Below are 112,806 nucleotides of genomic sequence, written 5' to 3' on the forward strand. Positions count from 1 at the left end.
AGTTGAGTGCGCAAAAGCCGGAATGGACGACGTGATCATGAAGCCGGTGAGCCCTGATATTCTTCAGGGGATCTTTCAGAAATACCTTGCCGGGGATATCAGACAGGTCGGCATGTGACGAACAAAGCTCGTCAAGCCCCTAGATCTAGGGGCAGCATACGGTTTCAACGTGGCCGATCCACTATCGAATTCTTAAGACTTGCCCGCCATCCTTCCTGGCATTGGTGCAGTCTGGGTCTGAATGATGATGTCGGCTGAAATGCCTTTGGTGCCCGTAAGTCAGAATGAACTTCAGACAATGGCCTATACCGACCCACTGACCGGGCTCGGCAATCGCTACCGCATGCGTGACCGCATTGCCCAGATCGCCGCGGAGCGCGCGAGCGATCCCGCACCCTTCACAATCGGCATTGCCAATCTCGATTCCTTCAAACCGATCAACGATCTTTTCGGCTCTTCGGCGGGCGATGAGATTCTCTGCCAGGTCGCCCATCGCCTGAAGGCCTGTATTCCCGATGGCGCCTTGGTCACGCGTCATGACGGTGACGAATTTGCCTTTGTCCTGCCGCTGGTATTCGAGCGGGCGAGCGCCGAGAAGTTCGGCCAGATGATCCGCGAAGTCCTGTCGGCTCCATATGATCTCGGCGATCGCAATGTGAGGCTGTCGGCTTCCTTCGGCTTTTCGATCTATCCATTTGCGGGCGAGGAGTTCGAGGAACTGCTGAAAAGCGCTGAGACCGCGCTCTACCGCTCGAAGCGCCGCGGTCGCGGCCAGATCACCGTCTATTCCCGCGAAATCGCCCAGGAAATGAAACGCGCGACGCAATTGGAACAGGCGCTGCGCAATGCCATTATCTCCGATGCCATTGATGTGCATTTTCAGCCGATCGTTGCTCTTTCCAACAATCAGGTCGTCGGTTTCGAAGCCCTGGCGCGCTGGAACGATCCGGATCTGGGTTTCGTTTCGCCGGGGGTCTTCGTTCCGCTTGCGGAAGAACGCGGCTTTATTGACGCCCTGTCCGAGGCGCTGTTGCGCAAGGCGGCCGAAGCGGCACTTTCCTGGCCGCGCGAACTCTTTCTCTCGTTCAATCTCTCCTCGGCGCAGTTGATGGACCCGGGGACGAGCAGCAGCATCCTCTCGATCCTCGGTCGCGTCGGCTTTGACCCGCACCGGCTCGAACTAGAGATCACCGAGACTGCGGTGATGGGCTCGGCCGATACGGCAAACCGGATCATCGCCGATCTTCGTCAGGCCGGCGTTCGCATCTCGCTGGATGACTTCGGGACGGGCCAGTCGAGCCTCGGTCGCCTCCGCGATTTCATGTTCGACAAGATCAAGATCGATCGCGCCTTCGTGTCGCGGATCAATTCCGATCGTGCGTCCGAGCACATTATCAAGGCCATCCTCACAATGTGCGAGGGGCTGGACCTGGAAGTGGTCGCGGAGGGGATCGAGGATTATTCGGAAGCGGTGAAGCTGCGCTCGCTCGGCTGCGGCATGGGGCAGGGCTATCACTTCGGCAAGCCCGCGGATGGTATCGCGACGCTGCGGTTTCTTCATGAGAACTGCTACGATACCTCGGATCGCGTTAGCGCCTGAAACGCCGATGGCGCCCCTTCGGACGCCACCGGTTCCGCGATAACCCGCTGCGCAGTGTCTTACTTGTTCGTTGTAGAGCCGGTAGCGGTGGTATCCATTGTGCCGACTGGCGCAGGGGCCTTCTCGGCTGCGAGCATCTGAAGCGTCTTGAATTCCGGAGCCGTCTTCAATGTCTCAGCGGTCTCGGACGTGGTTAGCTTGACGCTACCGTCCTGCGTGTTCTGGGCGACCGTGATCTTATCCATTGGAACGGCCACATTCTTTTCGCCGATTCCGAGGAAGCCGCCAACGCCAATGATCGCTGCGACCAAACCGCCGTCCTTCTTCATGATCAGGTCGTTGACGTTACCGATGCTCTCGTTTTGACCGTTGTAGACCGACTGACCAATATAGGTATTGGCACTGATCTGGTCCGCAGCCTGCTCGGTCAAATATGAGCCACCTGTCTGTGCGGTGTTGGTCGTCGCAGCCGGCGCCGGAGCCTGAGCCGCGTCACCTGCCGGGACCGGAGCCGTTGCATCCGGAACCTTCGGCGGAGCTGTCGGATCGCTTGGCGATGCCTGCGTGGCCGGCGCATTCGGATCAGCCGGCTGGGTTGCGCTCTGTGAGAACGCCGTCGGTGCGAAAGCCGTGGCAAACAAGGCACCAGCGGCAACGGTTGTGAGAAGTTTGCGTGTCATCTCGAACCTACCTTTTCAGTTCAATAGTGATCTCTAGCCATTTTGCCGTCCTTCGCAGTCGGGCGTCCGTCTGGCCGGTTCACTATTGAAATGAATGGGATTTCTATTGGTTCCCGAAAAAAATCGCGAAAAAATTGCTAATTTCGTGGAGTTTCTATCGCAAACGCTGCAGTGGCCCTCGCCAATCAACCCCACCGATGAAAACAAGAAGGGCGCCCCGGGGCGCCCTTTCCATTGTGCCTGACTTTGTGTCAGATCACATAAACGGGGTCAAAAATTCCCTTTACGGTGACGTCAAGTTCGAGCAGGGACCCAGCCTGCGGTTGCATGGACCGCGCATCGTCATCCAGCCCTTCCCATGCCGTGGTGACTGCAAGGCGGTCGCCATTCGTTCCGATGAAGGCAGGGCAGGAGGGCTGTGCCGCCGGGACCTTGTAACGCGAAATGCGTAGCCCATCCGGGCTGTAGCGATCGACCGTGCCGGCACCCCACCGCGCATTCCAGATGTACCCGTCGGCGTCGACGACCGAGCCATCGATGCCGCCCGGCTCGTCCATGGTGTCAACCAGCACAATCGGTTCACCGGTCGGCAGGCCGGTCTGTGCGTCGACCATCACCCGCATCAGGCGACTGAGGCGAGTGTCGGTGAAGTAGCCGATCGTTCCATCCGGCGAGAAGCAGATCGAATTCGGAATGCTGATGCCGTCGAAGATCTTGGTCACGCGACCGCCGGCCACATGGTAGATGGCGCCCGCGCGGTTTTCCGCCCGCTTGCTCATCGTGCCGATCCACAGTGCGCCGGACGGATGCGTCCGGCCGTCGTTCGAACGGTTGTCCGGGTTGTCGCTTTCGAGCGCCGCATAGAACGTCAGATTGCCGCTCTTCATGTCGCGGACGAAGAGGCCTTGTTCGGTCGCAAGCAGTTGGCGCCCGGCATCGATGCGTGCCAGCACACTCGCCATCATCGGCAAGGCGTGCACTTTCTTTTCGTTCGTCGAAAGGTTCAGCTCGTGCAGTTCCTTGCCGAGAATATTGAACCACCACACCGTGTTGGTATCGGGGTCGTAGGTCGGCCCTTCACCCAGCACGGAGCTGGTATTGCAGAGTGTCCTTCCCGCGAATTCATGAATTTCCGTCATACGCCTTAAGCTCCTACCGCTGCGTCATAGGCGTAAATGGTCGCCTTGGCACGCTCGGCAACCTCTGCTGCGGTCATTCCCGGCTTGTAGAGGCTGGTGCCAAGACCGAAGGCATGAATGCCGGCTTTGGTGTAATCAGCGAAATTCTTGTCTGAAACGCCGCCGACGGCAGCAATCACGAGCTCTGGCGGCAGAATTGCGCGGATTGCGGTGATACCGGACGGTCCAAGAACGCTGGCGGGGAAGAATTTCAGCCCCGTTGCGCCTGCGCGGGCGGCGGCCAGCGCTTCCGTCGGGGTGAACACGCCAGGCATCGTGACCATGCCGTAGTTGCGGGCAAGCACGATGACTTCAGGCTCGACGTTGGGCGTAACCAGCAGCTTGCCGCCCGCCGAATTCAGGCTGGCGACGGCCTCTGTCGTCAGTACGGTTCCGGCGCCGATCAGGCAATCGGGGGGCGCCATCTTCGCGGCGATCTCGATCGACTTGAACGGGTCGGGCGAGTTCAGCGGGATTTCAATGGCGGTCAACCCGCTTTCGATCAGCGCGCCGACCACGCTTTCGGTCTCTTCGGGCTTAATGCCCCGAAGAATGGCAATCAGCGGGCGCTTCATCGTGGGGAAGGGGATACGGTTCATCGCTTTAGTGCTTTCTTAATTCGGCCAAATGGCTTTGGCGGCGGCGGCAAGCCCGCCACGGACAGCAGTGTCGGCGTCAATCGTGTTGAAGGATAATGATAGTGCCTTGAAGGCCGCTTCATAAAGACCCTGCAGTCGGCCGGCGGCCACAAGGGTAATGTTAACGCCCGTACCCGCCGTCGCCATGGCGCCGGCGATTTCCAGGCCGATCAATGTGCCGGAGATCCTGGCCTGTGCCGCTGCGGCCGTGAGCCCATGTAGCAGCTGTCCGGAGCGCGCCGTAAAAAAGAGGTTGGTCGCCATTGCCGGCTGTTCGTAAGCTGCCTTGATCGCGCTTTCGAAGGCTGCCTCATCTGTCGGCGTCTGTTCCGCGCCGGCGACGGCATGCGACAGGATCGTATGCTTGGATATCGCATCGAAGAGTTCGCCGGTCATGAAGCTGGAGAAGCCGGTGACCCGTCCATCCGTGACATGCACCCACTTGGAGTGCGTGCCGGGCATGCACACCGCCTGTGATCCGCTGCTTGCCGGGCCAAGCGCGCCGAGAAGCTGTGTTTCCTCACCGCGCATGACGTCGGGCCTTGCCTGATCCCTCTGCGCGAGCCCGGGAAGGATGCGGACGTCGCGGCTCTGGCCGGGAACGGATACCGCGCCGGTGAGGATAGAAGACAGCGATGTCGGCACGTCGACATAGCCGGCCTCGACCCATCCCTGCTTTGCACCAGCCATGCCGCAGATGATGACCGGAAGATTTCCTGGCGCATCCATCTTGGCCAGGTGGGAGGCCAAAACCTCAGCAAAACCGGTCTTCGCAGCCGTCGTCATGCCTTCGTTGCTGCGGCTCTCGGCAAGGATGCTGTCATCCTTGCCGATCAGCCAAAGCCGGAAACTGCTCGTTCCCCAATCCACCGCGACATAAGCGGGATCTGCCATCAGAAAATGCCTCCATCGACAATAAGAGATTGTGCGCTGATCGCTGCCGCGCAGCTCGACGCCAGAAACAGGCACGGACCAACGATCGCATCGGCGTGCAGGACCTTCTTTATGCACTGACGCTGCACGGTCCGAGCAATGCCGTCCTCAGTGAGCCAGAGTTTCATTTGACGATCCGTCACGATCATGCCTGGCAGAATACAATTGACACGGATGTTATCAGGTCCGAGCTTGCCGGCCAGACTTTTTGTCAGCCCGATCACACCGGCTTTTGCCGCCGAATAGGCAGGGAATTCCGGCATGTTGAGGAGAAAGGCGATCGACGACATGTTGATCACCGCGCCGCCGCCGGCGGCGCGCATCGAGGGCGCGACGGCCTGCGTGGTGAAGAAGACGTGACGTAGATTTGTCGCCTGGTTATTGTCCCAATACTCCTCGGTCACAGCCTCGAAATCGTGGCGGTCGTCGCGCGCGGCATTATTGACAAGCACGCTGATCGGGCCCGAGTGAGCGACAACTTCATCGACCGTCCGGCGGATTTCTGCAACATTGCGCAAATCCGCCTTGTGGAAGCGAACGGGATGCAGCGTGTCGCGCGAAAGCCTCTCCACAAGCTCGTGGCTTTCCGTTTCCGCGACATCGATGAACGAAACCTTGGCGCCCTGGCGGGCAAAGCCCTCGACGATCGCCGCCCCAATGCCGGACCCGCCTCCGGTGATCAGCACGCTTCGATCCCTGAATTCCGGAAACTGCGCAACAATACCCGTCACCATTTCCTCCCGGTTTTGCAATTGTTCTATTATTTGGAACTCAATTTGACTATGTGGAATTATCCGATTACGTTGGTGTTCCTGTCAAGGCATTTGGGGCAATGATGAGTACGGTAAAAGAGAGTGCGCACGGGAAGCGCGACACGGGCACCCTAGGCAAGCTGATGGTCCTTCTCGACCTTGTGAGTCATGCCGACGGCCCCATGCGCTTCACCGACATACTGGCGGTCGCCGATCAACCCCGCGGGACGGTTCACCGCCAGCTCATTCATCTCGTGGCAGAGGGGCTGCTCGAAATCGATGAGGACGGCCGTTATCTGCCGGGCTTGCGGCTGCTGGACTTTGCCTCCCGCAGTTGGGGACGCAACGAATTCCGGCTCGTTGCCGAGCCGCACCTCAAGGCTCTCCAGGATCTAACCGGTGAGACGGTCCATCTCGGCGTGCTCCGCGGCACCTCGATCATCTATCTCGACAAGTTCGAGGGGCAACAGCCTGTCAGAATGTACTCACAGATCGGCAATGCGTCGCCGGTCTACTGCACCGGTGTAGGTAAGGCCGCCCTGTCCGTTCTGCCCCGGGAGCGCGTTGAGGCTTTGGTCGCGGAAATCGCCTTCCACCGCTTCACGGCCAACACGCATACGGCCGAGTCGCTTCTTGCGGAGATCGAGGAGATAAGAAAGCAGGGCCATGCCTTCGACCGTGAGGAGCACGAGGTCGGAATCTGCTGTATTGCGGCCCCGATCTGGTCGGAAAACCTGTCGCTTGTCGGAGGCGTTTCCATCACTGGTCCGGCCTATCGGCTCGGCGTGGAAAACCTGTCAGAATGGGCTGCTCCGATCCGCGAAACATCTGGACGGATCATGGAGGCCATGCGCATCGGCCTAGGTCCGCGTCGCTGACCTGCCGCGACGGTGGGCCTCCTCCTAAAGCATAATATTGAGATTTTCTGACGAATCATCACAATTGACGCTCGTCAATCCCCCGTCCTGGGGTGTATGTGCTGGTAAATCGTCACCGGCGATACAAATTGCGACGGCGCGGACGAGACGCTGTCCATCAGGCTTCCATCTTTTTTGAGTTGAACAAGTAAATGAACCCATCGCAGCCAGCATCTTCCGTAGACGTACACGTTAGCGAGATCGCCGGATTGAAAACGCAGTTTGATATTTTCCGCTTCATGAAAAAGGTGACGGAAGCCTATCGAGCGCGGGCCTTTATGGTTTTCAATCTTCCTTCGACAACGGCGATCGATCTGCAGAGCAGCACTGTGATCTCAAGCTGGCCAGTGGAACTGCTGGCAGCTTATGACCAGGAGGGGCTTGTAACCAATAGCCCGGTCATGAAGCGGTTGAGGGCATCGACCACGCCGTTTTTCAACGACGTATCACAGGTGAAATTGGAGCGACCCGATGGAAAGGCCGGCTTTGTTGCCGCCCTCTTCGAGCGCTTTCGCATGATGCGTTGTGCCTATTTCCCCGCCCACGAGGCCTCTGGCGGTCGCGGCGCCGTGTCATTCTCGGGCGATCGCGAGGCGTTCACCGCCGAGGAAATGCGCGAACTCCACTATATCTCCACCCACGTCTTCGATCGGCTGGCGGAGGTCCGCAGTTATGACACGCGGGTCATGGATACCTTGACCGACCGCGAACTCGACTGTTTGAACTGGACTGCGGCCGGTAAGACCAGTGTTGAGATCGCCGAGATCCTTAATCTGTCCGAGCATACGGTAAATCACTACCTCAACCGTGCGACGAAGAAACTCGGTACCGTCAACCGGACTCAGGCGGTTGCCAGAGCTTTGCGGATTGGTCTCATAAAGTGACAGGTGCGCAAATTGTGGGCTTCGCAGGCATTCGCGCCTAAATCTTCGCCACGGCCGATCAGCATGTCGCTCGATAACATTGGCTTTGCCAACTGTTTGCCAGTTGGCACGTTTTCTGCTTCCTTGTCTGCAGCGGTCCAGAGGGGACCTGGTAACGACGCCGGATAAACGGCGCGACCCGCATACTGCCCGCCGACGTGACGGTGCCCAATTTCGGGCTTGGACGTCGGCGGCGGTTGTTGCGTTTGGGACACGCCGCCGCCGGCATTCCCCCTCGCTTTCTTGTCGGATGGACTTTTGTGCTGGCCTTTTGGCACGCTTGCTCTAGTTCGCAAGGCTTACCTCGGTCTCCTGGAAGGCTGTTGCGGCTATCAGGGCGAAAGCCCGGCGGACTTGGTGGACGCAGCCGCCTTCCGGTTGACCTCGCTCCTCAATCGCCACCTCGATCACCGATTTTGTTTGGCGAAGACGCAGCACTCCTCTATCTAGAATGCCAACACAGGCAGTGAGGATGGAATGACCGGCGTCACCAAGGAACAGGTTCTCGAAACGCTGAAGACAGTGCGCGGGCCGGATCTCGAACACAATATCGTCGAGCTCGGGATGGTGTCCGATGTCTTCATTTCCGATGGCAAGGTCTATTTCTCCATCACAGTTCCGGCGGAGAGCGCCAAGGAGCTGGAGCCCCTTCGCCTCGCGGCGGAACGGGTCATCAAGGAGATGCCGGGCGTCAAGGGAGCGCTGGTCGCGCTGACGGCGGACAAGAAGGCCGGCCCGGGATCGGCGCCAGTGTCGCGCCCGCAGCCGCAGGCGGGACATGACCATCACGGCCATGCACACGCGCCGCAACAGCAGCCGCGCGCGGGCAAGCTCGGCGTTCCCGGCATCGGCGCGATCATCGCCGTCGCCTCGGGCAAGGGAGGCGTCGGCAAATCCACGACCGCCGTCAATCTTGCACTCGGTCTTCAGGCAAACGGACTGCGTGTCGGCATTCTTGATGCCGATATCTACGGCCCGTCGATGCCGCGACTGCTGAAGATCTCCGGTCGTCCCACTCAGATCGATGGGCGCATCATCAATCCGATGGAGAATTACGGACTCAAGGTCATGTCGATGGGCTTCCTCGTTGACGAGGAGACAGCCATGATCTGGCGTGGTCCCATGGTGCAATCGGCGCTGATGCAGATGCTGCGCGAGGTTGCCTGGGGCGAGCTCGACGTGCTTGTCGTCGATATGCCGCCCGGAACCGGCGATGCGCAGCTGACGATGGCGCAACAGGTGCCGCTGGCCGGCGCCGTCATTGTCTCGACGCCGCAGGACCTCGCTCTGGTCGATGCCCGCAAGGGATTGAACATGTTCAAGAAAGTCGAGGTTCCCGTGCTCGGCATCGTCGAGAACATGAGCTATTTCATCGCGCCCGATACCGGCAGCCGCTATGATATTTTCGGGCATGGCGGCGCTCGCAAGGAAGCCGAACGCATCGGCGTTCCTTTCCTCGGCGAAGTGCCGCTGACGATGAACATCCGCGAGACGTCGGACGCCGGAACGCCGCTTGTCGCCACCGAGCCGAACGGCATCGTGGCCGGCATCTATCGCGAGATCGCCGCCAAGGTCTGGCAGCAACTCGGCGGACAGCCGCAGCGGGCCGCGCCGGCCATTGTTTTCGAGTGAATGCGTCGCCGCCGTTAGGCTCCCAATTGCGGAGAAAATGTGGTCAAACGGGGCAGTGGACGTAAGATGTCTTGATTCTTTCGCAGCTTTCCGTCATATGGCGCGCCGTCGCCATGAGGGCGGCTGTTTTGCGAATGCTCGATGATGGCCACCCTGCCGGGGCCGGTCACCTGCATGTTCGGAGTTGTCTTGGCCGAAGGATTGGTGACTGCGATGCGGTTGAGCACGTTGCATATCTCGGCGGTTGCCGGATATGGCAGGGATCGTATGAACTTTCCTCAATCGTTTTCACTAAGATCGGGAACTTGCGTCACAGGCCGCGTGCCGTGCGCGCAGTGTTCGGATTGCCGGAGGCCGATCCGGTGATCACGGCTTACTGTTCCAACTGCAAGTCGGTCGAGATCGGCGATTTGTCGCAAGGCTCGTTGCGCGATGACGTCATATGGATCGACATGATCGAGCCAACGCGCGAGGAGGAGCTCTTCGTCGAAAGAACGCTCGGTATCGAAGTGCCGACACGCGACGACCTCAAGGATATCGAGCCGTCAGCCCGCCTCTATACGGAAAATGACGCCGTATTCATGACCGCGTCCCTCGTTTGGAAGGCGGAAACGGACGCGCCGACGCTGACCGATGTTGCGTTCATCCTGGCCGGCAAGCGGATGGTGACGATCCGCTATGCGCAGCCGAAATCGTTTGCACTGTTCATTGCCGCGCTGCACCGCGTGCCGCAGCAGTGGCGCAGCGGCGCGGCCCTGCTGACAAAGCTCTTTGAAACCGTGATCGATCGGACCGCGGAGATCCTGGAGCTCTCGGTCGCCCGTATCGACATTCTCTCGACGCATGTGTTTGGCGATCGCGCCCGGAAGGTGCGCAAACCGTCGAACTATCTGGAGGAAAAGCTCAGGGACATTGCGGGCCATCATCGCCTCGTCAGTAAGGTCCGGGACAGCCTGGCGTCTTTGTCTCGGCTGATGACGTTCTTCTATAATGTTCCGGCCGTCCAGCAGGATCACGATACCAAAGAATTGTGCAAGACGGTTTCACGCGACATCCAGTCGCTCAACGAGCATGCTTCCTTTATTGCCGGCAATATCACCTTCCTGCTCGACGCTTCGCTCGGCCTGATCAACATCGAGCAGAACTCGATCATCAAGATTTTTTCGATCGCGTCCGTGGTGTTCTTGCCGCCGACGCTTGTCGCCTCCATCTACGGTATGAATTTCGAATTCATGCCGGAATTGCACTTCGCCCAGGGATATCCCTATTCGCTTGGGCTGATGGTGCTGTCCGCCATCATTCCCTTCTTCTTTTTCCGATGGAAAGGCTGGCTCTGAAGAGCCTGTTTTCATTTCATGCACGAAGGTAGCCATTCACACGAACGCACAATGAAGCCGCGCAAGCTGTTCTACCTTGCGCTTGGCTCCATCGGCGTCGTCTACGGTGATATCGGTACCAGCCCGCTTTACGCGTTCCGTGAAGCATTGAAGCCTGTCGCAATTGACGGCCTCACTCGCTTCGAGGTGATCAGCCTCATCTCGCTGATGATCTGGGCTCTGACCATTATCGTCACCATCAAGTACGTGCTCTTTCTGTTGCGTGCCGACAACGAAGGCGAAGGCGGCACCCTTTCCCTGTTGGCGTTGCTGATGAAGACCGCCAACGGGCATACCGCACTGTTGATGCTGCTCGGCCTGGTCGGTGCGGCGCTGTTCCTCGGTGACGCGATGATCACGCCGGCGCTCTCGGTTCTGTCGGCCGTCGAAGGCCTGAAGCTCGTCGCGCCCAGCATGACGAGCTATATCGTGCCGATTTCGGTCTTTATCCTGGCCCTGTTGTTTGCTGTGCAATCGCGTGGCACTGGCGCCGTCGCCCGCTTTTTTGGGCCGATCACGGCACTCTGGTTCCTCGTTATGGCGGCTGCCGGCATTTCGCACATCTCCGATGACTTCGGTATCCTTGCCGCTTTCAACCCTTACTACGCGGTTAGCTTCCTGCTGCACGAGGGGTTCTACGGAGTCGTCGTGCTTGGCGCGGTCTTCTTGACCGTGACAGGTGCCGAAGCGCTCTATGCCGATCTTGGCCATTTTGGTCGTCGGCCGATCCAATGGGCGTGGTTCGCGTTGGTTTTCCCGTCATTGACGCTGAACTATCTGGGGCAAGGCGCTCTGGTCCTTGGAAATCCGAAGGCGATGTCCGACCCCTTCTATCTGATGTATCCGCAATGGGCGCTGCTGCCGGTCGTCATCCTCGCGACTGCGGCGACCATTATCGCCAGCCAGGCGGTCATCACCGGTGCCTTCTCGCTCGTCCGCCAGGGCATCAACCTCGGCTTCCTGCCGCGCATGGAGATCCTCTTCACGTCGGAGACGAATACCGGGCAGATCTTCGTGCCGTCCGTTAACGCCGTACTCTTCTTCGGCGTCATCTTCCTCGTCATCAGCTTTAAGACGTCAGACGCTCTGGCAATCGCCTACGGTATCTCGGTGACGGGCGCGATGGTCGTCACATCGATCATGGCCTTCGAGTTTGTGCGCGTACGCTGGCATTGGTCCACAGCCGTCGCCACGCTGGCGCTTGCGCCGCTGGTATGCTTGGAAATGATCTTCCTGGGAGCGAACCTGCTGAAGATCCATGATGGCGGTTACATTCCGGTGCTGATCGCGAGCGTCTTTACGATCATCATGTGGACGTGGCGTCGCGGTACCGCTCTTCTGACGGAGAAGACGCGCCACACCGATATTCCGTTGGCGTCTTTCGTTAGCTCGATTGAGCGCAAGAGCGACCATTCGCCCGCCCAGGTGCCCGGTACCGCGATCTTCCTGACCAGTGATCCGGAATCGGCGCCTGCTGCCCTGCTGCACAATCTGAAGCACAACCACGTTCTGCACGACAAGAACGTGATCCTGACGATCCGCACGATCAACAAGCCGCGCGTTCCGAGCGCTGATCGCTACAAGGTCGAGCCGATTTCGGAGCGGTTCTCGCGTGTAGAGCTGCAGTTTGGCTTCATGGAGTCGCAGAACGTCTCGCAAGCCTTGGCGACGCTGCGCAAGACCGGCCTGAAGTTCGACATCATGTCGACCTCTTTCTACCTCGGCCGCCGAAAGCTGGTTCCCGATGCGAAGTCCGGCATGCCCTATTGGCAGGATCGCCTTTACATCGCGCTTGCCAATGCAGCAGCAAATCCGTCGGACTACTTCCGACTGCCGGCAAACCGCGTGGTGGAACTCGGCTCGCACGTCATTATCTAGACGAGCACATACTCTCTGATAAAAGCCCGGCGATCTGCCGGGCTTTATTTTTCCCTGCTCTAATTCTTTCGCCCCCGAGAGCCGCCGCATTAACCAAGCATCAAGGTTAATGAGACATTTTCAACGGCATGTTCATGCGTCTCATGCCGGAGTCCCGCGTTGCGTCGAAATAGCCCTTCCCGTGGCAAGCTGCGCCTCTTGCTTCAAAATTGGAGTTCCCCCGCGCTCTTCGGCGTTTGTGGCTGGCTGATGTCGCCGACGATGGCGTCCCATGCTGACCTGGCTGCTCTACTTGCCGGCCTCGACCAGGGACGGGAAAACTGGCGCATGGTTTTGACGAATTCGCCGGCAGGGTCGATTCATCAGGCCGAACTGACCTTTGCAGACCCTGTTGTCACGGGCACAATCGCAGCTGGGGCCGGTATGGTTCTGCCCGACGGCCGCAAGGTCGCCTTCATGGCGACGGACAAGGGCCATGAGGCGACGCCGGATGAAGACCGCGTCAATCGCCCGGCCAAGAAGAGCCGTGTCGTTGCTGTCGAGAAGGTGCAGCCGCCAAAGGACTTTTCTGCAGGTTCGATTCTCCAAAGAACGCGCCTGCTCTTCCAACCCACCTTCGATCTCAAGGATAAGTCAGCCTTCGTGAAGCCGAAGATCAAGGGCAAGGAAATCGAGATCGCGACCAACTTCTATAAGAGGGAACCGCCCAAGCCGGATCGCGGCGTCTCGCCGATGCTGGCTGGCCTCGTGACCAACCCAAAAGCCGACGTGCTGGCGACGGCCTATGCGCCGGCCGCGCCTGATTACTCCCGTCAGTCGCCGTTTGATTCGATTCTCACCGACAAGGCGGACGACGGCCGCTTCGTGCCCCAGATCGGCCCGCGTGATCACGCCTGGGCCGCAAGCATCCTGGCGCCGTCGGTATTCTCGGCGACCGAGCAGCAGTGCCTGGCATCCGGCATTTACTTCGAGGCACGCGGCGAAACGGTGAAGGGGCAGGCCGCAGTTGCCCAGGTCATTCTCAATCGCGTCCGCAATCCCGCCTACCCGAAGACGATCTGCGGTGTCGTCTATCAGAATGAGGATTGGCGTAACCGATGCCAGTTCTCCTTTGCCTGCGACAACATCAAGGATCGGGTGAACTCGCAATATCACTGGAGAATCGCCCGCGAAGTCGCGATGGCGGTGACCGCCGGCAAGATCTGGCTCCCGCAGGTCGGCTCGGCCACCCATTATCATGCTGTCTACGTGCGTCCGAAATGGGCCAAGACCATGGAGAAGGTCGGCCGCATTGGCCTGCACGTCTTCTATCGCACCTATGGCGGCGGCTGGAGCTAACGGAAAAGCCGATCCTGACGCGATTTCGGGTCTCTTCGCCGCACACAAAAGCGGATTCTTTCGGTCGATTTTGGCAAAGTGCGCTTAGATTGATCTAAGCGCATGTTTTCTCATGCTTATTTTATGGCTGGACATCGACCGCTCACGCCTTGACTATGCTTTTTGCTAAAACTATGTTGCGCGCGACTTCAGAACGGGCCGAAAGGTTCTCAACCCTTGGGGTTGTTGTCCGGAAAACCGGGGTAGCGGGATCGCGGACAGCGGCTAGTGGAGGAGAGCACCATGACGGACGACCGCGGGGAAGGTCTTGAGAAGCGCCGGGCGCAATTGGGAGCGGAGCTCGCAACCAAGCGCGTAGAGGCGGGGAAGGAAGAGGCTGTCGAAGCCAGCGCCGAGGCGAGCCGCAAGGGTTATGCCGAGGCGATGAAGCTTTCGAGCGAGTTCATCTCCGCAATCGTCGTCGGCGCCGTTCTCGGCTACCTCCTCGACCGTTTTGTCGGCACGGCGCCTTGGGGGATGATTGTTCTTCTTCTTCTTGGATTTTGTGCCGGCGTATTGAACGTTCTGCGTGCTGCGGGGAAGGTTGCAAAGCCTGATCCCGGCGAGCGTGAGAATGGTGGAAAATAGGGCAGGGCGCTCCGGCGTTCGATCCAGTGCAATAATCCCGTCTTGCGCGGGCTAAAGATAGAGAGAACAAGCGGTGTCTAACGATCCGACCCATCAGTTCCTGATCCAGAAGATTGTGCCGATCGAAGTCGGCGGAATTGATTTCTCGTTTACGAATGCATCGCTCTTCATGGTGGCGTCCGCTGCGGTTGCCGCTGGCTTCCTCTATTTCTCGACGTCGAACCGGGCGATCGTGCCGGGCCGCTCCCAGTCGGTTGCGGAGATGTCCTACGAGTTCATCGCCAACATGCTGAAGGAAGGCGCCGGATCCAAGGGGATGAAATTCTTCCCATTGGTCTTCTCGCTCTTCATGTTCGTGTTGACGGCAAACCTGCTCGGCATGTTCCCGTACTTCTTTACGGTCACCAGCCAGATCATCGTCACCTTCGCGCTGGCGCTGCTCGTCATCGGCACGGTTCTCGTCTACGGCTTCTACAAGCATGGCTTCCACTTCCTGAATGTCTTTGTCCCGTCGGGCGTTCCTGGCATTCTTTTGCCCCTCGTTGTGACGATCGAAATCATTTCCTTCCTGTCCCGTCCGATTTCGCTCTCCGTTCGTCTTTTCGCCAACATGCTGGCTGGTCACATCACCCTGAAGGTGTTCGCAGGCTTCGTTGCCTCGCTTGGAGCGCTGGGTGCAGTCGGTATCGGTGGCGCTGTCCTTCCTCTCCTCATGACCGTCGCCCTGACGGGTCTCGAGTTCCTCGTCGCCTTCCTCCAGGCTTACGTCTTTGCGGTCCTGACTTGCATGTACCTCAACGACGCGATCCATCCGGGTGGCCACTAAGGGATACCGACATTGACGTCCAAGGGCGTCAGTCAATTTCGCCGCAACACAACCATTTCAAAGGAGTTCAACATGGAAGCGGAAGCAGCAAAGTTCATCGGTGCAGGTCTGGCTTGCTTTGGTATGGCCGGTACGGCTCTCGGCCTCGGCAACATCTTCGGCAGCTACCTGTCCGGCGCTCTGCGCAACCCGTCTGCAGCTGACAGCCAGTTCGGCCGTCTGGTTTTCGGCTTCGCCGTTACGGAAGCTCTGGGCATCTTCTCGCTGCTCGTCGCTCTCCTCCTGCTCTTCGCCGTTTAATACAGGCGCATTGAAGGATCACGGCCTGCAGCCCGCATGCCGTGATCCTTTGCATTTGCAGTACACCTGGAGGTGAGCATGTTTTTTGTGACCCCGGCTTACGCCGAAGAGGCCCCGGCGGGAACCGCAGAAACTGGTGCAGCAACCGGTACAGACACGCATGCCGCCCCGGCAGCAGGCGATGTCCACACCGAGACCGGCGTACCAGCCGAGCATCATGGTGGCGGCGTATTCCCGCCTTTCGATTCGACGACGTACGCCTCGCAGCTGCTATGGCTGGCGATCACGTTTGTTGTCTTCTTCGTGCTCATGCAAAAGGTCATCGCGCCGCGCATCGGCAGTATCCTCGAGCAGCGTCACAGCCGCATCTCGCAGGATCTCGATGAGGCAAGCCGCCTGAAGGCGGAAGCCGACGCCGACGTTGCCGCTTACGAAGCCGAATTGGCTGCGGCTCGCGCCAAGTCGAACGCGATCGGTACCGCCGCTCGCGACGCTGCCAAGCTGAAGGCGGAAGCCGACCGCAAGGCTGTTGAAGCAGGCCTAGCTGAAAAGCTCAAGGCTGCGGAAGGTCGCATCGCCGACATCAAGGCGAAGGCTTTCGCTGACGTCGGAACCATCGCGGAAGAAACCGCAACGGCTGTTGTGGAACAGCTGATCGGCACCTCGGCAAAGGCAGATGTTGCCGCTGCTGTTGCCGACATCAAGAAGGGGGCTTGATCGATGGAATTTGCATTGGACGCAACATTCTTCGCGATGATCGGCCTGTTCATCTTCCTGGCGCTGGTTGTCTACCTCAAAGTTCCTGGCATGATGGCGAAGTCGCTCGACGACCGTGCCGATCAGATCCGCAACGAACTGTCGGAAGCCAAGCGCCTGCGCGAAGAGGCCCAGCATCTGCTGGCTGAGTATCAGCGCAAGCGTAAGGAAGCTGAAGCCGAAGCCGCGCACATCGTTGCTGCGGCCGAGCGCGAAGCCGAAATGCTGACCGCTGAAGCCAAGAAGAAGACGGAAGAATTCGTCGCGAACCGCACCGCGGTTTCCGAACAGAAGATCAAGCAGGCGGAAGCCGATGCGATGAAGGCGGTCCGTTCCGCCGCCGTCGATCTGGCAATTGCCGCCGCCGAAAATGTTCTGGCGAAGAAGGCCGATACGAAGGTTCAGTCCGAGCTCTTCAGCGACGCCCTCGGCCAAGTCAAGAGCCGCCTCAACTAAGGTAGGCATCTCGCTTTCGAAGAAGCCCCGCAATGCGGGGCTTTTTTGTTTTGGGCGATGCTGATCGGTTGCGGACGGATCAGTCGCTATCTATGTCGCCAGGCACCTTTTTCAGCGGGCTGAAAGTCATGCGGTGCAGCGAACAGGGGCCGTGCTTCTCGATGCCAGCCCGGTGCTGTGCTGTGCCATAGCCGGCATGCGCGGCAAACCCATAGACGGGGAAGGTGCTGTCAGCTCGTGCCATCATCCGGTCCCGCGTCACCTTGGCGACAATGGAGGCGGCGGCGATGGAGACCGAACGCGCATCACCCTTGACCACCGCCTGCCCCGGGCAGTCGAGCCCTGGCGGAACGTCGAGCCCATCCGTCAGGACATAGCTTGCAGGGACAGACAAACCGCAGATGGCGCGGCGCATGGCGTCGAGGCTGGCCTTGCGGATATCGGTCTCGTCGATACGGGTCGAACTCGAGGAGGCGATAGACACAGTTGCAGTTGCAAGGATCTGAACGAAAAGCTCCTCGCGCTTCTGCGCCGAAAGCTGCTTCGAGTCGTTCAGGCCGTCGGGAATACGCTTGGGGTCGAGAATGACGGCGGCTGCCACCACGGGGCCGGCCAGCGGCCCCCTCCCAGCTTCATCGGCGCCGGCAACTGGCCAATGACCGGCCTTGCGCGCCTTCAGCTCCAGCCGGAAATCCGGCACGAGCGGGACATCTTCGAAAAGCATAGGAGAATCGGGTGACGTGCGACGTTTCATGCGGCTGAACCTCGCACGCCAACCCGATTTCCTGCAAGTCCTCGGATCAGGGCGGCGGGCCGGGGACTCGAGCGCGGAAGGGCAGGGCAACCATCCGCGAAGCTCAAATATCAAAGCAGCGAAAGCTGCACTCCGCTGCCATCGGGCGGAACGAAGAGATCATCCCGCAACGGCATGCTGCGGCGGGTCATGCCGAGTCGCTTCGTCGCCATCTCGAAACGGCGTGCAATCTGCCAGGCATAGGGTCCGGCACCTTTCATTCGCTTGCCGAACTCCGCATCGTAGTCCTTGCCGCCGCGCATCGAGCGGACCAGCGCCATGACGTGGCGGTAGCGGTCGGGATAATTTTGCAGCAGCCAGTCGCGAAACAGCGGCGACACTTCGAGGGGCAGGCGCAGGATCACATAACCCGCCTCTGTCGCACCCGCCGCGTGCGCCGAATCCAGAATGCGCTCAAGCTCGTGGTCGTTGAGTGCCGGAATCATTGGGGCAGCCATCACCGATGTCTGGATTCCTGCCTCGGAAAGCGCGCGGATGGCCTCCAGCCGACGCGTCGGCGTCGAGGCGCGGGGTTCCATGGTCCGCGCCAGCCTTCGGTCGAGCGTCGTCACCGACAGCGAAACACGGACAAGGTTCCTCTCCGCCATCGCCGAAAGAATGTCGAGGTCGCGCATGATCATTGCCGACTTGGTTACGATCGAAACCGGATGGTTTGCCTTTTCCAGCACCTCGAGAATCTGCCGCATGATGCGCCATTCCTTCTCGATCGGCTGATAGGGATCGGTATTGGTTCCGATCGCGATGACGCGTGGCTTATAGCCGGGCTTCGCCAATTCGCGTTCCAGGAGCTTCGCAGCATCCGGTTTGGCGAAGAGCTTGGCCTCGAAGTCCAGACCGGCGGAAAGGCCCATATAGGCATGCGTCGGTCGCGCAAAGCAGTAGATGCAGCCATGCTCGCAGCCGCGGTAGGGGTTGATCGAACGGTCAAAGGGAATGTCGGGCGACTCGTTGCGGGTGATGGCCGTTCGCGGCTTTTCGATCTGCACCTCGGTCTTGAACGGCGGCAGATCCTCAACGTTCTGCCAGCCATCGTCGAACGCCTCGCGACGCAGAGCTTCGAAACGCCCGCTCGGATTGAGCCCGGCCGCGCGCCCCCGGCGCCGGTCCACATCGATCCGCAGACCGGCAGATACGATCATCGCATCGGCAATATCTGCCGTGTTGGCAGGCGCAAATGCGGCCTGCCCTGCAAGGGACTGCTCGTTCATCGGATTCTCCGCTGGCGGAAGCTTTGCTTCCCACCGTTTTGATGATTAAATTCCTATCGGCAAAATGAGAACAATGCAAGAACAAAATAAGGAAAGTGCCGCTGGCAAATTTTTGTGCGGCGCTTTATGAATAGGCAATGTTGACTGTTGTACTTGAATGCCAGGATCAGGAGCCTGAGCTGGCGCAGACGTTATCGGTGTTGGTTGCAGGCGCAGTGGAGGGGCTTGTCAGCGACGTCGTGGTGCTTGACCACGACTCGCGAGATGGGACGTCGAGGGTGGCCGACGCCGCCGGCTGCCGCTTCCATTCGCAATGGGATATCAAGGACATCGTGCGCTCGGCGCGGGGCGAGTGGCTGCTTTTCGTCGAGCCGGGAGCGCGACCGCAGACCGGCTGGATCGACGAGATTGCCGAGTACATGGCTCTGAACAAACTGCCGGCGCGCTTCACCGCTTCGCGAGGATATCGACGTCCTTTCCTGCAGCGCATCGGCCGGGCCTCGCGGCCGCTGGAGCTTGGCCTTCTCCTCCCCAAGAAGCAGGCATTGGCCGCGGCAAGAAGCGGAATGCGCCTCTCAGAATTCGCGAAAGGGCAAAAGCTGCGTAAGCTTTCCAGCGAACTGATTCCATCCTGGGTCGCGCGCGCCGCACGATAGCGGCGTGTCATGCTCTCTCACTTCCCTGCAAATGATGGCGCCCGATACAATTTTGCGCTATAATTCGCACATGGCGCCGCCCGAGCGCCTCGCTTCGTGACGGTCGACCATGGAATGCCGGCAGACGGCAGAACAGGTCAGCGGAAGTCTCCTCTTCTGCCGGTTTTCGGCAAAAGGAGGTGCGTCATGAAACGCAATATGATCCGCGGCCTCTTCTTGGCCGTCATATTGACGACATCGATGATCGCGCATCCGCATTCGGCAGCATCGCAGATGATGCGCAGTTGCGCAGGCCGATCCGAAGTCGTCAATTTCCTCGACAAGAACTTTGCCGAGAGGCTGACGGCAGTCGGGTTGATCAACCAGAACGCCATGCTTGAGGTCTATGCCGCGCAGAGTGGCACGTGGACGCTGCTCATCACGGATGTTCATGGCGTGAGCTGCATCCTGCTGTCGGGTGATAGCTGGGAGTCGATGCCTGTTCTGCCGGGCATCGGTACATAGAACTGTAGGCAGTATGCCGGAGCAATCCGTTACTTGCTGGCACCGCGCTTCAAATGCTCATCGAGGCGCGGCATGATCTCCACGAAATTGCAGGGCATATGGCGGTAGTCGAGTTGCAATTTTAGTATGCCGTCCCAGGCATCCTTGCAGGCGCCGGGGGAGCCCGGTAGCACGAAAATAAAGGTCGCGTTGGCAACGCCCGCCGTGGCTCGGGACTGAATCGTCGAGGTGCCGATCTTCTCGTAGGAGATACGGTGGAAGACCGCCGAAAAGCCATCCATCTTCTTCTCGAAAAGCGGCTCCAGAGCTTCCGGCGTAACGTCGCGGCCGGTAAAGCCGGTTCCCCCGGTGGTGATGACGACGTCGATATCGTCGCGTTCGGTCCATGCCTTGACGCGCGAAGCGATCGCCTGCCGGTCATCGGGGACGATCGCGCGGTCAATCAACCGGTGACCGGCCTCCGTGATCCTGGAAACCAACGTATCGCCAGAACGGTCATCGGCAAGCGTCCGCGTATCCGAAACCGTCAGCACCGCAATGCCGACGGGAATGAAGGGGCGCGTTTCATCCAGTCCTGGCATCATGCCCTCCAGCGATCGTTTCCGTTGCTTCGAAATACCAGTCCGGCCGTTCGCTGTGAAGCGCGGTGGCCGCGTCTTCAGCCGCTGTGAGCGCGTCGAAGATGCCGTAGCAGGTCGCGCCGGAACCAGACATACGGACGAAGGAGGCGCCCTGCTTCTTGAGCATCGCCGAGATCTCGGCAATTTCCGGTAGCAGGCCCCGGGCGACTGGCTCAAGGTCATTGCGCATCGAGCCTAGCATCTCGAGCCAGGTCGAACGCGGCGTCATGTCGAGCGGCGGATTGGTCTTATTCGTCAGGCCTCGAAAAATCTCGGGCGTCGATACGCCTCTCAACGGGTTTGCCAGCACCATTGCAAAGCCCGGCATGTCGTCGACCGGCGTGATTTGCTCGCCAACGCCACGGGCGATCAGCGGTCTGCTCGCCAGGCACATTGGCACGTCGGCGCCAAGCCGAAGCGCGATCGCCTCGATCGTTGCGCGGGGAAGAGACGCGTTCCAGAGCCGCATCAGGCCGCGAAGCGTCGCTGCCGCGTCCGCGGAGCCGCCGCCGATTCCGGACGCAATCGGCAGGTTCTTCTGGAGATGGATGCGAATAGCGGGAGCAGAGCCACCCTCGCGAGCGATGGCCTCGCGGAGCGCATCCCGGGTCTTGAGGACAAGATTGTTGTCGCTGCTGACGCCAAGCGCCTCGGCGAAACGACCCGACATCACAAACTCGTCCTTATCTGCCGGCGTAAATTCCAGCTGATCGCCATGCCGGGTGAAGGTCACCAGCATATCGAGCAGATGGTAGCCGTCGGATTTCTGGCCCGTCACATGCAGGGCCAGATTGATTTTTGCCGGAGCCTCCTCGATGACGATCAAGTCATCGCGCATACTCGCTGCGGGCATCGCCTATCAGGACTTCTTGTCCGTGGGCTTCGGTTCGACCGGCGCCGGATCGGGCTGCTTCTTGTCAGCGGCCTTGGAGATGTCGGTATCCTGCGGCAAGCCGTTGGCGATCTTCTCCTTGATCTTCGGGATCTCGGATGCCTCGGGGTCGGAGCCGAGCGCACGGTTCCATTGGTAGACGGCCTCAAGCTTGCGTCCGACACGCCAGTAGGCATCGCCGAGATGATCGTTGATCGTCGCGTCTCCGGCCTTGATCTGTGCGGCCTTCTCCAATTCCTCGACCGCATCGTCGAAGCGGTTCAGCCGGAAATAGGCCCAGCCGAGAGAATCGATGATGTAGCCATCGTCCGGGCGCAGATCCACTGCCTTCTTGATCATCGCCAGCCCCTCGTCGAGGTTCCGGTTCATGTCGATCCAGGAATAACCGAGATAGTTCAGAACCTGTGGCTGGTCGGGGTTGAGCTCCAGCGCCTTGCGGAAATTCGGCTCGGCCTGGTCCCATTTCTTCAGGCGTTCATAGGCAATGCCGCGCTGGAAGAAGACGGTCCATGCGCCCTTGCCCGGCAGCGGACCGAGGACTTCGACGGCCTTGTCGTAGTTGTCGGCCATGGCGACATAGTCCTTCGCATCCGACAGCACGCTGCCATAGGCGAGGTAGCTGCGAATGTCCTTCGGATCGGAGGCGATCAGGCTCTGAAGGTGCTTGCGCGCCTCTTCAACCTTGCCGCCTTGTGCAAGAGCGAGACCCAACTGCAGCTCGGAGATGCGGCGCATCGGCGAGTTCTCGGGCACTTGCTTGTAAAGCGCGATCGCGCGGTCCATCTGCTCCTGCTTCTCAGCAATGCCACCGAGCATGACGAGCGTATCGGCGCTATCCGGATCGAGGGTCTTCGCGGTCTGCAGGTAAAGCGAAACGATATCCTCGGCGCCGTCGCGGTTCAGCGCGCCGCCGATGGAGAAGAGCACGCCAGCCGCGCCTTGCTTGGCGGTCTGGATCTGTTGTTCCTGCTTTTCGCCTTTTTCGATGCTCTGTCGCAGTGCGTTCAGCGGCGCGTAATTCGGCAGTAGGTTATCGCCGACGGAAATCGCGTCGAGTGCCTTCTGCTTGTTGCCCTGCGAGGCTTCCAGTCGGGCGAGAGCCATGACGGCGCGCATGAAGGTATCAGGAGCGGTCGCACCGCCATCCTTGTCGAGCACGGCGTCATTGAGGTTCTGGCGAGCAGCCCTGATGTCGCCATTCACGATCGCAATCGCGCCGGCATTGTAGGACTTGAAGATGCCGACCCAATCCGGTCCCTTCATCTTCTGGACCATGGCCAGCGCATCCTTGCCGCGCCCGGCGCCGACGCGAGCCCAAGCGGCGAGCAGATCGTTCATCATCCGGTCGAGATCGTTCGGTCCGCTGTATTTCAGGAGCGACTCGGCCGTCTTGTATTCGCCGCGACGAATGGCATCCATGCTCCGCACGATGGTGGTGATGCGCTCGACCGTCGGATCACCCTTCAGGTCGTTGGCGTATTTCACGCCGTCCTTGATGTCGCCGTTCAGAAGCAGCGAGATCATCAGGCGCTGACGGATTTCCGGATTGCCCGGCTCGATCTGTAACGCCTTCTTGTAGAGTTCAATCGCCGTCTCATAATCGTGATCGACGTCGGCAGTCCGGGCAGCCAAAAATGCGCCGGAGAAGCTCGTGACGCTATCCGGATCGAAGATCACCGTGGCGGCATCGTCCTTCTTGGCCGTCTCTTCGGCATTCACGCCGCCGAGCGCTGCCAGCGAGATGACCGCTGCCATGGCTGCGCTCGAAAGAAGACGGATGGCAAGTTTTTGCCGCATTAGAAAACCTCTCTAGTCGGGGCAGCCGGCCTCGTCCGACTGCAAATCAGTTGAAATGACTGACTCACAACAGGATGGCTTTTTTGAAGCGGTCCTGCAATAAATCAGTCCGCGATCAGTGACCGTCGATTAATTGACGCGCTCGATGCAGAAGTCGATGACTTCCATCAGAGCCGATTTCCATGCCGTGTCGGGAAGGGGCGCGAGCGCATCGCGTGCGATCGTGCCGTAGTGAACCGCGCGGGCAATGGTATCGTTCAGCGTGCCGTACTTGGTAATCAGGCCAAGTGCCTTTTCGAGATGCTGGTCGCTGCTTTCGCCGCCTTCGATGGCCTGCCGCCAGAAGGCGCGTTCTTCCTCGGTCCCGCGCCGATAGGCCAAGATGACCGGAAGCGTGATCTTTCCCTCGCGGAAGTCGTCGCCGACATTCTTGCCGAGATCGGCTGCCTTGCCGCCGTAATCCAGCGCGTCGTCGACAAGCTGGAAGGCAAGGCCGAGGTTCATGCCATAGGACTTCAGCGCGTTGCGGCCGGATTTTCCGGCATCGGCGACGATCGGGCCGACTTCGGCAGCCGCGGCAAACAAAGCCGCCGTCTTCGCGCGGATAACGGCGAGGTAGTCGTCTTCCGTCGTTTCCATGTTCTTGGCGACGGAGAGCTGCAGCACTTCGCCTTCGGCGATCACGCAAGCCGCCGACGAGAGAACGTCAAGCGCATCGAGCGAGCCGACATCGACCATCATGCGGAACGCCTGACCGAGCAGGAAGTCACCGACAAGCACGCTTGCCTGGTTGCCCCAGATCATGCGGGCGGTGGACTTGCCGCGGCGAAGGTCGCTCTCATCGACCACGTCGTCATGCAGCAGCGTCGCGGTGTGCATGAACTCGACCGATGTCGCGAGCTTGATGTGGTTCTCGCCCTTGTAGCCGAACAGTGCGGCCGACGCCAAAGTCAGCATCGGACGGAGACGCTTGCCGCCGGACGAGATGAGATGGTTGGCCACCTCGGGGATCATCTGGACGTCGGAACCGGCCTTGGAGAGAATAAGCTGGTTCACCCGTTGCATGTCCGCTTTGGTCAAATCGACCAGTGGCTTGACGGATGCCAGTTTGTTTTTGCTTTCTTCAAGCGGTATGACCACGCCCAACGACCCGGACTCCTGTTAAATTATTGAGTTCGACAATAGAAAGGGGCGATTGGCGCGGCAAGGGGTGAATTGTCGCGTCGCGCAAATTTGAAAGGGATTTTCCGGCAAATGCATGAACTTATTCGCGCCAATGATCCCGTGTTGCTCTCTTATGCGGAGAGTCTGCTCAAGGACGCGGGGATCCACTGCTTCATCGCCGATCAGGGCATGAGCATTCTTGAAGGGTCGCTCGGCATGCTGCCGCGCCGGCTCCTCGTCGATGATGAAGCAGCGGACCAGGCGCGGCGCATTCTCGTGGATGCCGGCCTCGGCGACGAACTACGCGCTCAAAAGTGAGCCTGAGATGACGGGACATGTTGCCGAGACGATCGACGCCTTTCACCGGGGACTGTTCCATGTGGTGCAGCCGAAGGGCAGGGGGCATCGCTCAGGCATGGATGCAATGTTGCTTGCGGCGCTCGTTGCCGACGATCGTCCGATCAAGGTGGCGGATCTCGGTGCCGGCGCAGGTGCGGCAGGCCTTGCAGTCGCGTCGCGGCTGCCGGCTGCCGAAGTTGTGCTCTTCGAGCGCTCCGGCGAAATGGCCGACTATGCGCGCCGCAGCATAGTCCTGCCTGAAAATGCGCATGTGGCGGGCCGCGTTTCAGTCATCGAGGCGGACGTGACGCTGAAGGCGAAGGCGCGAAACGAAGCCGGTCTCGTCGATGAGAGCTTCCATCATGTGATCATGAACCCGCCCTTCAACGATGCCGGCGATCGCCGGACGCCTGACGCCTTGAAGGCCGAAGCACACGCTATGACGGATGGGCTGTTCGAACGCTGGGTGCGCACGGCCGGGTCAATCATGATCCCCGGCGGGCAACTATCCCTGATCGCGCGGCCGGAATCGATTGCCGAAATCATCGATGCCTGCGGACGCCGTTTCGGCGGCATCGAAGTCACCGCGATCCATCCGCGCGAGGGCGAGAACGCCGTCCGCATCCTCGTCACGGCCATAAAAGGGTCGCGCGCGCGGCTTTCGCTGCGCGCGCCACTCATCATGCACGAGGAGGGGACGCATAAATTCTCCCCCTTCGTTGACGATCTCAACAACGGCCGGGCGGCTTATACCAGGCGCTAGCCAGTAACAAAATCGAACAGCAGCTTAACGTTCAGGCCGGCAATCAGGACCGCGATCACGTAGGCGATTGCGCTCAGCCAGCGCGGGGCGACTAGCGCGCCCATCTTCGCCTTGCTCGCCGTAAACATCACGAGCGGGAAGACGGCGAAGGAGAGCTGGAGGCTGAGTACGACCTGCGTCAGGATCAGCAGTTCCGCCGTCCCCTGGTCACCATACCAGATGGTGACGAAGGCGGCGGGAATGATGGCGATCGCACGGGTGATCAGGCGACGCACCCACGGCTGGAGCCTGATCTTCAGGAAGCCTTCCATAACGATCTGGCCCGCAAGCGTCGCGGTCACCGTTGAATTCAGGCCGCAGCAGAGGAGTGCTATGCCAAAAAGCGTCGGGGCGATTGCAAGGCCGAGCAAGGGTGAGAGAAGGGAGGATGCTTCGCCCAATTCCACGACATCCGTCTTGCCGTTGGCGTGGAAGGCCGCAGCCGCCAGGATCAGGATCGACGCGTTGATCAGGAGCGCGAAGCAGAGCGCAATGGTCGAGTCGATCGTCGCATAGGTCAGCGCCTCGCGCTTCTCCGGCACTGAATGGCCGTAGGCGCGGGTCTGGACGATGCCGGAATGCAGATAGAGATTGTGTGGCATCACGGTGGCGCCGAGAATGCCGAGCGCGAGATAGAGCATCTCGGGGTTGGAAACGATCTCGGTCGTCGGGAAGAAGCCCCGGATGACGGCGCCCCATTCCGGATCGGCAAGGAAGATCTGCACGCCAAAGCACACCGCAATGATGCCGAGCAGGGCGATCACGAAGGCTTCCACCCAGCGGAAGCCGATCTTCTGCAGGTAGAGGATGAGGAACACGTCCAGCGACGTGATGAGGACGCCGAGTTCAAGCGGAATGCCGAACAGCAGATTGAGGCCGATGGCTGTGCCAATCACTTCGGCAATATCGGTCGCGATGATGGCGATTTCGGCAAAGGCCCACAGCGGAACGGAGACGTATTTCGGATAGGCGTCACGGCAAGCCTGGGCAAGGTCGCGGCCGGAGGCGATAGCAAGCCGCGCACACAGCGATTGCAGAACGATCGCCATCAGGTTGGACAGCAGGGCGACGGTCAACAGCGCATAGCCAAACTTCGAACCGCCAGCGAGCGAGGTCGCCCAGTTACCGGGGTCCATATAACCGACCGCCACCATATAGCCGGGCCCGAGGAACGCGGCGATGCGGCGCCAGCGTGTTCCCTGTTTGTGCGTCTGGACGGAACGGTAGACATCGGAAAGCGATGCCTCTTCGCGCTCATGTCGCCAGCCGGTCTTTGCGTTCGGATTTACGATGTCCATGCAGTGTCCACCTATTATCAGTGCGACCAGTATGTCTGATTAGAATGATAATGCAAGTCATTCGCAACAAGAATTGTAAACCCGATGTTTTCTGCGGCAGGCATTGCGTTTGTCTCTGCGTTGCATACATGGAAGACGTTCCGCTGATCTTGTCGCAAAGGATGGAAAATGGCCGGATTTTTGAAGAGGTTGCTGCCGAAGCGTTTCCGCAAGGAAGGCGTGGTGATCCCCGTCGTCCGGCTGCACGGCCCGATCATGAGCGGCGGAAGCCAATTCCGGCCGACACTCAATCTTGCCTCCGCGGCGCAGGTCCTCGAAAAGGCCTTTAGCTTCAAGGATGCGCCGGCGGTTGCCATCTCGCTCAATTCTCCCGGCGGCTCCCCCGTCCAGTCGCGGCTTGTCTTCACTCGCATCCGCGAACTCGCGCGCGAAAAGCAGAAGAAAGTTCTCGTCTTCGTTGAGGATGTTGCGGCCTCCGGCGGTTACATGATCGCGCTCGCCGGCGACGAGATCATTGCCGATCCCACCTCCATCGTCGGCTCGATCGGCGTTGTCTCCGGTGGCTTCGGCTTTCCGGAACTGCTGAAGAAGATCGGCGTGGAGCGCCGCGTCTATACAGCTGGGGAGAACAAGGTGATCCTTGATCCGTTCCAGCCCGAGAAGGAAAAGGACATTGAATATCTGAAGACCCTGCAGCTGGAGATTCATCAGGTCTTTATCTCCATGGTTCGCGAGCGGCGCGCGGGCAAGCTGAAGAGCGACGATGTCGTCTTCTCCGGCCTTTTCTGGACCGGCACGCGTGGCCTTGAGTTGGGCCTGATCGACGGCCTCGGCGACATGCGGCAGGAATTGAAGCGCCGCTACGGGGCAAAAACCAAGCTCGAGCTGGTAATGCCCGCCCGCGGTCTTTTCGGAAGGCGCATTCCCGGTATATCGTCAGCCAACCTGGAGGGCGCCGGCGCCGGTCTTGCGACCGGACTTGTCGAGGCCGCCGAGGAGAAGGCATTGTGGAGCCGCTACGGGCTCTGAGGGAGTGAAGGCTGGCATCATGCCGCAACTGATAATCATCGTCGTTCTGCTGGTCGGAGCCTGGCTTCTCTACCGTCGCTTCATTGCCGATGCGCAGCGGCTGGCCGAACGATCCCGCCGTGCCGAGAAGGAGCGCCAGACGGGCGCCATCGGCACCCTGGTCAAGGATCCGGTCACGGGCGAATACCATCTGAAGAAGGACGAAGACGAGTAGGCCCGCAAAAGCCTTGACCCGTCTGACGCGGCGTGGCACCTGTCCGCGCACTTTTGTACGAATTCGGAAGTCGTTCCATGTCTGCAGCAATCCCCGATCACATGAACCCGAAGCGCTCGTTCCAGGCGCTGATCCTCACGCTCCACAATTACTGGGCGGACAAGGGTTGTGCGGTGCTGCAGCCTTACGACATGGAGGTCGGTGCCGGCACGTTCCACCCGGCAACGACGCTTCGCGCGCTCGGCCCCAAGCCGTGGAAAGCTGCCTATGTGCAGCCGTCACGCCGCCCGTCGGACGGCCGCTACGGTGAGAACCCGAACCGCCTGCAGCACTACTATCAATATCAGGTCATCCTGAAGCCGAACCCATCGAACCTGCAGGAGCTCTATCTCGGCTCGCTGGCCGCGATCGGCCTCGATCCCTTGCTGCATGACATCCGTTTCGTCGAAGACGACTGGGAAAGCCCGACGCTCGGCGCCTGGGGTCTCGGCTGGGAGTGCTGGTGCGACGGCATGGAAGTCTCGCAGTTCACCTATTTCCAGCAGGTCTGCGGCATCGAATGCTCGCCTGTTTCAGGCGAGTTGACCTACGGTCTGGAGCGCCTGGCGATGTACGTGCAGGGTGTCGACAACGTCTACGACCTGAACTTCAACGGCCGCGAAGGCGACGAAAAGATCAGCTACGGCGACGTCTTCCTGCAGGCTGAGCAGGAATATTCACGCCACAACTTCGAATATGCCAACACGGAAATGCTGCATCGGCACTTTATCGATGCCGAAAAGGAGTGCCAGGCGCTTCTCGCTGCCGGCGCGCCGGGCGACAATGCCAATCAGCTGCTGCACAAGTGCGTCTTCCCGGCCTACGACCAGTGCATCAAGGCGAGCCATGTCTTCAATCTGTTGGATGCTCGCGGCGTCATCTCGGTCACCGAGCGTCAGAGCTACATTCTGCGGGTGCGGACGCTAGCCAAGGCCTGCGGCGAGGCCTTCCTGTTGACGGATGCCGGCGGCGTGAACCTCGCAAAAACTGCCGCTTGAGGAGCGGCAGTCCGCCACGATAATGCGGGATGACAATCTGCGGTAACCCGCATAGTCTCCCGACATATTTTCGGTCGTTGCGGGGGATTCGCGAATGTATGTTATTCTTGGTCTTGTCGTCCTCATCGCGCTCTATGCCGTCTTCATCTACAACGGCCTGGTTCGCGCACGGCAGATGGCCGAGGAAGCCTGGTCCGGCATTGACGTGCAGCTGAAGCGCCGCGCCGACCTGATCCCCAACCTGATCGAGACGGTCAAAGGCTATGCCGCGCACGAGAAGACGACGCTCGAAGAGGTCGTTGCCCTCCGAAACAAGGCGCAATCGGTTCCGACGGGCGATGTTGCGGGCCGCGCCCAGGCGGAAGGCCTGCTCGGGCAGGCGCTGGGGCGTGTGCTGGCGCTCGCTGAAGCCTATCCCGACCTGAAGGCGAACGAGAATTTCCGCGAGCTGCAGACCTCACTCGAGACGATGGAAAGCGAAATCCAGATGGCCCGCCGCTACTATAACGGCGCCGCGCGTGATCTGAACGTCAAGGTCGAGAGCTTCCCGTCCAATCTCGTTGCTGGCCAGTTCGGCTTCCAGAAGCGTGAGTATTTCGAAATCACCAACGAGGTGGATCGCGCCGTCCCGACGGTAAAGTTCTGACATCCGCCATTTGCCTTTGCGTAAAAACTGCTATGAGCAGGGCATGATCGTGGCCTGACATGGCCTTCGCGCAAAGACGGAAAAGACAAGATAATGAGTAAAGACAAGCTCACAATCATCCCGCCGGGCAAGCCACTCACAGGCCGCGCCGTCCCGCCCGGCTCGAAGTCGATTACAAACCGTGCGCTGCTCCTGGCAGGTCTCGCCAAGGGCACCAGCCGCCTGACCGGCGCTTTGAAGAGCGACGACACGCGCTATATGGCCGACGCCCTCCGCGCTATGGGCGTCATCATCGAAGAGCCGAATGATACGAGCTTCGTCGTCACGGGCAGCGGCGAGCTGCTGCCGCCGCAGGTGCCGCTTTTCCTCGGCAACGCAGGAACCGCGACGCGCTTCCTGACCGCCGCCGCCGCCCTGGTGGATGGCACCGTCATCGTCGATGGCGACCAGCATATGCGCAAGCGCCCGATCGGCCCGCTTGTCGATGCATTGCGTTCGCTTGGCATTGACGCGTCGACCGAAACCGGCTGCCCGCCCGTCACCGTCAAGGGCACCGGCCGTTTCGAGGCGAGCCGCATCCAGATCGATGGCGGCCTGTCGAGCCAATATGTTTCGGCGCTGCTGATGATGGCTGCCGGCGGCGACAAGCCGGTGACGATCGAACTGCTCGGCGAGGATATCGGTGCGCTCGGCTACATCGATCTGACGACGGCGGCGATGCGCGCCTTCGGCGCCAAGGTCGAGAAGACGAGCCCCGTGACGTGGCGGGTCGAGCCGACGGGCTACACGGCGGCCGACTTCGTGGTCGAGCCCGACGCTTCAGCCGCGACCTACCTTTGGGCGGCCGAAGTGCTGACATCCGGCAAGATCGACCTTGGCGTTGCAAACGGCGCGTTCACGCAGCCGGACGCGAAGGCCTATGATCTGATCGCCCAGTTCCCGCATCTTCCGGCCGTTATCGACGGCTCACAGATGCAGGACGCGGTTCCGACCTTGGCCGTTCTTGCAGCTTTCAACGAGACGCCGGTTCGCTTCGTTGGCATCGCCAATCTGCGCGTCAAGGAGTGCGATCGCATCCGGGCCGTCTCGACCGGCCTGTCGCAGATCCGCCCGGGTCTCGCTCATGAGGAGGGCGACGACCTGATCGTCCAGTCCGATCCATCGCTTGCCGGACAGCGCCTGCCTGCCAACATCGACACCTTCGCCGACCACCGCATTGCGATGAGCTTTGCGCTCACCGGCCTGAAGATCGCAGGCATCACGATCCTCGATCCGGACTGCGTCGGCAAAACCTTCCCGGCCTATTGGCGGACGCTGGCAGGGCTTGGCGTGACCTATGCCGACGAGGGCTGACATTATCTGAAGCGGCCAGGCGCCGCAGGCGAGGGGTATGATGATCCGACGGCTTTCCGGCCTTTGCTTCGCTCTGTTTCTAATGCTTGCGGCGCATGGCGCCATCGCTACCGAGGTGATCAACGCCTTCGCGTCAGACATCGAGCTGGAGAAGAGCGGTGCGATGACGGTGACGGAGACGATCTCGGTCAATGCCGAAGGCAATCGCATCCGGCGCGGCATCTTCCGCGATTTTCCGCTGACCTATCAGGATGAAAAGGGCCGCCTACGCCGCGTCGATTTCGACGTCATCTCGGTCAAGCGCGATGGCCGCGACGAGCCCTGGCACACCGAATCCATCAGCGGCGGCATCCGCATCTATGCCGGCTCGGAAGACGTTACCGTGAGCTATGGCCGGCACGAGTATGTCTTCACCTACCGCACCAATCGCCAGATCCGCTACTTCGACGATCACGACGAACTCTACTGGAACGTCACCGGCAATGGCTGGATCTTCCCGATCCTGGCAGCGACGGCAACGGTGAACCTTCCGGATGGCGTCAGCGCGATCGATACTGCTTTCTTCACCGGCCCGCAGGGCGCGACGGACAGGAACGCGAAGGTTTCCGGCAGCGGGGGGCGACTGCTGTTTTCGACGACCCGACCGCTCGACGCGAACGAAGGGCTGACGATCGCCGTCAAGATGCCGAAGGGCTCGATCAATCCGCCGAGCGCGGACGATGAGCGGCGCTGGTGGCTGAGCGACAACCGCGATTACGTCCTCGGCTTTGGCGGGCTTATGCTCGTCTTCCTTTACTACACGCGTTCTTGGCTAAAGGTCGGCCGCGACCCCGCGCGCGGCGTGCTGGTGCCGCGCTGGGATCCGCCGGACGGCATCTCGCCGGCGCTGGTGAACTACATCGACAATCGCGGCTTCTCCGGCCAGGGCTGGACGGCGCTATCGGCCACGGCCCTCAATCTTGCAGTGCGCGGATATGTCGTCCTGGAGGACCTGAAGAACTCGATCATCATCCGCCGCACCGACAAGCCGGTCGGCAAGGAAAAGCTGGAAGCGGGGGAAGCCAGCCTGCTCAACGCTGTGGGAACCAAGGGCTCACTGACGATCGATGAGGCTAATGGAACGAAGGTGAAATCGGTCGGCGACAGTTTTCGCACAGCGATAGAGCGTGAGCACCGCGGACAATACTACAACGCGAATACCGGCTATACGACCGGTGGCATCGCGCTCAGTGCCGCGTCATTGGTGGCGCTCTTCGTCTTCGGAACGCTGGAACCGGATGCCATCGCCCTGATGATCATTCCTGTTGTCGTCGTGGTGTTCATCTCGGTCTTCGTTGCTGGTTTCGCCAAGTCGTTCCGCCCCGGCCGGTCGCTCGGCGCGAAGATCATGTCGGTGGTCGCGATCGCCTTTGCCGTCTTCATCGGCTTCAGCATCGTGTCGTCGCTGGCTTTGGCGCTGTTCTCCTCTCTGGTGGAACTGCACGAGACGCCGATGCTCTTCGCCATCGGCGGCATCATTCTCTTGAACCTGCTCTACGTCTTCATCATGGGAGCGCCGACGCCCCTTGGAGCCAAGCTGATGGATGGCATTGACGGCCTGCGTCAGTACATGACGCTGGCCGAGAAGGATCGCATGAACATGGCGGGCGCACCGCAGATGTCGCCCCAGCATTTCGAGAAGCTGTTGCCTTATGCGGTGGCGCTCGGCGTCGAAAAGCCCTGGTCGCGCGCCTTCGAGACATGGCTTGCCGCGGCAGCGGCGGGGGCAGCCGCTGCCTACGCTCCCTCGTGGTATTCCGGCAATTTCGGCAGCGGCAACTTCTCCGATCGCATTGGCGGCTTCTCTTCGTCGATGGCCTCGACGATCGCGTCCACCATTCCGGCGCCGCCGTCCAGCTCGTCCTCCGGCTTTTCCGGTGGCGGTTCCTCGGGCGGCTTCTCCGGTGGCGGGGGTGGCGGCGGCGGCGGTGGCGGCTGGTAAAGCCTCGAGGCAAGCATTCGCGCTTGACCTTTCGGCGCTCTCCCCTTAACCGCCAGACGGAAACGTGAAAGGGACGGGCATGAAGGTTCTGTTGATCGGATCGGGCGGACGCGAGCACGCATTGGCCTGGAAGCTGGCGCAATCGCCTCTCATGACGGAATTCTACGCCGCGCCCGGCAATCCTGGTATTGCCGAGCATGCGACCCTGGTTGCCGTCAATGTCGACGACCATGATGCCGTCATTGCCCTCTGCAAGGACAAGGCGATCGATTTCGTCGTCGTCGGCCCGGAAGCACCGCTCGTTGCCGGCATTGCTGACAAGCTGCGCGCGGCAGGCTTTGCGGTCTTCGGCCCGTCGGCGGCCGCGGCTCAGCTCGAGGGCTCGAAGGGCTTCACCAAGGATATCTGCGCCCGCTACGACATTCCGACCGGCGCTTATCAGCGCTTCAACAACGCGCCGAAGGCCAAGGCCTATATCCGCCAGCAGGGCGCCCCGATCGTCGTCAAGGCCGATGGCCTCGCTGCAGGCAAGGGCGTGACCGTCGCCATGACCGTTGATGAAGCGCTCGCCGCTATCGACGATTGCTTTGAAGGTGCCTTCGGTGCGGCCGGTGCCGAGGTTGTCATCGAAGCCTATCTCGATGGTGAGGAAGCGAGTTTCTTCTGCCTTTGCGACGGCAAGCATGTCCTGCCGCTCGCAACCGCACAGGATCACAAGCGGGTGGGCGAGGGCGATACCGGTCCGAACACCGGCGGCATGGGTGCCTATTCCCCGGCGCCTGTCATGACCGCCGAAATGGTCGAGCGCACGATGAAGGAAATCATCGAGCCGACGATGCGCGGCATGGCCGAAAGCGGCTATCCCTTTTCCGGCGTCTTCTTTGCCGGCCTGATGATCACCGCCAAAGGCCCCGAGCTCATTGAATACAACGTCCGCTTCGGCGATCCGGAGTGCCAGGTGCTGATGATGCGACTGAAGAGCGATCCACTGCCGCTCCTCTTTGCCACCGCCAATGGCACGCTCGACCAGGTGTCGGCGGACTGGACGGACGATCCGGCCCTGACGGTCGTCGTGGCATCGAAGGGCTATCCGGGCTCCTACGACAAGAACACGCCGATCCGCCATATCCCGGAAGCAGGCGAGGGCGCCAAGGTGTTTCATGCCGGCACAGCGCTCAAGGACGGAGCGCTGGTCGCAACCGGCGGCCGCGTGCTGAACGTAACCGCCACCGGAAAGACGGTTGGCGAGGCGCAGGCGCGTGCCTATGCGCTGCTCGACAAGGTCGATTGGGACAACGGTTTCTGCCGCCGCGATATCGGCTGGCGGGCGATCGAACGCGAAAAAGCGTGAGCAAACCCGAAATCGGGTCAATTCTCTAAATTTTTACCCTTTCCCCTGACGGGATGGAAACAAAGCCACGCTAGTCTCCTCTCAACGTGAGACGGAGTGTTCCATGCGTCAGGTCATCTTGGGTGCGATAGCTGTGTTTGCGGCAGGGTCTGCCTTTGCCTCCTCGATCGAGGTGGTCGGCAAGGACGCGCGCACCGATGGCGGGAGCATTAGCCAGGAAAGCTGCCAAAGCTGCCCGCCGCTTGAAACCGTCGAGCGCAAGAAGGACTACACCGTACCGACGCTGGCGCCTGGCTCGCTGCAGTCTTCGGAAATTCGCGACGTCAACGGTGAGAAGAAGCTATATCGCACCGAAGGCTGGATGGGTGGCTCGCCCGTCGTTTTCGTTACCAAGGCTCCGGCCGCGTCCATGGCGGCCGCCACGCAGCCGGCCGATAACATCGACCGCGCCTCGACGACGGCTGCGGTCATCGGCGGTGACGTCAAGCCGGTTGCCGCGGGCATGGCGGGCGTGCCGATGGAACAAACGGCGCCGCTCGACGTTTCCAAGTTTGAGCTTCGGCCCTGATTTCCAGTTCCCTGCCCCAGCCCGACCAAAGTTTCGGTCGACCGGGGTCCACCCCCGCGGTGGATAAAATGCGTCCCTGAGAGAAGCGGGGGCGCATTTTTCGTTTCTAGTGCGCCTTGCCGAAAGGTGTGCTTCCGAAAGTCGGCGTAAGCAGGCGCGCAAGTGCGTGCAATCCAGTTGAAACATCCAACCAACGCAGATGGTATCTGGTGTCCTGCGTATCAGCAACGGCGGCTGCCTCTGCTTCGCTTTCGACAGCCGCCAGATCGGGAACTGGCTCCGGCGGAGAGGAGTAGATGCGTCCCTGATCGAAGGAAAGGATGGTCAGCGTCGTAATCATGGCCGTCTCCCACTTGCGGTTTTGCTATGGGAAGCAGTCTCTGCTGGTAGGGCGTTCCGGTCCTGAAAAGCTCAAGGAAAAGTTCCAAAACGATCCGAAACTAGCGCTCGGGAACACCCGCCAGTCTCAATCCTTCGAGGATACCGGCGATACGATCCGGGTACTTGCCGGCTTGACCGGCGCGGATGCGCTCGACCGTTATATCAGGCGTCAGTCGTCTCAACGCAGCAAGGTGGCGATGGGCTTCCTCCATGCGCCCGAGATGTGCGCTCGCAGCAATGAGCACCCACAGCGTTGGCTCGAAATTCGGATTGCTGGCCAGCGCTCTCGAAGCCCAGGCCACCGCCTGCTCGTATTCTCTTAGGATCACGTGGGCATGCGCGATGCCGCAATGCGAGAAATGCGCGCCGCGGTCGCCGGGTGTCAGTCGGTTGGCTCTGTGGAAGTGGCTGAGCGCGTCGCTGACATTGCCGCAATGAAGATGCCCGACGCCCGCCCTGACGACGGCCATCGGATTGTTGGGATTGGATTCGGCCGCCGCTTGCAGAACCGCGAGACCCCAATCGTAGTCCTTCACTGTCTGCATCAAGGCTACGCCGCAATGCGCCATGACCATGGCGTCGCCAGCGCCATGCTCTAGCGCCCGCCGTGCCAGTGCGGCACATGCCTGCACATCGTCGTCGGTGAGTGCCGGCCAACCCATCGTATAGCGATGCTCGAGCGCCCATGCGGCATGGGCAAGCAACTGCGCATTGTCAGGTTCGGTGGCCAGCCCCTGCATGAGAAGCGCATAGGCGGCCGCGTTGTCGCTTTTGATTTCGGTCGAGATCTTGGCCAAGGCCTGCAGGTAGATGTCGTAGGTGGCGACGCTTCCGGGCCGTTCGCGTCGTGACCGCTCGATCTCGGCCGTCTGGATCAGTGGTTCGATCAGTGTCGCGACGCGCTCGGTGATGCGATCCTGAAAGTCGAATATCTCGTCCAGCGCGCCGTCGAAGGTTTGCGCCCACATATGCGTGCCGCCTTGACCTTCGACGAGTTCGGCCACGATGCGCAGCCGGCTGCCCGACTGCCGGATGCTGCCCTCGAGCACGTAGCTGACGCCGAGTTCCGCCGCGATCTTGCGCACATCCGTCCCACTGCCTTTGTAGGCAAAGGAGCAGTCCCGGGCGACGACGGCAAAGCTTCGGAACCGGCTAAGGGCCGCTATAATGTCGTCGACGATCCCATCGGCAAAATAGTCCTGCTTCGGATCACCGCTGAGATTACTAAACGGGAGGACCGCGAGCGCCGGCCGCAACTCCTGGACGGGCGCAGCGGCTTTCGTCTTCACATTTGTGCGGATGAAACGATAGCCGACGCGCGGCACCGTCGCGATCCATTCCTGCCCGTCGGGCGACGGGCCAAGCGCCTTGCGTAGCGCCGCCACCTGAACGGTCAGATTGCTCTCCTCAACGGCCATTCCGGGCCAGACGCGCGCCATCAGCACATCCTTGGAAACAATGCTTCCACGGGCTTCAAGCAACGCTTCAAGAAGAGCGATGCCGCGCTGGCCGAGCGCAACGGCCCGCCCGTTCCGCAGCAGCCCGCAGCCGGGATCGAGAACAAATTCACCGAAGGCATGCGACGCCTCAAACATGCAGCAAGTATAGCGCAAGCGCGAAAGTCGGAAAACGTACGGCGTGCCTTGCGAGAGCCCTTCAAGTTAGGGACGCGCGGATGAATCAAACTTTCCGCTAGCTGCAAGAATGCACTGGCTTAGCAATTTTTAGTTCCTTCACTCCAACTCCAATGATGAGGGGGCATTTTTCTGTTTGTATTTGTTCAAAACTTTCCGATTTCATCATCACAGGAACATGTAGAGACGGATTAAGCATTCCTTAGAATAAACTGACCATTTTTAGCGCAGACCGGTAGCCGCATGTCAATTTCGCAGCAAAGGGGAGCCAATCAGCCCTCGTATACGCGGTAGGAAACCGCGCCGGATATCCCAACCGAGCTCTGTTGCGAGGCAGAATGAAGAATTTGAAGATTTCCAGACAGCTTATTTTGCTGGTCGTTGGCCTGATGGTGGCGTTTGCGATCGGAACCACCATCCAGGTTCGCTCCTCAGTCAATGCGATCTATAAGGAACGCTACGATATGCTGCGTTCTGAGGTTCAGTCCGCGGTCTCCGTTCTCAAGCAGTACCAGGCGAAGGCGACCGCTGGCGCAATGACTCAGGAAGAGGCCCAGAAGCAGGCCTACGCTACGCTCAACGGCATGAAATACGACCCCGATGGCTACTTCTTCGGCTATAGCTACGACATCCAGATGATGTTCCACTACGACCCCTCGAAGGTTGGGCAGTTCAACAAGGGGCAGCCGGACAGCAAAGGCAAGCTCTATCGCGAAGAACTGGTCAAGCTTGGGCAACAGGGCGGCGGTCTCGTCGAATACTACTCCACAGCGAAGCCCGGCCAGCCGGCCGGAGATTATCGCAAGACGGCATACGCATTGGCCTTCGACCCCTGGAAGATCGTCGTCGTCACTGGCGTCTATATGGATGATCTCGATGCACAGGTCCACGCGACGATCTGGAAGGCGATTTCGGCCGGTATCGTCGTGCTGCTGCTTGGCACCGTCGCAGCCGTCTACGTCGTTCGCAGCATCTCCACGCCGCTGACCCGCATTCACGATGCATTGCGGTCTGTGGCCAATGAAGACGTCACGGTCGCCATCCCGCACACCGACTTGAACAACGAAGTGGGCATGATGGCCAAGGCGACGCAGTCTCTGCAGCAGCAGGTCAAGGAGCGCCACGCCATGTCCGAGCGTGAGGCTGCCCAGCAGATGGCCCTCGACGGCGAGCGCGAAAACAGCCAGCGCCTGCAGCACGAGGAAGCGATCGCCCAGAACCACGTCGTCTCGACCATCGGCCAGGCGCTCGAGCAGATTGCACGCGGCGACCTGACGGTCCGTTGCGCCGATCTCGGTCAGAAATACGCTGCCCTTCGCGACAACTTCAACGATGCCCTGTCGCATCTCGAGGCCGCCATGGCCAAGGTCAGCGCCAAGGGTGGTGACATCGCCGTCAGCAAGGAAGAGATCCGTCGCGCCTCCAACGATCTGTCGCAGCGCACCGAGCGTCAGGCCGCAAGCCTGGAAGAAACCTCCGCAGCACTGGACGAGCTGACCGTCGCTGTCCGCCAGACCGCCGAAGGCGCCCATGAAGCCAGCAAGCGCGTTCATGCCGTCAGCGGTGAGGCGAGCCGCAGTGACGCGGTTGTCTCAGAAGCGATTGAAGCGATGAGCGGTATCGAAAAGTCGTCTGCCGAGATCGGCAAGATCATCGGCGTCATCGACGAGATCGCCTTCCAGACGAACCTGCTGGCGCTGAACGCCGGCGTCGAAGCTGCACGTGCCGGCGAATCCGGCAAGGGCTTCGCGGTCGTTGCTCAGGAAGTTCGCGAACTGGCACAGCGTTCGGCTGCCGCTGCCAAGGAGATCAAGGATCAGATCGCCCGCTCGTCCGGTCAGGTCGATCAGGGTGTTCGTCTGGTGGGCGAAGCCGGTGAGGCGCTGAAGCGCATCTCCGACCAGATCAAGGCCGCCAATGAGATCGTTGCCAAAATCGCCCACAGCGCCTCCGAACAAGACACCACGCTGCGCTCGATCTCGTCCTCGATGAACCAGCTCGACGCTGCGACCCAGCAGAATGCTGCTATGGCCGAGGAAACCACTGCTTCGGCCGAGTCGCTCGCCAACGATACGGATGAGCTCCTCAACCTCATTCGCGGCTTCCGCGTTGGCGGCGGCCAGGACTACACCGCGCAGGTTCGCCGCGCTGCCTGAGGTCAGGCATCAAACGAGGAAACGGCCGTCGGAGCGATCCGGCGGCCGTTTTGCATTGAGGGATGTGGTGGCTCTGTCAGCCGACCGCCTCTTGCTCATCGGCGGCAAGCCGCGCGATAAGCGTCTCGATATCGCGATCGGAGTAGACGGCAATGCCGGCCTGCTTCAGAAGTGCCGCCGTCACGCCGTTCCCTGCGTGTTTCTGCCCGGAGAACGTACCGTCATAAACAAAGCCCGTGCCGCAGGACGGGCTGCCGTCGATTAGCAGCGCATAGCGACAGCCGGCTTCGGTGGCGAGCGCCAGGGCGTTCGCGGCCGCCTGCGTGAACTCTGCCGTCACATCGCCGCCGGTGATCTCGACGACGCGGGCGGCGCCATCAAGCACATCCTTGCCCGTTGCCCCGCCTTCAATTTCCGCGGGTGGGCGTGGCACTGGCATTCCTGCAGACATCTCGGGACAGATCGTCACCAGCCTGCCTTCCTCGATCCAGCGAGCGATCGCAGGATGAGCGAGCGGCTTCGACTGGCCGTCATAACGGACGGCATGGCCCATGAGGCAGGCGCTGACGAGAATCTTGTTCATCGCTTTGGCATAGCGGCAAGGACGTGATAGTTCCAGTCCGCCATTGGACGTGATGAAGGGGAGCAGGGTGCGGCGAAGCATTGGCGCGGATAGACCATGACTGATCTTGCGGTCTATGCCGGCCTTTTCCTGGTCGCGTTTGCGGCAGCGACGATCTTCCCGATGCAATCGGAGGCCGGCCTGGTCGCCCTCATCGTCACCGAGCAGTATCCGGTCCTCGCGCTGATCGCGGTGGCGACCACGGGCAACGTCCTCGGCTCGACCGTCAACTGGCTGCTCGGCATCGGCATCGAACGATTTCGTGACAAGCGGTGGTTTCCCGTCAGCCAGCCCGCACTCGACAAGGCGCAGCGCTGGTATCGCCGCTATGGCAAATGGTCGCTGCTTCTGAGTTGGATGCCGGTCATTGGCGACCCCATCACCATCGTCGCTGGCGTGCTGCGTGAACCGTTTCCGATGTTCCTGCTGCTGGTGACAATCGCCAAGACCACGCGTTACGCGGTCCTTGCCGCCGCAACCCTCGGCATAATGAGCTGACCGAGGCAAAATTCCATTCTTGAATCAAGATCTGAACAAGAATGGAATTCTGTAGAGAATCTCAGATGTTAAGGCGCCGTCTGCACATCAAATCCGCGGCGCGGCACTCTAACTTTAGCCGGAGATCTTCGAGAAGTCGGCGACCGTACCGGTTGCCTCGCGGATCAGGCGCAGGAGCGCCAGTCGGTTGGCGCGAATGGCGGCGTCCTCGTCGTTGACCAGCACGTCGTCGAAGAAGCGGTCAACGGGCGCGCGCAGCCTGGAGAGCGCTTCCATCGCCGAGCGGAAGTCTTCCTTGTCGACGGCCGCCGAAGCCTCGGCTGAAGCCTTGTTGATCGCGGCGAAGAGCTCTTTTTCGGCGGAGAGCCGGAATAGATTCTCCGAAACGCCGTCAGCGATGACGGTGCCCTTCTTTTCCTCGGCAGCTAGGATCTGTGTGGCGCGCTTGGTGCCGACCAGCAGATTCTTGCCGTCTTCCGAGGTGATGAAGGCGGTCAGCGCCTCGACGCGACGGGCAATCATCAGGAGGTCGTCGGCTTCGGGTGTAACTACGGCATCGATCAGATCGTAACGCGCGCCCTGATCACGCAGATAGACCTTCAGGCGGTCATGGAAGAAGGAAAGGAGGTCGAATTGACGCGACATCCCATCACCAACGATAGCACTGCTGGTCATGTAGTCGCCGCCTTGGCGCGCCCCTTCAGCGGCCGCTTTCTCTAAGAGATCTGCATCAATCCGCGTGATATGCGACGCAATTGGCGTCAGCAGCGGGATGCGGACCTTGCGCTCGAGCAAGATACGGATAACGCCTAGTGCTGCGCGGCGAAGCGCGAAGGGATCCTTCGAGCCGGTCGGCTTCTCGTCGATGGCCCAGAAACCGGTCAGCGTGTCGAGCTTGTCGGCGAGTGCGACAGTGATCGCAACCTTGTCCTCCGGAACGCGATCGGTCGGACCCATCGGCTTCCAGTGGTCCTCGATCGCTGCTGCGACCGACGGATCCTCGCCCTGGAGCGCCGCATAGCGACGGCCCATCAGGCCCTGAAGTTCCGGAAACTCGCCGACGGCCTCAGTGCGAAGATCTGCCTTGGCAAGCACCGCCGCCCGGTCGACCAGCTTGTAGTCAGCGCCGATCTGCATCACGAGCTTGGCCGCCAGTGCACGAATGCGTTCTACGCGCGCGCCCTGTGTGCCGAGCTTGGCATGGAACGTCACATCAAGCGCATCAAGCTTCGCCATGCGCTGGTCGAGCGGCTTCTTGAGGTCGAGGTTGAACGTTGCGGCCGAAGCCTGCAGCGTCTCCAGATCTGGAAGATCGCCCTGGTCGCGCTTCCAGAAGTGCAGCGCGTCGGACAGGCGCGCACGCACGACCTTGCCGTTGCCGTGGATGATTTCCTTGCCGCCGTCGCTCGCCTCGATATTGGAGACTAGAATGAACTTGTTGGACAGAGTCTCGCCGCCAACCGGGCGCGTCACGAAGCACTTCTGGTTCGTCTTGATCGTCAGGCGGATGATCTCCGCCGGGATAGAGAGGTAATCCTCCTCGAAGCTGCCCATCAGCACCCGCGGCCATTCGACGAGGCCGGAGACTTCTTCGAGCAGGCCTTCGTCCTCGACCAGCTCCAGGCCGTTCGCAAAGGCGACGTCACGGGCATCGTGGAGGATGATGTCCTTGCGGCGTTCGCCGTCGAGGATCACCTTGGCCTTTTCGAGGTTCGCGACATAGTCGTCGAAGCGCTTGACGGTGATGGCGCCGGGCGCGTGGAAACGATGGCCGTAGGTCACGTTGGAGGCGATGATGCCGTCGATCGAGAATGGAATGACGACAGTCTCTTCATGCTCGGTGCCGAACGTGCAGACGATCGACTGCAGCGGGCGGACCCAGCGCAACGAGCCGGGCTGGGCGGAAGCCGCACCCCAGCGCATCGGCTTCGGCCAGGGGAAATCGCGGATGATGCCGGGCATCACATCGCTGATGATCTCTTCGGCGGCGCGGCCCGGCTTGGAGATGATGGCGATGTAGAAATCGCCCTTCTTCGGGTCGCTCTGGATCTGCGCCTCGGAAATGGAGGACAGGCCGGCACCGCGCAGGAAGCCTTCGATCGCCTTTTCGTTGGCGTCGGTGCGGGGGCCCTTCTTCTCTTCGCGCACGTCGGCGGAGCGCGCCGTCAGGCCGCGGATGTCAAGCGTCAATCGGCGCGGGGTCCAGTACTCGCGCGCACCCTCATAGGAAAGTCCTGCCTCGACAAGCGCATCGGTCACGAGCTTCTTCAGGTCGCCGGCAGCCTTGCGCTGCAGGCGGGCCGGGATCTCTTCGGAGCGGAGTTCTAGGAGCAGATCTGGCATGTCACTTTCCTTGCCTTCGCTGGGGAAGGCGCCACAACGGCGGGGCTAAAAACGGTCGCCTCTGCTAGCAAAGAATGCCGCATCTGCACAACCGCAAAAACGGCTGCCAGCCGTGCTATGTTGCTGTGGATAGGCACGGCAGGCATTGCCTTGCCGTTTTCCGCCGCTATTGTCCCGCGACTTTTGTGAAACGCAGGAATTCTCATGGCCGCTGACCTCCGCTTGCTCGCCGCTGTCATCTCCTCCGAAATCAACTCCCGACCGGACCAAGCAAAGGCCGCGATCGAGCTGCTGGACGAGGGGGCGACCGTGCCCTTCATCGCCCGCTACCGCAAGGAAGTGACAGGCGGTCTGGACGATGGACAGCTGCGTACGCTGGCCGAGCGCCTCGTCTACCTTCGCGAACTCGAAGCGCGCCGGGACACGATCGTCGAGTCGATCACTGGCCAGGGCAAGATGACCGAAGAGCTGATGGCGAAGATCGCAGGGGCGGGCACCAAGGCCGAACTCGAAGATCTTTATCTCCCCTACAAGCCGAAGCGCCGTACCCGCGCCGAAATCGCTCGCGAACGTGGCCTTGGGCCGCTGGCAGAGGCCGTCCTTGCCGATCGCTCGAAGGAGCCGGCGACCCTGGCGGAAAGCTACATCACCGTCGATGTGCCCGACGTGAAGACGGCGCTTGAAGGTGCACGCGACATTGTCGCTGAAGGCATCTCGGAAAATGCCGACCTCCTCGGCAAGCTGCGCGCCCATATGCGCAGCGCAGCTCTGCTGAAGGCCAAGGTGGTCGACGGCAAGCAGGCAGCGGGCGAGAAGTTCTCCGACTATTTCGATCATTCCGAGCGCTGGGCAACCGCGCCCGGCCATCGCGCGCTGGCTATGCTGCGCGGCTGGAACGAAGAAGTGCTGACACTGACCATCGAGGCCGATGCCGAGACCGCCTCTCCGAACAAGCCGGTCGAGCGCATGATCGCCGCCGCCTACGAGATCGGCGCGAGCCGTCCCGGCGACCGGTGGCTGATGGAGGTCGCAAGCTGGACCTGGCGCGTCAAGCTCTCCATATCGCTGTCGCTCGACCTGATGCGCGAGCTTCGCGAACGCGCCGAAGAGGAGGCGATCCATGTGTTCGCCCGCAACCTCAAGGATTTGTTGCTTGCAGCGCCGGCCGGTTCGCGCCCGACGATGGGGCTTGATCCGGGCATCCGCACTGGCGTCAAAGTCGCCGTCACCGATGCGACCGGCAAGGTGGTCGCGACCTCCACTGTTTATCCCTTCCAGCCGCGAAACGACGTGCGCGGCGCACAGCTCGAGCTTGCTTCACTGATCCGCAAGCACAATGTCGAACTGATCTCGATCGGCAACGGAACCGGCAGCCGCGAGACCGAAAAGCTGGTCGCCGACATGCTGGCCGACTTGCCTGCGCCGAAGCCGACCAAGGTCATCGTCTCGGAGGCCGGGGCATCGGTTTATTCCGCCTCGGAGACCGCCGCACTTGAGTTTCCCAACCTCGACGTCTCTCTGCGCGGCGCCGTCTCCATCGCGCGCCGCCTGCAGGATCCGCTTGCAGAGCTCGTCAAGATCGAGCCGAAGTCGATCGGCGTCGGACAGTACCAGCACGATGTCGACCAGCAGAAGCTGTCACGTTCGCTCGACGCCGTTGTCGAAGACGCCGTGAACGCCGTTGGTGTCGATCTCAACACCGCCTCCGCGCCGCTGCTCTCGCGCGTCTCCGGCCTGGGCGCTTCGATCGCCGACGCGATCGTCAAGCATCGTGACAGCGAAGGCCGCTTCGAGACTCGCCGTGACCTGTTGAAGGTTGCCCGCCTCGGCCAGCGGACCTTCGAGCAGTGCGCCGGCTTCCTGCGCATTCGCAATGGCAATGAGCCGCTCGATGCTTCCTCGGTTCATCCCGAAGCCTATGGCGTCGCCAAGAAGATTGTGGCCGCTTGTGGTCGCGACCTGCGTTCGCTCATGGGCGACAGCGCGGTGTTGAAGGCCGTCGATCCGCGTCAGTTCATCGACGAGAAATTCGGCTTGCCGACGGTGAAGGACATTCTGGCCGAGTTGGAAAAGCCCGGCCGCGACCCGCGCCCCAGCTTCAAGACCGCGACCTTCGCCGAGGGCGTCCATGAGATCTCGGATCTCAAGCCAGGCATGATGCTGGAGGGCACGGTCACCAACGTTGCCGCCTTTGGGGCTTTTGTCGATATAGGCGTCCATCAGGACGGATTGGTTCACGTTTCCCAGCTCGCCGATCGCTTCGTCAAAGATCCTCACGAAGTTGTGAAAGCAGGTGACGTCGTCAAGGTTCGCGTTGTGGAGGTCGATGCAAAGCGTAAACGCATCGGTCTGTCGATGCGAAAGGACGACGGTTCGCAGCCGTCGTCGCCGCGTGGCGAGTCGCGTGGAAACCAGCCGGTTCGCGGTCAGAACGACCGCCGTTCGGCCCCTTCAAAACCGGAGAGCCAGGGTGCCTTTGGAGCTGCATTGGCCGAGGCCATGAAGCGAAAATAAGCGCTTAGCAATCACATTTGCAAAAATGTCACACTTCGGCGGCCATGTCGCCAGCGTGCGAATTATGGCGCTTGTAAGGCGGACGAGAGATACTAAGTTGATCGGACTATCCTGTCACATTGCGAGGCCTAACTTATGGCGTCGGCTTTCTTATCGATTGTCAAAAAAATCGTCCGTACGGGTAATCTGAAACTCACTCTCGCCAATGGCGAGACGCATATGGTTGGGGACGGCAGCGGTGAACTGGTTGTCGTCCGCGTTGCCGACGAGGAAGCGGAAAGGCTGATCCGCCGCGACCCGACCCTCAAGCTCGGCGAAATGTACATGGACGGCCGGTTCATTCTCGAACACGGCAACATCTATGATTTCCTGGCGATGGTGAAGCAAAACACCACCAATGAGATCTTCGATATCCCGATGGCCGTTCTCCTGATCGGCCGTATTGCCCTTCAGCAGCTGAAAAGCCGCCTTCCGGTCAATCGCAACAAGCGCAACGTCGCCCACCACTACGATTTGTCGGAACGTCTGTTCGAGCTGTTCCTCGACGAGGATTGGCAATACTCCTGTGCCTACTACAACCCGCCGGGCATCAGCCTTGAGGAGGCACAGGTTGCCAAGAAGCGGCACATCGCCGCTAAGTTACTTTTGCAGCCGAACCAGCGCGTTCTTGAAATCGGCTCCGGCTGGGGTGGCATGGGCATGTACCTTGCTGAAGCGACACCCGGCCTCGATCTCACGGGCATTACGCTCAGCGAGGAGCAGCTGAAGATCTCGCGCGAGCGCGCGAAACAGCGGGGATTGGCCGATCGTGTCCGCTTCGAGCTGCAGGACTACCGGACGATGACCGGTCAGAAGTTCGATCGCATCGTCTCCGTGGGCATGTTCGAGCACGTCGGCATCGGCAACTTCGACAAGTACTTCAAGAAGGTACACGAACTGCTTGCCGATGACGGCGTCATGGTTCTGCATTCCATTGCCCGACCGAAGCCGAGTTTTGCGACCAATGCCTTCATCGAAAAGTACATCTTCCCCCAGGGCTACATTCCTTCGATCGGCGAGACACTGCCGCCGATCGAGAAGGCGGGCCTGCTGGTCCGGGATGTCGAAGTCCTGCCGCTGCACTACGCCTATACGCTCCGTCACTGGCGCGAGCGTTTCGTGGCGAACAAGGCCGCGGCCGTCGCGCTCTATGACGAACGCTTCTTCCGCATGTGGGAATTCTATCTGGCCGGCTCGGAAATGGGCTTCCGCTGGGACGAGCTCTTCATCATGCAGGTTCAGATTTCGAAGAACCAGTATTCGACACCTGACAACCGCGACTACATTTCTGCGGCGGAGACGAAGCTGAAAGAGTTCGAGGCGACGCGGGCACCGCTCGAAAAAGTCATTCTCTGACCCAGATCACAGGGCGCGGCAAGGACTGCGTCCTTTCAAATTCGGAGCTTGATGGCAATGGCAAGCACCCTTCCTGAGATCTATCTCGTGCGCCACGGCGAAACCGAGTGGAGCCTGTCCGGCCGGCACACCGGCCGCAGCGATCTTCCTTTGACCGAAAATGGTGAAGCGGCGGCGCGCCAGATCGGTCTGCACCTTACGGGCAGGAGCTTCGCTGCCGTTTGGTCCAGCCCGTCGCAGCGTGCCCGAAACACCTGCGAACTCTCGGGTTTCGGTACCGGCGCGCTTGTCGAGGACGACTTGGCGGAATGGGACTACGGCGCCTACGAGGGCATCACCACCAAGGAAATTCATGCCAGCCGACCCGGCTGGCAGCTGTTTCGCGACGGCTGCCCGAACGGTGAGGCGGCGGGCGATGTCGGTGCTCGGGCAGACCGGATCATATCGAAGTTGCGTCGGGCCAATGCCCCGATCCTGATCTTCTCCAGTTCGCATTTCCTGCGCGTTCTCGGCGCCCGCTGGGTTGGCCTGCCGCCGACGGATGGCGCGCGCTTCATCCTGGACACAACAAGCATCAGCGTTCTCGGCTACGAGCACGATATGACAGAACCGGTCATCCGGAAATGGAACGGAACTTAGAAATACGACTTTGACGAGCAGTCCCGACTCAGATTGAGTGCGTGCATAGACGCACGAGGGGAGGGCGGGATGCTACGCGAGACTTTCAGCATTATCGGCAGAAACTGGTCCATGTACGCAGTTGTCGTCGTTGGTACGATGGCGCTTTCGATTTTTGACGAACTCTCGGGCAAAACGACGTCCAGTGGAGCGACGAGCTTCATGTGGGGCTATCTTGCGATGTGCGTTCAGGGTGCGGTGATCTACTCGGGATCCTTTGCCGAGGTTGGAAAGCGCGCGGGCTTCGGAAAAACCTTCCCCTACTTCCTCAAGACAGCAGCGCTTTTCATCGTTGCGCTTGTGATCTCGCTACCGATCTTCACGTTACTGCCCTCGGAGCTAGGTGTGTCGGCAACCGTGCTGGTCTTCACCTCCGCCGCAATGATCGTTTACGTGCTACTACTGTCGCTTGTGGGAACTTGGCCCGTATCGAGCGTCACTGGTCTGGGGACATCGCTCTTTGATGCACTCCGGCGCGGCGTTGCGCGATTTTTTCCAACGTTCGCCCGCCTCATTGCGGGGATCATTCTGCCCTTGGTCGTGTCGATGCTGATTTTCGTCATGGCGTCCCAGGTCGCAAGCCCGCCCTTGCTGTTGGTTGATGGAAGGCCGAATATTCTCATGCTCGCGGTTTTGGCGATTGCCGCGTTTCTTCAGGCGCTGGGCGTCAGCTATGCCGCGGTTGTCCTTGCCCGCGTCTATCTTGCCGGGGAGCAAGGTTCTGCGAAGTTTGGTGCTGCGGCCGCATGACAGCTTGACCCGCGCCTTGGCCGATCGCTAGATGGCGACATGCAACAGATCGGCGGAATAAACGGGCGCGTTGCGGATGCGCCCTCGAACAACTGGGTTTACCGGATGCTGCCTCCGTGGCTCTGGCCCTATGCGCAGCTTGCGCGCTGGGATCGGCCGATCGGCTGGCAGCTGCTGATGTGGCCCTGCTTCTGGTCGGCTACGATGGCTGCCAATGCGGCTGCCTATCTCGGCCAGTTTTCCGGCGGCCAGCTGATGTTTCATCTCGTGCTCTATTTCATTGGCTCTGTCGCGATGCGTGGAGCAGGGTGCACATACAACGATCTCGTCGACCACAAGATTGATATGGAAGTGGCGCGCACCCGCTCGCGCCCGTTGCCATCCGGTCGGGTGACGCGAACGCAGGCCAAGGTGTTCATCGTCCTCCAGGCGCTGGTCGGGCTGCTGGTCCTTCTGCAGCTGAACTGGTTCTCGGTCATCCTCGGTATCGTTTCACTTGCCATCGTGGCGCTTTATCCCTTTGCCAAACGCTTCACGGACTGGCCGCAATTCTTCCTTGGCCTTGCCTTCTCTTGGGGCGCCTTGATGGGATGGGCCGCGATCTTCGGCAGCCTTTCGCTTGCCCCGGTTCTCCTCTACGTCGCCTCTGTGCTCTGGACGATCGGCTACGACACGATCTACGCCCATCAGGACAAGGAAGACGATGAGCTGATCGGCGTTCGTTCCACCGCGCGGTTGTTCGGCGACAAGACGAAACAGTGGCTCGTCGGCCTCTATGGCCTGACCCTCGTGCTCGCCTTCTGCGCCTTCCTGGTCGCAGGCGTCGGTCTGTTCGCCTATCCCGGTCTGCTCATTGCGGCGGGCATGTTCGCGTGGCAGATCGTGACGCTGGATATCACCGATGGTGATCAGTGCCTTGCTCTGTTCAAGTCGAACAATCGCGTCGGCCTGATCATCTTCCTCGGCCTCTTTCTGTCGCTTCTCTTCACCCTGCCCTGAAGCGGAAACGACAATGCCCGGCACAAGGGCCGGGCATTGATGGTCTGAAACGCCGCACCGATTAGCTGCGGGCGATGATTTCCTTGCCTTCGATCTTCATGGCGACGCCGAGTTTGCCGGTCGTGCGGCGCACGAGGAAACGCGGGCGGCGATTGGCGAAGTAGGAATGACGGCGACGCGGCTTCAATGCGCTGGTACGCAGGTCGCCGAGATGCTCTTCCAGCGGCCGTGCAACGCCATCGGCCTCGACCATCAGCATCGGAATGCGGAAGGCTTCTGACCAGTTGCGCCAATCGGCAGCAATATCCGCCAGGTCGTGAGCGACCAGCAGCGGCACGCAAAGTTCGGGATCTTCGTGATGAAGCTCCAGGGTTACGGTGACTTCGCCGTCGCCATGGTCGATGGCGCGGGCGGCAACGCCCTTGAAGGCGCGCTTGGGAAGGGCGATCGAAAGCGGCAGGCCGCTTGAGGGGAGAACCTTGCGCAGGATGGCGCCACGTTCGTCGATCGTTATGCTGACGTCACTTGAGGAGTCGTGGATGGCGTAGCTGACCTGCTGGGGAAAGCGAGACGGATCGAGACGCAGTGTCGTTCCAGCCCATACGGGCTTCATAACGGTGTTGTTCATGTTCATTCTACCCTTGTCTTACCTGAGAGCCGGTTTCCGGTCTTCTCCTCGGGGCTTTTCGCCCTCTATGGCTCGACAATAGGCGCCGCCTGTTCCGGACAGCTTAAAAATCGCGGTTAAGAAAACTTTGCCTCCCTGGATGGTTATCAAAACCGAAGCCGGCAAGGTTTCCGGAGGGTGAACGGGCGGTGTGCCATATTGCAACGCGGCAGGGGTAAGTCTCGGGTAAGCTTTTTATAGCAAAATGACCCAGAACCAATCTGTCATGCTTTGAAGACTTTGCCGGAAAAGGGCGCGTTATGATCTCTGCTTCGATGGCCTACAACATATTGTCGGGAAACATGAAGCAGAGCCTGGATCGTGTTGCCGCCCAGGGAACGGTCAAGCGCGACGCCGAGTATTACAAGGACAACATCAACAAGATCAAAGACGTCGACGATTTCCTCGGCAACTATCGAGTCTACAGCTACGCGATGACGGCTTATGGTCTGGATGATATGACCTACGCCAAGGCCTTCATGAAGAAGGTCCTGGAAAGCGATCTGACCGACCCGAACAGCTTCGCCAACAAGCTCACTGATACTCGATACAAGGAGTTCGCGGCGGCGTTCAATTTCAAGTCGCCCGCTGCGGACGCGCAGAGCGATGCACAGGAAGACGATCTGATCGGTCTCTACACGCAGTCCTTTGCGGATGAGAGCAAGACGGCGGCCAGCGAGACGAACTATTACAGCAACGTCATCGACAACGTGCAAAACGTCTCGGATCTGGTCGGCAATAGCCGCGCCCGTACCTATGTGCTGAAAGCCTACGGCATTGACCCAACCTACGTGTCGAAGGATTTCCTGACACAGGTCCTGACGAGCGACGTCAACGACCCGAACAGCTTCGTGAACGTCAACGGCAACGACAAGTACAAAGCACTCGCTGCACAGTTCAGTTTCAACGCGGACGGCACGGTGAACGGCGCGGCGCAAACGGCTACGCAGAAAAGCACCGTCATCGAACAGTACAACCTGACGGTCCCGTCGACAGTGACGCAAGCGGCAGCCGACTATAACAAGGCTTACTATCTGTCCAAGATCGGAACGATCACGAGTGTCAGCGACCTGGTCGGCGACAGCCGGCTGGCGTCCTACATCAAGACGGCGTTCAGTATGGGGGACATCAGCAATGCTGCCCTGAAACTGGTGCTGACCGACGCCAACTATGCGAATACCTTGGGCTATGGCGAAGCCAACAGCGCTTTCAATTTTAACGAGGACGGTACGATCGATTCCAGTGCTGCCTCCTATGCGGCGCAAACCTCCGATCAGATCGATGCCATGGCAAATATGGTGTCCGCAGCGTCAAGCTACTACCAGTCCAAGATCGCCACAATCACGAACGTCGACGATCTGGTGGCCGATCCAAGGTTGACGCGCTTCATCAAGGACGCCTACGGCATGCCGCAAACGCTGAGCGATGCCGATCTGAAGAGCGTGCTCACGGACTCGACCTATGCCTCGACGCTCGGCTACGACAACGTCCATGCTGCCTTTAACTTTCTCGCCGATGGCACTGTGTCGTCGGACAAGGGCGTTGCGCAGACGACTGCACAGGCACGCTCCACAAGTTCCGGTGCCAATGCCAATCTTAGCTATTTCCAAAGCAAGATAGGCTCCATCTCCAACGTGGATCAGCTGATCGCGGATCAGAAGCTCACAAGTCTTATCAAGTCGGTCTATCGGATGCCTGCCGATACCAGCGATGCGGACCTGAAGAGCATTCTCACCGATCCGAGTTTTGCCTCCGCCCAGGGCTTCAGCAACGTCAACGCGGCGTTCAGCTTTGCCTCGGACGGTTCGGCAGCAGCCGCGTCCGGTCCGCAAAGCAGCGTGCAGTTGCAATATACGACCAGAAATTACAACGCTCGCTATGATGACGCTCAGCAGGATGAGATCGACGCGGCGGTCGCCAACTACAAGGAGCGAATGAGCGACGACAACGTTAAGAGCGTGGACGATTTCCTTCGCTCCAATGCGGCAGCGGATCTGAGCAAGAAGAATGACAGCCTGCCGGACCCTTACGAGATGGCGCTGCGTGCTTACGGTTTGACGGAGCAGGAGGTGCCGCGGTCGACGATGCGCAAGTTGCTGAAAAGCGATCCCTACGATCCCAAGGGCTACGTCGCCTCATTCAAGGACGAGCGTATCACGAATCTTGTCCGTGCCTTCAATTTTGGCAGCAACGGCAAGATCGCGTCGGAGCTCCAAGCGTTGCCATCGGCCGTTATTGCCAAATATGCGACAAACTACAAATCGCGCGCCACCATGGGAATGAACGACGGCTCCATCAAGGATAAAGCCGCGAAAGATGCGACCACGGCGGTCAACGAGTTCGCCAAGGGCATGGCCGAGGTGAAATCGCTCGACGATTTCCTGAAGAACGACAAGCTGACCAGCTTCGTCCTGAAGGCGAACGGCCTCGATCCCAAGAAATACAACGAGGAGACCTTGAGAAAGATCTTCACGTCCGATCCTTCCGATCCGAAGAGCTATCTGAACACGAAGGCGGATTCGAAGTTCAAGGAAATCGTCGCCGACTTCAACTTCGACACCGAGGGTGACCTGACGCGCGCCAAGATCGGGGCCGTCCAGAATACAGGCGCGGAGGATCGAACGCAGCAAAACTATCTCCAGCAGACGCTCGAAACGCAGCAGGGTGAAAGCAATGACGGCGTACGCCTTGCACTGTACTTTGCCCGCAAAGCACCCGACATCACCTCGCTCTACACGATCCTCGGCGACAAGGCCCTGTTCCAGGTCATCACGACAACCTACAGCCTGCCAAGCGGCATCTCGAGCATGGACGTCGACAAGCAGGTCGATGTTTTGAAAAAGTTCGTCAATCTCGACGATCTCCAGGATTCGCAGAAGGTCGACAAGTTATTGAAGCGGTTCACCGCCATGTACGATCTGAAGAACAGCTCCAGCAACTCGCCCGCATTGACGATTTTGACCGGCGGCAAGTCAAGCTGACGATCTCGAATATTTTTAGTCGACGCTGAGGACTTTGCCGGGGTTCATGATGCCGGCAGGGTCGAAAGCGCGCTTGATCCTGCGCATCAGGTCCATTTCGATCTCCGGACGGATCGAGGCCAGTTCATCGCGCTTCAGCTGGCCGATCCCGTGCTCGGCGGAAATCGATCCGCCATGTGCCAGTACGAAGCCATGAACGATGTGGTTCATTTCGCGCCAGCGCGCCAGGAAGGCTTGTTTGTCGGCGCCGACCGGCTGGGAAATGTTGTAGTGAATATTGCCGTCGCCCATGTGACCGAAGGCGCAGATGCGGGCGCCGGGCATCGCAGCCATGACCGCTTCGCCGGCTTCGTGCATAAAGGCCGGGATCGCCGAAACCGGCACGGAAACGTCGTGCTTGATCGATCCGCCTTCCGGCTTCTGAGCGTCCGACATGCTCTCGCGCATGTGCCAGAGCGCCTTCTGCTGCGCGACCGAGGAGGCGATCGCCGCGTCCTGAACCAGCCCTGCCTCGAAGCCCTGCTCAAGCAGCGCCGTCATCATGCGCTCGGCGGTTTCGGCGGAATCGGATGTGGAGATATCGACCAGGACGTACCAGGGATGGACCGATTCCAGCGGATCGCGTACGCCCTCGATATTGCGGGCGGTAATTTCGACGCCGAAGCGCGGCATGAGCTCGAAGCCGGTGAGCGAGGTGCCGCAAAGGCTGGACGCGAGATTGAAGAACGCAAGGGCATCCTCGACCGAGTTAAGGCCCGCGAACGCAACCTGCTTTCCAAGCGGCTGCGGAAAGAGCTTCAGCACCGCGCCGGTGATAATGCCGAGTGTGCCCTCTGCGCCGATGAAGAGGTCGCGCAGGTCGTATCCGGTATTGTCCTTCTTCAAACGACGCAGCCCGTTCCAGATTTCACCGGTGGGTAGCACGACCTCAAGACCGAGGCAGAGCTGGCGCATGTTGCCATAGGCAAGCACGGCGGTACCGCCGGCGTTCGTCGAGAGATTGCCGCCGATCCGGCAGGAGCCCTCCGAGCCAAGGGACAGCGGAAACAGCCTGCCGTGTGTCTCGGCCGCCTTCTGCACGTCTGCGAGGATCGCGCCGCCGTCGGCAACCAAGACATTGGCAATCGGATCGACGTCGCGAACCTTGTTCATGCGTTCGAGCGAAATGATGATGTCGGACTTGCCCTCGCGTGGCGTCTGGCCGCCGACGAGACCCGTATTGCCTGTTTGCGGCACGACGGCAGTTCCGGTCTCAGTCGCGAGCTTCAGGATCGCCGACACTTCTTCGACGGAGCCGGGCTTCAGAAGGAGAGGCGAGGAGCCATGGTAAAGGCCGCGGTTTTCGATCAGATGCGGCGCGAGATCCGCTTCGCTGCGGAGCGCATGTTTCTCACCGACGATGGCGGCGAAACGGTCGAGAAGTTCGGTGGAAACTGCGCTCATCGAACCTTGGTCCTTCTTGCTTATTCGCGTGGTGCAGCGGCCCGGCGGAGCCGATCGTTGATTGCCTCGCCGAGTCCCTCGTCGGGAATGGCGGAAAAGGCGATCGTCGCGGCACCGCTGGCGTCGGCTCTCTTCATATAGTCGAACAGGTTGGCCGCCGCCTCGGCAAGATCGCCGTCCTGGCTGAGATTGAGGACGATCCTGGCATCATCGACCCCGGCGACGGAGGTGCTGCCGAAGGCAATCAACGCCTCGCCGGCATCGACATGCGTTGCGTCCAATCGAACAGTGGCACCAGGTGCGTAGTGGGACGCCAACATTCCCGGAGCCTCGATGGCCGCAGACGCCTTCCTGGCTCGCAGAAGCTTCTGACCGGTCACGCGTTCGATCTCGGAGGCGGGCAGCCCACCTGGCCTGAGGAGCCTGACTTTGCCGTCCTCGACCTTGACGATGGTGGACTCGACACCGACCGCGCTGGCGCCGGCATCGAGGATCAGCCTGATGCGCTCGCCGAGATCAGCGTCGACATGATCCGCGCTCGTCGCACTGATCTTGCCCGACGTATTGGCGCTGGGCGCGGCGAGCGGTCGACCGAAGGCGCGGATCAGTTCACCTGCAAAGCCCTTCGGAACACGGATGCCGACAGTATCAAGCCCTGCGGTCGCCAGCGAATGAATGGCGCTCTCGGGCTTCAGCGGCAGGACGAGTGTGAGCGGGCCGGGCCAGAAGGCTTCGGCCAGTGCGTGCGAAATAGGGTCGAACGCGGCGTGCCGCTCGGCCATGGCAAGATCAGCCATATGGCAGATCAGCGGATTGAAGCGGGGGCGGCCCTTGGTCTCATAGATATGGGCGATCGCAATCGGGTTGGTCGCATCGGCAGCGAGCCCGTAGACAGTCTCTGTCGGGATCGCGATCGGGAAGCCCTCGCCAAGCACGGCGCAACCGGCTTCAATAGCCTGCTGCCTATCCTTCGTAATGTCGATCGATCGTGCCATGCGCTGCCCGGATTGCTGTCCGGCAGTCCTTATGCCTTCCGGGCGATCGGATCAATATCAGAGCGGCCGATGATGCCCGCGAATGATCACGATCAGAGTTGGCGGATGATCTCGCGCAGCTGCTCGTTGCGTGCGCCAAGCAGCAGCACATTCTTGATGGCGATTTGTGGATCGTCCGTGCGGAAGAGCACTCCGTTGCCCCGCACCGAGCGGTCGATCGTCATCTTCTCAGGCGTATGTTCGCCCGGCTTGATGGCGACCGCGAAGTACATGCGCGAATACTTCACATCGATCTTCTGGAAGAAATTGTCGTTGTCGCCGATGTCGGCGTAGAAATTTGCGATGTAGAAGGCCCAGCTGACTTCCTCGTAGCGGGCGAATTTTGTCCGCGACGCCGTCACATGGCAGTAGCCAAGATGCGGGCTGTCCTCCAGCGTCCGATGAAACAGCATCTTCGGAAACTGGATCGAGCGGTGAAAGCCGTTGATATGCTGATGCGTCTTGGCGCCGGCCGTCTCCAGCTTGTGGCCGGTTCTCTCGGCCACTTCGTCATGCGTGAGGTAGCGCCGTTCCTCGGCGAGCCAGTGCGCCCGGGTGCGCGTGATCTTTCCGGTGCGCAGAAATTCGGAATGCGAGGCGACCGGTGCCGCGTTGCGCGCATTGCTGTTGCTGGTGTCGAAATAGCGAAGCTTCGCCATGTGGATATCCGCATGCATGTCTGATGCCGGCAAGGATAGGCAATCATGCTTAATGGTCGATTAAACGTGACCGCGACTCAGGGCCTTGGTGGGACCTGACTCAAGATCGGCATGTCGCAAATACGATAGTCGCGGCGATGTCGTGCCGAAAGTCCAAACGTGAATTGGGTTGCGTCGATGTCGTAATTGGCCTTACTTGCCGAGAACGAAGCATTGGAGGTTGGAGCCGTGTTCTATTCCGCACTCCTTTGTCGCCTGTCGTCATTTTCGAAGCCGATGTCGCTTTACAACCAAACGCCGCGCCCCAGCGGTGCTTAAATGTCTTTCAAGAAAGTCTCCTGACGGAAAGGGAGCGCAGCTTTCGGCGAGTTTCGCCTTCTATCAAGCGGCGGTCCCATTATACGAGGATATGCAGATGGATATTCGCAGCAACGTATTGCGGCAACTCAAGACTCGCCGGGAAGGCTTCAGTCTCGAGCAGCCCTTCTATATCGACGAGGACTACTTCAAGCTCGATATGGAAATGATCTACTATCGCGACTGGCTATTCATGGGCCATGACTGCGAGTTGCCGAAGCCGGGCGCCTATTTCACCGTTCAGATCGGCGAGTATCCAGTCGTCATCGTTCGCGGCCGCGACAATGTCATCCGCGCTTTCCACAACAGCTGTCGTCATCGCGGTTCGCGTGTCTGCACGAAGGACCACGGCTCGTCGGTTCGCCTCGTCTGCCCCTATCACCAGTGGGCCTATGACCTCGATGGCAAGCTCGCTTTTGCCCGTCACATGGGTGACGATTTCGACAAGAGCGGCTACGGCCTGAAGCCGGTTCATTGCGAGAGCTTCGGAGGCTATATCTTCATCTGTCTCGCCCAGAACGCGCCCGATTTCCAGCCGGTGCGCGACATGGTGGCTCCCTACATGCTGCCCCATCACTTGAGCGATGCGAAGGTGGCCTTCCAAAGCACCATCATTGAGAAGGGCAACTGGAAGCTCGTCTGGGAAAACAACCGCGAGTGCTATCACTGCGCGGCCAACCACCCCGAACTTTGCCGCACTTACCCCGAAGCGCCGAGCGTTACGGGCACGGATGGCGGTGCCGATGATCCGGAGATATCAGGTCACTGGGCGCGTTGCGAGGCGGCCGGACTGCCGAGCAAATTCCAGATTTCTCCCGATGGTCAGTTCCGCGCGGCTCGCATGCCTCTGATCGAGGATGCAGAGAGCTACACCATGTCTGGCAAGCGTGCCGTCAAGCGGCCGTTGTCTGATGACGTAACGATCGATCGCATCGGCACGATGCTGCTCTTCCACTATCCGACGACCTGGAATCACATTCTCGGCGACCATGCGATCTCCTTCCGCGTGCTGCCGCTCAGTGCCAACGAAACTGCGGTTACGACGAAGTGGCTGGTGCACAAGGATGCCGTCGAGGGCGTCGATTACGATCTCGCCGACCTCACGCACGTCTGGACCGAAACCAACGATCAGGACCGCCGCATCGTTGAAGAGAACGCGTTCGGGATCCACTCGCCGGCATACGAGCCCGGCCCCTATTCGATGCTGCACGAAGGCGGCGTCATGCAGTTCCTCGAATGGTACTCAAACTTCATGGTCAATCGGCTCCAGGGTGATCAGGCGAAGCTCTCCGTCGTCGCCTGATCCCAAAAAGGCTCCCTCCCAAGTGACCCCGCTCTCCGAGAGGCGGGGTCTTTTTTTTGGAAGTGAGCTCCTCAGAAGTCGCGACGGGTACGAGCTACTTCGCCCGGCGGTATCGAAGAGGTGACGATGGGGTCCGGTGCTACCGGTGCGGCGGCAGCCAAGCTTTGGGCAGGTTTTCCGCGTGGTTCCATCTCGATCTTGGCAAGGATGAGTGGCGGGTCGGGCTCGCGCGCTGGCAGAAGGTTGCCCCGGGCCCATACCTTTGCAAGCTCGGTTCGGTTCATCGGCGCGACATTGACGTCGATATCTGTCAAGGTGCCCGGAACACGGTAAGGGCAGTGGCGCTTGCTGCAATTCAGTCCTGACGAGAACTGCCACATCAGGTAGTTGTCCCAGTTTCCCATCGGGAACACGCCCTTCACATCGGGTTTGTATCGCGCATACCAGATCGGCAGCCGGGCCAGTACCGGATAGTCGTTGTGGTAGGCGGCGATGTAGCGAGCGGTGTTATGGTTGGTGTAGAGAATCGGGTAACGCCCGGTTCTCGCCCTGATGTGGCCAACGAATATCTGCGCGTCCTCCAGCGACATGAACTTCTGAGGATCAATGCCCTCGAGGTCGAGGATCATCATCTCGTCGTTCTTGGGATCGGCGTAATCGAGGTAATGGTTGGCCTGGTCGACCGGGTTGCCGGGGCGTGCGAGGTGATAGGAGCCCCATAGCAGACCGGCGGCCCGAGCAACGAGCCGCCGCGTCTGAAAGAGCTCGCGGCTCACCGCATATTTGCGCCACATGGTCTTGCAATGCGCGACTGTGTCTCCGGCATGATCGCCGGTGCATGAGAAGCTCTCGGGAAGTCCGTCGGAGGCCTTTGAGATGAAGGCGGCGATGCGTTTGTCGGAAAGCAATGAACCCCAATCGATGGTATTCAGTTCGTACGCGTCGATGACGAGGGCGTTATCGGGGTTCTTCCAGGGAAGGGTGTCAGTGGCCGCAGCCTGAAACGGAGTCCCGACGACAAACGCCGGAACCAGCAAACGAAGCAGAAGATTTCTCCAGGATTGCTTCATGGAGTGAGCGTGGTGAAAGGCGGTTAATGTCCAGTTAATCCGCGATCGCTTAAAAACGGAAAGTTGCAACAACGGCATGAAAACCGGTCATTGGAACGTTTTCACAGCCTTGGCGTTATCATGCGCGCGTATTCCACCCTGGGAATGGAGATTCCATGACTGGATTTTTTAAGAAGATAGCGATTGCCGCCGTTTCCTTCGTCACGCTGGCAAGTGGCCATGCGCCCTCGCAGGCGATGCAGATGCCAGCAATGCCGCAGGTCGAAAAGTCTGGTGACGTAGAGAACGTCCAATATTGCCGTGGCCCGTATTGCCGCCCCGGTTATCGCCCTGGATACCGGCCGGGCTACTATCCCGGCTATCGGCCTGGTTATTATCCAGGGTATCGCCCAGCCTATCGTCCCGGCTGGTACGGTGGCTATCGCGGCTATCCTTACTATCGCAACGGTTATCGCTACTACAACGGATACTGGTTCCCGCTTGCTGCCTTTGGCGCCGGTGCGGTGATCGGTGGTGCAATCGCTTCGCAGCCGACCTATGTCGCACCGCCCGTGGCTCCGCTCGCGTCGGGTCACGTGGCATGGTGCCAAGCTCGTTACCGCTCCTATCGGGTCTACGACAATACCTTTCAGCCGTACAATGGCCCACGCCAGCAGTGCGTTTCACCCTACTATTGAGTGACGCAGGCGCCCACGTTTCAGGCCCGGCAGCAATGCCGGGCCTTCTGCATTCAGAGTATGCGAACACGCTTCAACAGCCACCATGCCAGCAGGATGGAGGCGATGATGAGGGCCACGGCATATTCCGTGCCGCCGCTACCTTCAGCAAAAGGCAGGTTGGTGGTGTTCATGCCGAAGAAACCCGTTACCAAGGTCGGCGGCAGCAGGAAAGCTGTCATGATCGACAGGATGTAGAGATGGCGGTTCGTCTCGGAAGACAGCTTCGAGTCGATTTCTTCATGCAGCAAGCGCGCTCGATCCTGTAGTGCGTAAATATCGTGATCGACGGTTTCGAGGCGGCTCGTCAATCGTGTCGCAACATCATCGAAGCCGAAGGGCATTTCGTCATCATGCGAGGCGGCAGCGCGACGCATCAGGGCCAGCACGGTTCTCAGGTGCCGGTGCAGCCTGACGACCGTGCGGCGCACCGGCGCCAGCCGCCGGCGTTCGTCGCGTGGCGAGTTGTCGTAAACGAAATCCTCGATAACGTTGAGCTCATCCGTCATTTCCATGACGATAGAGATCAGTGTGCGCTGGAATTCGATCACCAGGATCTCGAACAGGTCGACGGGTCGTTCGAATTTTGCCGGGTTCTTCTCCACAAGTGCGCGAGCGCGTTCGATGCTGCGGAGCGGCTGTAGCCGCGTCGTGATGATGAAGCGATCCGATATCGCAAAGTGCAGCCAGCCGAGATCGGCAGTCTCGTGATCGAACTCCCGCTGGCAATCGACAAGCGTGCCGTAGAGCATCTGTTCGTCGACGGTCATCACGGCATGCGTGTCACGAGTGAGCAAGGCTGCCTTGGTATCGTCGTTCAAGCCCTCGATGCTGTCGAGCAGGCTGGGAACGCGGGCATCGGCAAGGTTGAGATGCAGCCAGTAGAAGCCGCCACCGTTGGTCAGCTCGGCCTGCGGCGCGCTGTTTGGGAGGCGTATTGCCTTGCCGCCCTCTGGCGGAAAGCGGTAGGCCCACACGAGTCCGGGAATGTTGGCGGGCAAAGTATCCATTGGTGCGCCGGTCCTCTTGCGATCGCGGTCAGTGTCCATAGAGATTCTCTATGACGGTTGTTTGTGCAAGTGCGCAATAATGCAAGGCATGCGTTACTGTCCGGTGCATTTGACGTCGGAAAGTTTGAAATTGACGTTTACGTAAAAATCAATTAGCTCTGCCCCTGGAGGGGCCGGAGGGCGTTGTCGCTCGACGGCCTGCGATGCGAGGAGATCACTGATGTACAAGGCGCCCGTCGAGCAGATTGCGTTCACCCTGAAGCATGTTGCTGGCTTGGGGAGTGCAATAGAGGCCGGCTTGTTGGGCGATCTCGGCGAGGATCTCGTCGATGCCATCCTTCACGAAGCGGGACGATTCGCCACGGATGAAGTGGCGCCGCTTGCCGAGACTGGCGACCGTCAGGGTTCGCGCCTCGTTGATGGTAAGGTGGTGACGCCGGATGGTTGGCGGGATCTCTATCAGAACTGGATCGCTGGCGGCTGGAACGGCCTGACGGCACCAGAGGAGTTCGGCGGGCAGGGGCTGCCGCACATGCTGAACGTCGCGGCGCTCGAAATGTGGAACTCCGGATCGATGGCGTTCGCACTCTGCCCGACGCTGACCATGGGGGCGATCGAAGCCATCAACAGTCACGCCTGCGACGACCTCAAGAATACCTACCTCTCGAAGCTTGTCTCTGGTGAATGGACAGGTACGATGAACCTGACTGAGCCGCACGCCGGTTCCGACCTCGGTGTGCTCAAGACGCGGGCCGAACGTCGGGATGACGGCAGCTACCGCATCTTCGGCCAGAAGATCTTCATCACCTGGGGCGAGCATGACGCCGCAGACAACATTGTGCACCTGGTTCTCGCCCGTCTGCCGGATGCGCCGGCCGGAACACGCGGCATCTCGCTGTTTCTCGTGCCGAAGTTTCTCGTCAATCCCGACGGATCGCTCGGCGCTCGCAACGATCTCTTTGCGCATTCGCTGGAGCACAAGCTCGGCATCCACGGCTCGCCGACCTGCACGATGATCTATGGCGACGGCAGGTTCGGCTCCGAGAAGGGTGCGATCGGCTGGCTGGTCGGCGAGGAGAACAAGGGTCTCGCCTGCATGTTCACGATGATGAACAACGCTCGCCTTGCCGTCGGCATGCAGGGCGTTGCCGTTGCCGAAGCGGCGACGCAGAAGGCGACCGCCTATGCGAAAGAGCGTACCCAGGGGAAGGCACCGGGCTGGACGGGCGGCGGCATGAGCCCGATCATCGAACACCCCGATGTTACTCGGATGCTCCTGACGATGAAGGCGCTGACGCAGGGGGCGCGCGCGATTTCCTATGCCTGCGCCCACGCCATCGACATGTCGCATCGTGCTTCGGACCGCAAACAGCATTGGCAGGAGCGCGCTGCGCTGCTGACTCCGATCGCCAAGTCCTTTTCCACCGATGTCGGCGTCGACGTTGCCTCGCTCGGCATTCAGGTCCATGGCGGCATGGGCTTCATCGAGGAGACGGGGGCCGCGCGCTACCTGCGCGATGCACGCATTGCGCCGATCTACGAGGGTACGAATGGCATTCAGGCAATCGATCTCGTCACCCGCAAATTGACGCTCTCGAACGGCGAGCAGGTGCACGCCTTCATCGCCGAATTGAAGCAGATCGCCGATGAGGTTCGCCATTCCAACCTGGACGGCTTCGGCGCGACGGCAAATCGGCTCGATGCCGCCATAACGGACCTTGGTGAAGCGACGGATTGGCTGCTGGCGCAGGTTCGCGAGGGCAAGATGACAGAGGCGCTGGCCGGCGCGACGCCCTATCAACGGATGTTCGGCCTTGTTCTGACCGGTTGCTACCTGGCGAAGGGCGGGTTCGCTCAGGCGCCGGACGGTGGGGCCGAAGGGCGCATCGCGCTCTGCCGCTTTGCTGCAGAAAATCTTCTTTCGGAAGTAACGGCGCTGAAAGACTGCGTCGTCAACGGTGCTGCAAGCCTTGCGGCCGCAAAAGTCGTTCTTGCCTAAGGAACCATCATGACAGAGCAGGTCATCGTCGAGCAGAATGCCGCCCACCCCGGCATCCAGATCATCCGGTTCAACAGGCCGGAAAAGAAGAACGCCATCACCCGCGCGATGTATCGGAAAATGGCTGACGCCTTGATTGCCGCCAATGCCGATGCGGCGATCAAGGCGACGGCCTTTCTCGGCACTGAGGGCTGCTTCTCCGCCGGCAACGATCTCGGTGATTTCCTTACTGCTGCGATGGGTGGCGCGATGCCTCGAGAGATCGTCGAATTCCTCTATGCCATGGTCCGCTGCGAAAAGCCGATCGTCTCGGGCGTCGACGGGCTGGCAATCGGTATCGGAACCACGATGCACATGCATTGCGATCTGACCATCGCCTCCGCACGCAGCCAGTTCCGCACTCCGTTCGTCGATCTCGCCCTCGTCCCGGAAGCGGCGTCCAGCCTCCTTGCGCCGCGTATCATGGGGCATCAGCGCGCCTTCGCGCTTCTGGCTCTTGGCGAGGGTTTCTCCGGCGAGGAAGCACAAGAAGCGGGACTTGTCTGGAAGGTCTCAGCACCCGATGCGGTCGAAGCCACGACGCTCGCAACCGCCGCCAAGCTCGCAGCCAAGCCGCCGGAAGCGCTCAAGATCGCTCGTAACCTGATCCGCGGCGACCGCGAGGAGATCATCGCCCGCATCGATGATGAGGCACGCCATTTCTTCGAGCGTCTCCACAGCGCCGAAGCGAGGGCCGCGTTCGAAGCTTTCATGCGCCGCTGACGCCGGAAAGTTTGAACGTCAAGAGCCTGATCGGATGCCCGCTTGTCGCGGGCATTTCTGTTTGTATGCGGCCACCGGCTCCTCCACCCGGCAAACACGCTCGAATCATATTACTTTTAATCGAATCTTACGGATCTTCGTCTCTAGTGAGATCCAATGCATGACGCAGGACGGATATCGTCCGTATTGTTTTCCGATATCACCAAGGCGAGTGACGCCCAGGCGATCGATCCAGATCGGTTGGGCCTTGTCACTGTGGCCGCATGAGACCGCCCCATGTCCAAACTGAAGATAAAAACGCTCCTTCCACTTCTCTTCCTGTCTCTTGTTTTCATTGCCTTGGTACAGGGTGCGATCGCGGCCTTCTCGCTGACCAATCTGGAAGCCAACACCCGGCAGATCGGCGCGCAGAACATTCCGAACAGCGAGCGGCTTCATGCGATCGTCACGACGCTGAACGACGTTCGCCGCAGCTACGCCGACTATCTCCTAGCCACCGGCAAGACGGACTTCCGCAACGCCGAGACGACGCTGAAGGCCCGCCGCCAGCGTCTCGTCACCGCGATCGACGCGTTCGAAAAGCAGCCGAAGAGCGACTACATGAGCCAGAATTTCGGCCGGTTGCAGAAGGCGCTCGCCAACGATGCCGCACTTGCCGACAAGATCATTGCCCTCGCGCTTGATAATAAGCGCAGCCAGGCGAACATTCTCTATCGTGGCGAACTCTCGATGTCCGCCAACAACATTCAGACCCTCGTTGACGGAATGCTGGCAAAGGATCGGCAGTCGACCGATGCGGCGCTCGCCGCCGCAGCCGGCAACTACAGCGCTGGCGTCCTGTCGATCGTCGGTGGCCTCGCCGTCGCGCTGGCCGTCGCAGTGGCTGCCGCGTTCCTCGCCTGGAAGCGTATTTCACAGCCGATCTCGACGATCGCCATCCGCATGGCCCGTCTGGCAGACGGCGATCTCGACGCGGCCGTTCCCTATGTCGGGCGCAAGGACGAGATCGGCGACATGGCGGCCGCCGTCGCAGTCTTCCGCGACAACTCCTTCGCACGCCTCGACCTCGAACGCAGCGCCGAGCACACCCGCGAACAGGCGCAGCAGGAGCGCTCGCGCAACGAAACCTCGAAGGCTCGCGAAGCCGCGGAAATCCAGCATGCCGTCAGTGCGCTCGCGGAGGCGCTGGGCGCGCTCTCCGACGGCGATCTTACGCGGACGATCGAGACACCTTTCGCTGATCACCTCGATCGCCTGCGCAGCGATTTCAATACTTCCATCGCCAAGCTGCGGGCGGTCCTTCAGGAGGTCGGTGACAATGCTCATGCGATCGATGCAGGCGCCGGAGAAATCCGCACGGCCGCGGACGGTCTTGCGCGCCGCACCGAGCAGCAGGCCGCCTCCATCGAGGAAACGGCTGCAGCACTCGAAGAGATCACGACGACCGTCAAGGACACGGCGCGTCGCGCGGAAGAAGCCGGCACGCTGGTCACTCGTACACGCTCCGGCGCGGAAGAGTCCGGCAACATCGTTCGCAAGGCGGTTTCCGCGATGACCGAAATTGAGCAGTCGTCGCAGAAGATCGCCAATATTATCGGCGTGATCGACGACATCGCCTTCCAGACCAACCTGCTGGCTCTGAACGCTGGCGTGGAGGCTGCCCGTGCCGGTGAAGCCGGCAAGGGCTTTGCCGTCGTCGCTCAGGAAGTACGCGAATTGGCGCAGCGTTCGGCTAAGGCCGCGAAGGAAATCGAGGGCCTGATCAGCGCCTCCAACGATCAGGTCCGCTCGGGCGTCACGCTCGTTGGCGACACCGGAAAGGCGTTGGAAGCGATCGTCGGCCAGGTCCAGGAGATCAGCCGTCATGTCGATGCGATCGTCACCGCGACCCGCGAGCAATCGACCGGACTTGCCGAGATCAACACGGCCGTCAACACGATGGACCAGGGCACACAGCAGAATGCCGCCATGGTTGAAGAACAGACTGCAGCGAGCCATGGGTTGGCGCAGGAGGCGGCGAAGCTGATGCAGTTGCTGAGCCAGTTCAATCTGCAGGCCGCATCCTATAGCGCTGGATTCGGCCACTACGCCGCCTGATAGCGGCCGACACCGAACAATTAAAACGTCAGTTCATCGTCGCGGGCGTTTTTGTCTTCGGGTGGCTACTTCTCCAGCGTTGCCACGACCTCGACATGCGGCGTCCACAGGAACTGGTCGATCGGCGTTACACCGGTGATACGATAGCCTCCGTCGACGAGCAGAGCGAGATCGCGAGCGAGCGTCAGCGGATTGCAGCTGACCGCCACGACCTTCTTCACGTTCGAGCGCGCCAACTCCTTGCACTGAAACTCGGCGCCGGCGCGTGGCGGATCAAAGACCACGGCGTCGTAGACCTTCAGTTCCGAGGTCATCAGCGGTCGCCGGAAAAGGTCCCGTTTCTCGACACTGACCGGCTTGAGGCCCTGCGTGTTGCGGGCGGCATGATCGAGTGCTGCCAGCGGCTTGTCCTCGCTCTCGACCGCATGCACGCGACCGACGCGGGCAAGGCGGAGCGAGAATGTGCCGGCGCCGGCGAAGAGATCGGCGATGCGTTTCGCCTTGCCGACATGCGCCAGAACCAGCTCTGCCATTGCATCCTCCGCCGGCTTGGTTGCCTGCGTGAAGCTGCCGGGCGGCGGAACGACGTTGACGCTGCCGAAATCGATGATCGGCTTGGACGGTTCGACAAGGATCTCGTCGTTGAGCGAGACGCGGGCGATACCCCGAAGGGAAAGCACGGTCTCGATTGCCTTGCGGCGCTGCTGGTCCGTGAGCTTCTTGATGCCGTCGACCGCAAGATCGAGGCCGGACAGGGTCTCCAATGCGGTAATGCGGAACGCTTCGGCGCTATTGGCAAGTGCTGCCCCAATCGCCTTGATCGCCGGCAGCCTGGCCATGATGCCCGCCGACGAGATGGGACATTCTTCGATAGAGACGATATGGTGGCTTTCCGCCTGATTGAATCCAACAAGCATGTCCTTCTCGGTCCGCCGCGCGGCGAAGACGACGCGGCGGCGCTCGCCGGCATGAGCGGCGACTAGGTCGGCGACGTCTGGCGTCAGACCCTTCGTTTTCAACGCATCGACGACGAGCTGCCGCTTGAAGCGGCGGTAGGCCGCATCGTTCATGTGCTGCAGGCTGCAGCCGCCGCAGGTGCCGTTCACGCCGTCCGGGCCGAAATGGCGGCACGGCGGGTCCTGACGATCGTCCGATGGAGTCGCGATGGACATCAATGTGCCATGGTTTTTGACGCGTGCGATGGCGACAGTTTCACCCGGTAGGGTGAAGGGCACGTAGATCGGCCCGCCGTCTGCATGCACGATCCCGTCGCCCTGGGCGCCGAGCTTTTCGATCGTAACTGTTTGCGTGCTCACGGTTTCGTTCCTGCGAGTAGAAATTCCTGGTTCCCGTCGCCACCGGCGATCGGGGAGGGGATGAGGCCAAGGCTGTTCCAGCCCATGTCCTCGACGAACCAACGCTCAAGTTCTGCTGCGACATCAGACGCCGAAGACGGGTCCTTGAGAAGCCCGCCTTTACCGATCGCATCGCGCCCGGCTTCAAACTGCGGCTTGACGAGGAGAGCAGCGACGGCTCCCGCTTCCGCAAGATTGAGGGCAGGGGCCAACGCCAGCTTCAGCGAGATGAAGGAGACGTCCGACACGACGAAGGTGACCGGGTGCCCGATGTCTTCGGCCGTCAGGTTGCGCGCGTTCAGGCCTTCGATGTTGGTCACGCGAGGATCGTTCGATATACGAGGATGCATCTGGCCATGCCCGACATCAATCGCAGTGACATGTGCGGCACCGTGCGCCAGCAAGACTTCCGTGAAGCCGCCTGTTGATGCGCCGACGTCGAGACAGTGCTGTCCTGACGGGCTGAGCTTGAAATGATCCAGGGCAGCGGCGAGCTTCAACGCGGCGCGCGAGACATAGTCCTGCGCCGGATCATCGATTTCGATGGTGGAGTCTTCGTCAAACAGCGCGCCGGCCTTCGTCACCACCTTGCCGCCAACCCTCACGGTGCCGCGCTGCACGGCATCGCGTGCGCGGGAGCGGCTGGCGAACAGACCAAGGCTGACAAGAAGCTGGTCGAGGCGTTGCGTGTTCTGATCTGACATGCGCTGTCCATGCAGGGCAAAGCCAGCAGTTGCAAGCCTTTTGTTGGAAGCCGGCGAACGCAAGGCCTAGTTCCAAGAATTCACCCCGAGGTCTCTCTTCCCAACCATGACTTCGACGGACTTAGGCCCGGTTTTGACCCACGTCTCGCAGATTTCCTTGCCTGCGTCACGGCCACCTTTCCAGGTTCGGCAGAATTTGTCCTTCTTGATCGCCCAGACGCCCTCTATTGGGATTACTTGGCCATTGTCGAGCTTTACCTGCCCTTTCCCGCTCCCATTGGCGTCGAGTGTCAGGCTGCCCGCGTATCCCTTGCCAGGGCCGCCCAATATCAGTTCCTTACCTCGGCCAAGGAGGGCGGTCAGTTCCTCGCCAGTCATCTTTTCCGCCGCTGCCGCCGGGCCACAAATCGCCACCGTCATCGCGATTACGCCAATAAGGACACGCATAAGCACCCTCCCCAAAACGACAACGGCCTAATATACCCTTAAAGCAAGAAAAATGAATCTTCAGATCGTAATTTAGAGTTGAACTTAGCTCGCGGCCGCTGAGCCTTGAAAAAGGGTGCAATGCCGCGTCGCACAAACTTAAGCAAATTTAAAGTCTGCCGTCATAGGGTCGGGTGGATTGCAGCGGCTCGTGAAGCTGCTTCCCGCCATGATGGCTTCCTCCCACTTTGCCGATCATGTTCCCATCCGCCGAATTTTTCGGGCATGCCTTGGCGTGCCGTTTCCCCATGGCCGCAGGCCGTCAGGAGAGATTGACTGATGTTTGCTAGAAACATGTCCTTGAATGGTAAGCTCGCCGCGACATTCGCCGTGCTGATCCTTATCTTTCTGTCCGTTTCCGCCTTTGTCTACTCGAAAGCAGGCGCCGTTGCGGCCGCTTCCGAGCAGCAGAAGAAATCCGAGCGTCTGGTCAACCAGATCGATGACGCGCTGCAGGCCATGCTCGAACAAGCGGTAAACCTGCGCGGCTTCCTGCTCTTCCGCAGCGACAGCACCTATGGCGACATCTTTGCCAACCGCGAGCGCATGCAGAAGGCGATCGCTGCGGCACGCGAAACCGCGGCCGGCAAGAGCGATTTCATCCAGCAGATCGACGGCATGCAGAAGGCGGCCGATCTCTATTTCCATGAGCTTGCCGAGCCGCAGTCCAAGGCTCGCAAGGAAACCGACATGCCGGTCGACCAGATCGTCAAGATCGGTGTCAACGAAACCAAGGGCCAGCTCGACGGTTTCCGTCAGGCATCGGCCAAGATCAAGGCTGCTGCCCGCGAAGAATCGGACACCCTTGCCGCCATTCAGGCCGACGCCAGCAGCGATCTCAGCACTACGCTGCTTGTCGGCGGTGTCGCCGCTGGCCTTGCTGCCGTCCTGCTTGCCTGGATGCTGTCGCGCAGCATCGTCCGGCCGATCGTCGGCATGACCTCGGCGATGGGACGCCTTGCGGGCGGCGAGAACAATATCGACGTTCCGGCCCTGGACCGGCAGGACGAAGTCGGCCGCATGGCTCAATCGGTTCTGGTCTTCAAGGATGCGGCGATCGAGAAGCTTCGCCTCTCCGGCGAAACGGATCGCATGCGCAGCGATGCCGAGCGTCAGCGCCAGATGAGCGACGAACAGAAGGCGCGTGAGGAAGCGGAACTTCGCTGCGCGATCGAAGGCCTTGCCGGCGGTCTGTCGGATCTCGCCAACGGCAATGTCGCCGTTCGCATCACGACACCGTTCGCATCGCAATTCGATCGCCTGCGCAACGACTTCAACAACGCCGTCGAGAAGCTGCAGGGCGCTCTTCAGTCGGTCGGCCGCAATGCATCCGCCATCAATGCCGGCGCCGGTGAAATCCGCTCGGCTGCCGACGACCTTGCACGCCGCACCGAACAGCAGGCTGCGGCAGTCGAGGAAACCGCGGCAGCGCTCGAAGAGGTCACCACGACCGTTCGCGACTCCGCCAAGCGCGCCGAGGATGTCGGTCAGCTCGTCGAGCGCACGCGTCTCGGCGCCGAAAAGTCCGGCGACGTCGTCCGCAAGGCCGTCTCTGCGATGCAGGAAATCGAGAAATCGTCCGGTGAGATCAGCAACATCATCGGTGTGATCGACGACATCGCCTTCCAGACCAACCTATTGGCGCTGAACGCAGGCGTCGAAGCGGCACGTGCGGGTGAAGCGGGCAAGGGCTTTGCCGTCGTAGCGCAGGAAGTCCGTGAACTGGCTCAGCGCTCCGCGAACGCTGCCAAGGAGATCAAGGCGCTGATCAACACGTCGGGCACGCAGGTCAATGCCGGCGTCTCGCTCGTCGACGAAACCGGCAAGGCGCTTGCAGAGATTGTCGGCGCTGTCCAGGAGATCAACAAGCACGTCGGCGCGATTGTGACCGCAACGCGAGAGCAGTCGATTGGCCTGCAGGAGATCAACACGGCCGTCAACAACATGGATCAGGGCACGCAGCAGAATGCGGCCATGGTCGAAGAGCAGACGGCGGCCAGCCACTCACTCGCGCAAGAGGCAGCAGCTCTGGACGATCTGCTTGGTCAGTTCAATCTCGGCCATGCCCATGCTGACGCGCCGAGGGCGGCCGTCGCCAGGCCCGCGTCACGCCCCGTCGCTTCGCCGGCCCGCGCGCTGACCCGCACGGTGGCCAAGGCCTTCGGTGGCGGCAGGGCTGCAACGGCTGCTGCGGTAATCCCCCCGTTTTGAACGGGGCTTCGCAGTAGAATTCACGCGGCCATTTTCAGTTTCTGGGCGGGTGTGATGCCGCCGATGCCCATATTGGGCCGTTCGTTGTTGTAGGTCCATAGCCACTGCGTGGCGAATTCCTGCGCCTCCTCAATGCTTTCGATGATGTGTTGATCAAGCCATTCATGTCGGACGGTGCGGTTGTAGCGCTCGACATAGGCATTCTGTTGCGGCTTTCCGGGCTGAATGTGGCTCAAGGCAATTCCTTGCTTTTCGGCCCATTCCATCAGTTTGCCGCTGACATACTCAGGTCCGTTATCCACACGAATGGCGAATGGTCTGCCTCGCCATTCGATGATCTGGTTCAGGCTGCGGATGACGCGTTCAGCAGGCAGCGAAAAGTCCACCTCGATGCCCAGTCCCTCGCGGTTGAAGTCGTCCAGGACATTCAACAGTCGGAATTGCCGACCATCCTCCAAACGATCCGCCATGAAATCCATTGACCAGACCAGGTTAGGCGCATCCGGCACAGTCAGAGCGTCGGGTTTGTCCCGCCTCAAACGCTTGCGTGGCTTGATCCTGAGGTTTAACTCCAGCTCGCGGTAGATGCGGTAGACGCGCTTGTGGTTCCAGCGATGTCCTCGGACATTCCGCAGGTATAGAAAGCACAGGCCAAAGCCCCAGGTCTTCTTTGCCCGCGTCAGCCCGATCAGGAGATCGGCGATCTGCTCGTTCTCGTCGTTCAGCTTGGCGCTGTAACGATAGCAGGTCTCGCTGACCTCGAAGGTGCGGCAGGCAAGTGCAATGCTCACCCCGCGCAACGCCACAGCTTTCCCGGCCATCTCTCGGCGTTGAGATGGCCGTGTCATTTTTTTCCCAAAGCCTCCTTCAGCAGTTCCGCCTGCATGCTCATCTCCGCATACATCTTCTTCAGCCGACGGTTCTCATCCTCCAGAGCCTTCATCTGGCTGATCATAGAGGCGTCCATACCGCCATACTTCGAACGCCACTTGTAAAAGGAGGCGGTGCTCATTCCATGTTCCCGGCATAACTCCGGCACCGGAACGCCGCCTTCTGCCTGGCGCAGGATGGCAAGGATTTGGGGTTCGCTAAATCTGCTCGTCTTCATCAAAATCTCCTCGTTCATAAAGCCCGAGAAAATTCTACTTTTGAAGCCCGTTAATTGGCGGGGGGATTACCCTGCCGTTCAGGAGGACTGGACGGAATTCTGAGCTGAAAGGCACGTGACCATAAAAGAAAAGCCCCGTTTTTCGGTCGGCCACTTACTTAAATGTGAAAATCTGTACCTATGAGAAACGAGAAACGCTCGCAGCAAGCCGCTGCGAGCGTTTCGTTTTCCGAAGATATTTTCTATGTTTAAGCAGGAGCTTGTTCTAGGGTGTGACGGAGAATCATAGGAAATAGGAGATTGTGAACGCATGCTTCATCATATCTCTTTTGGCGTCTCAAACATCGAACGCTCGGCGGCGTTCTATGACGCCGCTCTTGCTCCCCTCGGTTTTACTCGTGTTTGGGAGGATCTGAGGCCCGGAGAAGCTGATCAGGCTGTCGGCTACGGAATTGCTGGCGGCGGCGATAAGTTTGCGATCAAATCATGCCCAGAGGGCCAGCGCGCGCCGGGTCCCGGCTTTCATCTAGCCTTCGTCTCCGCGAGTAGACGAGCGGTCGCCAACTTTCATGAGGCGGCGATCACACACGGAGGCATTGATAACGGGTCGCCTGGTCTTCGTGCCCACTACGGACCACATTACTTCGCGGCCTTCGTGGTCGACCCAGATGGTCACCATATTGAAGCCGTTTTCAACTCTCCCGACTAGCTCGCAAGAAAAGTCAAAGTGCAGTGGGAGCTTCGCGCTTCTCCGGTTGATGACGACGCCGGACTAGCCAGCGGCGCCGACGCCGAAGGCTGCCGGGCGTCCGAGCACCCGGAAGACAGTGGAGACGATCCCGGCGCGGTCGAGACCCGCGTGGGCGTTCATTACCTCCGGCTTTGCTTGTTCCATCCACAAGTCGGGCATGACAAGCGAGCGGATCTTCAGGCCGTTGTCGAGGAGACCGTCCATCGCCAGGAACTGCATGACCTGGCTGCCGAAGCCGCCGATTGCACCTTCCTCGACAGTGATCAGAATCTCGTGGTGGCGGGCGAGCTGGCGGATCAGATCGTGATCCAGCGGTTTGGCAAAGCGCGCATCGGCAACCGTCGTTGAAAGGCCGGCCGCATCCAGATCCTCGGCCGCAAGCAGACAGTCGGCCAAGCGGGTCCCGAAGGAGAGCAGTGCCACCTTCGCGCCTTCCTTGACGATGCGGCCCTTGCCGATCTTCAGGATCTCGCCGCGCACCGGCATCTCGATGCCGACGCCTTCGCCACGCGGATATCGGAATGAGATCGGACCGGCGTCATAGGCCGCCGCCGTTCGTACCATATGCTTCAGTTCGGCCTCATCGGCCGCTGCCATGACCACGAAGCCCGGCAGGGTCGCCAGGAACGTCGTGTCGAACGAGCCTGCATGGGTCGGTCCGTCGGCGCCGACGAAGCCGGCGCGATCGATCGGGAAGCGAACCGGCAGGCCCTGGATCGCGACGTCGTGCACCACCTGGTCATAGGCGCGCTGCAGGAAGGTTGAGTAAAGCGCGGCAAACGGCTTGAAACCTTCGGCAGCGAGACCGGCCGCAAACGTCACCGCATGCTGCTCGGCGATGCCGACATCGAAACAGCGGGCCGGGAAGACGCTTGCGAGCTTGTCGAGGCCGGTCCCGTTCGGCATGGCAGCGGTGATGCCGACGATCTTGCCATCGAGCTCGGCTTCCTGCACCAGGGCTTCGGCGAATACGCTCGTGTAACTCGGTGCGTTCGGCTTCACCTTCGCCTGCGCGCCAGTGATGACGTCGAACTTGTTGACGCCGTGATACTTGTCGGCCGCAGCTTCGGCCGGCGCATAGCCCTTGCCCTTCTGCGTCACGACATGGATCAGCACCGGGCCGTTCGCGTTGTCCCGGACATTGCGCAGCACTGGCAGCAGGTGTTCGAAGGAGTGACCGTCGATCGGGCCGATGTGGTAGAAACCCATCTCCTCGAACATGGTCCCGCCGGTCACGTAGCCCCGCGCATGCTCGACGGCGCGGGTGATGGCGCGGTCGACGTTCTTGCCGAGATAGGCCGTCAGCTTCTTGCCGAAATCGCGGAAGCCCATGTAGGTGCGCCCGGACGCGAGGCGCGCGAGATAGGCGCTCATCGCGCCGGTCGGCGGCGCGATCGACATGTCGTTGTCGTTGAGGATGACGATCAGCCGGGCGTCGAGTGCGCCGGCATTGTTGAGCGCCTCATAAGCCATGCCGGCCGACATCGCGCCGTCGCCGATCACGGCGATCACGCGGCGGTCCGTCTTGTCGAGGTCCGACGCAACCGCCATGCCGAGGCCAGCGGAAATCGACGTCGAGGAGTGAGCGGCGCCGAAGGGGTCGTATTCGCTTTCGGCGCGACGCGTGAAGCCGGAAAGGCCGTCCTCCTGGCGCAGCGTGCGGATACGGTCGCGACGACCGGTGAGGATCTTGTGCGGATAGCACTGATGCCCGACATCGAAGATCAGTCGGTCGTCAGGCGTGTTGAACACGTTGTGGATGGCGATCGTCAGTTCGACGACGCCGAGGCCGGCGCCCAGATGCCCGCCGGTCTTGGATACCGCATCGATCATCTCGTCGCGGACTTCGCGCGCAAGCTGCGGCAGGTCGCGATCCTCCAGCTTTCGGAGGTCGGCTGGATAGGCAACCTTGTCCAGCAGCGGCGTCTTCGGCGGTTGTGTCACGGGTGGGCGCTCTTTCTTGTCTTTCTTGGGCAGGATGCCTTTAAGCCATAAATTGCGGTGAAAAAAGTCGATTTCAAGAACGGCTGAAACTCCTCTCTAAAGGAGATCAGCCTTCCGGCAAAGGTATGAATTCTTCTTCGTCCCCCGGAACAATGTCAAATTTGCCCGTTCGCCACTCTTCCTTTGCCTTTTCGATGCGCTCTTTCGAGGAGGAAACGAAGTTCCACCAGATGTAGCGTTTCGAGTTCAGCGCCGCTCCGCCGAACAGCATCAGATGACAGCCCTCTCTGCCGGCTTCGAGCGTGATCGCATCGCCGGGGCGGAAGACCAGCAGCTGATCGGCGGCAAATCTGTCGCCGGATATCACGACTTCGCCTGATAGCACGTAGGCCGCCCGCTCTTCGTGTCCCGCGGCGAAGGGGAACTTCACACCGGGTTCCAGACTGATATCGGCATAGAGCGTATCCGAAAACACCTTCACCGGCGAGGACATTCCCTCGAACGATCCGATGACAACGCGCCCGCGCATGCCGCGCTCGTCGATCACGGGCATGTCGGTCTTTTCGGTATGCGCAAAGGAGGGATCGATCTCCTCCTTGTCATCGGGCAGCGCCAGCCAGGTCTGCAGGCCCGACATCAACAGCGGGTGTCCACGCAGATTATCAGGCGTGCGCTCGGAATGGACGATGCCGCGTCCTGCCGTCATCAGGTTGATGTCGCCGGGGCGAATGACCTTCTCGGTGCCGAGGCTGTCGAGGTGCCGGATCTCGCCGTCGAAGAGGTAGGTCACCGTCGAAAGCCCGATATGCGGGTGCGGCCGCACGTCGAGCGCCTCGTTCGGCTTCAGGATCGCCGGCCCCATGCGGTCGAAGAAGATGAACGGTCCGACGAGCCGCCGCTCCCGGGTCGGTAGCGCGCGCCGCACCTGGAAGCCACCGAGATCGCTGGTGCGCGGTATGATGAGATTTTCGATCGCGTCGCAGCTGAAAGCGTCGCCGGGCAGGGGGTCTTTACCGGGAAAGAAGGACATCGCAGATCTCCGATGAGCACCGGTTCTACGCTAGCCCGATTGATGATGGCGGACTAGGAAAACTTATCGCTCAAACGGCGACGCTCTGTTCAGGATGATGACGATTTCGCTGGGGGTTTGCTTATGCGCCGTCCAGCGGCTCGACGCCCTGCGGCTTGCCTGATCGGTCGAGGCGGATCTTCTCGATGCGGTTTTCGGCGGCCGAGAGCAGCGTTTCGCAATGCTTCTTCAGCGCTTCGCCGCGCTCGTAGATCTCGATCGATTCATCCAGCGCCACGTCGCCGCGTTCAAGCCGGGCCACGATGCTTTCGAGTTCGGCGACGGCCTTCTCGAAGGAAAGACCGGAAACCTCCGGCTTGGCGCTGTCAGTCATACTCAACCCCTCATCATTCTAAGAATATGCAGGCCAGCCGACTCGGCGAGGCCTTCGAGATCATAGCCGCCTTCCAGCAGGCTGACGACCCGGTTTGCGGCACTTTTGTCGGCCACCTCGAGCAATCGCCCGGTCGCCCAGTCGAAATCCTCGCCGACGAGATTGATCTGTGCCAGCGGATCGCGGTGATGCGCATCGAAACCGGCGGAGATGATGATCAGGTCCGGGCGGAAGTCGAAGAGTGCTGGCAACACCCGCGATTTGAACGCCTCACGGAACTGATCGCTGCCGACATTCGGCGATAAGGGCGCGTTGACGATGGTGCCGTGCTTGCCGCTCTCGTCTTTCGCGCCAGTGCCGGGGTAAAGCGGCATCTGGTGCGTTGAGCAGAAGAGTACGGAAGGATCGTCCCAGAAAATATCCTGGGTGCCATTGCCGTGGTGCACGTCCCAGTCGACGATTGCCACGCGCTCCGCGCCATGCACCTTCTGCGCATGGCGGGCGGCAATGGCGGCATTGTTGAAGAAGCAGAAGCCCATCGCCGTTGTTTTTTCGGCATGGTGGCCGGGCGGCCGGGCAGCAACGAAGACGTTATCGGCCTTGCCGGTGAAGACGTCATCGACAGCGGCCATCGCGCCGCCGATCCCCGTCAGCGCCGCTTCGAAGCTCTTTCTGCTGGCATAGGTATCGGCTTCGAGCTGATTGATCTCGCCATCCTCTTCCGGCACCTGGCGCAGCACCGAAAGCAGGTGCTCTTCGGGATGCGCAAGCAGCACGGCTTCTTCGGCGGCCTGCGGAGCGCGCCTGCGATCAAGCCCTGCAAAGTTCGGATGCTCCAGCGCCACGTTGATCGCCCGCAGGCGGTCGGACCGCTCGGGATGGCCGGCGGGCGTTACGTGTTCCAGGAAAATCGGGTGCTCGTAAAGGCGGGTGCTCATGGGATCACTCTATCTTTCCCTCCCGTCATGATCCACAGCAGATGGGGCTCGATGCGCCGATTTCAACAACCGCGCGCGTTGCTCCTCGCACCGGTCCTCCCGTTTACTTCGGTCGGCCTCGCGGCTAGTCTGAGGGGAGGGGGAAATTGGTAGAAGGATCAATGAACGAGGTCACGCGCACCGTTGCGATGAATGTGCCGTTTCGCGATGTCGACATGAACGGCCAGGTATTTTTGGGTTCATATATTTCCTATGCCGAGTCCGTGCTGGCGACCTTCTGGTCGTCGAGGCCACGATTGCAGGACGAACCGCTTTACATCGCCAGCAAGGTGACCTGTATTCTCCATCGGCCGCTGCATTACGATGAGCGGGTCGTGTTCACTGCGTCGGTGGACAAGATCGGTGTGCGTTCGGTTGGCTTCATCATTGCAGCCGACATTGGCGATGAGCGCTCTGCCGAGGTCGAGATCATCTGGCAGGCGCGCTCACGCGAAGATCGTTCGCCAGTCCCGCTTCCCGAAGTCACGCGCGACTGGCTTTATGGTTTCGTCGATTAGCTACGCACCGGCAGCAAGGGATAGCCGACCATGACGGCACGGCCGACAAGCGCTGCAACGAGCGCCTTGATGACGTCACCGGGGATAAACGCCATTGAGCCAAGGAAGGCCTTGGAGAGGCCAAGCTGGGCGGCGAACGCCAGATAGACGATGCCGCAGGCATAGAGAACGACTATCCCGCCGATCATCGCAGCGAGGAAGAAGCCGACCGTCTGCACCAGCGCCGATTGCTCTGACTTGACCAGCCGCTCGCTGAGATAGCCGGTGACGAAGGCCGCCAATACCCAGCCGATCAGAAAGCCGGTGGTCGGTGCGGCGAAGGCTGCCAGCCCGCCACGACCGCCGGAAAGCACGGGAAGGCCGATTGCAACAAGCACGAGGACGATCAGGACTGCGATCGTGCCGCGGCGCGCGCCGAGCACGACACCCGCCATCATGACGCCGAGCGACTGCGCCGTGATCGGCACCGGAATGAAGCCGAGCGTGATCGGCGGCAGAATGCCGAGCGCGACGATGATGGCCGCGAAGAGGGCGGAGAGAACGAGGTCGCGAGTGCTCATGCAGGGCTCCTGTTAGCGAGTTCTCAATTGACATGCCGCCGAACGCCGCGCGCGTCAATTGCCGCCGCAATGTTATCCGCATCCCTCAGCGTCAGAATGATCAGCGGCACGAGCACGGTCGTTGGTCGTACCGTGATACCACGAGCCGCGTGCGCCTCGCGGATGGCACGGTAACGATCGAGGATTTCGGGCACAAAACGGACGACGAGCCCGACAGCAAGGCCGACATCGTCCGCCCGGAGAAGTCCAAGGCGCTCTAACGGTCGTGCCAGAAGTGTAATCTCATCAATGAATTGCGCGATCGTGGTCGTCGCCGTCACGGCGGCCGCAAACAGCATCAATGCCGTCAGGCGCAGCAGGGCGACGATTGCGACATGCCAGGGATTGAAGGCCAGACTGAACAACGCCACGATGACGATCGTCAGGAAGACCGGCTTCAGCCGCGCAAGCGCGGATCGTCCCGGAAGGCCGATGCTGATGCAGATCGCGGCCGTGGCGACCACCGCCAGGGCAAGCAGCAGGAGATTCGTCGAAAGGAAGAGCACGACGCCGAGGGCGGCAAGCGCAAGCAGCTTGGCGCGAGCCGAAAGCCGATGCATGGCGCTGTTGCCTTCGACGAAAAGCGAGTTCATCGGCTGGCGATCTCCCTGTAGCAACGGATCGCTTCTCCGGCCGGCGCGTCGGCAACGAGATTGCCCTCATGGAAAACCAGCACGCGCTCGTAGTCGGCGACCAACTCCAGATCGTGGCTGATGACGATCGCGTTCTCGGGAAGACTTTCCACCAGCCTCTGCACAAGACCGCGGTTCTTGAGGTCCAGTTGGTTGGTCGGCTCGTCCAAAATGACAATGTCTGGACCGGTGACCAGCACGGAACACAGGGCGGCAAGTTGGAGTTCTCCGCCCGAAAGCTCGTGCGCCCGGCGCTCGGCTAGATGGGCGGCGCTGAAACGCTGCAGGACCGCCTCCGCCTTAGCCTCTATTTCCGCCGGCTTGTAGCCGCGGCCCTTCAGCCCGAAGGCGATGTCGTCGCGCACGATGGGCAGAATGATCTGGTTTTGCGGGGACTGGAAGATGAACCCGACATCGGTGAGAACGGCCTTGGCGTCGGCCGTATCGCGGCCGTTGACGATCACGCGTCCGACACTCGGCTTGGTCAGGCCGTTGATGAGGCGCGCAAAAGTCGTCTTGCCCGAGCCGTTGAGGCCGATGATGCCGATGCGCTTTTCGGTGAGTTGCAGCGTTACGGGCGCCAGCGCGACACGCGCACCATAGCTGACCCCTGCGCCTTCGAAACGGATATCCACCTGGTTCCTCGTGATTGAGAGGCCGTTCTATAACGAATTTCGCACTTTGAAAGCTCAAAATCTCGCAATGAATGCTGGTTGCTCCTACCTGACTGGTCCCCTCAAACTTATCGGATGGCTAGGAACATTTTCCGGCCTATGATGCGCTATGACGAATCTCATTTCGAATTCCGATGCCCGCCGCATATTCCTCGCCAAGCAGGGCCTGAGCGCGCCGCCGAACAAGGCGCTGACGAAGGCTGGCCTGCTGGAGCTCATCCACGAACTCGGTTTCGTGCAGGTGGACAGCATCCAGACGGTGGAGCGGGCGCATCACCAGATCCTGTTTTCCCGCAACCAGACCTACAAGCGTGAGCACCTGACGGCACTGCTGGAGAAAGAAGGCTCGCTCTTCGAGCACTGGACGCATGACGCCTCCATCCTACCCAGCACATTCTTCCGGTACTGGAAACACAAGTTCCGCCACGAGGAAGAGGTGATCGGCGAGCGCTGGCGAAAATGGCAGGGGGAGGGGTTTGAACACGCCTTCGACGAAACATTTGAACGCGTCACTCGTGACGGAGCCATCATGGCGCGCGAGATCAAGGCGGACGGGCATGTTTCCGGCGGCTGGTGGAACTGGCACCCCAACAAGACGGCTCTCGAATATTTCTGGCGCACCGGCAAGTTCGCCATCGCGGGACGCTCGAACTTCCAGAAGATCTATGATCTCGTCGAACGCGTCATTCCCGCCGAGTTTCACGAGCCGGAGGTCAGCTACGAGGAGTTTGTCGACTGGGCCTGCCGCAGTGCGCTGACGCGATTGGGCTTTGCCACGCATGGGGAGATTGCTGCTTTCTGGGATCTACTGTCGCCCGATGAAGCGAAAACATGGGTCAATGCGCATCGTGACGAGTTGACAGAGGTTTTCATCGAGCCGGCGCTTGGGGGCAAACCGCGTGCGTCTTGGGCCTTCCCGGATTTGCTCAGGAGCCTTCAGGACTATCCCGAGGCGCCGCCACGCGTTCGCGTGCTCAGCCCCTTCGATCCGATGATCCGCGACCGCAATCGCACTGAACGCCTCTTCGGTTTCTTCTATCGCATCGAGGTATTCGTGCCAGAGCCGAAGCGCGAATACGGCTACTATGTTTTCCCGCTTCTGGAAGGTGACAAGCTGATCGGTCGCATCGACATGAAGGCCGATCGCAAGGGTGGAACGCTGGACGTCAAGCGGCTATGGCTGGAGCCGGGCGTAAAGGCTGCGGCCGGGCGACTGGAAAGGCTGCATGCCGAACTGGAGCGCCTCGCGCGATTCTCTGGCGTCGAGAAAGTCACCTATCTCGATGGATGGCGGGCTTAGCAAATCTCCGTATTGGTGATTTTGATCCCGAAGCCCTCGAGGCCGACGTAGTGACGCTCGCGGCTGGTGAGCAGCTTGATGGAGCTGACGCCGAGGTCCTTGAGGATCTGCGCACCGAGACCGATCTCCAGCCATTCGCTTTCGCGGCTCTTGGCTTCGGCGTGGGATTCGCGGCCCTGGCTGCGCGTCTTGCGGCCGTTGTCGTAATGGCCGACGCCGACGGAACCTTCGCGCAGATAGACGATGATACCGCGGCCTTCCTCGGCGATCTTCTGCATGTAGTGATCGACCGGGCTCTGCTTGCCGAAGAGGTCCTCCGCGACATTTTCGGGGTGCAGGCGGACTGGAATATCGATGCCGTCGCGAATGTCGCCAAAGACTACCGCGAGGTGCTGCATCGGATCCCAGGGGAGCGAATAGGTATGGGCCTTGGCCTTGCCGAAAGGCGTTTCGATGTCGAAGCTGGCGCCGAGTTCGATCAAGGTTTCCTTGCGCTGGCGATAGGCAATGAGATCGGCGACTGAGACGAGCTTCAGCCCGTGTTTTGCGGCGAAGTCGACCACCTGCGGGCCACGCGTGACGGTGCCGTCGTCATTGACAAGCTCGCAGATCACACCGACCGGCGGCAGCCCGGCAAGCTTGCAGAGATCAACCGCGGCTTCCGTATGGCCGGAGCGCATCAGCACGCCGCCCTCGCGGGCGACGAGCGGGAAGATGTGGCCGGGACGGACGAAATCTGCCGGGCCGACATTGGGGTTCGCCAGATTGCGGACGGTCAGCGTGCGGTCATCGGCGGAAATGCCCGTCGTCGTGCCATGCTTGAAATCGACCGAAACGGTGAAGGCGGTCGTATGGGCCGAATCGTTTTCGGCAACCATCGCATTCAGGTTCAGCCGGCGGGCCTCCTCCTTTGGCATCGGCGTGCAGACGATGCCGGAGGTGTGACGCACGATAAAAGCCATCTTCTCCGCGGTGCAGTGAACAGCCGCAACGATCAGGTCGCCTTCGTTCTCGCGATCGTCGTCATCCATCACCACGACGATTTCGCCGGCCTCGAAGGCTCGGATTGCATCGACGACGCGCTTTTGATCATAAGGCATGTCAGTGTTCCTATTTCAGTCGGCCGGTCTGGCCGCGGTCACGGAGGTAATGGTCGGCGACGGCGCAGGCGACCATCGCTTCGCCGATCGGCACGGCGCGAATGCCGACGCACGGATCGTGCCGCCCCTTAGTGCGAATATCGACATTGTTCCCATCGCTATCGATCGACCGGCGCTCGGTCAGGATCGACGACGTCGGCTTGATGGCAAAACGCGCGATAACAGGCTGACCGGTCGAGATGCCGCCGAGGATGCCGCCGGCCTTGTTCGACAGAAACAATGCCTTGCCATCATTGCCCATGCGCATCTCGTCGGCGTTTTCCTCGCCGGTGATCTCAGCGGCTTCGAAGCCGTTGCCGATTTCGACGCCCTTGACGGCGTTGATCGACATCAGCAGCGAGGCGATGTCTTGGTCGAGCTTGCCATAGATCGGGGCGCCGAGACCTACCGGCACGCCTTCGGCCACTACCTCGACGATAGCGCCGATCGAAGAGCCATTCTTGCGGATGCCATCGAGATATTCTTCCCACACGGGAACGATCGCGGCATCCGGCGCGAAGAACGGATTCTGATCGACCTGATCCCAATCCCAGTTTTGGCGGTTGATCTTGTGTTTGCCGATCTGCACCAGCGCGCCGCGCACCTTGACCTGGGGCACAACAAGACGGGCAATGCCGCCTGCTGCTACGCGCGCCGCTGTTTCGCGGGCCGACGAGCGGCCGCCCCCGCGATAGTCGCGAATGCCGTACTTTACATCGTAGGTGTAGTCGGCATGGCCAGGCCGGTACTGTCGTGCGATCTCGCCGTAATCCTTGGAGCGCTGATCGGTGTTCTCGATGATCATCGAGATCGGCGTGCCAGTCGTGATCATCGTCTCGCCGTCGGCGTCCAGCATGACGCCGGACAGCACCTTGACCAGATCAGCCTCGCGACGCTGCGTCACAAAGCGCGACTGGCCGGGCTTTCGCTTATCGAGCCAGATCTGAATGTCCTCGAGCTTGAAGCGCAGACCGGGTGGGCAGCCGTCGACGACGCAGCCAAGCGCCGGCCCGTGGCTTTCGCCCCAGGTGGTTACACGGAAGAGATGACCGAATGTGTTATGCGACATGTGTCCCGACCGGATCGCGCCAACCGGTCGTCACCGGCGGCGTCCTTCATCTGAAAATGCGCGACACTCATAGGCCAAAAAAACGCAGCGGCAAAAGCCTTTCTTTGCTCGAAACCGTCAACGAAAGGAAATGGTGTTTCCGCTGATTGTAAACGATGGTGTCAGGAGGCGATACGCCAGGAACTTCCGGCCGCCATTTGCGCGAAGTCCTCGAAAGAAAGCGGGCGGGAGAATGCGTAGCCCTGCAACAGGTCACAGCCGAGCTCGTTGAGGAGGGCGGTATGCGCCGCCGTTTCGACGCCTTCCGCCACCGTTTCGACACCGAGCGAGCGGGCGATGTCGATGATCGAGCTGACCAGCGCGCGCTCCTGCGGCGAATTCATCACCGGTTGAACCAGCTGTCGGTCGATCTTGAGCCGCTTCGGCTTGAGCTTGAGGAGGCTGACGATCGAGGTATGACCGGTCCCGAAATCATCAATCTCGATGTCGATCCCAAGCGCCTTGATCTGATCGAGGTTATGAGCGGCCACATCCTCGCTCTCGTCGAGAAAGATCGACTCGACCAGCTCGAAGGACAGCTCACCGGGGCGGATCTGCAGGCCGCGCAGTGACTCTGCGAGGGTTTCGTCATGCAGCCGTCGCGCCGAAACGTTGACCGAGATCTTCGGAACGGAAATGCCCCTTGCCGTCCAGCGCATCTTGTCCTTCAGCGCGGTGTCGAGAACGATACGGTCAAGCGTTTGGACGACGTTGATCTCGTCGGCGATCTTCAGGAATTTGTCCGGCGTCAGCAGTCCCCGGGAAGGATGCTGCCAGCGAACCAGGGCTTCGACGCCGGTGAGTTGCATCGTGCGTGCTGAGAACTGCGGCTGATACCAGGCGGTGAACTCGCCGTTCTCGATGCCGGCAAGAATCTCGTCGGCCAGGCGCTTGTTGTTGATGATGTCGGCCTGGAGATTGTGATTGAAGAATTCGTAGCGGTTCCGCCCCTGACTCTTGGCGCGGTAAAGGGCGATGTCGGCATTGATCAGCACCTTGCGAGCATCGACGTGGACGCCATTCGCAAGCGCGATCCCGATGGAGACGCCGCAACGGCAGGCGAATCCCTCGAAGTCGATCGGCTGGCGCATCTGCTCGATGATCCGGCCGGCAAGGGCAGACATATCCGCATCGCTGGCGTTGTGTGCCAGGATCACGAACTCATCGCCACCGATGCGCGCGACGAGGTCATCTCCGCGCAGGTTCCTCGACAGCACGCGCGAGGCATGGATCAGCATCGCATCGCCGGCGGCATGGCCGAGCGTGTCGTTGATCTCCTTGAACCTGTCGAGGTCGATGTGGAGGATTGCGAATCTCTGCCGCTCGCTCCGGCCGTCGAGCGTCAGCCTCTCAAGTGCGATATCAAGTTTACGGCGGTTGGCGAGCGCTGTCAGCGGGTCGTGCAGCGAATTGTGCTCGATGCGGTTCTTGGCAAGCTCGAGCTCGATATTCTTGGCGATCGCCTCGTCCTTGGCAGCCTTGAGCTGCGCTGTCATCAGCGCATCCTCGGTAACATCGAATGCAACGCCGATGATCTTCTGGTGACCGCTCGGGGTCTGGTGAACCTTACCCGTCGAGCGAACGTAGCGGATCGAGCCGCCCTCGGTCGGAACGCGACAGATCAGGGTATGAGTATCACCGACCTGCTTGAAATGGCGGGCGCTTTCGAGGGCCAAGTCGCGATCTTCAGGCAGAATGCAGGAAAGCCAGACCGGTTCGGTCATGAAACCGGCTCTTGGCGTCAGCCCGTAAAGCTCGTGCATTCGCTCGTCCCAAATGGAGCCCTCGTCGCCGAGCGTCGCTTCCCAGATCCCGCATTGATAGGAGTCGAGCGCCAGATCGAGCTTGCCGGAGAGCTCGGAAAGCTCGGCCTCGCGTCGTGACAGTTTGTCCAGCGCCATCTCCAGCTCGGCATTTTTGATGTCGCTGACATCCTTTGCCTTGCGCAGGATTTCGGCCGCTTCAGCGTCAGCGGTGACGTCCCAGACGATGCCGATGGTCTTTTCGTCGCCTGCCGCGTCCGTGTAGAAGGAGCCGATGGAGCGCAGGTGCCGGACAGTGCCGCCCTCGGCTGTGACCCGGTATTGTGTTTCATAGGCGGAGCCGGCGACGTTGTAGTTGAAAAAGTGGACTTCCGCGATGTGCCGGTCTTCGGCAACGATCGCAGCAAGCCAGTCTTCCAGCGAATGACTGCCGTCTTCCGCGGGTTTGCCGTGGAGTGCTGCGGCCCGGGCGTCCCAGAACAGGGTGTGGCCGTGCTCGTGCAGCTCCCATATGCCGATATTCGACGATTCCAATGCCAGATTGAGGCGCTGCGACAGCTTCAGCAGCGTCGCCTCGCGCACCTTGAGCTGGGCAATATTGCGATTGCGCTCGCCGAGCAGCAAGGTCGCAAAGAAGACCGGGATGATCGTAATACAGGCGGCGGCCGCGATGATCAGGCGAAGCGTTGACTGGTTCTCGGGAACGGCGTTCCAGCCCGTCTTCGGGGCCGCCGCAATCTGCCAGCGCCCGCCGGCAAAAGCGACCTTTCGCGTTATCGGTTGCTTTTCGCGTAGATCCTGAGCGCCGAAAAAGGGCGTGGCCGAGTCTGCCATGGAAAGGTCGCGCACTGCGATCGAGAGGTGATCGAGGTGCGGATACTTCTCCTGATTCTCGCTATTGCGCGCCGGCTGCAAGCCGGTGTTCTGATAGAACATGTCCGCATCGATCGTCACGTCGACTGCACCCCAGACCCGGCGCTGCCCATTCTCTTTAATGAAAACAGGAAAGAAGATCGCAAAGGCCTCCGCGCCATCGCCGGCGGCGATCGGTCCATAGAAGCGCGCCTGCTGGTCGCCGGTCGTGCGCATCACCGACTGACGCGCGGCAAGGCTGTCGCGGACGTCTTTCCCGATTCGTCCTTTCCCGGCCTGTGGCGGATAGACGGCGCCGACGATGAAATCCGGTGCGACGGCAATATTCAGGAAGTGGGGGTTCTGAATGAGCAGCCAGTTGATCTGCCGCTCCATCTCCTCGGCATTCACGCTCGAACTGACCGCCACCATGTTGGCCAGGTCACGTACGACGGTGATGTCCATGTTGATCTGCGCAGTCATCCGCGCCCGGATCAAACTTACTTCGTTTTCTGTCCGTATCGTCACTTCACGCCGATGAGCGGCAGTATTGGCACGGTCCAGCCCGAAGCCGACGATGACCACAACAATAGCAACGAGGCCGGAAACCAGGAGGGCGAGACGGGTATTCCTGAAGACGCGCCGCAATGTGTTGCTGTCTTTAAGGCGGAATAGCAAAACCCAGTCTCCCATGTTCGGGACGACTGTAGATAGAAGCAGTTAATTTACGATTGCCCGCCAAGACCCTTTGCCGAACGTGGAAACGTACTGGAAATGCAATTAACGAACCGATGCCGTTATTGTTAAAATACTCTTCACCAATTTGGCGCGGCAGGTCATTCTTCAGGGCAAATTTCGCCATATTCGGGAGGTTATCTGTGCGCAGTTGGATTATCGAGTCGTGTTTTCGAGGGAATGCTGTCATGCGCTTCGTAGTCGCTACGCTTTTGGCCACAGCCAGTTTCTTGTCGCCGATCAGCGGATTTGCGGAGAGCGCGGACGTCGAGGCGACGATCAAAAAGGTCGATATGACCAACCTCAGCCTCACGCTGGATGACGGAAAGACCTATCAGGCACCGGAAGAATTCAATTTCGAGGGACTGAAGGCGGGCGTGAAGGTTATCGTCTTCTACACCGAGGTGGATGGCAAACGTGTCATCAACGATCTCGATATCGTCCAATAAGCGAAACTGAGAATCATCGCGCCGCACTCGCCGTAGCCGCGATTTCCGCTTGCTCTGCTTTTCGCCAGCGCTTCGCCACGAATTCCCGCGCAAACAACCTGAAAGATAGTAAAGCAGCGAAAATCGTCTCTCTCTTAACCATTGGTTGACAAATCTCGGCCTGCCCGGAATATTGTTGTTGGGGAACCGGTGACGGGGAGGCGCTACGTGTCTTGTTGAGGACCGAGGCTATCCGCAGGCAGTGGCCATCACGACGACAGATGGGCCCAAGGCGATCGACGACTCGCGATCATAAAGAACGCAAAACATATCACGATACTGGCGATCGCAGCGATCTTGGCTGCGGGGCAAGAGGCTATACCTTCGAGCGTTTGTTCCGGATGCGAGCAAACACAACTGCATTGACGTTCCTCGCGGGGTCCATTTGGTGGTTTCCGGAGATAGCCAGAGCGGATTGCACCGTCAGCGGCATTAATGTCATCTGCACGAATGGAGATGACGTCCTTGTATTGCAGAGCCCGCAGGTGGCCACTGCAAGTTCTACCGTCAACGGTCAGCTTGGTAACGACACATTGACGCTGCAGGGCGTGGCAGCGCTGGACGCCAACCGATTCGTGAACTGGGAACGGATTGTTCTGGAGAACGCAACGCTCACCATGGCGCCCCACAATCAAGTCGATGGCATTCTGACGCTCGGCGATGCGGGCACTGGGACCGGCGAGCTCGTCATCGGTGTGGGCAGCACAGTATTTGCTGGCGGTCGAAACGCGGCGGTTTTGTCGTTTGACGGCACGGGGGTCACAGTTACCAACTTCGGAACCATCAGCTTGGTCGGAACCGACAATTCCGCAAAGGACGTCTTTGTCATCCAGGGCGACTACATTGGCGGTGTCGGCAGCAGCCTGTCTCTTAATACCGAACTGAAAGGCGACGGAGCAGCATCGGACAAGCTCGTGATCGACGGCGGAAACGCTTCGGGCAGCACCAAGCTCCACATCGTGGACGCCGGCGGTGGCGGCAAAGCGACAACCGCGAACGGTATATTGGTCGTGGAGGCAATTAACGGCGGCACCACCGCTGGCGGGGCGTTCGTCCTTGACGGCCCTGTCGCCAAGGGGGCTTTCGAATACAACCTTTTCCGCTCAAGCAAGGACGGCAGCGGCCTCGACAATTGGTATCTGCGTACGGAGGGAGGAAGCGAGGCCCCCTGTGAACAGGAGGACGGCGGCGGTGACAGTGACGGCGACGGTGGCGGCAATGGCGGCAATGGTGGTGGTGGCGGTAGTGACAATGGCGGTGGCGGTAGTGGCGAGACAATCGGTCACGAGGGGGCGTTTCGACCCGAAGTCGGACTGTATACCAGCAGCCCGCAACTCGCTCTGAGATACGGTTCCATGCTTCTTGACACGCTCCACCAACGCAGGGGCGACGACAAGACGGCAGGTAGCGGCACGTTGAACGCCTCTGGTCCACCGTATGTCTGGGGCCGCACAATCGGCAGGCACGGCTATCAGCGTTGCGCCGTCAATCGTGGTAAGCAGCTGGATTACAATCTGTTCGCCTTTCAGGGCGGCATCGATCTCTACAGTGCTGAAGGTGCAAATGGTGCGAGTGAGACGGCGGGCCTTTATGCTGTCATCGGCACGGGCCACGGCGACAGTAGTCTGTTCGGGGCATCGGTTGGTTCCAACAGGTTGAATGCCTACACGCTCGGCGGCTATTGGACGCATTACGGCAAGGACGGCTGGTATCTGGATGGCCTACTGCAGGGTACATCGTATGATATCAACGCCGATTCTGATCGACCGTATTCGATTTCGCCAAATGGTCTCGGCTTTGGCGCCTCTATCGAGGTGGGCTATCCACTTCATCTTGAGGACGGATGGATCATCGAGCCGCAAGCTCAGGTCAGCTATCAGCACATTTCCATCGATGATGCGAGCGACTCTGCTGCGACCGTCAGTTTCTCTGACGTAGACAGCTTGCTCGGTCGGGCGGGCGGGCGCCTCGTCAGGACCTGGGATCTCAAGCCGGAGGAGGTAAATCCTCTGCCATTGACCGCGTGGCTGCGCGCAAGTTTTGCCTATCAGTTTCTAGAGACACCGACGATCGCATTCTCGGCGGACGGGGAGTCACAACCGTTCAAATCCGATTTTTCCGGTCCCTCTGTGATACTGAATGCTGGTCTCGACACAAGTCTCCGCGAAAATGTCACGCTCTATGCCAATGTGGACTATCAGATCGAATTTGACGATCTCGGCCAATCGATCGGCGGTGAGATCGGCCTGAAAATGCGCTGGTGACGGGCGTCCGCCACGTCAAACGGAACTAGATCCAGCCGATCAGTCCGTTGTCCCGATCGATCTTCAGGATGCGATCCTGCGGAATTTCGCCCTCGGCCGCCTCTTCCTTGGGCCAGGAGGCAATTGTTCTGAAAAGGGCGCGGATGACGCCGCCATGCGTGACGCAAACCGTTGGTTTGTCGACAGAGTTCAGCCAGGATGCCACGCGCCAGGACATGATTTCATAGCTTTCAGCGTCGTCTCCCGGCGGAATGAAATCCCATTTGTTGAGATTGCGTTCGGTGACGCGGTCGCGGGCTGTGGCCTTCAGTTCCTTGATCGTGAAGCCTTCCCAATCGCCGAAGGAAACCTCGACCAAGCGCTCGTCCGTTCGGTAGTCTTTTGATGGGAGACCTATCGCTTCGCGCATGATCTCCATGGTGGCCCGGGTGCGCGCCAGCGGGCTTGCGACGAATTCGAAGGGGATTGCCTCGACTTTGAGGATCTCGGCGAGGTCGATACCGTTCTGCCATGCCTGCGCTCTGCCGATGGCATTAAGCGGGATGTCCTTCTGGCCTTGTAGGCGACGTTCTGCGTTCCAGTCGGTCTGGCCGTGTCTGACGACGTAGATAAGCAATGATCGGCTCCGTTTAGGGCACGCAACCCCTTAATCGCTGTCGCGAGGAAAGGGGTCGCGAGCGCGACGCAGCAAAGAGTGCGATCAGTCCTTTATGACTGAAATGTCGGGCGCGTCTACGGCCTTCATGCCGATGACGTGGTAACCGCTATCAGCATGGTGGACTTCGCCCGTAACCGAACGCGAGAGGTCCGAGAGCAGGTACAGGCCGACATCGCCGACCTCTTCGATCGTCACCGTTCGACGCAGCGGCGCATTGTATTCGTTCCACTTCAGGATGTAGCGGAAGTCGCCGATGCCGGAAGCTGCAAGCGTCTTGATCGGGCCGGCGGAGACGGCGTTGACACGAATGTTCTTCGGCCCGAGGTCGACTGCCAGGTATTTGACGCTGGCTTCGAGTGCAGCCTTGGCAACGCCCATGACGTTGTAGTTCGGCATGACCTTTTCGGCGCCATAATACGTAAGCGTCAGCATCGAGCCGCCGTCCGTCATCAGCTTCTCGGCGCGACGCGCAACCGAGGTGAAGGAATAGACGGAGATCTGCATCGTCTTGGCGAAGTTGTCAGCCGACGTGTCGACATAGCGGCCCGTCAGTTCGTCCTTGTCCGAAAAGCCGATCGCATGAACGATGAAGTCGATCTTGCCCCACAGCTTTTCGACGTGGTCGAAGACCGCATCGATGGTCGACTCGTCGCTGACGTCGCAATGTCCGGCAAGAACGCCGTTTACCTCTGCAACCAGCGGCTCTACGCGCTTCTTCAGCGCATCGCCCTGGTAGGTAAATGCGATCTCGCCGCCGTGTGCATGAATAGCCTTGGCAATACCCCACGCAATCGAACGATTGTTGGCAACGCCCATGATGACGCCGCGCTTGCCTGACATGAGGCCTGTTGCCTGAGCCATATTTCGCCCCCTAAGGAATTCTGATCGGTCCTGCCTATGGCATAGGCTGCTAATCGGTTCAAGATTGGCAGCAATCATCAACTGTTAGGGATCGTAACAAAGGGTGCGCGTGTCACCAAAATTTCACAGAAACAGCCCGTTCTTCATGCTTCGCATCAGATCGGTGACTTTGTCGTCGGGTTTTTCCCACAACATAATGCGCAGCTCGACGACGAGATCGCCCTTGCCGCCCTCGACGTTTGCCAGCCCCTGACCCGGAATCCGGATTGTCTTGTCGGAGCCAGACCAGGCGGGAACCGTGACGGTGACCGAACCATTGGGGCCATCGATGAGTGCCTCGCTTCCCAGGACGGCATTTTCGATCGTCACCGGCAAAACCGTATGCAGATCGAAACCGTTGACCGTAAACCGTTCATCGGGAGCAATGTGGATGTTGATGACGGCGTCGCCGCGTTGCATGCCGGTGAGCTTGTGTCCCTGGCCCTTGAGCCGCACCTGATGGCCTTCCGTCGTGCCTGTCGCCAGCGCGAATCCGATGTCGCGACCTTCACCGAGGTCGACTGTGACCCATCTGCCCTTGATGACCTCGTCGACGGTGACGGTCTTTGTCACGAATTGATCCGGCGCTTTTTCAGGCACGGCAGCGCTGCCGCCGGTAAAGCGGCGAACGAGCGAAGTCAGCAAGCTAAGTGGTTGCATGACCGCAGAAGCCTGAGCGGCGGCCTCCTCGGCGGCCTGCTGCTGTTCAGCCTCGGCTTTGCCGGCATCCGGCTGTTTGTCCGCGGTCGCAGCCTCCGCTTCCGGCCGCTTCGGAGCGCCGGCGGCAAAGCCCTGGGCGCGTCCGCCGCCGGCCGCAGTGCGCGCCTGCGTTCCGAATATGCGTTCGATCATTTCTTCCGGCGGCTCGGCCGCGCCGGTCTTCTGCTGCTTGGCGGCATCGGCGGCAGCCTTTTGCGCGGCGGCGCGGGCAAGCTCTTCCATCACGCGCTCTGCATTGGCCTGCGCTGCTCTGGCACGCGCGGCGGCTTCGCGAGCCGCCTGGCGCTGCTGCATGATCGTACCTTCGTTGGCCTTGGCTTCGGCCATGCGGGCGGCATTATCGAAGAGGCTCCGTTTCTTCGGATCCTTCAACGTTTCATAGGCGCGGCCGATTTCCGCAAAGCGGGCGCTGGCCGTCGGGTCGCCCTGATTGTGATCAGGGTGAACCGCCTTGGCCATGTTGCGCCAAGCTGCCTTGATTTCGTCTTGCCCCGCGTCCCGCTTGACGCCCAAAATCTTATAAGGATCGCGCATGTCCCAAACCGCCGGTGTTCCGATGCGGTGTGCCTGTCCTCTGCCTTAGCACCCCGAAGCCTCTCACTTGGCGCCCGAGTTCATCTTAAGGAAGAAACCGAGCGCACTTGAGGGCGGATTGTGGGGAGAAGTTGCTAATCAGTTCTTATTCGACGTGGGAGACGTCTCGCTTTTGTGCCGAATGGTTAGCCTTTTGCTAAACATCAGAGGAGAACGGAGCGCGCGTTAAGCGTGCCCCGTGTGGTATTCAGCTTTCCGGCTGGAAACTCATGAGTTGCCAATTGCCACCGCCGACGAGACAGGTCTTGCCGTAGAATTTTGCAATGCCGACATAAGAGTGGCGCGTCGTGCGGAACTGGCGGCAAACCTGGCCGGAATCCGTATTCTCGACGATCGTATCGATGACGCCGGCGCTGCCGGTCGAAGCGTTGGCCCAGGGTAGGGGGCGACCCTCCAGCCGCTGGATGTCGGCTGAGGTCACGGCGTTGCCGACGGTCATTTCGTCGGAGATCGAGTCGCTCGTCGGCGCGGGCTGCGGCACGGTGCCTGTCGCGACCGACCGATCGACCTTGGAGCTGCTGAAGAGATCCAGACCGCTGGAGACGCAGCCGGAGAGAGAGAGCACCGCCATACCGACGATGCAGAAGGCCGCGCTGCGACGCAGCAGACCCTTTGTATCACGATCTGACTTTGCTATGACTTCCACCCTGCGTCCTGTCCGGTAGCTAAAAGCTGGGCAAACTTTGAATAAACCCGGGGCATTTGAGCTAATATGTCGGCAAATGAGTTAATAAGCGGTGACTTCACCGAGCGAAACGAACCGTTCGATCTTTTTGCCGATTGGCTGAAGGAGGCGGAGGCTTCCGAGATCAATGACCCGAATGCGGTAGCACTTGCGACGGTCGACGAGGACGGCCTTCCCAATGTCCGCATGGTTCTCCTTAAGGGATTCGATCGCGAGGGCTTTGTCTTCTACACGAATTTCGAGAGCCAGAAAGGCCAGGAGATCCTCGGGCAGAAGAAAGCCGCCATGTGTTTCCACTGGAAAACGCTGCGGCGGCAGGTTCGCCTGCGCGGGCCCGTGGAAATCGTGACGGACGAAGAAGCCGACGCTTACTTCAAGACACGAGCCCGCGGCAGCCGAATCGGCGCCTGGGCATCGAAGCAGTCGCGGCCGCTGGAGAGCCGTTTCGCGCTGGAGAAAGCTGTGGCCGAATACACGGCGCGCTACGCAATCGGGGAGATCCCGCGTCCGGCGCATTGGTCGGGCTTCCGGATCCGTCCGGTGTCGATCGAATTCTGGAAGGACCAGAAGTTCCGCCTGCACGATCGCGTCGAGTTTCGTCGGTCGTCGCCGGAAGGCGACTGGACGAAGGTCCGCATGTATCCCTGATCGGGCATGAGCAGGCGCGCTCAAGGTCTGTTTGGTGTGAATCGGAACGGAATGCCGGAAGCGAGACCGGACACGTACCGTACGTTTTGATAGAGACCGTTGATCGAGAGCCTCGGCAGATAGGTGATGCTGCCGAGCGAGCGCTGGGTGACGACGCCGGGCTGTGTGGTCACCGCGATATCGAAACCGACTTCGCGCGCGATCTCTGCCTGTCTGCGCATTACCGCCTCGCGTGTGCCATAGGGGTAAGCGAAGGAGCCTGGCAGGTCGCCGGTGATCGCAGCAACATAATCGCGGGACGCCTGCATCTCGTCGCGAACCTCCCGGTCGGAGAGACGCGACATAGCCCTATGGCTGATTGTATGCGCACCAAGCGAGGCCAGCGGGCTGGCCTCAAGGAGATTGAGTTCCGCTGGTGTCATGACGAGATCGTCGACGATTTCGTCCGGGTCAATTTCGTGTTTTCGCGCAATCAGGTCGATGGCTGCGACGGCGGCGCGTTCGTCATGTCGATGAAGATGGTTGGCGATGCGCGCGAAAACGCTCTCCTTTGCATCGGTCGTCGCGACGTCGAGCAGCTCGTGGCCGCTGCCGAAATCGAAGCCGATCTTCTCCTCCTTGCATAGAAGCGCTGCAAGCGTCTCCCACCAGATCGTATGCGTGCGTTCGGCGAAACCCTTGGTGACGAAGACGGTGAAAGGCGCCTCGTGCTTTTCGAAGATGGGCAGGGCGTAGACGAGATTGTTGCGGTAGCCGTCATCGAGCGTGAAGGCGGCGAAGGGTTGATTGGACCCGGTTTGCGAAAGCAATGCCGGGATCTCTTCAAGCGCCACGAAGCGATACCCGTCGCTCTTCAAGCGATCGAGAACGAGATCGAGAAATTCCGGTGTGATTTCCAGATGCGCATTTGGCTCGAACGCGGCCTCTTCGTGAGGACGGACATGGTGGAGCGTGAAGATGGCACCAAGTCCGCGAGCACCGCGCATCAGGCCAGCTGTGCGCAGGAGATTGGCAGTCTCAAGACCGCCTGCAATCGCAATCCGCTTCGCAAGCCTTTTGATGCTCGCCGTCATCTCATTCGCCCGCTGGTTTCCGGAGCGGCGAAACTAGCAAGCCCGAGGTTAAGTCTTGCTGAATGAGGATTTTTGAGTGTCCTCTTTACGCGATTTTCACTATGAAGGATAAAACTTGTCAAAAATCATACCAGTCGCCGCAAAGTCGCGCCACATTGGCGGCTTCTGTAGCGGAACGGGACAAATCCGAATGGCGCCGGCTATTCGTTCATCGAGGGGAATTGCATGAAGAAGCTGTTGGCCGCGATTATGACCGCGACGCTAGTCGTTGCGGCGCCGTTGACGGCGATGGCAGGCAGCGCCTCCCTGATCCTGGATGCCCGAACCGGAAAGGTACTCAGCGCCGAGAATGCCGACGTGCTGAACCATCCAGCCTCGCTGACAAAGATGATGACCATCTACATGGCCTTCGAGGCGATCAACCGCGGCAAGATCAGCTGGAACACGCCGCTCGTCATGTCGAAATACGCCGCTTCGCGTCCGCCGACGAAACTCGGCGTTCGCGCCGGTGATTCCATCACGGTTCGCGACGCTGTCCTCGGCATGATCACCAAGTCGGCCAACGATGCCGCCGCCGCCATGGCCGAGAAGCTTGGTGGGTCGGAAAGCAACTTTGCCAGCATGATGACGCAGAAGGCACGGCAGCTCGGCATGAGCCGCACGACTTTCTATAACGCTTCAGGTCTCCCGGATGGCCGGCAGGTTACCACCGCACGTGACATGTCCACGCTCGCCGTGGCGCTCATGCGGAATTACCCGAGCGAATACCGACTGTTCTCGACCGCAAGCTTCACTTTCCGTGGGCGCACGATCCGCGGCCACAACAATCTGATGTACCGCTACCAGGGCATGGACGGCATCAAGACCGGCTATACGAATGCCTCGGGCTTCAATCTGGTCAGCGCCGTGAAGGATGGCGACCGCCGCGTCGTTGGTGTCGTGCTCGGCGGCCGCACCGCCCGCAGCCGCGACGACAAGATGGCCGGTTTGCTCGACAAGTATCTCGGCCGTGCGTCCTCGTCCGGCGGCGCGCGGCTCGTCGCAAGCACGAACGCTCGCCAGTCGGTGGAAGTCGCTTCCGCAGCGGATGATAGCGACATGCCGGTCCCGGAAACCGCGCCCCGCACCAATGAGCTGTCGCCAAAGGCGCTGGGCTATCTGAGCGAAACGACAGTACCGATGGAGCGTCCGTCCGCTCTTGCCGGCATTGCAAGTGTCGGCAAGCCCGTCGCTAAGTCTGCTGGCGCGCCGGCGGCTTCCGGTGACTGGCAGATTCAGATCTCGGCGGCATCGAGCGACGATGCCGCCCGCGCCCTTCTTGCCCAGGCCAAGGCCGAGGGTGGTGCGGCCCTGAAAGCCGCGTCGCCCTATACCGAGGCTGTCGGCAATGGCGCGAACAAGGTCTATCGCGCTCGCTTCATCGGCTTCCAGAGCCGAGATGCGGCTGCATCTGCCTGTGACGCCCTGAAGCAGCGTTCCTACGACTGCATGCTGCTGCCCGATCACGGCTGATCCATCTCGACTTTCCGACAGAATGAGGGTTCTCCTTTGTAAACAAAAGGAGAACGTCATGCTGAATGATCTCGCTGAAAAGTTCGAGCGTGCTTCACGGAACTATGCCGATGCCAACGGCATCGAGCGCGACGACGACTGGTTTCTGCTGAAGCTTCAGGAGGAAATCGGCGAGTTTACGCAGGCTTGGAACCGCGTCAGCGGCAGAGGACGCCGGAAGGGCCGATCGGATGAGGAACTGGCGCACGATCTCGCTGACGAGGCGGCGGACGTGCTGGGCCACGTCGTTCTTTTTGCCCACAGGAACGATCCGGATCTCTCGGCGGCGATCAAGCGCAAATGGCTCTTCCAGCCGGAGCAGGCCTAGACGTTAGGCCGCAATGATGCTGCGTCGATAGAATTTGCTGTCCACAGCCATCAGCGGAAACGACCGCGGCAGCTCGCCTCTCGAAACTTCGCCGAATCCGTTCTTTTCGTAGAATCGATGTGCTGCAAGGAATTTGTCCGTGGTTCCAAGGAAGATGTCCTTGATTCCCTCGGTCTCCGCATGTGCCAGCAGTTCCGCCAGAAGCCTTGCCGCGACGCCGTGTTCGTGGCCGCGTACGTCGGCCGCGACAAACATCTTGCGCAGTGCCGTCTGATCGTTGCCGATGTCCTTCAGCCCGATCGTGCCGACAATCTGACTGTTGCGCACGGCGACCCAGAACTGACCCTTCCCGGACTGATAGAAGTCAGAGATGGAGGAGAGGTCCGGCTGATCGTCGGCTGTGATCTCTATCCCGAATTCTTCGCGCTGGATCGGCAGGATCACCGAGAAAACACCATCGACATCGGAAGCAACGAAAGGTCTGATTTCAATTTCGCTCATCGCCGCTTCTCGTTCTCGACTAAGCCTTCGTGCCGCCCACGGTGATCTGATCCATCCTGAGGTGCGGCTGCCCGACCCCGACAGGAACCCATTGACCGGCCTTGCCGCAATTACCGATACCGGTGTCGAGCTTCATGTCATTACCGACCATCGAAACGCGCTTCATGGCCTCGGGCCCGTTGCCGATCAGCATCGCGCCCTTGATTGGGGCGCCGATCTTGCCGTTGTCGATCAGGTAGGCCTCTGTGCAGCCGAATACGAACTTACCTGAAGTGATATCCACCTGACCGCCGCCGAACGAGACGGCATAGATGCCCTTCTTGACGGAGGAGATGATTTCCTCCGGCGTCTTGTCGCCGCCCAGCATGTAGGTGTTGGTCATGCGGGGCATCGGAACGTGTGCGTAGCCCTGTCGACGTCCGTTGCCGGTCGGGGCCATACCCATCAGGCGGGCATTCTGCCGGTCCTGCATGTAGCCGACGAGTTTGCCGTTTTCGATCAGCACGTTGTAGCCGGACGGTGTGCCCTCGTCATCGATAGTGATCGAGCCGCGGCGGTTGTCGATCGTGCCGTCGTCGACGACGGTCACGCCGGGTGCCGCGACCATCTGGCCGAGAAGGCCGGCAAAGGCCGACGTCTTCTTTCGGTTGAAATCGCCTTCGAGCCCGTGGCCGACCGCTTCATGCAGCATGACGCCTGGCCAGCCGGAACCGAGCACGACGTCCATGGTGCCAGCCGGCGCCTCGATCGCCTCCAGATTCACCAGCGCTTGCCGCAAGGCTTCGTCGGCGCCGTATTGCCAGTTGTCCTCGGCGATGAAATCGCCAAAGCCGATGCGGCCGCCGCTGCCGTAGGAGCCGCTCTCCTGACGATCGCCTTCGCCCGCAATGACCGAGATGTTGATACGGGTCATCGGGCGGATATCGCGAACGCGGTGACCGTCGGCGCGTAGAATGTCGACGACCTGCCAGCTGGCGGCGATCGACGCGGTGACCTGGCGCACCTTGGCGTCCTTGCCGCGGAGATAGGCGTCGATGTCCTGCAGCACCTTGACCTTCTCCTCGAAGGTCGGCGTGCCGATCGGGTTTTCATCGGAATAGAGCTTCTTGTTGGTCCGCTGGGGAGCCGCGGCGTAGCTGCCGGCATAACCGCGGGTGACGGCGCCAACCGCATCGGCCGCACGCTTCAATGCCGCCACGGAAAGGTCGCCTGCATGCGCATAGCCGACCGCTTCGCCGGCAACAGCGCGCAAGCCAAAGCCCTGCTCGGTGTTGAAGCTGCCGCCCTTCAGGCGCCCATTGTCGAACATCAGCGATTCCGCCTGGGCGTGTTCGATGTAGAGCTCCCCGTCATCAGCGCCCGAAAGCGCCTCGGCAACGAGCGAGCGCATCTTCGCTTCGTCGGCATCGAAAAGCGTGAGGAGATCCGTATTCATGTCTTTATGCTCCGCTGAAGCAGGAATGCTCTCAGCCGATGTAGGTCCGGTGGACGGTTCGAGCAAGCCCCGAAAAACGAGAAGGTCAGGGGAGGGCGTCGTAGCCTTCGGCGAAGCCCTTCAGATCGACAGGGATACCGATCCCTTCTTCCGGGGTCTGGAAGACGATGAAAGTCGCACTGGCGCCACTGCGGAAGGTCTTCAGCAGTTCGTCCTCGAGAACAACCTCTGCATAGCAGCCATCGGCGAAGCAACGGACGAAATAGGCACGGCCGATATCCTTGCCATCGACATTGAGGCCAAGGCCGTTCGGCAGGAGAACGCCGAGCGGTGCCAGAACGCGCAGGATCTTCGACTTGCGGTCCGCGGTCTTCAGCACGACAACGGAGAGACCGACTTCAGGCCGATCCTCGGCGATGACGTTCTGCATCAACGCGCACTGCTCAGTCGAGGCGCCAGCCGGCTTGTCGCAGACGACCGACCATGCGCCGTGGTTCGACTTTACGGTGCCGGGTGCCTGCGGCTGCGTCTGGCCGGGCGTTGCCTGCGTCGCCGGAGCTTGGGGCGCGGGCTGTGCCGGCGCGGGCTGCTGCTGGGCGAAAGCGGGAGCAGTCGCTGCGGCCGCAATGCACGCTGTCAGCACGAACGGCCGTGCGAGGGAACGGAAACCCATGAAAACCTCTGCAATTCGAATCAGTGCCGCTAAGTTGGGGCGCGCCACCAAAAATGAAAAGCCCCACCCGCTGAAAAGCCGGGGACTACGGCGGAAATGGGACGTTTATCCGAGAATGTTGGCGGGATGGCACGGTCGCAAGCGATATTTCACCGATTATAACGAAAAGATGGAATGTTTCGTTATGGTTGGATCAGCCTGGCTGAAAGCGAAAATGCCGCACGAACAAACGCTTTGGGCTGTTGCGATCAATGACAAACTGTGGTTTGAAGCGCTGAGATGGCAAGGATTCTGTGCGTGATTTTGCGCAGATCAGCGCTCGAGGGAGATTTTAAGGTGATTAAGAAGGCTTATGCAGCTCTGACCGCGCTGGTCTGTCTGCTTTTTGCTTCCGGCAGTTACGCCGACCAACCGATGCCGTGGCAGGCGACATTGCAGCCGGCAGCCACGCCGATCATGCGGGACATTCATTGGTTCGAACAATATACCCTCTGGTTTATCGTTCCGATCACGCTCTTCGTTCTGGTCCTTCTTATCGTCGTCTGTCTCAAGTTCCGCGCCGGCGCAAACCCGGTGCCGTCCAAGACGAGCCACAATACGATGATCGAAGTTGCCTGGACCGTGGGACCGGTCCTCGTACTTCTTTTCCTCGCTGTGCCTTCGTTCAATCTCTTGACCGCCCAGCTGACCTTGCCGGAAAATCCGGATGTCACGATCAAGGCGACCGCCACCCAGTGGCAGTGGAACTACGAATATGAAGGCTCGGGCGAAAACCCGCTCGCCTTCGATTCCTTCTTGCTCAAGGATCAAGACCGTGCCGCGGCCGGCAAGGAAGACAAGGCTATCTATCCGCGCCTGCTGACTGTCGACAACGAACTTGTTCTACCCGTCAACAAGACCGTCCGCGTTCTCGTGACCGCTGCGCCGACCGACGTCATTCACGCCTTCGCCATGCCGTCCTTCGGTGTCAAGATCGACGCCGTTCCGGGTCGTCTGAACGAAACCTGGTTCCGCGCCGAGCGCGAAGGCCTGTTCTACGGCCAGTGCTCCGAGCTCTGCGGCAAGGATCATGCGTTCATGCCGATCGCCATCCGCGTCGTTTCCGAGGACAAGTACAAGCAGTGGCTCGCCGGTGCGGCTACCGACCTGCCGGGCGCGTACAAAACACTCATGGCCGCAACCGATGGGGCCGCAGGGACCGTCAACGTTGCCGAAAACGTGGCTAAGTAAGGGAAGAGGGAACGGGACATGGCTGGACCTTCCACACACGACGATCATCACTCGCATGATCACTCTCATGGCGCGCACGCCCATGACGACCACCACGATCACTCGCACAAGCCGAGCTTCGTCAATCGCTGGTTCTTTTCGACGAACCACAAGGACATCGGTACGCTTTACCTGATCTTCGCGATCATCGCCGGCATCATCGGCGGCGCGCTCTCCGTTGCCATGCGCATGGAGCTGCAGGAGCCGGGCATCCAGATCTTCCACGGCCTGGCATCGATGGTCTACGGCTATGAAGGCGATGCCGCCATCGACGGCGCCAAGCAGATGTTCAACATGTTCACGACGGCGCACGCGCTGATTATGATCTTCTTCATGGTCATGCCGGCGATGATCGGCGGCTTTGCCAACTGGATGGTGCCGATCATGATCGGTGCGCCTGACATGGCTTTCCCACGTCTGAACAACATCTCGTTCTGGCTGATCGTTCCGGCTTTCCTGCTGCTCATCCTGTCAATGTTCGTTGAAGGTCCTGCCGGTGCTTACGGCGCAGGCGGCGGCTGGACGATGTATCCGCCGCTGTCGAGCTCGGGTACGCCGGGGCCTGCTGTCGACCTTGCGATCTTTGCGCTCCACATCGCCGGTGCGTCCTCGATCCTCGGTGCGATCAACTTCATCACCACGATCCTGAACATGCGCGCTCCGGGCATGACGCTGCACAAGATGCCGCTTTTTGCCTGGTCGGTGCTGATCACAGCCTTCCTGCTTCTGCTGTCGCTCCCGGTTCTCGCCGGCGCCATCACCATGATGCTGACCGACCGCAACTTCGGTACGTCCTTCTTCGTGCCTGAGGGCGGCGGCGACCCGATCCTTTACCAGCACCTGTTCTGGTTCTTCGGTCATCCGGAAGTCTACATCCTGATCCTGCCCGGCTTTGGCATCGTCAGCCACATCATCTCGACCTTCTCGCGCAAGCCCGTCTTCGGCTACCTCGGCATGGCCTACGCCATGGTCGCGATCGGTGCGGTCGGCTTCGTCGTCTGGGCTCACCACATGTACACCGTCGGCCTGTCGCTCGACGCGCAGCGCTACTTCGTGTTCGCAACGATGGTCATCGCCGTTCCGACGGGCGTGAAGATCTTCTCCTGGATCGCGACGATGTGGGGCGGCTCGATCAGCTTCCGCACGCCGATGGTCTGGGCGATTGGCTTCATCTTCCTGTTCACCGTTGGCGGCGTCACGGGTGTTCAGCTCGCCAATGCCGGCCTCGACCGTTCGCTGCATGACACCTACTACGTTGTGGCCCACTTCCATTACGTTCTGTCGCTGGGCGCTGTCTTCGCCATCTTCGCTGCCTGGTACTACTGGTTCCCGAAGATGACCGGCTACATGTACAACGAGTTCATCGGCACGCTGCACTTCTGGGTCATGTTCATCGGCGTCAACCTGGTGTTCTTCCCGCAGCACTTCCTTGGCCTCGCGGGCATGCCGCGCCGCTACATCGACTACCCGGATGCGTTTGCCGGCTGGAACTATGTTTCCTCGATCGGCTCCTACATCTCGGCCGTCGGCGTATTGATCTTCCTGATCGGCGTCTTTGAAGCCTTCGCCAAGAAGCGCGTTGCCGGCGACAATCCGTGGGGTGAGGGCGCAACGACGCTCGAGTGGCAGCTGTCTTCGCCGCCGCCGTATCACCAGTGGGAACAGCTCCCGCGCATCAAGTAAGATGCGAGAAATTGCGACCGCCGCGTGTTACAGTGCGGCGGTCGGCTTACAAGTTTGCAGGACAAGAGAATGACAGTAATCGGCAATCGCAAAGCTCTGGCACACGACGGCGAGTTCCGCCTGTCGGAAGCGAGTGCGCGCGATTATTTCGAGCTCCTGAAGCCGCGCGTCATGTCGCTCGTGGTCTTCACGGCATTTGCCGGTCTCGTTCTGGCCCCGGGCCACATCAACCCGGTTCTCGGTCTCATTGCCATCCTTTGCATCGCCATCGGCGCGGGCGCTTCCGGCGCACTCAACATGTGGTACGACGCCGATATCGATGCGATCATGACCCGCACCGCCAAGCGTCCTATTCCGGCTGGCCGCATCGCTCCGCGCGAGGCTCTGGCATTCGGTCTAGTGCTTTCCTGTTTTTCGGTGATTATCCTAGGGCTCGCCATCAATTGGCTTGCAGCCTCGATTCTTGCCTTCACCATTTTCTTCTACGCCGTGATCTATACGATGTGGCTGAAGCGCTCGACGCCGCAGAACATCGTCATCGGCGGTGCAGCCGGTGCCTTTCCACCAATGATCGGTTGGGCCTGCGTGACCGGGACCGTCACCATCGAGAGCCTCGTGCTCTTCATGATCATCTTCCTGTGGACGCCAGCTCACTTCTGGGCGCTGGCGCTGTTCAAGATGCAAGACTATGAGGCAGTCGGCGTCCCGATGCTGCCCAACGTATCGGGCGAGCGTACCACCAAGCATCAGATCGTTGCCTACGCCGTGCTGACGGCGGTGTGCGGCGTGTTGCCGACGGCGCTCGGTTTTGCGAGCCTCGGCTACGGCCTGGTGGCCGCAGCACTCGGCGCAATCTTTATCTACTGTTCCATCGCCGTCTGGCGGATGCCGGACGGCGATGAGAAGATGATCCCGGCGAAGAAGCTCTTTGGCTTCTCGATCCTGTATCTCTTCGCGATCTTCTCCGCCCTGATGTTCGACCGGCTTGCGGCTGTGCTCGTTTCACACGCGGGAGGCATTTTCTGATGGACGTCGTCAAGCTTACGGAAGCGCAACGCAAGTCGCGCCGCAACCGCAATGTCGCTCTCGGTCTGGTCCTTGCCGGGCTGGTCGTGCTGTTCTACGCGATTACGATCGTGAAGTTTACGTCGGGGCACATGGGATGAGCGAGATGCAGAGCACGCCGAGAAAGCCGCGTAACAACGGTGCCGTCGTTTTCATGTGCCTTGCCTTCGTCTTCGGCATGGGCGCTGCCAGCTATGCGGCTGTTCCCCTCTACCGGATGTTCTGCCAGCTCACCGGCTATAACGGCACGACGCAGCGCGTTGAGCAGGCTTCCAGCGTGATCCTCGACCGCAAGATGCGAGTCACTTTCGACGCCAACGTTGCGCCGGGTCTCGACTGGGAGTTCAAACCGGTCGAGCGCGAGGTCAACCCGCGCATCGGCGAAACCATTCAGGTGAATTTCACCGCGGTGAACAAGTCGAACGAGCCGCAGCGCGGCCAGGCAGTGTTCAACGTGACCCCTGGCGAGGCGGGCGTTTATTTCAACAAGGTGCAGTGCTTCTGCTTCAATGAGACCGTTCTGAAGCCGGGCGAAAAGCTCGAGATGCCGGTCGTGTTCTATATCGATCCTGATATTACCAAGGCTGTGGAATCGAAGGATATCCACACCGTTACCTTGTCCTATACGTTCTATCCGAAAGAGGGCCCGAAGCCGGTGGCTTCGAATGAGGGTGGAACGGTAAAGCTTGAAAAGAAACTTTGATTGAGGTTCGTTTCCGGCTATGCCGGAGCGGAGAGGAAGAGATCCGGGGATAGCTTACATGGCTGATGCTCATCAGAAACATCACGACTACCACATCATCGACCCAAGCCCGTGGCCGCTGCTGGCTTCGATCGGCGCGTTCGTCATCACGTTCGGCGGCGTCGGCTTCATGCGCTATCTCAACGGTGGCTCGCTGCACCTCTTCGGCGTCGAGTGGGCCCATCCGTGGCTGTTCTTCATCGGCCTTGCTATCATTCTTTACGTCATGTTCGGCTGGTGGTCGGACACCGTGAAGGAAGCAGATGAAGGCGCCCATACGCGCGTCGTCTCGCTGCACCTTCGCTACGGCATGATCATGTTCATCGCGTCGGAAGTGATGTTCTTTGTCGCCTGGTTCTGGGCTTACTTCGACGCCAGCCTTTTCCCGAACGAAGCGATTCAGGCCTCCCGCCTTGCCTTTACCGGTGGTCAGTGGCCGCCGAAGGGCATTGAAGTTCTCGATCCCTGGCACCTGCCGATCTACAACACGGTCATCCTGCTGTTGTCCGGCACGACAGTCACCTGGGCCCACCATGCGCTGCTGCATAACGACCGCAGGGGCCTGATTCAGGGCCTGACGCTGACGGTTCTGCTTGGCATCCTGTTCTCCACGGTGCAGGCCTACGAATACGCACACGCTCCGTTCGCCTTCAAGAATTCGATCTACGGCGCGACCTTCTTCATGGCGACCGGCTTCCACGGTTTCCACGTTCTGATCGGTACGATCTTCCTCTTGGTCTGCCTGCTGCGCGCGATCCGCGGCGACTTCACGCCGAAACAGCATTTCGGCTTCGAGGCCGCGGCCTGGTATTGGCACTTCGTCGACGTCGTCTGGCTCTTCCTATTCTTCTGCATCTACGTCTGGGGCGGCTGGGGCGCGCCACTGGCTGCGGGCTGAGCCGAGGTCATGGATTAAAAAGGGCGGGTGCCACGGCACCCGCCCTTTTTGTTTTCTGGATCATCGCATGGCGGCGATGCGCTGGAATGCGGAGGGTTCGGGAATGCCGAGGTCGAGGCGTTGCCGGATTGCTTCGGCGCATTCGAGCGGCGTCAACACAGAGGTGTCCACCTCAAGATCGTAGATACCGGGGATATGGACCTGCTCCTGCCAGAGCTGGACGGGATGGGGGACCGCGTCGTTTTCGGTCGCCTTCATATAAAGCGTATGTCCCCCGGGTACAGGGATGTTTCGCCGCTTCATGATGACCTTGATCGGACATCTGACACCGACGAAAAGCACCGGCAATCCCTCAAGCCGGCGCGCGCAATCGGCGAGAATGCCGAGCGGCTGAGAGTAGCTGTCGTGATGGCCGAGGTCAGCCACCACATTGAGGCCGAGCCCGGCGTGAATGGCGATCGACTCATAGAGCGCCGCATAGAGAAACGGAACCATCTCCTCGAGGTCGGGACGTTCTCCGCCTGGGCGCAGCCCGATCCCAGGCAGATAGCGTTCCGGGGTCATGTCGTTGTAGGTGTCGACGCCGAGGTTCATCCAAGGGCCGTCGAAGCGCTCCTGGATCGCGTTGGCGATCGACGATTTTCCACTGCGCGGGGCGCCGTTCAGAATGACGATCTGTCCGGCCGAGCTGTCGTAGGTCATCAGTTTTCTTCTTCTGTTTGGCGCGAATCGCTGAGGCGAAAGAGCGCAGGTATTTCCTTTCCCTCTGCGAATACTTTATGGGTGAGTTAAGGCAGAGGCCCTGGTTGGCCATAGGCAATTGGAAGGATGGCATGAACGAGGACAGCGCACATTTCCCACCGGTCGATCCGGTGAAGACAGGCATTAAGGGATGCTGCCCACGCTGCGGCCAGGGAAAGCTCTTCAACGGCTTGTTGGCGCTGAAGCCACGCTGCTCGGCCTGTGGTCTCGATTACGCCTTTGCCGATGCCGGCGACGGTCCCGCGGTATTCGTGATTCTGATTGTCGGCTTCATCATCATCGGCTCGGTGCTGTGGCTTGAGGTCAACTACGCGCCGCCGATCTGGCTGCACATTCTGCTGTTCGGCCCTCTGACCGTCATTCTCTCCCTGTTTGCCCTACGCTGGTGCAAGGGGATCCTGATCGCGATGCAGTATCGCCATAACGCCAGCGAGGGGCGCATCTCTCGTGACTGAAGTTCATGTTTCGGCGTCTCGCCGGAAGCGGTCGATCCTCACCGGAACGGCGGTGCTGATCGCACTGGGGATTCTTCTCTCGCTCGGTACCTGGCAGGTCGAGCGGCTGCATTGGAAAGAAAAGCTGCTCACCGACATCGCCGAGCGCCGGCAGGCGCCGCCGGCATCGCTTGCCGATATCGAAGGCATGGCATCGAAAAGCGAGGACGTCGACTACCGTCACATCACGGTCATCGGCGAATACGTCAACAGCAAGGAGCGGCACTTCTTCGCGACCTGGCATGGCCAGACAGGCTTCTATGTCTACACCCCGCTGCAGCTTGCCGACGGCCGCTATCTCTTCGTCAACAGAGGTTTCGTTCCCTATGAGAACAAGGAACCGGAAATGCGCATGCAGGGCCAGCTGACCGATCAGCAGACGGTCACCGGTCTCGCCCGCGCGAAACTGGCAGGCAAGCCATCCTGGGTCGTGCCCGACAATGATGTCGCGAAGAACATCTTCTACTGGAAGGACCTCGATGTGATGGCCTCCAGTGTCGGTCTCGACAAGGCTCAAGTCGTTCCCTTCTTCGTGGACGCGGACGATACCCCCAATCCGAAGGGGCTGCCGATCGGCGGTGTCACCGATGTCGATCTGCCCAACAACCATCTGCAATATGCCTTCACATGGTATGGGCTTGCGGCAACGCTCGTGATCATCGTTGTGGTCGCCCGTTTCCGCAAGCGGGGGCCGGCGCAATAGTATCGCTTCAATTCTTGCCTATATTGGGCTAGAGAGCGCTATCTTCACACACCGGAACAGACATGAATATTGCGGCGAAACCACCCTTGACGATCAGGCTCTGCGGACCGCGCGGCTTTTGCGCCGGCGTCGACCGCGCCATCCAGATCGTCGTGCTGGCGCTGAAATCCTACGGGGCGCCGGTCTATGTCCGCCATGAAATCGTCCACAATCGCTATGTGGTCGAAGGCCTCGAGGCCAAGGGCGCGGTCTTCGTCGAGGAGCTCGACGAGATCCCGGAAGAGCATCGTGCCCAGCCGGTCGTCTTCTCCGCCCACGGCGTCCCGAAATCCGTGCCTGAAGATGCGAGCGCCCGCAACCTCTTCTATCTCGATGCGACGTGCCCGCTGGTGTCTAAGGTCCACAAGCAGGCCATGCGCCATAACCGGCTCGGCCGTCATGTCGTGCTCATCGGTCATGCCGGTCACCCTGAAGTCATCGGCACGATGGGTCAGTTGCCGGAGGGCTCTGTCTCCCTCATCGAGACGGTCGAGGACGCCGACGCCTATCAGCCCGCCGATCCCGATAATCTCGGCTACGTGACGCAGACGACGCTGTCGGTGGACGACACGGCCGGCGTCATCGCGCGCCTGCAGGAGCGCTTTCCCAATCTGACGGCGCCAGCCGCCGACTCGATCTGTTACGCGACCACCAACCGTCAGGAAGTGGTCAAGCAGGCTGCTCCCGGCTGCGATCTCTTCATCATCGTCGGAGCGCCGAACTCGTCGAATTCCAAGCGACTGGTCGAGGTGGCGCTGCGGGCAGGGGCCAAGAAGTCGCTCCTCGTGCAACGCGCCTCGGAACTTGATTGGGATGAGATCGGTCAGATCTCCACACTTGGACTTTCCGCCGGTGCATCGGCGCCGGAGGTGATCGTCAACGAAATTATCGAGGCCTTCCGCGCTCGCTTCGACGCCAAGGTCGAGCTCGCCGAGACGGTTCAGGAAAACGAGCATTTCCTCGTCAACCGCGAACTGCGCAACATAGAGCTGACGACGGCAGACATGGCATTCGTAAACGGGTAAACCGCAATTCCGCTCTGCGGGAGCAACCGTCGAGGGGACGATTGCGGCGGCCACTGGCGCCCGGGTAGGCGCAGTCTTCAATTGATCAAACATTTTCGCGGGACGTAAATTGGCAGTCTACACCGATATTTCCGAAGACGATTTGAAGTGGTTCCTGACGGAGTACGATGCCGGGACTTTGCTTTCCTACAAAGGCATTGCGGAAGGCGTCGAGAACTCGAACTTCCTGCTGCACACCACCAAGGACCCGCTGATCCTCACCCTTTACGAGAAGCGCGTCGAGAAGAACGATCTGCCGTTCTTCCTGGGGCTGATGCAGCATCTGGCGGCCCGCGGCCTGTCCTGCCCACTGCCGCTGCCGCGAAGAGACGGCGCCTTGCTCGGTACGCTTTCCGATCGCCCGGCAGCGCTGATCTCGTTCCTGGAAGGCATGTGGCTGCGCAAGCCCGAAGCCAAGCATTGCCGCGAGGTGGGCAAGGCGCTCGCCCAGATGCATGTCGCCGGCGAAGGCTTCGAGCTGAAGCGTCCCAATGCGCTGTCCGTTGATGGCTGGAAGGTGCTTTGGGAGAAGTCCGAGGCTCGCGCCGACGAGGTGGAGAAGGGACTGCAGAACGAGATCCGCACGGAGCTCGATTTCCTCGCCGCCCATTGGCCGACGGACCTGCCTGATGGCGTCATCCACGCCGATCTGTTCCCGGACAACGTCTTTTTCCTCGGCGACGAACTGTCCGGCCTGATAGATTTCTATTTCGCCTGCAACGACCTGCTTGCCTATGACGTCTCGATCATCCTGAATGCCTGGTGCTTTGAGAAGGACGGCGCCTACAACATCACCAAGGGCATGGCGATGCTGGAGGGCTACCAGAGTGTCCGGCCTCTCAGTGATGACGAACTGATAGCGCTCCCAATCCTCTCGCGTGGTTCGGCGCTGCGCTTCTTCCTGACGCGCCTCTACGATTGGCTGACGACGCCGGAGGGCGCGCTGGTCACCAAGAAGGATCCGCTCGAATATCTGCGCAAGCTGCGCTTCCACCGGCAGATCGGCTCAGCCGCCGAATATGGGCTTGCGGTATGAAGCACGTCGATATCTTCACGGACGGCGCCTGCTCGGGCAATCCCGGCCCCGGCGGCTGGGGGGCAGTGCTGCGCTACGGCGAGGTGGAAAAGGAACTCTTCGGCGGCGAGCCCGAAACCACCAACAACCGTATGGAGCTGCTGGCGGCGATCTCCGCCTTATCGGCGCTGAAGATGCCTTGCGAAGTCGACCTTTACACGGACAGCGTCTACGTCAAGGACGGCATCTCCAAATGGATTTTCGGTTGGAAAAAGAACGGCTGGAAGACCGCGGACAAGAAGCCGGTGAAGAACGCGGAGCTTTGGCAGGCGCTTGAGGAAGCCCGAAACAAGCACAAGGTGACTCTGCACTGGGTCAAGGGCCACACCGGCCATCCTGAAAACGAGCGCGCCGACGAACTCGCCCGCAAGGGAATGGAGCCGTTCAAGAAGCGCTAGAGCTTGTCGCTCAGAATGTCGCAGAAACAAGGACATCGAGCGTTTCCTTGAATCTGCAAGGAAGCGCTTGGCGCAGACCGGAGGGATGTCATGCGGATTGTCTCGTTGAATGCATGGGGCGGAAAGCTGCATGCGCCCCTCATTCCCTACCTTGCCGGGATTGACGCGGATGTTCTCTGCCTGCAGGAGATCACCCGCTCGGTGACCGTTTCCAATGACTGGCTGGTATACCGCGATGGCAGCCACATCCTGCCACAGCGCGCTAATCTATTTGCCGAGATCAAGGCGGTCCTTCCCGCCTATGACGCCTTCTTCGCGCCGACCGCGCGGGGCGAACTGTTCGAAGGCGAGACCTCTGTCATGTCGGAATTCGGTCTTGCAACCTTCGTGCGCCCATCTCACTCGATTATCGGCCAGGCCATGGATTTCGTGCATGGCGAGTTCTCGGCTGATGGCTATGGCGCGCACCCCCGTGCGCGCAATACGCAGTGCCTTCGCCTGTTCGATTATCGCGCCAATCGCCCGATCACCATCGCCCAACTGCACGGTCTGCGCGACCTTGCCGGGAAGGGAGACACACCAGCGCGTCGCGGGCAGGCGGATGCCTTGGTCGCTCTCATCCGCCGCATATGGCGCGAAGGCGAGCCGCTGGTCGTCTGCGGCGACTTCAACGTGCTCCCCGACAGTGTCATGTTCGGGGCGCTTGCCGAACTCGGTCTCACCGACCTCGTGACCTCGCGCGGCCACACGGATACGCGGACCTCGCACTACGTGAAGCAAGGCCGCTACGCGGACTACATGCTGGTCACATCGAACATCAACGTCGCAGCGTTCGACGTCGTTGAAGAGCCCGAGGTTTCCGATCATCGGGCGCTATTGCTGGAGATTTCGTAGGGGAGAGCACTGCCGGATGGCGCAGCGGTGCAGGTGGCATCCGCTGCGCCGAGCCTTGGGAGGCTTGTCGACTATGCTACCTTGGCGACTTCGCCATGCGGGTCGAGGACGAACTTCGTGGCCGCACCGTGGTCGAAGCTTTCATAGCCCTGCACCGCATCTTCGAGCGGAATGACCTTGGCGTTGACGATATCGGCAATCGGCAGCCGGTCGTGCAGGATCGCCTGCATGAGCTGGCGGTTATACTTCAGCACCGGCGTCTGACCCGTGTGGAAGGACTGCGCCTTTGCCCAGCCGAGACCGAAGCGAAGCGACAGGTTGCCATGCTTGGCGGCATTGTCGACCGCACCGGGGTCTTCGGTCACGTAGAGGCCCGGAATGCCGATCGAGCCCGCCGCGCGGGTGATCTCCATCATCTGGTTCAGAACGATCGCCGGCTGCTCGCCGCCGCTATGGCCGCGCGCTTCGAAGCCGACGGCGTCGATTGCGCTGTCCACTTCGTTACTGCCGGTCACCTGCGCGATCATGTCGCCGAGCCGGTCGCTCTTCGACAGGTCGATCGGCTCGAAGCCGACCTTGGCGGCATGGGCAAGGCGATCCTTGTTGAAGTCGCCGATCATCACCACCGCAGCGCCGAGGATGCGGGCGGATGCAGCCGCTGCAAGCCCGACCGGGCCGGCACCGGCGACATAGACAGTGGATCCAACGCCGACGCCGGCGCGCACCGCGCCATGGAAGCCGGTCGGCAGGATGTCGGAGAGCATGGTCAGATCGCGAATCTTCTCCATGGCGCGGTCGCGATCGGGGAATTTCAGCAGATTGAAATCGGCATAGGGAATGGTCACGTAACGCGCCTGGCCGCCGATCCAGCCGCCCATGTCGACATAGCCATAGGCACCGCCGGCGCGCGACGGGTTGACCGTCAGGCAGACGCCGGTGTCCTGCGATTTGCAGCAGCGGCAGCGGCCGCAGGCGACGTTGAACGGCACGGAGACGATATCGCCGATCTGAAGCATCTCGACATCGACGCCCTTCTCGATCACCTCGCCGGTGATTTCGTGGCCGAGGACGAGGCCGGGCATCGCCGTCGTGCGGCCGCGAACCATATGCTGGTCCGATCCGCAGATGTTGGTGGAGATCACTTTCAGGATGACACCGTGTTCGATCTTGCGGCCGTCGGGGGCCTCGAGTTTCGGATCGTCGATGTCGTGGATTTCGACCTTGCCGGGTCGCATGTAGACGACGCCTCGGTTCTTGCTCATTTTCATCTCCTCCGTTGAAAATGCTGTCGACCGTCCGTGGCTCCTCAACCTGATCCGGCCGTTGACAACAGACTAAAGAAGAATGGCCACAGCGTTGTTCCGATTGCGACGGTTTGAGGGGTCGAAATGGCCGTCGGGCATTGACTGCCAGCTTTCCTGTTGAGAGCGGCCTTTGTTGTTGCCCGGCCCACGCTTCCCTCTCTATGCTTGCAGCCAATGTCATTGGGAGGATGCCATATGATCCTGCACTGCGTACTGATGCGGCTGAAGGCCGCGATGACGATCGAAGAGAAGCAGTCCTTGTTCGAATCGATCGTCGCGCTGAAGCAGGTGATCCCCGGCATCATCGACATCAAATACGGCCCCAACGTCTCGCCGGAGGGGCTGCACGCCGGTTATGTCGACGGTTTTGCCGTGACCTTTGAAAGCGCCGAAGCGCGCGATGCTTATCTCGTGCACCCGGAGCATGTGGGCGTCGGCGAGCGCATTGTCTCCTCTACGGATGGTGGTCTGGGTGGCCTGATCGTATTCGATCTCAATTATTGAGGCTGGGCCGCGCCATTGCGCGACCCAGCCGTCGCCGTCAGGTGGCTTTCGCCATCGCCGCCACAAGCTGGTCGACGTTGTAGCGGAACATCTTCTCGTAGGTCGATGCTGGCCCCTTGGCGTCGGAAAGAGACTCGACGTAGAGTTCGCCACCGGGTTCTGCACCCGTCGCCTTCGCGATCTGCCGGACGAGGCGCGGATCGTTGGAGTTCTCGAAGAAATACGTCTTCACGTGCTCGGTCTTGATCTGTTCGATCAGTTTGGCGACATCCGCGGCAGACGCTTCGCTCTCTGTCGAAACGCCGATCGGGGCGAGGAACTTCACGCCATACTCACGACCGAAATAGCCGAACGCGTCGTGGCTGGTCAGCACTTTGCGATGGTCGGCAGCGATGGTATCGAGCTTCGAATGCGCATAGGCATCGAGCGCGTCGAGATGCTTCAGATAGGTCTCGGCATTGACCTTGAACGCCGCAGCATCGGCCGGAGCAGCCTTCGCAAGCGCCTGTTCGATGTTGGCAACCCAGACCTTGACGTTGACGGGACTGTTCCAGACATGCGGATCGGTGACCGTCTGCCCGTCCTCGTCCATGGTGCGGAACTCTATCCCTTCCGAGACGACGACTGGCTTTCCCTTGTAGCCTGAGGCGCTGATGAGGCGGTCCATCCAGCCCTCCAGACCCTCGCCGCTGACGAAGGCGACCTGTGCGGCATTGAGGTTCCTTGCGTCGCTTGGCGACGGTTCAAACTCATGGGGATCGCCGTTCGGGCCGACGAGGCTTGTGACGGTCACGCGGTCACCGCCGACCTGGCGGACCACGTCGGCGAGAACGGTGAAGGAGGCCACGACCTTGATGGGCGCAGCAGATACGGACGTTGTCGAAAGCGCCACGAGCGCGGGGAGCATCACTGAGAAAAGCAGTCTGCGGGAAATCATGAGGGTCTCCGGGGTTGTCAGCCCTTCAGGTGCGGGCGAGGGAAATACCGCCGGGCGAGGCCCGACGGCGCGAGGAAGATCGAAAGGCCGTAAAGCAGTGCCGCCGTCATGATGATCGTCGGTCCGGAGGCGAGTTCGAGATGGTAGGAGGCAATGAGCCCGAGATAGCCGGAGGCAGTAGCGCTCGCGGCTGCGATCGCCATCATCGAAGGGAGACTACGCGACCAGAGCTGCGCGATCGCTGCCGGCAGCATCATCAGACCAACCGCCATCAACGTTCCCAATGCCTGGAAACTGGCGACCAGATTGAGCACGACCAGCAGCAGAAAGAGAAAGTGATAGATCGGTCCGCGTCCGCCGATAGCCCTGAGGAAACCCGGATCGAAACACTCCGCGACCAGCGGCCGGTAGATGATCGCGAGGACTGCCAGTGTCACGGTGCTGATGACGCCGATCTCATAAAGGGCAGGAGCATCGATCGCGAGAATGGTGCCGAACAGGACATGCAACAGGTCGATATTCGAGCCGCGCAAGGAAACGATGAGCACGCCAAGCGCCAGCGAGGAGAGGTAGAAGCTGGCGAAGCTCGCATCCTCCTGCAAGGACGTCACGCGGCTGACCATGGCGGAGAGGAGCGCAACTGAAAGCCCGGCAACGAGCCCCCCGAGGCCCATCGCCGTCAAGGAGAGCGAACCGGCGACAAGATAGCCAATCGCAGCGCCGGGCAAGACGGCGTGGCTCATCGCGTCGCCGACGAGGCTCATTCGCCGCAGCATAAGGAAGACCCCGATCGGCCCGGAGCCAAGCCCAAGGCACAGGCAGGCGACGAGCGCGCGGCGCATGAAGCCATAATCCGCGAAAGGCGCGAGGAGGAGGTCGAAGGCGGTCATCTCGCTGGCTCGCAAATGCCGGCGCTCTCGTCCCACTGCTCGGCCATCGCCCGCGCTTTGCGGAGGTTCCCCGGGGACATGACATTCGCCGTTGCTCCCCAACCGATAACTTCGCGCGCAAGCAGGAGTGTCTGCGGAAAGTGGGCACGGACCTGCT

111 protein-coding genes (2 of these 111 only partly in view) are annotated in these 112,806 nt (G+C 60.4%); 61 read left to right on the forward strand and 50 right to left on the reverse strand.

The window, feature by feature from the left end:
• Together NBG89_RS02210 and NBG89_RS02215 are read left to right on the forward strand one after the other, a co-directional pair.
• Positions 1–118, forward strand: partial view of a response regulator gene (locus NBG89_RS02210; RefSeq protein ID WP_431321527.1) — the 3' end only. 1,598 nt of this gene lie to the left of the window's left edge; only the last 118 of its 1,716 coding nucleotides appear in the window; its start codon lies off the left edge, out of view; it ends in the stop codon at positions 116–118.
• 123 nt (positions 119–241) lie between these two features.
• Positions 242–1,600 (forward strand): putative bifunctional diguanylate cyclase/phosphodiesterase, encoded by a 1,359-nt coding sequence (locus NBG89_RS02215; protein ID WP_431321528.1) that lies wholly within the window; start codon positions 242–244, stop codon positions 1,598–1,600.
• A 59-nt stretch (positions 1,601–1,659) separates the two neighbouring features.
• On the opposite strand, the gene NBG89_RS02220 is transcribed toward NBG89_RS02215, so the two are convergent.
• The 5 genes from NBG89_RS02220 to NBG89_RS02240 form a co-directional block, all read right to left on the reverse strand.
• Positions 1,660–2,280, reverse strand: a complete 621-nt coding sequence (locus tag NBG89_RS02220) for a PRC-barrel domain-containing protein (RefSeq protein ID WP_431321529.1) — start codon at positions 2,278–2,280, stop codon at positions 1,660–1,662.
• Positions 2,281–2,531: 251 nt separating this feature from the next.
• Positions 2,532–3,419 carry an SMP-30/gluconolactonase/LRE family protein gene (locus tag NBG89_RS02225; RefSeq protein WP_431321530.1) on the reverse strand — a complete coding sequence of 296 codons (888 nt, stop codon included), beginning with the start codon at positions 3,417–3,419 and terminating at the stop codon, positions 2,532–2,534.
• 5 nt (positions 3,420–3,424) lie between these two features.
• Complete coding sequence (locus tag NBG89_RS02230; RefSeq protein WP_431321531.1) at positions 3,425–4,057, reverse strand: 2-dehydro-3-deoxy-6-phosphogalactonate aldolase; 633 nt, start codon at positions 4,055–4,057, stop codon at positions 3,425–3,427.
• 15 nt (positions 4,058–4,072) lie between these two features.
• Positions 4,073–4,990, reverse strand: coding sequence for a 2-dehydro-3-deoxygalactonokinase (locus NBG89_RS02235; RefSeq protein WP_431321532.1), 918 nt, complete (start codon positions 4,988–4,990; stop codon positions 4,073–4,075).
• On the reverse strand, positions 4,990–5,763 hold the full coding sequence (locus tag NBG89_RS02240; RefSeq protein WP_431321533.1) for an SDR family NAD(P)-dependent oxidoreductase: 774 nt from the start codon (positions 5,761–5,763) through the stop codon (positions 4,990–4,992). The genes NBG89_RS02235 and NBG89_RS02240 overlap by 1 nt, the downstream gene beginning before the upstream one ends.
• Before the next feature lie 101 nt (positions 5,764–5,864).
• Between NBG89_RS02240 and NBG89_RS02245 the strand changes: the two genes are divergently transcribed.
• The 3 genes from NBG89_RS02245 to apbC all read left to right on the forward strand — a co-directional run bounded on the left by NBG89_RS02245 (position 5,865) and on the right by apbC (position 9,253).
• Positions 5,865–6,659, forward strand: a complete 795-nt coding sequence (locus NBG89_RS02245) for an IclR family transcriptional regulator (protein WP_431322757.1) — start codon at positions 5,865–5,867, stop codon at positions 6,657–6,659.
• Positions 6,660–6,850: 191 nt separating this feature from the next.
• Positions 6,851–7,582 carry a helix-turn-helix transcriptional regulator gene (locus NBG89_RS02250; protein ID WP_431321534.1) on the forward strand — a complete coding sequence of 244 codons (732 nt, stop codon included), beginning with the start codon at positions 6,851–6,853 and terminating at the stop codon, positions 7,580–7,582.
• Positions 7,583–8,098: 516 nt separating this feature from the next.
• The gene (gene apbC / locus NBG89_RS02255) at positions 8,099–9,253 is read left to right on the forward strand and encodes an iron-sulfur cluster carrier protein ApbC (RefSeq protein ID WP_431321535.1); all 1,155 of its coding nucleotides are present in this window, start codon (positions 8,099–8,101) and stop codon (positions 9,251–9,253) included.
• A 14-nt stretch (positions 9,254–9,267) separates the two neighbouring features.
• Here the strand turns inward: apbC and NBG89_RS02260 are convergent, their stop codons facing one another.
• Positions 9,268–9,480 carry a hypothetical protein gene (locus NBG89_RS02260; protein WP_431321536.1) on the reverse strand — a complete coding sequence of 71 codons (213 nt, stop codon included), beginning with the start codon at positions 9,478–9,480 and terminating at the stop codon, positions 9,268–9,270.
• A gap of 135 nt (positions 9,481–9,615) precedes the next feature.
• Between NBG89_RS02260 and NBG89_RS02265 the strand changes: the two genes are divergently transcribed.
• The 8 genes from NBG89_RS02265 (at position 9,616) to NBG89_RS02300 (ending at position 16,810) form a co-directional block, all read left to right on the forward strand.
• Entirely contained in the window at positions 9,616–10,590 is a 975-nt protein-coding gene (locus tag NBG89_RS02265; protein ID WP_088694710.1) for a magnesium transporter CorA family protein, read from the forward strand.
• Between the two features lie 18 nt (positions 10,591–10,608).
• Positions 10,609–12,507, forward strand: a complete 1,899-nt coding sequence (locus tag NBG89_RS02270; RefSeq protein ID WP_088694601.1) for a potassium transporter Kup — start codon at positions 10,609–10,611, stop codon at positions 12,505–12,507.
• A gap of 159 nt (positions 12,508–12,666) precedes the next feature.
• The gene (locus NBG89_RS02275; protein ID WP_431321537.1) at positions 12,667–13,845 is read left to right on the forward strand and encodes a cell wall hydrolase; all 1,179 of its coding nucleotides are present in this window, start codon (positions 12,667–12,669) and stop codon (positions 13,843–13,845) included.
• 282 nt (positions 13,846–14,127) lie between these two features.
• Positions 14,128–14,472 carry an AtpZ/AtpI family protein gene (locus tag NBG89_RS02280; protein WP_431321538.1) on the forward strand — a complete coding sequence of 115 codons (345 nt, stop codon included), beginning with the start codon at positions 14,128–14,130 and terminating at the stop codon, positions 14,470–14,472.
• Between the two features lie 73 nt (positions 14,473–14,545).
• Complete coding sequence (locus NBG89_RS02285) at positions 14,546–15,298, forward strand: F0F1 ATP synthase subunit A (RefSeq protein WP_088694599.1); 753 nt, start codon at positions 14,546–14,548, stop codon at positions 15,296–15,298.
• 72 nt (positions 15,299–15,370) lie between these two features.
• Positions 15,371–15,598 (forward strand): F0F1 ATP synthase subunit C, encoded by a 228-nt coding sequence (locus NBG89_RS02290; protein WP_003588243.1) that lies wholly within the window; start codon positions 15,371–15,373, stop codon positions 15,596–15,598.
• A 78-nt stretch (positions 15,599–15,676) separates the two neighbouring features.
• Entirely contained in the window at positions 15,677–16,315 is a 639-nt protein-coding gene (locus NBG89_RS02295; protein WP_431321539.1) for a F0F1 ATP synthase subunit B, read from the forward strand.
• A gap of 3 nt (positions 16,316–16,318) precedes the next feature.
• Positions 16,319–16,810: a F0F1 ATP synthase subunit B gene (locus tag NBG89_RS02300; RefSeq protein ID WP_431321540.1), complete on the forward strand. Its 492-nt coding sequence runs from the start codon at positions 16,319–16,321 to the stop codon at positions 16,808–16,810.
• A 79-nt stretch (positions 16,811–16,889) separates the two neighbouring features.
• Here the strand turns inward: NBG89_RS02300 and NBG89_RS02305 are convergent, their stop codons facing one another.
• Positions 16,890–17,564, reverse strand: a complete 675-nt coding sequence (locus tag NBG89_RS02305) for a ribonuclease HII (protein WP_431321541.1) — start codon at positions 17,562–17,564, stop codon at positions 16,890–16,892.
• Positions 17,565–17,674: 110 nt separating this feature from the next.
• A complete protein-coding gene (locus NBG89_RS02310; RefSeq protein ID WP_431321542.1) occupies positions 17,675–18,832 on the reverse strand; it encodes a PA0069 family radical SAM protein in 1,158 nt (385 codons plus the stop codon).
• A 137-nt stretch (positions 18,833–18,969) separates the two neighbouring features.
• Here NBG89_RS02310 and NBG89_RS02315 point away from each other — a divergent pair, with 137 nt between their 5' ends.
• A complete protein-coding gene (locus NBG89_RS02315; protein WP_431321543.1) occupies positions 18,970–19,488 on the forward strand; it encodes a glycosyl transferase in 519 nt (172 codons plus the stop codon).
• Positions 19,489–19,674: 186 nt separating this feature from the next.
• Complete coding sequence (locus NBG89_RS02320; protein WP_088705084.1) at positions 19,675–19,992, forward strand: hypothetical protein; 318 nt, start codon at positions 19,675–19,677, stop codon at positions 19,990–19,992.
• Between the two features lie 29 nt (positions 19,993–20,021).
• Here the strand turns inward: NBG89_RS02320 and moaB are convergent, their stop codons facing one another.
• The 4 genes from moaB to NBG89_RS02340 form a co-directional block, all read right to left on the reverse strand.
• Positions 20,022–20,573 (reverse strand): molybdenum cofactor biosynthesis protein B, encoded by a 552-nt coding sequence (moaB, locus tag NBG89_RS02325; RefSeq protein ID WP_431322758.1) that lies wholly within the window; start codon positions 20,571–20,573, stop codon positions 20,022–20,024.
• Positions 20,557–21,465 (reverse strand): 4-(cytidine 5'-diphospho)-2-C-methyl-D-erythritol kinase, encoded by a 909-nt coding sequence (locus NBG89_RS02330; RefSeq protein WP_431321544.1) that lies wholly within the window; start codon positions 21,463–21,465, stop codon positions 20,557–20,559. Before NBG89_RS02330 ends, moaB begins: the two co-directional genes overlap by 17 nt.
• A gap of 6 nt (positions 21,466–21,471) precedes the next feature.
• The gene (locus NBG89_RS02335; protein ID WP_431321545.1) at positions 21,472–23,301 is read right to left on the reverse strand and encodes a tetratricopeptide repeat protein; all 1,830 of its coding nucleotides are present in this window, start codon (positions 23,299–23,301) and stop codon (positions 21,472–21,474) included.
• 129 nt (positions 23,302–23,430) lie between these two features.
• Entirely contained in the window at positions 23,431–24,447 is a 1,017-nt protein-coding gene (locus NBG89_RS02340; protein WP_088694589.1) for a polyprenyl synthetase family protein, read from the reverse strand.
• A 108-nt stretch (positions 24,448–24,555) separates the two neighbouring features.
• Here NBG89_RS02340 and NBG89_RS02345 point away from each other — a divergent pair, with 108 nt between their 5' ends.
• Together NBG89_RS02345 and NBG89_RS02350 are read left to right on the forward strand one after the other, a co-directional pair.
• Positions 24,556–24,783, forward strand: a complete 228-nt coding sequence (locus NBG89_RS02345) for a DUF2007 domain-containing protein (RefSeq protein WP_088694588.1) — start codon at positions 24,556–24,558, stop codon at positions 24,781–24,783.
• Between the two features lie 7 nt (positions 24,784–24,790).
• On the forward strand, positions 24,791–25,567 hold the full coding sequence (locus NBG89_RS02350; protein ID WP_431321546.1) for a tRNA1(Val) (adenine(37)-N6)-methyltransferase: 777 nt from the start codon (positions 24,791–24,793) through the stop codon (positions 25,565–25,567).
• Here the strand turns inward: NBG89_RS02350 and NBG89_RS02355 are convergent.
• Positions 25,564–26,904 (reverse strand): Nramp family divalent metal transporter, encoded by a 1,341-nt coding sequence (locus NBG89_RS02355; protein WP_088705088.1) that lies wholly within the window; start codon positions 26,902–26,904, stop codon positions 25,564–25,566. The two genes, NBG89_RS02350 and NBG89_RS02355, sit on opposite strands and share 4 nt — an antisense overlap.
• Before the next feature lie 168 nt (positions 26,905–27,072).
• Between NBG89_RS02355 and NBG89_RS02360 the strand changes: the two genes are divergently transcribed.
• From NBG89_RS02360 to NBG89_RS02395, 8 genes are all read left to right on the forward strand, one after another.
• Complete coding sequence (locus NBG89_RS02360) at positions 27,073–27,933, forward strand: S49 family peptidase (protein WP_088705089.1); 861 nt, start codon at positions 27,073–27,075, stop codon at positions 27,931–27,933.
• A 19-nt stretch (positions 27,934–27,952) separates the two neighbouring features.
• Positions 27,953–28,147, forward strand: coding sequence for a hypothetical protein (locus tag NBG89_RS02365; RefSeq protein ID WP_431321547.1), 195 nt, complete (start codon positions 27,953–27,955; stop codon positions 28,145–28,147).
• Between the two features lie 77 nt (positions 28,148–28,224).
• Entirely contained in the window at positions 28,225–29,184 is a 960-nt protein-coding gene (locus NBG89_RS02370; RefSeq protein ID WP_431321548.1) for a glycine--tRNA ligase subunit alpha, read from the forward strand.
• 94 nt (positions 29,185–29,278) lie between these two features.
• A complete protein-coding gene (locus NBG89_RS02375) occupies positions 29,279–29,830 on the forward strand; it encodes a LemA family protein (RefSeq protein ID WP_431321549.1) in 552 nt (183 codons plus the stop codon).
• Positions 29,831–29,923: 93 nt separating this feature from the next.
• Positions 29,924–31,183 carry a 3-phosphoshikimate 1-carboxyvinyltransferase gene (aroA, locus tag NBG89_RS02380; protein ID WP_431321550.1) on the forward strand — a complete coding sequence of 420 codons (1,260 nt, stop codon included), beginning with the start codon at positions 29,924–29,926 and terminating at the stop codon, positions 31,181–31,183.
• A 40-nt stretch (positions 31,184–31,223) separates the two neighbouring features.
• On the forward strand, positions 31,224–33,164 hold the full coding sequence (locus NBG89_RS02385; protein WP_431322759.1) for a DUF2207 domain-containing protein: 1,941 nt from the start codon (positions 31,224–31,226) through the stop codon (positions 33,162–33,164).
• 79 nt (positions 33,165–33,243) lie between these two features.
• On the forward strand, positions 33,244–34,515 hold the full coding sequence (gene purD / locus NBG89_RS02390; RefSeq protein WP_431321551.1) for a phosphoribosylamine--glycine ligase: 1,272 nt from the start codon (positions 33,244–33,246) through the stop codon (positions 34,513–34,515).
• A 103-nt stretch (positions 34,516–34,618) separates the two neighbouring features.
• The gene (locus NBG89_RS02395; protein ID WP_431321552.1) at positions 34,619–35,083 is read left to right on the forward strand and encodes a plant virulence effector HPE1-like domain-containing protein; all 465 of its coding nucleotides are present in this window, start codon (positions 34,619–34,621) and stop codon (positions 35,081–35,083) included.
• 106 nt (positions 35,084–35,189) lie between these two features.
• Here the strand turns inward: NBG89_RS02395 and NBG89_RS02400 are convergent, their stop codons facing one another.
• Complete coding sequence (locus NBG89_RS02400; protein ID WP_431321553.1) at positions 35,190–35,423, reverse strand: hypothetical protein; 234 nt, start codon at positions 35,421–35,423, stop codon at positions 35,190–35,192.
• Between the two features lie 100 nt (positions 35,424–35,523).
• Complete coding sequence (locus tag NBG89_RS02405) at positions 35,524–37,059, reverse strand: winged helix-turn-helix domain-containing protein (RefSeq protein ID WP_431321554.1); 1,536 nt, start codon at positions 37,057–37,059, stop codon at positions 35,524–35,526.
• A gap of 377 nt (positions 37,060–37,436) precedes the next feature.
• Here NBG89_RS02405 and NBG89_RS02410 point away from each other — a divergent pair, with 377 nt between their 5' ends.
• Positions 37,437–39,254: a methyl-accepting chemotaxis protein gene (locus tag NBG89_RS02410; RefSeq protein WP_431321555.1), complete on the forward strand. Its 1,818-nt coding sequence runs from the start codon at positions 37,437–37,439 to the stop codon at positions 39,252–39,254.
• A gap of 76 nt (positions 39,255–39,330) precedes the next feature.
• Here NBG89_RS02410 and NBG89_RS02415 read toward each other — a convergent pair whose 3' ends face one another.
• The gene (locus tag NBG89_RS02415) at positions 39,331–39,837 is read right to left on the reverse strand and encodes a DUF523 domain-containing protein (RefSeq protein WP_431321556.1); all 507 of its coding nucleotides are present in this window, start codon (positions 39,835–39,837) and stop codon (positions 39,331–39,333) included.
• Positions 39,838–39,933: 96 nt separating this feature from the next.
• On the opposite strand from NBG89_RS02415, the gene NBG89_RS02420 reads away from it, so the two are divergent.
• Positions 39,934–40,374, forward strand: a complete 441-nt coding sequence (locus NBG89_RS02420; RefSeq protein ID WP_431321557.1) for a YqaA family protein — start codon at positions 39,934–39,936, stop codon at positions 40,372–40,374.
• Positions 40,375–40,488: 114 nt separating this feature from the next.
• Here NBG89_RS02420 and glyS read toward each other — a convergent pair whose 3' ends face one another.
• Complete coding sequence (gene glyS / locus NBG89_RS02425; protein WP_431321558.1) at positions 40,489–42,717, reverse strand: glycine--tRNA ligase subunit beta; 2,229 nt, start codon at positions 42,715–42,717, stop codon at positions 40,489–40,491.
• 204 nt (positions 42,718–42,921) lie between these two features.
• On the opposite strand from glyS, the gene NBG89_RS02430 reads away from it, so the two are divergent.
• From NBG89_RS02430 to ubiA, 5 genes are all read left to right on the forward strand, one after another.
• A complete protein-coding gene (locus NBG89_RS02430; RefSeq protein WP_431321559.1) occupies positions 42,922–45,231 on the forward strand; it encodes a Tex family protein in 2,310 nt (769 codons plus the stop codon).
• A 135-nt stretch (positions 45,232–45,366) separates the two neighbouring features.
• Complete coding sequence (locus NBG89_RS02435) at positions 45,367–46,626, forward strand: class I SAM-dependent methyltransferase (RefSeq protein WP_431321560.1); 1,260 nt, start codon at positions 45,367–45,369, stop codon at positions 46,624–46,626.
• 57 nt (positions 46,627–46,683) lie between these two features.
• Positions 46,684–47,265 carry a histidine phosphatase family protein gene (locus NBG89_RS02440; protein ID WP_431321561.1) on the forward strand — a complete coding sequence of 194 codons (582 nt, stop codon included), beginning with the start codon at positions 46,684–46,686 and terminating at the stop codon, positions 47,263–47,265.
• Between the two features lie 69 nt (positions 47,266–47,334).
• Positions 47,335–48,054 (forward strand): hypothetical protein, encoded by a 720-nt coding sequence (locus NBG89_RS02445; protein WP_431321562.1) that lies wholly within the window; start codon positions 47,335–47,337, stop codon positions 48,052–48,054.
• A 39-nt stretch (positions 48,055–48,093) separates the two neighbouring features.
• Positions 48,094–49,053: a 4-hydroxybenzoate octaprenyltransferase gene (gene ubiA / locus NBG89_RS02450; RefSeq protein WP_431321563.1), complete on the forward strand. Its 960-nt coding sequence runs from the start codon at positions 48,094–48,096 to the stop codon at positions 49,051–49,053.
• A 61-nt stretch (positions 49,054–49,114) separates the two neighbouring features.
• On the opposite strand, the gene NBG89_RS02455 is transcribed toward ubiA, so the two are convergent.
• Entirely contained in the window at positions 49,115–49,681 is a 567-nt protein-coding gene (locus NBG89_RS02455; protein ID WP_088694706.1) for a DUF6101 family protein, read from the reverse strand.
• Positions 49,682–49,980: 299 nt separating this feature from the next.
• On the opposite strand from NBG89_RS02455, the gene NBG89_RS02460 reads away from it, so the two are divergent.
• A complete protein-coding gene (locus NBG89_RS02460) occupies positions 49,981–52,701 on the forward strand; it encodes a DUF1217 domain-containing protein (RefSeq protein WP_431321564.1) in 2,721 nt (906 codons plus the stop codon).
• A gap of 15 nt (positions 52,702–52,716) precedes the next feature.
• On the opposite strand, the gene NBG89_RS02465 is transcribed toward NBG89_RS02460, so the two are convergent.
• The 3 genes from NBG89_RS02465 to NBG89_RS02475 all read right to left on the reverse strand — a co-directional run bounded on the left by NBG89_RS02465 (position 52,717) and on the right by NBG89_RS02475 (position 55,837).
• A complete protein-coding gene (locus NBG89_RS02465) occupies positions 52,717–54,144 on the reverse strand; it encodes an FAD-binding oxidoreductase (protein ID WP_431321565.1) in 1,428 nt (475 codons plus the stop codon).
• Positions 54,145–54,164: 20 nt separating this feature from the next.
• Entirely contained in the window at positions 54,165–55,139 is a 975-nt protein-coding gene (locus tag NBG89_RS02470; RefSeq protein WP_431321566.1) for an L-threonylcarbamoyladenylate synthase, read from the reverse strand.
• A 92-nt stretch (positions 55,140–55,231) separates the two neighbouring features.
• Positions 55,232–55,837 carry a DUF6656 family protein gene (locus NBG89_RS02475; protein ID WP_088694705.1) on the reverse strand — a complete coding sequence of 202 codons (606 nt, stop codon included), beginning with the start codon at positions 55,835–55,837 and terminating at the stop codon, positions 55,232–55,234.
• A 415-nt stretch (positions 55,838–56,252) separates the two neighbouring features.
• Here NBG89_RS02475 and NBG89_RS02480 point away from each other — a divergent pair, with 415 nt between their 5' ends.
• Positions 56,253–57,497: an aromatic ring-hydroxylating oxygenase subunit alpha gene (locus NBG89_RS02480; RefSeq protein ID WP_431321567.1), complete on the forward strand. Its 1,245-nt coding sequence runs from the start codon at positions 56,253–56,255 to the stop codon at positions 57,495–57,497.
• Positions 57,498–57,568: 71 nt separating this feature from the next.
• Here NBG89_RS02480 and NBG89_RS02485 read toward each other — a convergent pair whose 3' ends face one another.
• A complete protein-coding gene (locus NBG89_RS02485; RefSeq protein WP_431321568.1) occupies positions 57,569–58,567 on the reverse strand; it encodes a glycoside hydrolase family 25 protein in 999 nt (332 codons plus the stop codon).
• A 155-nt stretch (positions 58,568–58,722) separates the two neighbouring features.
• On the opposite strand from NBG89_RS02485, the gene NBG89_RS02490 reads away from it, so the two are divergent.
• On the forward strand, positions 58,723–59,244 hold the full coding sequence (locus NBG89_RS02490; protein WP_431321569.1) for a BA14K family protein: 522 nt from the start codon (positions 58,723–58,725) through the stop codon (positions 59,242–59,244).
• Positions 59,245–59,297: 53 nt separating this feature from the next.
• Here the strand turns inward: NBG89_RS02490 and NBG89_RS02495 are convergent, their stop codons facing one another.
• Positions 59,298–60,293 carry a transporter gene (locus tag NBG89_RS02495; RefSeq protein WP_431322760.1) on the reverse strand — a complete coding sequence of 332 codons (996 nt, stop codon included), beginning with the start codon at positions 60,291–60,293 and terminating at the stop codon, positions 59,298–59,300.
• Positions 60,294–60,513: 220 nt separating this feature from the next.
• Here NBG89_RS02495 and NBG89_RS02500 point away from each other — a divergent pair, with 220 nt between their 5' ends.
• The 3 genes from NBG89_RS02500 to NBG89_RS02510 all read left to right on the forward strand — a co-directional run bounded on the left by NBG89_RS02500 (position 60,514) and on the right by NBG89_RS02510 (position 65,151).
• The gene (locus tag NBG89_RS02500) at positions 60,514–62,292 is read left to right on the forward strand and encodes an acyl-CoA dehydrogenase (RefSeq protein WP_431321570.1); all 1,779 of its coding nucleotides are present in this window, start codon (positions 60,514–60,516) and stop codon (positions 62,290–62,292) included.
• A 9-nt stretch (positions 62,293–62,301) separates the two neighbouring features.
• Positions 62,302–63,054, forward strand: a complete 753-nt coding sequence (locus tag NBG89_RS02505; RefSeq protein ID WP_431321571.1) for a crotonase/enoyl-CoA hydratase family protein — start codon at positions 62,302–62,304, stop codon at positions 63,052–63,054.
• A gap of 276 nt (positions 63,055–63,330) precedes the next feature.
• Complete coding sequence (locus tag NBG89_RS02510) at positions 63,331–65,151, forward strand: HAMP domain-containing methyl-accepting chemotaxis protein (RefSeq protein ID WP_431321572.1); 1,821 nt, start codon at positions 63,331–63,333, stop codon at positions 65,149–65,151.
• Between the two features lie 65 nt (positions 65,152–65,216).
• Here NBG89_RS02510 and NBG89_RS02515 read toward each other — a convergent pair whose 3' ends face one another.
• The 3 genes from NBG89_RS02515 to NBG89_RS02525 all read right to left on the reverse strand — a co-directional run bounded on the left by NBG89_RS02515 (position 65,217) and on the right by NBG89_RS02525 (position 67,657).
• Positions 65,217–66,467 carry a class I SAM-dependent RNA methyltransferase gene (locus NBG89_RS02515; RefSeq protein WP_431321573.1) on the reverse strand — a complete coding sequence of 417 codons (1,251 nt, stop codon included), beginning with the start codon at positions 66,465–66,467 and terminating at the stop codon, positions 65,217–65,219.
• Positions 66,464–67,210, reverse strand: a complete 747-nt coding sequence (locus NBG89_RS02520; RefSeq protein ID WP_431321574.1) for a TlyA family RNA methyltransferase — start codon at positions 67,208–67,210, stop codon at positions 66,464–66,466. Before NBG89_RS02520 ends, NBG89_RS02515 begins: the two co-directional genes overlap by 4 nt.
• A 66-nt stretch (positions 67,211–67,276) precedes the next feature.
• Positions 67,277–67,657, reverse strand: coding sequence for a hypothetical protein (locus tag NBG89_RS02525; protein WP_431321575.1), 381 nt, complete (start codon positions 67,655–67,657; stop codon positions 67,277–67,279).
• A 318-nt stretch (positions 67,658–67,975) separates the two neighbouring features.
• Here NBG89_RS02525 and NBG89_RS02530 point away from each other — a divergent pair, with 318 nt between their 5' ends.
• The gene (locus tag NBG89_RS02530; RefSeq protein ID WP_431321576.1) at positions 67,976–69,907 is read left to right on the forward strand and encodes a methyl-accepting chemotaxis protein; all 1,932 of its coding nucleotides are present in this window, start codon (positions 67,976–67,978) and stop codon (positions 69,905–69,907) included.
• Positions 69,908–69,927: 20 nt separating this feature from the next.
• On the opposite strand, the gene NBG89_RS02535 is transcribed toward NBG89_RS02530, so the two are convergent.
• Positions 69,928–71,015 (reverse strand): IS3 family transposase gene (locus NBG89_RS02535; protein ID WP_416068687.1). Its coding sequence is split into 2 segments (ribosomal slippage): positions 69,928–70,766 and positions 70,766–71,015, totalling 1,089 coding nucleotides; the frame shifts between segments, so codons are not numbered across the junction.
• A 310-nt stretch (positions 71,016–71,325) separates the two neighbouring features.
• Between NBG89_RS02535 and NBG89_RS02540 the strand changes: the two genes are divergently transcribed.
• Positions 71,326–71,724, forward strand: coding sequence for a VOC family protein (locus NBG89_RS02540; RefSeq protein WP_431321577.1), 399 nt, complete (start codon positions 71,326–71,328; stop codon positions 71,722–71,724).
• Between the two features lie 63 nt (positions 71,725–71,787).
• Here the strand turns inward: NBG89_RS02540 and dxs are convergent, their stop codons facing one another.
• The 4 genes from dxs to NBG89_RS02560 form a co-directional block, all read right to left on the reverse strand.
• Positions 71,788–73,710: a 1-deoxy-D-xylulose-5-phosphate synthase gene (gene dxs / locus NBG89_RS02545; RefSeq protein WP_431321578.1), complete on the reverse strand. Its 1,923-nt coding sequence runs from the start codon at positions 73,708–73,710 to the stop codon at positions 71,788–71,790.
• 106 nt (positions 73,711–73,816) lie between these two features.
• Positions 73,817–74,740 (reverse strand): pirin family protein, encoded by a 924-nt coding sequence (locus NBG89_RS02550; RefSeq protein ID WP_431321579.1) that lies wholly within the window; start codon positions 74,738–74,740, stop codon positions 73,817–73,819.
• 121 nt (positions 74,741–74,861) lie between these two features.
• Complete coding sequence (locus NBG89_RS02555) at positions 74,862–75,113, reverse strand: exodeoxyribonuclease VII small subunit (RefSeq protein ID WP_025582353.1); 252 nt, start codon at positions 75,111–75,113, stop codon at positions 74,862–74,864.
• A gap of 2 nt (positions 75,114–75,115) precedes the next feature.
• Positions 75,116–76,051, reverse strand: a complete 936-nt coding sequence (locus NBG89_RS02560; protein WP_431321580.1) for a histone deacetylase family protein — start codon at positions 76,049–76,051, stop codon at positions 75,116–75,118.
• Positions 76,052–76,212: 161 nt separating this feature from the next.
• Here NBG89_RS02560 and NBG89_RS02565 point away from each other — a divergent pair, with 161 nt between their 5' ends.
• Positions 76,213–76,608 (forward strand): acyl-CoA thioesterase, encoded by a 396-nt coding sequence (locus NBG89_RS02565; RefSeq protein ID WP_431321581.1) that lies wholly within the window; start codon positions 76,213–76,215, stop codon positions 76,606–76,608.
• Here NBG89_RS02565 and NBG89_RS02570 read toward each other — a convergent pair.
• Genes NBG89_RS02570 through NBG89_RS02580 form a run of 3 tightly spaced genes read right to left on the reverse strand, consistent with a single transcriptional unit; the run spans position 76,605 to position 78,474 of the window.
• Positions 76,605–77,168 carry a biotin transporter BioY gene (locus NBG89_RS02570; RefSeq protein WP_431321582.1) on the reverse strand — a complete coding sequence of 188 codons (564 nt, stop codon included), beginning with the start codon at positions 77,166–77,168 and terminating at the stop codon, positions 76,605–76,607. The two genes, NBG89_RS02565 and NBG89_RS02570, sit on opposite strands and share 4 nt — an antisense overlap.
• 23 nt (positions 77,169–77,191) lie before the next feature.
• Positions 77,192–77,800 (reverse strand): CbiQ family ECF transporter T component, encoded by a 609-nt coding sequence (locus NBG89_RS02575; RefSeq protein ID WP_431321583.1) that lies wholly within the window; start codon positions 77,798–77,800, stop codon positions 77,192–77,194.
• Positions 77,797–78,474, reverse strand: coding sequence for an energy-coupling factor ABC transporter ATP-binding protein (locus NBG89_RS02580; RefSeq protein WP_431321584.1), 678 nt, complete (start codon positions 78,472–78,474; stop codon positions 77,797–77,799). Before NBG89_RS02580 ends, NBG89_RS02575 begins: the two co-directional genes overlap by 4 nt.
• A gap of 148 nt (positions 78,475–78,622) precedes the next feature.
• On the opposite strand from NBG89_RS02580, the gene NBG89_RS02585 reads away from it, so the two are divergent.
• Positions 78,623–79,813 (forward strand): winged helix-turn-helix domain-containing protein, encoded by a 1,191-nt coding sequence (locus tag NBG89_RS02585; RefSeq protein ID WP_431321585.1) that lies wholly within the window; start codon positions 78,623–78,625, stop codon positions 79,811–79,813.
• On the opposite strand, the gene ribB is transcribed toward NBG89_RS02585, so the two are convergent.
• From ribB to NBG89_RS02600, 3 genes are all read right to left on the reverse strand, one after another.
• Positions 79,810–80,913 carry a 3,4-dihydroxy-2-butanone-4-phosphate synthase gene (gene ribB, locus NBG89_RS02590; protein WP_431321586.1) on the reverse strand — a complete coding sequence of 368 codons (1,104 nt, stop codon included), beginning with the start codon at positions 80,911–80,913 and terminating at the stop codon, positions 79,810–79,812. The genes NBG89_RS02585 and ribB overlap by 4 nt on opposite strands.
• Before the next feature lie 10 nt (positions 80,914–80,923).
• Positions 80,924–82,021 (reverse strand): chorismate synthase, encoded by a 1,098-nt coding sequence (gene aroC / locus NBG89_RS02595; protein ID WP_431321587.1) that lies wholly within the window; start codon positions 82,019–82,021, stop codon positions 80,924–80,926.
• Positions 82,022–82,182: 161 nt separating this feature from the next.
• Positions 82,183–85,353, reverse strand: coding sequence for a bifunctional diguanylate cyclase/phosphodiesterase (locus tag NBG89_RS02600; RefSeq protein WP_431321588.1), 3,171 nt, complete (start codon positions 85,351–85,353; stop codon positions 82,183–82,185).
• 245 nt (positions 85,354–85,598) lie between these two features.
• Here NBG89_RS02600 and NBG89_RS02605 point away from each other — a divergent pair, with 245 nt between their 5' ends.
• Together NBG89_RS02605 and NBG89_RS02610 are read left to right on the forward strand one after the other, a co-directional pair.
• Positions 85,599–85,859 carry a DUF1344 domain-containing protein gene (locus tag NBG89_RS02605; protein ID WP_024314249.1) on the forward strand — a complete coding sequence of 87 codons (261 nt, stop codon included), beginning with the start codon at positions 85,599–85,601 and terminating at the stop codon, positions 85,857–85,859.
• Positions 85,860–86,383: 524 nt separating this feature from the next.
• Positions 86,384–88,162: an autotransporter outer membrane beta-barrel domain-containing protein gene (locus NBG89_RS02610; RefSeq protein ID WP_431321589.1), complete on the forward strand. Its 1,779-nt coding sequence runs from the start codon at positions 86,384–86,386 to the stop codon at positions 88,160–88,162.
• Positions 88,163–88,187: 25 nt separating this feature from the next.
• Here NBG89_RS02610 and NBG89_RS02615 read toward each other — a convergent pair whose 3' ends face one another.
• From NBG89_RS02615 to NBG89_RS02630, 4 genes are all read right to left on the reverse strand, one after another.
• Entirely contained in the window at positions 88,188–88,778 is a 591-nt protein-coding gene (locus tag NBG89_RS02615) for a histidine phosphatase family protein (RefSeq protein ID WP_431321590.1), read from the reverse strand.
• 84 nt (positions 88,779–88,862) lie between these two features.
• A complete protein-coding gene (gene fabI / locus NBG89_RS02620) occupies positions 88,863–89,681 on the reverse strand; it encodes an enoyl-ACP reductase FabI (RefSeq protein WP_431321591.1) in 819 nt (272 codons plus the stop codon).
• A 123-nt stretch (positions 89,682–89,804) separates the two neighbouring features.
• Entirely contained in the window at positions 89,805–90,974 is a 1,170-nt protein-coding gene (locus tag NBG89_RS02625; RefSeq protein ID WP_431321592.1) for a DnaJ C-terminal domain-containing protein, read from the reverse strand.
• A gap of 247 nt (positions 90,975–91,221) precedes the next feature.
• Positions 91,222–91,680 (reverse strand): RT0821/Lpp0805 family surface protein, encoded by a 459-nt coding sequence (locus NBG89_RS02630; RefSeq protein WP_431321593.1) that lies wholly within the window; start codon positions 91,678–91,680, stop codon positions 91,222–91,224.
• Between the two features lie 66 nt (positions 91,681–91,746).
• Here NBG89_RS02630 and pdxH point away from each other — a divergent pair, with 66 nt between their 5' ends.
• Positions 91,747–92,367, forward strand: a complete 621-nt coding sequence (pdxH, locus tag NBG89_RS02635) for a pyridoxamine 5'-phosphate oxidase (protein ID WP_431321594.1) — start codon at positions 91,747–91,749, stop codon at positions 92,365–92,367.
• A gap of 20 nt (positions 92,368–92,387) precedes the next feature.
• On the opposite strand, the gene NBG89_RS02640 is transcribed toward pdxH, so the two are convergent.
• Entirely contained in the window at positions 92,388–93,440 is a 1,053-nt protein-coding gene (locus NBG89_RS02640; protein WP_431321595.1) for a polysaccharide deacetylase family protein, read from the reverse strand.
• Between the two features lie 225 nt (positions 93,441–93,665).
• Between NBG89_RS02640 and NBG89_RS02645 the strand changes: the two genes are divergently transcribed.
• Both NBG89_RS02645 and NBG89_RS02650 read left to right on the forward strand, forming a co-directional pair.
• Complete coding sequence (locus NBG89_RS02645; protein WP_431321596.1) at positions 93,666–94,952, forward strand: serine hydrolase; 1,287 nt, start codon at positions 93,666–93,668, stop codon at positions 94,950–94,952.
• A gap of 58 nt (positions 94,953–95,010) precedes the next feature.
• Positions 95,011–95,319 carry a pyrophosphatase gene (locus tag NBG89_RS02650; protein WP_431321597.1) on the forward strand — a complete coding sequence of 103 codons (309 nt, stop codon included), beginning with the start codon at positions 95,011–95,013 and terminating at the stop codon, positions 95,317–95,319.
• 3 nt (positions 95,320–95,322) lie between these two features.
• On the opposite strand, the gene NBG89_RS02655 is transcribed toward NBG89_RS02650, so the two are convergent.
• From NBG89_RS02655 to NBG89_RS02665, 3 genes are all read right to left on the reverse strand, one after another.
• The gene (locus NBG89_RS02655; protein WP_431321598.1) at positions 95,323–95,820 is read right to left on the reverse strand and encodes a GNAT family N-acetyltransferase; all 498 of its coding nucleotides are present in this window, start codon (positions 95,818–95,820) and stop codon (positions 95,323–95,325) included.
• Positions 95,821–95,839: 19 nt separating this feature from the next.
• Positions 95,840–97,255 (reverse strand): metalloprotease TldD, encoded by a 1,416-nt coding sequence (gene tldD / locus NBG89_RS02660; protein WP_431321599.1) that lies wholly within the window; start codon positions 97,253–97,255, stop codon positions 95,840–95,842.
• An 85-nt stretch (positions 97,256–97,340) separates the two neighbouring features.
• Positions 97,341–97,928, reverse strand: coding sequence for an invasion associated locus B family protein (locus tag NBG89_RS02665; RefSeq protein ID WP_007793136.1), 588 nt, complete (start codon positions 97,926–97,928; stop codon positions 97,341–97,343).
• Between NBG89_RS02665 and NBG89_RS02670 the strand changes: the two genes are divergently transcribed.
• The 7 genes from NBG89_RS02670 to NBG89_RS02700 all read left to right on the forward strand — a co-directional run bounded on the left by NBG89_RS02670 (position 97,927) and on the right by NBG89_RS02700 (position 103,585).
• Positions 97,927–98,229, forward strand: a complete 303-nt coding sequence (locus NBG89_RS02670) for a hypothetical protein (protein ID WP_431321600.1) — start codon at positions 97,927–97,929, stop codon at positions 98,227–98,229. The genes NBG89_RS02665 and NBG89_RS02670 overlap by 2 nt on opposite strands.
• Positions 98,230–98,264: 35 nt before the next feature.
• Positions 98,265–99,158, forward strand: a complete 894-nt coding sequence (gene coxB / locus NBG89_RS02675) for a cytochrome c oxidase subunit II (RefSeq protein WP_431321601.1) — start codon at positions 98,265–98,267, stop codon at positions 99,156–99,158.
• 18 nt (positions 99,159–99,176) lie between these two features.
• Positions 99,177–100,880, forward strand: a complete 1,704-nt coding sequence (ctaD, locus tag NBG89_RS02680; RefSeq protein WP_431321602.1) for a cytochrome c oxidase subunit I — start codon at positions 99,177–99,179, stop codon at positions 100,878–100,880.
• A 69-nt stretch (positions 100,881–100,949) separates the two neighbouring features.
• A complete protein-coding gene (locus tag NBG89_RS02685; RefSeq protein WP_431321603.1) occupies positions 100,950–101,906 on the forward strand; it encodes a heme o synthase in 957 nt (318 codons plus the stop codon).
• Positions 101,906–102,046: a hypothetical protein gene (locus tag NBG89_RS02690; RefSeq protein ID WP_028747883.1), complete on the forward strand. Its 141-nt coding sequence runs from the start codon at positions 101,906–101,908 to the stop codon at positions 102,044–102,046. The genes NBG89_RS02685 and NBG89_RS02690 overlap by 1 nt, the downstream gene beginning before the upstream one ends.
• Positions 102,043–102,648, forward strand: coding sequence for a cytochrome c oxidase assembly protein (locus tag NBG89_RS02695; RefSeq protein ID WP_088694529.1), 606 nt, complete (start codon positions 102,043–102,045; stop codon positions 102,646–102,648). The genes NBG89_RS02690 and NBG89_RS02695 overlap by 4 nt, the downstream gene beginning before the upstream one ends.
• A 58-nt stretch (positions 102,649–102,706) precedes the next feature.
• On the forward strand, positions 102,707–103,585 hold the full coding sequence (locus NBG89_RS02700) for a cytochrome c oxidase subunit 3 (protein ID WP_088694528.1): 879 nt from the start codon (positions 102,707–102,709) through the stop codon (positions 103,583–103,585).
• Between the two features lie 60 nt (positions 103,586–103,645).
• Here the strand turns inward: NBG89_RS02700 and NBG89_RS02705 are convergent, their stop codons facing one another.
• Positions 103,646–104,287: a chloramphenicol phosphotransferase CPT family protein gene (locus NBG89_RS02705; RefSeq protein WP_431321604.1), complete on the reverse strand. Its 642-nt coding sequence runs from the start codon at positions 104,285–104,287 to the stop codon at positions 103,646–103,648.
• Positions 104,288–104,418: 131 nt separating this feature from the next.
• Between NBG89_RS02705 and NBG89_RS02710 the strand changes: the two genes are divergently transcribed.
• The 6 genes from NBG89_RS02710 (at position 104,419) to NBG89_RS02735 (ending at position 109,014) form a co-directional block, all read left to right on the forward strand.
• On the forward strand, positions 104,419–104,802 hold the full coding sequence (locus NBG89_RS02710) for a DUF983 domain-containing protein (protein WP_431321605.1): 384 nt from the start codon (positions 104,419–104,421) through the stop codon (positions 104,800–104,802).
• Entirely contained in the window at positions 104,795–105,544 is a 750-nt protein-coding gene (locus NBG89_RS02715; RefSeq protein ID WP_431321606.1) for an SURF1 family protein, read from the forward strand. Before NBG89_RS02710 ends, NBG89_RS02715 begins: the two co-directional genes overlap by 8 nt.
• Before the next feature lie 62 nt (positions 105,545–105,606).
• Entirely contained in the window at positions 105,607–106,608 is a 1,002-nt protein-coding gene (gene ispH / locus NBG89_RS02720; protein ID WP_431321607.1) for a 4-hydroxy-3-methylbut-2-enyl diphosphate reductase, read from the forward strand.
• A 109-nt stretch (positions 106,609–106,717) separates the two neighbouring features.
• Positions 106,718–107,683: a homoserine kinase gene (locus NBG89_RS02725; protein ID WP_431321608.1), complete on the forward strand. Its 966-nt coding sequence runs from the start codon at positions 106,718–106,720 to the stop codon at positions 107,681–107,683.
• A complete protein-coding gene (rnhA, locus tag NBG89_RS02730) occupies positions 107,680–108,120 on the forward strand; it encodes a ribonuclease HI (RefSeq protein WP_431321609.1) in 441 nt (146 codons plus the stop codon). Before NBG89_RS02725 ends, rnhA begins: the two co-directional genes overlap by 4 nt.
• Positions 108,121–108,210: 90 nt before the next feature.
• Positions 108,211–109,014, forward strand: a complete 804-nt coding sequence (locus tag NBG89_RS02735) for an endonuclease/exonuclease/phosphatase family protein (RefSeq protein ID WP_431321610.1) — start codon at positions 108,211–108,213, stop codon at positions 109,012–109,014.
• A gap of 71 nt (positions 109,015–109,085) precedes the next feature.
• Here the strand turns inward: NBG89_RS02735 and fdhA are convergent, their stop codons facing one another.
• Complete coding sequence (fdhA, locus tag NBG89_RS02740; RefSeq protein WP_088694520.1) at positions 109,086–110,276, reverse strand: formaldehyde dehydrogenase, glutathione-independent; 1,191 nt, start codon at positions 110,274–110,276, stop codon at positions 109,086–109,088.
• A gap of 237 nt (positions 110,277–110,513) precedes the next feature.
• On the opposite strand from fdhA, the gene NBG89_RS02745 reads away from it, so the two are divergent.
• Entirely contained in the window at positions 110,514–110,822 is a 309-nt protein-coding gene (locus tag NBG89_RS02745) for a Dabb family protein (RefSeq protein WP_431321611.1), read from the forward strand.
• A 37-nt stretch (positions 110,823–110,859) separates the two neighbouring features.
• Here the strand turns inward: NBG89_RS02745 and NBG89_RS02750 are convergent, their stop codons facing one another.
• The 3 genes in view from NBG89_RS02750 to NBG89_RS02760 are tightly spaced (at most 17 nt apart) and all read right to left on the reverse strand, a layout consistent with a single transcriptional unit that may run on beyond the window.
• On the reverse strand, positions 110,860–111,759 hold the full coding sequence (locus NBG89_RS02750) for a metal ABC transporter solute-binding protein, Zn/Mn family (RefSeq protein WP_431321612.1): 900 nt from the start codon (positions 111,757–111,759) through the stop codon (positions 110,860–110,862).
• A gap of 17 nt (positions 111,760–111,776) precedes the next feature.
• Positions 111,777–112,649 (reverse strand): metal ABC transporter permease, encoded by an 873-nt coding sequence (locus tag NBG89_RS02755; RefSeq protein ID WP_431321613.1) that lies wholly within the window; start codon positions 112,647–112,649, stop codon positions 111,777–111,779.
• On the reverse strand, positions 112,646–112,806 hold the final stretch of the coding sequence (locus tag NBG89_RS02760) for a metal ABC transporter ATP-binding protein (protein ID WP_431321614.1). The gene runs 580 nt beyond the window's last position; 161 of the gene's 741 nt are visible here — the last part of the coding sequence; its start codon lies beyond the right edge, outside the window — the gene reads right to left on this strand; it ends in the stop codon at positions 112,646–112,648. The genes NBG89_RS02755 and NBG89_RS02760 overlap by 4 nt, the downstream gene beginning before the upstream one ends.

Origin of the sequence: Rhizobium sp. YTU87027 (genome assembly GCF_050644135.1) — a bacterium.
Lineage (GTDB): Bacteria > Pseudomonadota > Alphaproteobacteria > Rhizobiales > Rhizobiaceae > Rhizobium.

Coding starts and splice junctions, on each gene's coding strand:
- NBG89_RS02335 (WP_431321545.1), bottom strand. CDS start 23,301: ATGCGGCAAAAACTTGCCATCCGTCTTCTTTCGAGCGCAGCCATGGCA.
- NBG89_RS02305 (WP_431321541.1), bottom strand. CDS start 17,564: ATGAAACGTCGCACGTCACCCGATTCTCCTATGCTTTTCGAAGATGTC.
- NBG89_RS02665 (WP_007793136.1), bottom strand. CDS start 97,928: ATGGGTTTCCGTTCCCTCGCACGGCCGTTCGTGCTGACAGCGTGCATT.
- NBG89_RS02670 (WP_431321600.1), top strand. CDS start 97,927: ATGAAAACCTCTGCAATTCGAATCAGTGCCGCTAAGTTGGGGCGCGCC.
- NBG89_RS02745 (WP_431321611.1), top strand. CDS start 110,514: ATGATCCTGCACTGCGTACTGATGCGGCTGAAGGCCGCGATGACGATC.
- NBG89_RS02385 (WP_431322759.1), top strand. CDS start 31,224: ATGATCCGACGGCTTTCCGGCCTTTGCTTCGCTCTGTTTCTAATGCTT.
- NBG89_RS02245 (WP_431322757.1), top strand. CDS start 5,865: ATGAGTACGGTAAAAGAGAGTGCGCACGGGAAGCGCGACACGGGCACC.
- NBG89_RS02540 (WP_431321577.1), top strand. CDS start 71,326: ATGCTTCATCATATCTCTTTTGGCGTCTCAAACATCGAACGCTCGGCG.
- NBG89_RS02430 (WP_431321559.1), top strand. CDS start 42,922: ATGGCCGCTGACCTCCGCTTGCTCGCCGCTGTCATCTCCTCCGAAATC.
- NBG89_RS02225 (WP_431321530.1), bottom strand. CDS start 3,419: ATGACGGAAATTCATGAATTCGCGGGAAGGACACTCTGCAATACCAGC.
- NBG89_RS02420 (WP_431321557.1), top strand. CDS start 39,934: ATGACTGATCTTGCGGTCTATGCCGGCCTTTTCCTGGTCGCGTTTGCG.
- NBG89_RS02300 (WP_431321540.1), top strand. CDS start 16,319: ATGGAATTTGCATTGGACGCAACATTCTTCGCGATGATCGGCCTGTTC.
- NBG89_RS02310 (WP_431321542.1), bottom strand. CDS start 18,832: ATGAACGAGCAGTCCCTTGCAGGGCAGGCCGCATTTGCGCCTGCCAAC.
- NBG89_RS02280 (WP_431321538.1), top strand. CDS start 14,128: ATGACGGACGACCGCGGGGAAGGTCTTGAGAAGCGCCGGGCGCAATTG.
- NBG89_RS02495 (WP_431322760.1), bottom strand. CDS start 60,293: ATGGATACTTTGCCCGCCAACATTCCCGGACTCGTGTGGGCCTACCGC.
- NBG89_RS02470 (WP_431321566.1), bottom strand. CDS start 55,139: ATGGCACGATCGATCGACATTACGAAGGATAGGCAGCAGGCTATTGAA.
- NBG89_RS02375 (WP_431321549.1), top strand. CDS start 29,279: ATGTATGTTATTCTTGGTCTTGTCGTCCTCATCGCGCTCTATGCCGTC.
- NBG89_RS02565 (WP_431321581.1), top strand. CDS start 76,213: ATGAACGAGGTCACGCGCACCGTTGCGATGAATGTGCCGTTTCGCGAT.
- NBG89_RS02315 (WP_431321543.1), top strand. CDS start 18,970: ATGTTGACTGTTGTACTTGAATGCCAGGATCAGGAGCCTGAGCTGGCG.
- ubiA (WP_431321563.1), top strand. CDS start 48,094: ATGCAACAGATCGGCGGAATAAACGGGCGCGTTGCGGATGCGCCCTCG.
- moaB (WP_431322758.1), bottom strand. CDS start 20,573: ATGCCAGGACTGGATGAAACGCGCCCCTTCATTCCCGTCGGCATTGCG.
- fabI (WP_431321591.1), bottom strand. CDS start 89,681: ATGGCTCAGGCAACAGGCCTCATGTCAGGCAAGCGCGGCGTCATCATG.
- NBG89_RS02550 (WP_431321579.1), bottom strand. CDS start 74,740: ATGTCCTTCTTTCCCGGTAAAGACCCCCTGCCCGGCGACGCTTTCAGC.
- NBG89_RS02735 (WP_431321610.1), top strand. CDS start 108,211: ATGCGGATTGTCTCGTTGAATGCATGGGGCGGAAAGCTGCATGCGCCC.
- tldD (WP_431321599.1), bottom strand. CDS start 97,255: ATGAATACGGATCTCCTCACGCTTTTCGATGCCGACGAAGCGAAGATG.
- NBG89_RS02505 (WP_431321571.1), top strand. CDS start 62,302: ATGACAGAGCAGGTCATCGTCGAGCAGAATGCCGCCCACCCCGGCATC.
- NBG89_RS02290 (WP_003588243.1), top strand. CDS start 15,371: ATGGAAGCGGAAGCAGCAAAGTTCATCGGTGCAGGTCTGGCTTGCTTT.
- NBG89_RS02485 (WP_431321568.1), bottom strand. CDS start 58,567: ATGAAGCAATCCTGGAGAAATCTTCTGCTTCGTTTGCTGGTTCCGGCG.
- NBG89_RS02455 (WP_088694706.1), bottom strand. CDS start 49,681: ATGAACAACACCGTTATGAAGCCCGTATGGGCTGGAACGACACTGCGT.
- NBG89_RS02685 (WP_431321603.1), top strand. CDS start 100,950: ATGACAGTAATCGGCAATCGCAAAGCTCTGGCACACGACGGCGAGTTC.
- fdhA (WP_088694520.1), bottom strand. CDS start 110,276: ATGAGCAAGAACCGAGGCGTCGTCTACATGCGACCCGGCAAGGTCGAA.
- NBG89_RS02370 (WP_431321548.1), top strand. CDS start 28,225: ATGTCTGCAGCAATCCCCGATCACATGAACCCGAAGCGCTCGTTCCAG.
- NBG89_RS02400 (WP_431321553.1), bottom strand. CDS start 35,423: ATGATTACGACGCTGACCATCCTTTCCTTCGATCAGGGACGCATCTAC.
- NBG89_RS02230 (WP_431321531.1), bottom strand. CDS start 4,057: ATGAACCGTATCCCCTTCCCCACGATGAAGCGCCCGCTGATTGCCATT.
- NBG89_RS02365 (WP_431321547.1), top strand. CDS start 27,953: ATGCCGCAACTGATAATCATCGTCGTTCTGCTGGTCGGAGCCTGGCTT.
- NBG89_RS02560 (WP_431321580.1), bottom strand. CDS start 76,051: ATGAGCACCCGCCTTTACGAGCACCCGATTTTCCTGGAACACGTAACG.
- NBG89_RS02645 (WP_431321596.1), top strand. CDS start 93,666: ATGAAGAAGCTGTTGGCCGCGATTATGACCGCGACGCTAGTCGTTGCG.
- NBG89_RS02655 (WP_431321598.1), bottom strand. CDS start 95,820: ATGAGCGAAATTGAAATCAGACCTTTCGTTGCTTCCGATGTCGATGGT.
- NBG89_RS02575 (WP_431321583.1), bottom strand. CDS start 77,800: ATGAACTCGCTTTTCGTCGAAGGCAACAGCGCCATGCATCGGCTTTCG.
- NBG89_RS02405 (WP_431321554.1), bottom strand. CDS start 37,059: ATGTTTGAGGCGTCGCATGCCTTCGGTGAATTTGTTCTCGATCCCGGC.
- ribB (WP_431321586.1), bottom strand. CDS start 80,913: ATGCCTTATGATCAAAAGCGCGTCGTCGATGCAATCCGAGCCTTCGAG.
- NBG89_RS02360 (WP_088705089.1), top strand. CDS start 27,073: ATGGCCGGATTTTTGAAGAGGTTGCTGCCGAAGCGTTTCCGCAAGGAA.
- NBG89_RS02395 (WP_431321552.1), top strand. CDS start 34,619: ATGCGTCAGGTCATCTTGGGTGCGATAGCTGTGTTTGCGGCAGGGTCT.
- purD (WP_431321551.1), top strand. CDS start 33,244: ATGAAGGTTCTGTTGATCGGATCGGGCGGACGCGAGCACGCATTGGCC.
- NBG89_RS02295 (WP_431321539.1), top strand. CDS start 15,677: ATGTTTTTTGTGACCCCGGCTTACGCCGAAGAGGCCCCGGCGGGAACC.
- NBG89_RS02605 (WP_024314249.1), top strand. CDS start 85,599: ATGCGCTTCGTAGTCGCTACGCTTTTGGCCACAGCCAGTTTCTTGTCG.
- NBG89_RS02410 (WP_431321555.1), top strand. CDS start 37,437: ATGAAGAATTTGAAGATTTCCAGACAGCTTATTTTGCTGGTCGTTGGC.
- NBG89_RS02520 (WP_431321574.1), bottom strand. CDS start 67,210: ATGTCAGATCAGAACACGCAACGCCTCGACCAGCTTCTTGTCAGCCTT.
- NBG89_RS02250 (WP_431321534.1), top strand. CDS start 6,851: ATGAACCCATCGCAGCCAGCATCTTCCGTAGACGTACACGTTAGCGAG.
- NBG89_RS02585 (WP_431321585.1), top strand. CDS start 78,623: ATGACGAATCTCATTTCGAATTCCGATGCCCGCCGCATATTCCTCGCC.
- NBG89_RS02475 (WP_088694705.1), bottom strand. CDS start 55,837: ATGGCGAAGCTTCGCTATTTCGACACCAGCAACAGCAATGCGCGCAAC.
- NBG89_RS02330 (WP_431321544.1), bottom strand. CDS start 21,465: ATGCCCGCAGCGAGTATGCGCGATGACTTGATCGTCATCGAGGAGGCT.
- NBG89_RS02220 (WP_431321529.1), bottom strand. CDS start 2,280: ATGACACGCAAACTTCTCACAACCGTTGCCGCTGGTGCCTTGTTTGCC.
- NBG89_RS02490 (WP_431321569.1), top strand. CDS start 58,723: ATGACTGGATTTTTTAAGAAGATAGCGATTGCCGCCGTTTCCTTCGTC.
- NBG89_RS02700 (WP_088694528.1), top strand. CDS start 102,707: ATGGCTGATGCTCATCAGAAACATCACGACTACCACATCATCGACCCA.
- NBG89_RS02555 (WP_025582353.1), bottom strand. CDS start 75,113: ATGACTGACAGCGCCAAGCCGGAGGTTTCCGGTCTTTCCTTCGAGAAG.
- ispH (WP_431321607.1), top strand. CDS start 105,607: ATGAATATTGCGGCGAAACCACCCTTGACGATCAGGCTCTGCGGACCG.
- ctaD (WP_431321602.1), top strand. CDS start 99,177: ATGGCTGGACCTTCCACACACGACGATCATCACTCGCATGATCACTCT.
- NBG89_RS02695 (WP_088694529.1), top strand. CDS start 102,043: ATGAGCGAGATGCAGAGCACGCCGAGAAAGCCGCGTAACAACGGTGCC.
- NBG89_RS02460 (WP_431321564.1), top strand. CDS start 49,981: ATGATCTCTGCTTCGATGGCCTACAACATATTGTCGGGAAACATGAAG.
- NBG89_RS02710 (WP_431321605.1), top strand. CDS start 104,419: ATGAACGAGGACAGCGCACATTTCCCACCGGTCGATCCGGTGAAGACA.
- pdxH (WP_431321594.1), top strand. CDS start 91,747: ATGTCGGCAAATGAGTTAATAAGCGGTGACTTCACCGAGCGAAACGAA.
- NBG89_RS02445 (WP_431321562.1), top strand. CDS start 47,335: ATGCTACGCGAGACTTTCAGCATTATCGGCAGAAACTGGTCCATGTAC.
- glyS (WP_431321558.1), bottom strand. CDS start 42,717: ATGCCAGATCTGCTCCTAGAACTCCGCTCCGAAGAGATCCCGGCCCGC.
- NBG89_RS02465 (WP_431321565.1), bottom strand. CDS start 54,144: ATGAGCGCAGTTTCCACCGAACTTCTCGACCGTTTCGCCGCCATCGTC.
- NBG89_RS02650 (WP_431321597.1), top strand. CDS start 95,011: ATGCTGAATGATCTCGCTGAAAAGTTCGAGCGTGCTTCACGGAACTAT.
- NBG89_RS02705 (WP_431321604.1), bottom strand. CDS start 104,287: ATGACCTACGACAGCTCGGCCGGACAGATCGTCATTCTGAACGGCGCC.
- NBG89_RS02690 (WP_028747883.1), top strand. CDS start 101,906: ATGGACGTCGTCAAGCTTACGGAAGCGCAACGCAAGTCGCGCCGCAAC.
- NBG89_RS02435 (WP_431321560.1), top strand. CDS start 45,367: ATGGCGTCGGCTTTCTTATCGATTGTCAAAAAAATCGTCCGTACGGGT.
- NBG89_RS02240 (WP_431321533.1), bottom strand. CDS start 5,763: ATGGTGACGGGTATTGTTGCGCAGTTTCCGGAATTCAGGGATCGAAGC.
- NBG89_RS02270 (WP_088694601.1), top strand. CDS start 10,609: ATGCACGAAGGTAGCCATTCACACGAACGCACAATGAAGCCGCGCAAG.
- NBG89_RS02215 (WP_431321528.1), top strand. CDS start 242: ATGATGATGTCGGCTGAAATGCCTTTGGTGCCCGTAAGTCAGAATGAA.
- NBG89_RS02500 (WP_431321570.1), top strand. CDS start 60,514: ATGTACAAGGCGCCCGTCGAGCAGATTGCGTTCACCCTGAAGCATGTT.
- NBG89_RS02235 (WP_431321532.1), bottom strand. CDS start 4,990: ATGGCAGATCCCGCTTATGTCGCGGTGGATTGGGGAACGAGCAGTTTC.
- NBG89_RS02570 (WP_431321582.1), bottom strand. CDS start 77,168: ATGAGCACTCGCGACCTCGTTCTCTCCGCCCTCTTCGCGGCCATCATC.
- NBG89_RS02345 (WP_088694588.1), top strand. CDS start 24,556: ATGCATGAACTTATTCGCGCCAATGATCCCGTGTTGCTCTCTTATGCG.
- NBG89_RS02625 (WP_431321592.1), bottom strand. CDS start 90,974: ATGCGCGATCCTTATAAGATTTTGGGCGTCAAGCGGGACGCGGGGCAA.
- apbC (WP_431321535.1), top strand. CDS start 8,099: ATGACCGGCGTCACCAAGGAACAGGTTCTCGAAACGCTGAAGACAGTG.
- NBG89_RS02530 (WP_431321576.1), top strand. CDS start 67,976: ATGTTTGCTAGAAACATGTCCTTGAATGGTAAGCTCGCCGCGACATTC.
- rnhA (WP_431321609.1), top strand. CDS start 107,680: ATGAAGCACGTCGATATCTTCACGGACGGCGCCTGCTCGGGCAATCCC.
- NBG89_RS02525 (WP_431321575.1), bottom strand. CDS start 67,657: ATGCGTGTCCTTATTGGCGTAATCGCGATGACGGTGGCGATTTGTGGC.
- NBG89_RS02355 (WP_088705088.1), bottom strand. CDS start 26,904: ATGGACATCGTAAATCCGAACGCAAAGACCGGCTGGCGACATGAGCGC.
- NBG89_RS02640 (WP_431321595.1), bottom strand. CDS start 93,440: ATGACGGCGAGCATCAAAAGGCTTGCGAAGCGGATTGCGATTGCAGGC.
- NBG89_RS02440 (WP_431321561.1), top strand. CDS start 46,684: ATGGCAAGCACCCTTCCTGAGATCTATCTCGTGCGCCACGGCGAAACC.
- NBG89_RS02350 (WP_431321546.1), top strand. CDS start 24,791: ATGACGGGACATGTTGCCGAGACGATCGACGCCTTTCACCGGGGACTG.
- NBG89_RS02320 (WP_088705084.1), top strand. CDS start 19,675: ATGAAACGCAATATGATCCGCGGCCTCTTCTTGGCCGTCATATTGACG.
- NBG89_RS02755 (WP_431321613.1), bottom strand. CDS start 112,649: ATGACCGCCTTCGACCTCCTCCTCGCGCCTTTCGCGGATTATGGCTTC.
- aroA (WP_431321550.1), top strand. CDS start 29,924: ATGAGTAAAGACAAGCTCACAATCATCCCGCCGGGCAAGCCACTCACA.
- NBG89_RS02510 (WP_431321572.1), top strand. CDS start 63,331: ATGTCCAAACTGAAGATAAAAACGCTCCTTCCACTTCTCTTCCTGTCT.
- NBG89_RS02480 (WP_431321567.1), top strand. CDS start 56,253: ATGGATATTCGCAGCAACGTATTGCGGCAACTCAAGACTCGCCGGGAA.
- NBG89_RS02750 (WP_431321612.1), bottom strand. CDS start 111,759: ATGATTTCCCGCAGACTGCTTTTCTCAGTGATGCTCCCCGCGCTCGTG.
- NBG89_RS02415 (WP_431321556.1), bottom strand. CDS start 39,837: ATGAACAAGATTCTCGTCAGCGCCTGCCTCATGGGCCATGCCGTCCGT.
- aroC (WP_431321587.1), bottom strand. CDS start 82,021: ATGTCGCATAACACATTCGGTCATCTCTTCCGTGTAACCACCTGGGGC.